Annotated in this window: 119 protein-coding genes, 2 pseudogenes, 2 riboswitches and 2 other annotated features (1 of these 125 only partly in view); of the genes and pseudogenes, 21 read left to right on the forward strand and 100 right to left on the reverse strand. The window is 35.8% G+C overall.

Annotation, left to right across the window (positions count from 1 at the left end):
- Positions 1-201: 201 nt before the first annotated feature.
- From dinG to AAIE21_RS07145, 11 genes are all read right to left on the reverse strand, one after another.
- Positions 202-2,994: an ATP-dependent DNA helicase DinG gene (gene dinG / locus AAIE21_RS07095; RefSeq protein WP_343266119.1), complete on the reverse strand. Its 2,793-nt coding sequence runs from the start codon at positions 2,992-2,994 to the stop codon at positions 202-204.
- A gap of 154 nt (positions 2,995-3,148) precedes the next feature.
- Entirely contained in the window at positions 3,149-3,532 is a 384-nt protein-coding gene (panD, locus tag AAIE21_RS07100; RefSeq protein ID WP_343266120.1) for an aspartate 1-decarboxylase, read from the reverse strand.
- Positions 3,533-3,545: 13 nt separating this feature from the next.
- Entirely contained in the window at positions 3,546-4,394 is an 849-nt protein-coding gene (panC, locus tag AAIE21_RS07105; RefSeq protein WP_343266121.1) for a pantoate--beta-alanine ligase, read from the reverse strand.
- Positions 4,394-5,230, reverse strand: coding sequence for a 3-methyl-2-oxobutanoate hydroxymethyltransferase (gene panB, locus AAIE21_RS07110; RefSeq protein WP_343266122.1), 837 nt, complete (start codon positions 5,228-5,230; stop codon positions 4,394-4,396). Before panB ends, panC begins: the two co-directional genes overlap by 1 nt.
- Before the next feature lie 388 nt (positions 5,231-5,618).
- The gene (locus AAIE21_RS07115) at positions 5,619-6,599 is read right to left on the reverse strand and encodes a biotin--[acetyl-CoA-carboxylase] ligase (protein WP_343266123.1); all 981 of its coding nucleotides are present in this window, start codon (positions 6,597-6,599) and stop codon (positions 5,619-5,621) included.
- The gene (locus AAIE21_RS07120; RefSeq protein WP_343266124.1) at positions 6,584-7,777 is read right to left on the reverse strand and encodes a CCA tRNA nucleotidyltransferase; all 1,194 of its coding nucleotides are present in this window, start codon (positions 7,775-7,777) and stop codon (positions 6,584-6,586) included. Before AAIE21_RS07120 ends, AAIE21_RS07115 begins: the two co-directional genes overlap by 16 nt.
- On the reverse strand, positions 7,764-8,909 hold the full coding sequence (gene bshA, locus AAIE21_RS07125) for an N-acetyl-alpha-D-glucosaminyl L-malate synthase BshA (RefSeq protein ID WP_343266125.1): 1,146 nt from the start codon (positions 8,907-8,909) through the stop codon (positions 7,764-7,766). The genes AAIE21_RS07120 and bshA overlap by 14 nt, the downstream gene beginning before the upstream one ends.
- Positions 8,906-9,610, reverse strand: a complete 705-nt coding sequence (bshB1, locus tag AAIE21_RS07130; RefSeq protein WP_343266126.1) for a bacillithiol biosynthesis deacetylase BshB1 — start codon at positions 9,608-9,610, stop codon at positions 8,906-8,908. The genes bshA and bshB1 overlap by 4 nt, the downstream gene beginning before the upstream one ends.
- Before the next feature lie 11 nt (positions 9,611-9,621).
- Complete coding sequence (gene mgsA, locus AAIE21_RS07135; RefSeq protein ID WP_343266127.1) at positions 9,622-10,017, reverse strand: methylglyoxal synthase; 396 nt, start codon at positions 10,015-10,017, stop codon at positions 9,622-9,624.
- Between the two features lie 15 nt (positions 10,018-10,032).
- Positions 10,033-10,833, reverse strand: a complete 801-nt coding sequence (dapB, locus tag AAIE21_RS07140) for a 4-hydroxy-tetrahydrodipicolinate reductase (RefSeq protein WP_343266128.1) — start codon at positions 10,831-10,833, stop codon at positions 10,033-10,035.
- Positions 10,833-11,174, reverse strand: coding sequence for a nucleotide pyrophosphohydrolase (locus tag AAIE21_RS07145; RefSeq protein ID WP_243526486.1), 342 nt, complete (start codon positions 11,172-11,174; stop codon positions 10,833-10,835). The genes dapB and AAIE21_RS07145 overlap by 1 nt, the downstream gene beginning before the upstream one ends.
- A gap of 355 nt (positions 11,175-11,529) precedes the next feature.
- Between AAIE21_RS07145 and AAIE21_RS07150 the strand changes: the two genes are divergently transcribed.
- Positions 11,530-12,411, forward strand: a complete 882-nt coding sequence (locus AAIE21_RS07150) for a YitT family protein (protein ID WP_343266129.1) — start codon at positions 11,530-11,532, stop codon at positions 12,409-12,411.
- Positions 12,412-12,471: 60 nt separating this feature from the next.
- Here AAIE21_RS07150 and AAIE21_RS07155 read toward each other — a convergent pair whose 3' ends face one another.
- The 31 genes and pseudogenes from AAIE21_RS07155 to AAIE21_RS07305 form a co-directional block, all read right to left on the reverse strand.
- Positions 12,472-13,110, reverse strand: coding sequence for a uracil-DNA glycosylase (locus AAIE21_RS07155; protein WP_481858661.1), 639 nt, complete (start codon positions 13,108-13,110; stop codon positions 12,472-12,474).
- A gap of 447 nt (positions 13,111-13,557) precedes the next feature.
- Positions 13,558-14,241 (reverse strand): zinc metallopeptidase, encoded by a 684-nt coding sequence (locus tag AAIE21_RS07160; protein ID WP_343266131.1) that lies wholly within the window; start codon positions 14,239-14,241, stop codon positions 13,558-13,560.
- A 104-nt stretch (positions 14,242-14,345) separates the two neighbouring features.
- Positions 14,346-15,134, reverse strand: coding sequence for a sporulation protein YpjB (ypjB, locus tag AAIE21_RS07165; protein WP_343266132.1), 789 nt, complete (start codon positions 15,132-15,134; stop codon positions 14,346-14,348).
- Between the two features lie 144 nt (positions 15,135-15,278).
- Positions 15,279-15,965, reverse strand: a complete 687-nt coding sequence (gene lit, locus AAIE21_RS07170; protein ID WP_343266133.1) for a lipoprotein intramolecular transacylase Lit — start codon at positions 15,963-15,965, stop codon at positions 15,279-15,281.
- Between the two features lie 27 nt (positions 15,966-15,992).
- Complete coding sequence (gene lhaT / locus AAIE21_RS07175) at positions 15,993-16,583, reverse strand: lipoprotein heptaprenylglyceryl N-acetyltransferase LhaT (RefSeq protein WP_343266134.1); 591 nt, start codon at positions 16,581-16,583, stop codon at positions 15,993-15,995.
- A gap of 258 nt (positions 16,584-16,841) precedes the next feature.
- Positions 16,842-17,609 (reverse strand): menaquinol-cytochrome c reductase cytochrome b/c subunit, encoded by a 768-nt coding sequence (gene qcrC / locus AAIE21_RS07180; protein ID WP_343266135.1) that lies wholly within the window; start codon positions 17,607-17,609, stop codon positions 16,842-16,844.
- Between the two features lie 53 nt (positions 17,610-17,662).
- Entirely contained in the window at positions 17,663-18,337 is a 675-nt protein-coding gene (qcrB, locus tag AAIE21_RS07185; RefSeq protein WP_000932700.1) for a menaquinol-cytochrome c reductase cytochrome b subunit, read from the reverse strand.
- Complete coding sequence (locus tag AAIE21_RS07190; RefSeq protein WP_343266136.1) at positions 18,338-18,850, reverse strand: QcrA and Rieske domain-containing protein; 513 nt, start codon at positions 18,848-18,850, stop codon at positions 18,338-18,340. It abuts the gene before it with no gap.
- Between the two features lie 137 nt (positions 18,851-18,987).
- On the reverse strand, positions 18,988-19,449 hold the full coding sequence (locus AAIE21_RS07195) for a YpiF family protein (RefSeq protein ID WP_343266470.1): 462 nt from the start codon (positions 19,447-19,449) through the stop codon (positions 18,988-18,990).
- Positions 19,450-19,613: 164 nt separating this feature from the next.
- On the reverse strand, positions 19,614-20,150 hold the full coding sequence (locus AAIE21_RS07200) for a ReoY family proteolytic degradation factor (RefSeq protein ID WP_343266137.1): 537 nt from the start codon (positions 20,148-20,150) through the stop codon (positions 19,614-19,616).
- A 76-nt stretch (positions 20,151-20,226) separates the two neighbouring features.
- Positions 20,227-21,489 carry a tetratricopeptide repeat protein gene (locus AAIE21_RS07205; protein ID WP_343266138.1) on the reverse strand — a complete coding sequence of 421 codons (1,263 nt, stop codon included), beginning with the start codon at positions 21,487-21,489 and terminating at the stop codon, positions 20,227-20,229.
- A gap of 122 nt (positions 21,490-21,611) precedes the next feature.
- Positions 21,612-21,807: pseudogene (locus tag AAIE21_RS07210) on the reverse strand (3-phosphoshikimate 1-carboxyvinyltransferase); the annotation flags it as partial.
- A gap of 241 nt (positions 21,808-22,048) precedes the next feature.
- The gene (gene hisC / locus AAIE21_RS07215) at positions 22,049-23,161 is read right to left on the reverse strand and encodes a histidinol-phosphate transaminase (RefSeq protein ID WP_343266139.1); all 1,113 of its coding nucleotides are present in this window, start codon (positions 23,159-23,161) and stop codon (positions 22,049-22,051) included.
- A 14-nt stretch (positions 23,162-23,175) separates the two neighbouring features.
- Complete coding sequence (aroH, locus tag AAIE21_RS07220) at positions 23,176-23,538, reverse strand: chorismate mutase (protein WP_343266140.1); 363 nt, start codon at positions 23,536-23,538, stop codon at positions 23,176-23,178.
- Positions 23,535-24,626 (reverse strand): 3-dehydroquinate synthase, encoded by a 1,092-nt coding sequence (gene aroB / locus AAIE21_RS07225; protein WP_343266141.1) that lies wholly within the window; start codon positions 24,624-24,626, stop codon positions 23,535-23,537. The genes aroH and aroB overlap by 4 nt, the downstream gene beginning before the upstream one ends.
- Positions 24,626-25,798, reverse strand: coding sequence for a chorismate synthase (gene aroC, locus AAIE21_RS07230; RefSeq protein WP_343266142.1), 1,173 nt, complete (start codon positions 25,796-25,798; stop codon positions 24,626-24,628). Before aroC ends, aroB begins: the two co-directional genes overlap by 1 nt.
- A gap of 487 nt (positions 25,799-26,285) precedes the next feature.
- Positions 26,286-26,732: a nucleoside-diphosphate kinase gene (gene ndk, locus AAIE21_RS07235; RefSeq protein WP_343266143.1), complete on the reverse strand. Its 447-nt coding sequence runs from the start codon at positions 26,730-26,732 to the stop codon at positions 26,286-26,288.
- A 125-nt stretch (positions 26,733-26,857) separates the two neighbouring features.
- Positions 26,858-27,820 (reverse strand): heptaprenyl diphosphate synthase component II, encoded by a 963-nt coding sequence (gene hepT / locus AAIE21_RS07240; protein WP_343266144.1) that lies wholly within the window; start codon positions 27,818-27,820, stop codon positions 26,858-26,860.
- A gap of 31 nt (positions 27,821-27,851) precedes the next feature.
- Positions 27,852-28,565 (reverse strand): demethylmenaquinone methyltransferase, encoded by a 714-nt coding sequence (locus AAIE21_RS07245; protein ID WP_343266145.1) that lies wholly within the window; start codon positions 28,563-28,565, stop codon positions 27,852-27,854.
- A 30-nt stretch (positions 28,566-28,595) separates the two neighbouring features.
- The gene (locus AAIE21_RS07250; RefSeq protein ID WP_343266146.1) at positions 28,596-29,351 is read right to left on the reverse strand and encodes a heptaprenyl diphosphate synthase component 1; all 756 of its coding nucleotides are present in this window, start codon (positions 29,349-29,351) and stop codon (positions 28,596-28,598) included.
- Positions 29,352-30,040: 689 nt separating this feature from the next.
- A complete protein-coding gene (gene folE, locus AAIE21_RS07255) occupies positions 30,041-30,610 on the reverse strand; it encodes a GTP cyclohydrolase I FolE (protein WP_343266147.1) in 570 nt (189 codons plus the stop codon).
- A 121-nt stretch (positions 30,611-30,731) separates the two neighbouring features.
- Positions 30,732-31,004 carry an HU family DNA-binding protein gene (locus tag AAIE21_RS07260; RefSeq protein WP_001043860.1) on the reverse strand — a complete coding sequence of 91 codons (273 nt, stop codon included), beginning with the start codon at positions 31,002-31,004 and terminating at the stop codon, positions 30,732-30,734.
- 386 nt (positions 31,005-31,390) lie between these two features.
- Entirely contained in the window at positions 31,391-32,869 is a 1,479-nt protein-coding gene (gene spoIVA / locus AAIE21_RS07265; protein WP_026591202.1) for a stage IV sporulation protein A, read from the reverse strand.
- Positions 32,870-33,107: 238 nt separating this feature from the next.
- On the reverse strand, positions 33,108-33,818 hold the full coding sequence (locus tag AAIE21_RS07270; RefSeq protein ID WP_343266471.1) for a hypothetical protein: 711 nt from the start codon (positions 33,816-33,818) through the stop codon (positions 33,108-33,110).
- A gap of 109 nt (positions 33,819-33,927) precedes the next feature.
- Positions 33,928-34,131: a DUF2768 domain-containing protein gene (locus tag AAIE21_RS07275; protein ID WP_343266148.1), complete on the reverse strand. Its 204-nt coding sequence runs from the start codon at positions 34,129-34,131 to the stop codon at positions 33,928-33,930.
- Between the two features lie 296 nt (positions 34,132-34,427).
- The gene (locus AAIE21_RS07280; protein WP_343266149.1) at positions 34,428-34,679 is read right to left on the reverse strand and encodes a stage VI sporulation protein F; all 252 of its coding nucleotides are present in this window, start codon (positions 34,677-34,679) and stop codon (positions 34,428-34,430) included.
- A gap of 117 nt (positions 34,680-34,796) precedes the next feature.
- A complete protein-coding gene (locus tag AAIE21_RS07285; protein WP_343266150.1) occupies positions 34,797-35,819 on the reverse strand; it encodes an NAD(P)H-dependent glycerol-3-phosphate dehydrogenase in 1,023 nt (340 codons plus the stop codon).
- A gap of 18 nt (positions 35,820-35,837) precedes the next feature.
- A complete protein-coding gene (der, locus tag AAIE21_RS07290; RefSeq protein WP_343266151.1) occupies positions 35,838-37,148 on the reverse strand; it encodes a ribosome biogenesis GTPase Der in 1,311 nt (436 codons plus the stop codon).
- 124 nt (positions 37,149-37,272) lie between these two features.
- The gene (locus AAIE21_RS07295) at positions 37,273-37,458 is read right to left on the reverse strand and encodes a capping complex subunit for YIEGIA (RefSeq protein ID WP_343266152.1); all 186 of its coding nucleotides are present in this window, start codon (positions 37,456-37,458) and stop codon (positions 37,273-37,275) included.
- Entirely contained in the window at positions 37,455-38,348 is an 894-nt protein-coding gene (locus AAIE21_RS07300) for a YIEGIA family protein (RefSeq protein WP_343266153.1), read from the reverse strand. The genes AAIE21_RS07295 and AAIE21_RS07300 overlap by 4 nt, the downstream gene beginning before the upstream one ends.
- Positions 38,341-38,951: pseudogene (locus AAIE21_RS07305) on the reverse strand (YphA family membrane protein). Before AAIE21_RS07305 ends, AAIE21_RS07300 begins: the two are co-directional and overlap by 8 nt.
- Positions 38,952-39,070: 119 nt before the next feature.
- Here AAIE21_RS07305 and AAIE21_RS07310 point away from each other — a divergent pair.
- Positions 39,071-39,205: a YpzI family protein gene (locus AAIE21_RS07310; protein ID WP_003206535.1), complete on the forward strand. Its 135-nt coding sequence runs from the start codon at positions 39,071-39,073 to the stop codon at positions 39,203-39,205.
- A gap of 550 nt (positions 39,206-39,755) precedes the next feature.
- Here AAIE21_RS07310 and fni read toward each other — a convergent pair.
- The 4 genes from fni to AAIE21_RS07330 form a co-directional block, all read right to left on the reverse strand.
- Positions 39,756-40,805, reverse strand: coding sequence for a type 2 isopentenyl-diphosphate Delta-isomerase (gene fni, locus AAIE21_RS07315; protein WP_343266154.1), 1,050 nt, complete (start codon positions 40,803-40,805; stop codon positions 39,756-39,758).
- 12 nt (positions 40,806-40,817) lie between these two features.
- Positions 40,818-41,966 (reverse strand): 30S ribosomal protein S1, encoded by a 1,149-nt coding sequence (gene rpsA / locus AAIE21_RS07320; RefSeq protein ID WP_343266155.1) that lies wholly within the window; start codon positions 41,964-41,966, stop codon positions 40,818-40,820.
- 330 nt (positions 41,967-42,296) lie between these two features.
- Positions 42,297-42,974: a (d)CMP kinase gene (gene cmk / locus AAIE21_RS07325; RefSeq protein WP_343266156.1), complete on the reverse strand. Its 678-nt coding sequence runs from the start codon at positions 42,972-42,974 to the stop codon at positions 42,297-42,299.
- 132 nt (positions 42,975-43,106) lie between these two features.
- Positions 43,107-43,280, reverse strand: a complete 174-nt coding sequence (locus AAIE21_RS07330) for a DUF5359 family protein (RefSeq protein ID WP_343266157.1) — start codon at positions 43,278-43,280, stop codon at positions 43,107-43,109.
- A 198-nt stretch (positions 43,281-43,478) separates the two neighbouring features.
- Here AAIE21_RS07330 and AAIE21_RS07335 point away from each other — a divergent pair, with 198 nt between their 5' ends.
- Positions 43,479-44,453 carry an asparaginase gene (locus tag AAIE21_RS07335; RefSeq protein ID WP_343266158.1) on the forward strand — a complete coding sequence of 325 codons (975 nt, stop codon included), beginning with the start codon at positions 43,479-43,481 and terminating at the stop codon, positions 44,451-44,453.
- A 26-nt stretch (positions 44,454-44,479) separates the two neighbouring features.
- Here the strand turns inward: AAIE21_RS07335 and AAIE21_RS07340 are convergent, their stop codons facing one another.
- The 11 genes from AAIE21_RS07340 to AAIE21_RS07390 all read right to left on the reverse strand — a co-directional run bounded on the left by AAIE21_RS07340 (position 44,480) and on the right by AAIE21_RS07390 (position 54,528).
- Positions 44,480-45,463, reverse strand: coding sequence for a YpdA family putative bacillithiol disulfide reductase (locus tag AAIE21_RS07340; protein ID WP_343266159.1), 984 nt, complete (start codon positions 45,461-45,463; stop codon positions 44,480-44,482).
- A gap of 112 nt (positions 45,464-45,575) precedes the next feature.
- The gene (locus tag AAIE21_RS07345; RefSeq protein ID WP_343266160.1) at positions 45,576-46,106 is read right to left on the reverse strand and encodes a peptidoglycan recognition protein family protein; all 531 of its coding nucleotides are present in this window, start codon (positions 46,104-46,106) and stop codon (positions 45,576-45,578) included.
- 264 nt (positions 46,107-46,370) lie between these two features.
- Positions 46,371-46,607: a DUF3961 domain-containing protein gene (locus AAIE21_RS07350; protein ID WP_343266472.1), complete on the reverse strand. Its 237-nt coding sequence runs from the start codon at positions 46,605-46,607 to the stop codon at positions 46,371-46,373.
- A 194-nt stretch (positions 46,608-46,801) separates the two neighbouring features.
- Positions 46,802-48,085 carry an NAD-specific glutamate dehydrogenase gene (gene gudB, locus AAIE21_RS07355; RefSeq protein ID WP_343266161.1) on the reverse strand — a complete coding sequence of 428 codons (1,284 nt, stop codon included), beginning with the start codon at positions 48,083-48,085 and terminating at the stop codon, positions 46,802-46,804.
- Between the two features lie 259 nt (positions 48,086-48,344).
- Positions 48,345-48,947, reverse strand: a complete 603-nt coding sequence (locus AAIE21_RS07360) for a genetic competence negative regulator (protein ID WP_343266162.1) — start codon at positions 48,945-48,947, stop codon at positions 48,345-48,347.
- 77 nt (positions 48,948-49,024) lie between these two features.
- Positions 49,025-49,924: a MerR family transcriptional regulator gene (locus AAIE21_RS07365; RefSeq protein WP_343266163.1), complete on the reverse strand. Its 900-nt coding sequence runs from the start codon at positions 49,922-49,924 to the stop codon at positions 49,025-49,027.
- Between the two features lie 29 nt (positions 49,925-49,953).
- On the reverse strand, positions 49,954-50,730 hold the full coding sequence (locus AAIE21_RS07370) for a metallophosphoesterase (RefSeq protein ID WP_343266164.1): 777 nt from the start codon (positions 50,728-50,730) through the stop codon (positions 49,954-49,956).
- A 138-nt stretch (positions 50,731-50,868) separates the two neighbouring features.
- Positions 50,869-51,363 (reverse strand): LysM peptidoglycan-binding domain-containing protein, encoded by a 495-nt coding sequence (locus tag AAIE21_RS07375; protein WP_343266165.1) that lies wholly within the window; start codon positions 51,361-51,363, stop codon positions 50,869-50,871.
- Positions 51,364-51,385: 22 nt separating this feature from the next.
- On the reverse strand, positions 51,386-51,949 hold the full coding sequence (locus AAIE21_RS07380; RefSeq protein ID WP_343266473.1) for a CPBP family intramembrane glutamic endopeptidase: 564 nt from the start codon (positions 51,947-51,949) through the stop codon (positions 51,386-51,388).
- Positions 51,930-53,477: a RecQ family ATP-dependent DNA helicase gene (locus tag AAIE21_RS07385; protein WP_343266166.1), complete on the reverse strand. Its 1,548-nt coding sequence runs from the start codon at positions 53,475-53,477 to the stop codon at positions 51,930-51,932. The genes AAIE21_RS07380 and AAIE21_RS07385 overlap by 20 nt, the downstream gene beginning before the upstream one ends.
- Complete coding sequence (locus AAIE21_RS07390) at positions 53,467-54,528, reverse strand: YpbB family protein (RefSeq protein ID WP_343266167.1); 1,062 nt, start codon at positions 54,526-54,528, stop codon at positions 53,467-53,469. The genes AAIE21_RS07385 and AAIE21_RS07390 overlap by 11 nt, the downstream gene beginning before the upstream one ends.
- Before the next feature lie 229 nt (positions 54,529-54,757).
- Between AAIE21_RS07390 and AAIE21_RS07395 the strand changes: the two genes are divergently transcribed.
- Complete coding sequence (locus AAIE21_RS07395) at positions 54,758-55,006, forward strand: ferredoxin (RefSeq protein WP_343266168.1); 249 nt, start codon at positions 54,758-54,760, stop codon at positions 55,004-55,006.
- A gap of 115 nt (positions 55,007-55,121) precedes the next feature.
- Here the strand turns inward: AAIE21_RS07395 and AAIE21_RS07400 are convergent, their stop codons facing one another.
- A complete protein-coding gene (locus AAIE21_RS07400; protein WP_343266169.1) occupies positions 55,122-55,700 on the reverse strand; it encodes an ECF transporter S component in 579 nt (192 codons plus the stop codon).
- A 159-nt stretch (positions 55,701-55,859) separates the two neighbouring features.
- A riboswitch (FMN riboswitch) is annotated at positions 55,860-55,997 on the reverse strand.
- A gap of 255 nt (positions 55,998-56,252) precedes the next feature.
- On the opposite strand from AAIE21_RS07400, the gene AAIE21_RS07405 reads away from it, so the two are divergent.
- Positions 56,253-56,939 carry a hypothetical protein gene (locus AAIE21_RS07405; protein WP_343266170.1) on the forward strand — a complete coding sequence of 229 codons (687 nt, stop codon included), beginning with the start codon at positions 56,253-56,255 and terminating at the stop codon, positions 56,937-56,939.
- Positions 56,940-56,966: 27 nt separating this feature from the next.
- Here AAIE21_RS07405 and AAIE21_RS07410 read toward each other — a convergent pair whose 3' ends face one another.
- From AAIE21_RS07410 to AAIE21_RS07475, 14 genes are all read right to left on the reverse strand, one after another.
- Entirely contained in the window at positions 56,967-57,581 is a 615-nt protein-coding gene (locus AAIE21_RS07410; RefSeq protein ID WP_343266171.1) for a peptidoglycan DD-metalloendopeptidase family protein, read from the reverse strand.
- A gap of 85 nt (positions 57,582-57,666) precedes the next feature.
- Complete coding sequence (locus AAIE21_RS07415) at positions 57,667-58,248, reverse strand: cob(I)yrinic acid a,c-diamide adenosyltransferase (protein WP_343266172.1); 582 nt, start codon at positions 58,246-58,248, stop codon at positions 57,667-57,669.
- Between the two features lie 355 nt (positions 58,249-58,603).
- Entirely contained in the window at positions 58,604-60,379 is a 1,776-nt protein-coding gene (locus AAIE21_RS07420) for an ATP-binding protein (protein ID WP_343266173.1), read from the reverse strand.
- Positions 60,379-61,095, reverse strand: coding sequence for a DNA-binding response regulator ResD (resD, locus tag AAIE21_RS07425; protein ID WP_174099685.1), 717 nt, complete (start codon positions 61,093-61,095; stop codon positions 60,379-60,381). Before resD ends, AAIE21_RS07420 begins: the two co-directional genes overlap by 1 nt.
- A 353-nt stretch (positions 61,096-61,448) precedes the next feature.
- Entirely contained in the window at positions 61,449-62,606 is a 1,158-nt protein-coding gene (gene ccsB, locus AAIE21_RS07430) for a c-type cytochrome biogenesis protein CcsB (protein ID WP_343266174.1), read from the reverse strand.
- 14 nt (positions 62,607-62,620) lie between these two features.
- Positions 62,621-64,246, reverse strand: coding sequence for a cytochrome c biogenesis ResB family protein (locus AAIE21_RS07435; RefSeq protein WP_343266474.1), 1,626 nt, complete (start codon positions 64,244-64,246; stop codon positions 62,621-62,623).
- Between the two features lie 149 nt (positions 64,247-64,395).
- Positions 64,396-64,917 carry a thiol-disulfide oxidoreductase ResA gene (resA, locus tag AAIE21_RS07440; RefSeq protein ID WP_343266175.1) on the reverse strand — a complete coding sequence of 174 codons (522 nt, stop codon included), beginning with the start codon at positions 64,915-64,917 and terminating at the stop codon, positions 64,396-64,398.
- A gap of 186 nt (positions 64,918-65,103) precedes the next feature.
- Positions 65,104-65,832 (reverse strand): 23S rRNA pseudouridine(2605) synthase RluB, encoded by a 729-nt coding sequence (gene rluB, locus AAIE21_RS07445; RefSeq protein ID WP_343266176.1) that lies wholly within the window; start codon positions 65,830-65,832, stop codon positions 65,104-65,106.
- Positions 65,833-66,120: 288 nt separating this feature from the next.
- Positions 66,121-66,651 carry a spore maturation protein SpmB gene (gene spmB / locus AAIE21_RS07450; protein ID WP_033796016.1) on the reverse strand — a complete coding sequence of 177 codons (531 nt, stop codon included), beginning with the start codon at positions 66,649-66,651 and terminating at the stop codon, positions 66,121-66,123.
- Positions 66,648-67,244 (reverse strand): spore maturation protein SpmA, encoded by a 597-nt coding sequence (gene spmA, locus AAIE21_RS07455; protein WP_343266177.1) that lies wholly within the window; start codon positions 67,242-67,244, stop codon positions 66,648-66,650. Before spmA ends, spmB begins: the two co-directional genes overlap by 4 nt.
- Positions 67,237-68,358, reverse strand: coding sequence for a D-alanyl-D-alanine carboxypeptidase family protein (locus AAIE21_RS07460; RefSeq protein ID WP_343266178.1), 1,122 nt, complete (start codon positions 68,356-68,358; stop codon positions 67,237-67,239). Before AAIE21_RS07460 ends, spmA begins: the two co-directional genes overlap by 8 nt.
- Before the next feature lie 112 nt (positions 68,359-68,470).
- The gene (locus tag AAIE21_RS07465; RefSeq protein WP_343266179.1) at positions 68,471-69,385 is read right to left on the reverse strand and encodes a superoxide dismutase; all 915 of its coding nucleotides are present in this window, start codon (positions 69,383-69,385) and stop codon (positions 68,471-68,473) included.
- A 377-nt stretch (positions 69,386-69,762) separates the two neighbouring features.
- On the reverse strand, positions 69,763-70,254 hold the full coding sequence (locus AAIE21_RS07470; protein ID WP_343266180.1) for a YpuI family protein: 492 nt from the start codon (positions 70,252-70,254) through the stop codon (positions 69,763-69,765).
- Between the two features lie 23 nt (positions 70,255-70,277).
- On the reverse strand, positions 70,278-70,667 hold the full coding sequence (locus AAIE21_RS07475) for a hypothetical protein (protein ID WP_343266181.1): 390 nt from the start codon (positions 70,665-70,667) through the stop codon (positions 70,278-70,280).
- 218 nt (positions 70,668-70,885) lie between these two features.
- Here AAIE21_RS07475 and mprF point away from each other — a divergent pair, with 218 nt between their 5' ends.
- The gene (gene mprF / locus AAIE21_RS07480) at positions 70,886-73,462 is read left to right on the forward strand and encodes a bifunctional lysylphosphatidylglycerol flippase/synthetase MprF (RefSeq protein ID WP_343266182.1); all 2,577 of its coding nucleotides are present in this window, start codon (positions 70,886-70,888) and stop codon (positions 73,460-73,462) included.
- A gap of 5 nt (positions 73,463-73,467) precedes the next feature.
- Here the strand turns inward: mprF and AAIE21_RS07485 are convergent, their stop codons facing one another.
- On the reverse strand, positions 73,468-74,259 hold the full coding sequence (locus AAIE21_RS07485) for a hypothetical protein (protein ID WP_343266475.1): 792 nt from the start codon (positions 74,257-74,259) through the stop codon (positions 73,468-73,470).
- 278 nt (positions 74,260-74,537) lie between these two features.
- Here AAIE21_RS07485 and deoD point away from each other — a divergent pair, with 278 nt between their 5' ends.
- The 4 genes from deoD (at position 74,538) to AAIE21_RS07505 (ending at position 78,216) form a co-directional block, all read left to right on the forward strand.
- Positions 74,538-75,245, forward strand: coding sequence for a purine-nucleoside phosphorylase (deoD, locus tag AAIE21_RS07490; RefSeq protein ID WP_174099587.1), 708 nt, complete (start codon positions 74,538-74,540; stop codon positions 75,243-75,245).
- Positions 75,246-75,436: 191 nt separating this feature from the next.
- Positions 75,437-77,251, forward strand: a complete 1,815-nt coding sequence (locus tag AAIE21_RS07495; RefSeq protein ID WP_343266183.1) for a sensor histidine kinase — start codon at positions 75,437-75,439, stop codon at positions 77,249-77,251.
- A 107-nt stretch (positions 77,252-77,358) separates the two neighbouring features.
- On the forward strand, positions 77,359-77,889 hold the full coding sequence (locus AAIE21_RS07500; RefSeq protein ID WP_343266184.1) for a tyrosine-type recombinase/integrase: 531 nt from the start codon (positions 77,359-77,361) through the stop codon (positions 77,887-77,889).
- Between the two features lie 132 nt (positions 77,890-78,021).
- Positions 78,022-78,216, forward strand: a complete 195-nt coding sequence (locus tag AAIE21_RS07505) for a DUF3924 family protein (RefSeq protein ID WP_336451737.1) — start codon at positions 78,022-78,024, stop codon at positions 78,214-78,216.
- Between the two features lie 365 nt (positions 78,217-78,581).
- On the opposite strand, the gene AAIE21_RS07510 is transcribed toward AAIE21_RS07505, so the two are convergent.
- Complete coding sequence (locus AAIE21_RS07510; protein ID WP_343266185.1) at positions 78,582-79,427, reverse strand: DUF72 domain-containing protein; 846 nt, start codon at positions 79,425-79,427, stop codon at positions 78,582-78,584.
- Positions 79,428-79,584: 157 nt separating this feature from the next.
- Between AAIE21_RS07510 and AAIE21_RS07515 the strand changes: the two genes are divergently transcribed.
- Entirely contained in the window at positions 79,585-80,838 is a 1,254-nt protein-coding gene (locus tag AAIE21_RS07515) for an ATP-binding protein (protein ID WP_343266186.1), read from the forward strand.
- A 59-nt stretch (positions 80,839-80,897) separates the two neighbouring features.
- On the opposite strand, the gene AAIE21_RS07520 is transcribed toward AAIE21_RS07515, so the two are convergent.
- Positions 80,898-81,104 (reverse strand): hypothetical protein, encoded by a 207-nt coding sequence (locus AAIE21_RS07520; RefSeq protein WP_343266187.1) that lies wholly within the window; start codon positions 81,102-81,104, stop codon positions 80,898-80,900.
- Between the two features lie 373 nt (positions 81,105-81,477).
- Between AAIE21_RS07520 and AAIE21_RS07525 the strand changes: the two genes are divergently transcribed.
- Positions 81,478-81,912: a hypothetical protein gene (locus tag AAIE21_RS07525; protein WP_343266188.1), complete on the forward strand. Its 435-nt coding sequence runs from the start codon at positions 81,478-81,480 to the stop codon at positions 81,910-81,912.
- Between the two features lie 100 nt (positions 81,913-82,012).
- Here AAIE21_RS07525 and AAIE21_RS07530 read toward each other — a convergent pair whose 3' ends face one another.
- A complete protein-coding gene (locus tag AAIE21_RS07530; RefSeq protein WP_343266189.1) occupies positions 82,013-84,052 on the reverse strand; it encodes a transglycosylase domain-containing protein in 2,040 nt (679 codons plus the stop codon).
- Between the two features lie 313 nt (positions 84,053-84,365).
- Between AAIE21_RS07530 and AAIE21_RS07535 the strand changes: the two genes are divergently transcribed.
- From AAIE21_RS07535 to AAIE21_RS07545, 3 genes are all read left to right on the forward strand, one after another.
- Positions 84,366-84,986 (forward strand): DUF47 domain-containing protein, encoded by a 621-nt coding sequence (locus AAIE21_RS07535; protein ID WP_000231447.1) that lies wholly within the window; start codon positions 84,366-84,368, stop codon positions 84,984-84,986.
- A gap of 11 nt (positions 84,987-84,997) precedes the next feature.
- On the forward strand, positions 84,998-85,996 hold the full coding sequence (locus AAIE21_RS07540; protein WP_343266190.1) for an inorganic phosphate transporter: 999 nt from the start codon (positions 84,998-85,000) through the stop codon (positions 85,994-85,996).
- A gap of 117 nt (positions 85,997-86,113) precedes the next feature.
- Positions 86,114-86,914: a sulfite exporter TauE/SafE family protein gene (locus AAIE21_RS07545; RefSeq protein ID WP_343266191.1), complete on the forward strand. Its 801-nt coding sequence runs from the start codon at positions 86,114-86,116 to the stop codon at positions 86,912-86,914.
- A 290-nt stretch (positions 86,915-87,204) separates the two neighbouring features.
- Here the strand turns inward: AAIE21_RS07545 and AAIE21_RS07550 are convergent, their stop codons facing one another.
- A complete protein-coding gene (locus AAIE21_RS07550) occupies positions 87,205-87,429 on the reverse strand; it encodes a hypothetical protein (protein ID WP_000882912.1) in 225 nt (74 codons plus the stop codon).
- A gap of 195 nt (positions 87,430-87,624) precedes the next feature.
- On the opposite strand from AAIE21_RS07550, the gene AAIE21_RS07555 reads away from it, so the two are divergent.
- Positions 87,625-88,137, forward strand: a complete 513-nt coding sequence (locus AAIE21_RS07555; RefSeq protein WP_343266192.1) for a Crp/Fnr family transcriptional regulator — start codon at positions 87,625-87,627, stop codon at positions 88,135-88,137.
- 20 nt (positions 88,138-88,157) lie between these two features.
- On the opposite strand, the gene hmpA is transcribed toward AAIE21_RS07555, so the two are convergent.
- The 3 genes from hmpA to AAIE21_RS07570 form a co-directional block, all read right to left on the reverse strand.
- Positions 88,158-89,366: an NO-inducible flavohemoprotein gene (hmpA, locus tag AAIE21_RS07560; protein WP_343266193.1), complete on the reverse strand. Its 1,209-nt coding sequence runs from the start codon at positions 89,364-89,366 to the stop codon at positions 88,158-88,160.
- A 219-nt stretch (positions 89,367-89,585) separates the two neighbouring features.
- Positions 89,586-90,101: a hypothetical protein gene (locus tag AAIE21_RS07565; RefSeq protein WP_343266194.1), complete on the reverse strand. Its 516-nt coding sequence runs from the start codon at positions 90,099-90,101 to the stop codon at positions 89,586-89,588.
- A gap of 287 nt (positions 90,102-90,388) precedes the next feature.
- On the reverse strand, positions 90,389-91,486 hold the full coding sequence (locus tag AAIE21_RS07570) for a site-2 protease family protein (protein WP_343266195.1): 1,098 nt from the start codon (positions 91,484-91,486) through the stop codon (positions 90,389-90,391).
- A gap of 116 nt (positions 91,487-91,602) precedes the next feature.
- Here AAIE21_RS07570 and AAIE21_RS07575 point away from each other — a divergent pair, with 116 nt between their 5' ends.
- A complete protein-coding gene (locus AAIE21_RS07575) occupies positions 91,603-91,800 on the forward strand; it encodes a hypothetical protein (protein WP_343266196.1) in 198 nt (65 codons plus the stop codon).
- A gap of 53 nt (positions 91,801-91,853) precedes the next feature.
- On the opposite strand, the gene AAIE21_RS07580 is transcribed toward AAIE21_RS07575, so the two are convergent.
- Positions 91,854-92,705 carry a YhfM domain-containing protein gene (locus tag AAIE21_RS07580; protein ID WP_343266197.1) on the reverse strand — a complete coding sequence of 284 codons (852 nt, stop codon included), beginning with the start codon at positions 92,703-92,705 and terminating at the stop codon, positions 91,854-91,856.
- 111 nt (positions 92,706-92,816) lie between these two features.
- On the opposite strand from AAIE21_RS07580, the gene AAIE21_RS07585 reads away from it, so the two are divergent.
- Entirely contained in the window at positions 92,817-93,608 is a 792-nt protein-coding gene (locus tag AAIE21_RS07585) for a class I SAM-dependent methyltransferase (protein WP_343266198.1), read from the forward strand.
- Between the two features lie 16 nt (positions 93,609-93,624).
- Here the strand turns inward: AAIE21_RS07585 and AAIE21_RS07590 are convergent, their stop codons facing one another.
- The gene (locus tag AAIE21_RS07590) at positions 93,625-93,834 is read right to left on the reverse strand and encodes a hypothetical protein (protein ID WP_343266476.1); all 210 of its coding nucleotides are present in this window, start codon (positions 93,832-93,834) and stop codon (positions 93,625-93,627) included.
- A gap of 331 nt (positions 93,835-94,165) precedes the next feature.
- Here AAIE21_RS07590 and AAIE21_RS07595 point away from each other — a divergent pair, with 331 nt between their 5' ends.
- Complete coding sequence (locus AAIE21_RS07595) at positions 94,166-95,710, forward strand: bifunctional metallophosphatase/5'-nucleotidase (RefSeq protein WP_343266199.1); 1,545 nt, start codon at positions 94,166-94,168, stop codon at positions 95,708-95,710.
- A 43-nt stretch (positions 95,711-95,753) separates the two neighbouring features.
- Positions 95,754-96,012: a binding site (T-box leader), on the forward strand.
- A gap of 58 nt (positions 96,013-96,070) precedes the next feature.
- On the forward strand, positions 96,071-97,426 hold the full coding sequence (brnQ3, locus tag AAIE21_RS07600; protein WP_343266200.1) for a branched-chain amino acid transport system II carrier protein BrnQ3: 1,356 nt from the start codon (positions 96,071-96,073) through the stop codon (positions 97,424-97,426).
- 32 nt (positions 97,427-97,458) lie between these two features.
- On the opposite strand, the gene AAIE21_RS07605 is transcribed toward brnQ3, so the two are convergent.
- The 9 genes from AAIE21_RS07605 to gltP all read right to left on the reverse strand — a co-directional run bounded on the left by AAIE21_RS07605 (position 97,459) and on the right by gltP (position 105,469).
- Positions 97,459-97,722: a DUF3992 domain-containing protein gene (locus AAIE21_RS07605; RefSeq protein WP_343266201.1), complete on the reverse strand. Its 264-nt coding sequence runs from the start codon at positions 97,720-97,722 to the stop codon at positions 97,459-97,461.
- 116 nt (positions 97,723-97,838) lie between these two features.
- Positions 97,839-98,471 carry a response regulator gene (locus AAIE21_RS07610; RefSeq protein WP_343266202.1) on the reverse strand — a complete coding sequence of 211 codons (633 nt, stop codon included), beginning with the start codon at positions 98,469-98,471 and terminating at the stop codon, positions 97,839-97,841.
- Position 98,472: 1 nt separating this feature from the next.
- Complete coding sequence (locus AAIE21_RS07615; protein ID WP_343266203.1) at positions 98,473-99,525, reverse strand: sensor histidine kinase; 1,053 nt, start codon at positions 99,523-99,525, stop codon at positions 98,473-98,475.
- Positions 99,525-100,265 (reverse strand): cell wall-active antibiotics response protein LiaF, encoded by a 741-nt coding sequence (gene liaF / locus AAIE21_RS07620; protein ID WP_343266204.1) that lies wholly within the window; start codon positions 100,263-100,265, stop codon positions 99,525-99,527. The genes AAIE21_RS07615 and liaF overlap by 1 nt, the downstream gene beginning before the upstream one ends.
- A gap of 107 nt (positions 100,266-100,372) precedes the next feature.
- A complete protein-coding gene (locus AAIE21_RS07625) occupies positions 100,373-101,035 on the reverse strand; it encodes a PspA/IM30 family protein (RefSeq protein ID WP_343266205.1) in 663 nt (220 codons plus the stop codon).
- Between the two features lie 231 nt (positions 101,036-101,266).
- Entirely contained in the window at positions 101,267-101,623 is a 357-nt protein-coding gene (locus AAIE21_RS07630) for a lmo0954 family membrane protein (RefSeq protein WP_343266206.1), read from the reverse strand.
- A 319-nt stretch (positions 101,624-101,942) separates the two neighbouring features.
- The gene (locus tag AAIE21_RS07635) at positions 101,943-103,259 is read right to left on the reverse strand and encodes a Na+/H+ antiporter NhaC family protein (RefSeq protein ID WP_343266207.1); all 1,317 of its coding nucleotides are present in this window, start codon (positions 103,257-103,259) and stop codon (positions 101,943-101,945) included.
- A gap of 94 nt (positions 103,260-103,353) precedes the next feature.
- Positions 103,354-103,458, reverse strand: a riboswitch (SAM riboswitch).
- 150 nt (positions 103,459-103,608) lie between these two features.
- The gene (locus AAIE21_RS07640; RefSeq protein ID WP_343266208.1) at positions 103,609-104,127 is read right to left on the reverse strand and encodes a ribonuclease FAU-1 family protein; all 519 of its coding nucleotides are present in this window, start codon (positions 104,125-104,127) and stop codon (positions 103,609-103,611) included.
- Positions 104,128-104,194: 67 nt separating this feature from the next.
- The gene (gene gltP, locus AAIE21_RS07645) at positions 104,195-105,469 is read right to left on the reverse strand and encodes a glutamate/aspartate:proton symporter GltP (RefSeq protein WP_343266209.1); all 1,275 of its coding nucleotides are present in this window, start codon (positions 105,467-105,469) and stop codon (positions 104,195-104,197) included.
- Between the two features lie 421 nt (positions 105,470-105,890).
- Here gltP and AAIE21_RS07650 point away from each other — a divergent pair, with 421 nt between their 5' ends.
- Entirely contained in the window at positions 105,891-107,165 is a 1,275-nt protein-coding gene (locus AAIE21_RS07650) for a murein hydrolase activator EnvC family protein (RefSeq protein WP_343266210.1), read from the forward strand.
- Between the two features lie 188 nt (positions 107,166-107,353).
- Here AAIE21_RS07650 and AAIE21_RS07655 read toward each other — a convergent pair whose 3' ends face one another.
- From AAIE21_RS07655 to AAIE21_RS07695, 9 genes are all read right to left on the reverse strand, one after another.
- Complete coding sequence (locus AAIE21_RS07655; protein ID WP_343266211.1) at positions 107,354-108,712, reverse strand: sodium-dependent transporter; 1,359 nt, start codon at positions 108,710-108,712, stop codon at positions 107,354-107,356.
- Between the two features lie 111 nt (positions 108,713-108,823).
- Positions 108,824-109,070, reverse strand: a binding site (T-box leader).
- A 54-nt stretch (positions 109,071-109,124) separates the two neighbouring features.
- Positions 109,125-109,748 carry an NAD(P)-binding protein gene (locus AAIE21_RS07660; protein WP_343266212.1) on the reverse strand — a complete coding sequence of 208 codons (624 nt, stop codon included), beginning with the start codon at positions 109,746-109,748 and terminating at the stop codon, positions 109,125-109,127.
- Complete coding sequence (locus tag AAIE21_RS07665; RefSeq protein WP_343266213.1) at positions 109,723-110,475, reverse strand: sirohydrochlorin chelatase; 753 nt, start codon at positions 110,473-110,475, stop codon at positions 109,723-109,725. Before AAIE21_RS07665 ends, AAIE21_RS07660 begins: the two co-directional genes overlap by 26 nt.
- Before the next feature lies 1 nt (position 110,476).
- Positions 110,477-111,253 (reverse strand): uroporphyrinogen-III C-methyltransferase, encoded by a 777-nt coding sequence (cobA, locus tag AAIE21_RS07670; RefSeq protein WP_343266214.1) that lies wholly within the window; start codon positions 111,251-111,253, stop codon positions 110,477-110,479.
- Between the two features lie 96 nt (positions 111,254-111,349).
- Positions 111,350-111,550 carry a DUF3906 family protein gene (locus tag AAIE21_RS07675; protein ID WP_343266215.1) on the reverse strand — a complete coding sequence of 67 codons (201 nt, stop codon included), beginning with the start codon at positions 111,548-111,550 and terminating at the stop codon, positions 111,350-111,352.
- Positions 111,551-111,561: 11 nt separating this feature from the next.
- The gene (locus AAIE21_RS07680) at positions 111,562-113,184 is read right to left on the reverse strand and encodes a nitrite/sulfite reductase (RefSeq protein ID WP_343266216.1); all 1,623 of its coding nucleotides are present in this window, start codon (positions 113,182-113,184) and stop codon (positions 111,562-111,564) included.
- Positions 113,185-113,195: 11 nt separating this feature from the next.
- On the reverse strand, positions 113,196-113,789 hold the full coding sequence (gene cysC, locus AAIE21_RS07685; protein ID WP_336452664.1) for an adenylyl-sulfate kinase: 594 nt from the start codon (positions 113,787-113,789) through the stop codon (positions 113,196-113,198).
- Positions 113,790-113,801: 12 nt separating this feature from the next.
- Entirely contained in the window at positions 113,802-114,938 is a 1,137-nt protein-coding gene (gene sat / locus AAIE21_RS07690) for a sulfate adenylyltransferase (RefSeq protein ID WP_343266217.1), read from the reverse strand.
- 45 nt (positions 114,939-114,983) lie between these two features.
- Positions 114,984-115,343, reverse strand: the 3' portion of a protein-coding gene (locus AAIE21_RS07695) for a phosphoadenylyl-sulfate reductase (protein WP_343266218.1). The gene runs 345 nt beyond the window's last position; only the last 360 of its 705 coding nucleotides appear in the window; its start codon lies beyond the right edge, outside the window; it ends in the stop codon at positions 114,984-114,986.

Genomic DNA, 115,343 nt, shown 5'->3' on the forward strand with positions numbered 1-115,343 from the left:
TTTGTATACAAGAAGTAAGAAAAAATAAATTTCCTCCTACCCACATTCCATGCCTGAAGTACATCGTACTTCAGGCATATTCTTCTTTTACTTTCCCCGGTACTTACAAAAAGAAATTCCCCCTATCTCCAAGCACTCTAAACAGCAATAAAAGGTAAGATATCCCTATTATAAAATGAATACAGCTTCACTTTAGCGATTCTATTCTTCTAATTGATCCAATAGTTCTTCTAACGCCCCTTCGTAAAGTGGAACATCAGGAATAGATTGGATAAATCTACTTCCATAGAAAGAGTTGGTCAAACGACGATCTAATACAAACACGGTTCCAGTATCCGTCATTGTGCGAATTAATCGCCCAAAGCCTTGCTTAAAACGAAGAATCGCTTGTGGAAGTGCCAGCTTCGTAAATACATCTTCCCCTTTACTTCTTATCCATTCACTTTTAGCTTCCATCATCGGCTGATGAGGCGGCGTAAAGGGTAACCGAACAATAACAAGACAGCTTAATGCATCTCCGGGAATATTAATACCTTCCCAAAAACTACTTGTTCCTAGCAAAATTGCTTTGTCAAACTCTTGAAATTTCCGAACTAAACGACTTCGACTACGATTATGAACACTTTGTGTCAGTAATACAAAACCTTCTAATTCATCCGCTTGTTTTAAATTTGTATATGTTTCCTTTAACATTTCATAAGATGTAAATAAAACGAGCATTCTCCCATTTGTTGCTTTAGCAATCTTTGCAATATGATGTGATATTTCCCTTATATAGACATCCTCACTCACTTGCTTAATGAGAGGAACATCTGTCGGAACCATTAATTTTACTTGTTCCTCATAATGAAATGGTGATGGAACTGTTAATGTGTCTGGTGCAAAGTCATGTAATCCAAGTTGTTCCTGCATATAATCAAATGTATGATTGACAGTTAACGTCGCCGAAGTAAAAATAACGCTTCGCTTTTTTGCTAAGAACTCATCTGCAAATCTTTCTCCTATATGGACAGGTTGTGCATATAACACAGTGGAATGAATTGTACCTTTCGTTTCCGTTTCCATCCATGTCACACATGCTGTTTTTTCTAATATAAGCAAATGCAATGAGTCAACCATTTTGCGCAATAATTCAATGAGATGCATAAACTCACCTGTAACAACTTGCATGTCCCATTCCATCTTACTTTGTAATACATTTGCTTGTTTCTCTAACACAGTAAGTATTTTTCTCAAATCATATACAAAGCGATTCGTTAGCTCAGCTATACTTCTCCATAGTTTTCCACCCTCTTGATCCGCCTTATATCGATAGCTAAGCGGCATATTATTTGCCCCTTGTTCTTGCTTTGTTTGCTGAAATATAAATGTACGTAACATTTGAAATAATTCATCGGCATCAAATTTAATTTCCTTCAGCCTATGACTCACCATCCGAAAAGTTGCACGTGACGAATGATGAGACTTTTTCATCATCTCATACACCTTGGATAGCACATCATCCGTTTCTAACGTACCAAAGCGCGATAAGATCAATTGAAAATACATACATGAAAATTGCTCCCCAAGTGTCCTAGTCGCTGTTTCTTCGATGTGATGAGCCTCATCAAAAATAATATGTTCACAAGACGCCAAGAGTGGATCTTCACTAATAAAATCTTGAAATAGTAGCACATGGTTTGTAATAACAATATCTGCAAATAACGCTTTATTTTTTGCTCTTTGATAAAAGCAGCGGCTAAACCAATTACTGTGCATAGCACCTGGGCTATATGTATCGCTACAAATACGATCCCACAATAACTTCCCACCTTCTGGAATATTTAGCTCGTCACGATCACCAGTCTCTGTTTGCAATAACCATACTAAAATTTTTGCTTTCGTAAGCGCAGCATCATAGTTCTTCTCTTCTTCTTGTAACGTATATTCAAATTTATGTAAACAAAGGTAATGTTTTCTTCCTTTTAAGAGAGCCACTTCGAATGGAAATGGTAATATACTTTGCAATAAAGGAATTTCATTTTCAATCATTTGTTGTTGCAGCTGTACGGTTTGTGTACTAATCACAACGGTCTCTTCTTTTCTCTTTGCAAAATAAATACTTGGAAGCAAATAAGCTAGTGTCTTCCCTGTACCTGTTCCTGCTTCAATTAATGAAAAACGAGAATCTCTTAATGCTGTATATATTTCCTTCATCATTCGCTGTTGACTTTCTCTTTTTTCAAAAGTTGGCATCTTTAGCTCAAGTTGCTTCATTGACTTGTGTAAAAAAGCATCAAATTTAGATGGGCAATCATCACCAATTGCTAATGAATAATTTCGTTTTCGAAGCGCAATATTTCGATATACTTCATATTCCTTTGCATCTTCTGTCCCAAGCATCACTTTATTTAAAATATTTTCTGAAATGATATTCGCTACATCACTTTGGAATACATCGCTTAGCTCGTATAAAGATTGTAATGTGACAAGCGGTAGTTTTTCTAATTGATTTAGAAATTGTAAAAATAATTCTGCTGTCACAAGAGCGTCGCTATCCGCACGATGCGGCTGATCATGTTCCAATTCATGTTTTTTTGCTAAATCACGTAATTTATAGCTATCAGCTGTCGGTAATAAGATTTGTGCTAATTCAACCGTATCAATTTTGGGGCAGTTTACTTCCCCATATCCAGCTTGTTTTAATTCTTCTTTCAAAAAATTCCAATCAAAGTGAACGTTATGTGCAACAAAATAAGCACCATGTAATAATTCGGCTACCATCGGCGCTATATCGCAAAATAGCGGGGCTTGTTTCACGAGATCTTCATCAATCCCTGTTAATTCTGTAATAAATGGGGGAATCTCTCTCTTCGGGTTAACAAAAGACGAAAAAATTTCCAATATCTCTCCATCTTCCACTACAACAGCTGCAATTTGTGTAATTCTGTCCTTCCCATCTTTCCAGGAGTTCCCTGTCGTCTCTAAATCGACAACGACATAACGCTTACTCATATGTAACACCTCAATTTCTTACCCTTTCAAACAACAAAAATTCATATATTGTTACTATACCACGTTTTGTATCATCTTAATGAAAAGATGCACAAAATGGGCTGATTTCATTTTATAAGTAGAAAGGCTATTCCATAAGGAATAGCCTTTCTACTTATAAAACTGTACCCGCTTTTTCAGCACCCAACATTTCAATAATTTGATTGTTATCATCTAACACCGCAATTTTTGGTACTTGTTTATATACTTCTTCTCCCGCTACGAGACCGTAACAAATGATAATAACTTTGTCTCCAGGTTGTACAAGCCTTGCAGCTGCACCATTTAAACAAACAACACCACTGCCACGTTCTCCTTTGATTACATACGTCTCTAAGCGAGCTCCATTATTATTATTTACAATTTGTACTTTTTCATTTTCTACAATCTCCACTGCGTCCATTAAATCTTCATCAATTGTAATACTACCTACATAATTTAAATTTGCTTCTGTTACAGTCGCGCGGTGTAACTTTGCTCTCATCATTGTGCGAAACATAGATGACTCCCCCTTATTCAACCGTTAATGTAATATTGTCAATTAAACGTGCATGATCAAACTTCACTGCAATTGCAAGAATAATACGTCCCTCAATTGTTTCAATTTCTGTCAAAGTTGGATACGCATATAAATCTGCATAATCAACAACGCCCTGTGTATTTTCCTCAATATATTCTTTCACAAGACTTGTAATCATTTGTGGATTACGCTCTCCAGCTTCAATTCGTTCCTTCGCTATACATAAGCTACGATATAAATGAGGAGCCTCTGCGCGTTCTCTTTCTGATAAATACACATTTCGAGAGCTTCGTGCTAATCCATCCTCTTCTCTTACAATGTCAACAGGCACTATTGTAACCGGAATATTAAAGTCATTTATAAACCCTTCAATAACTGCAACTTGCTGTGCATCTTTCATACCAAAGTAGGCACGAGTTGGCATTGTAATATTGAATAACTTCATCAAAACAGTCGCAACACCAGCAAAATGAACTGGTCGTTGCTTGCCGCATAATACGTCTGTACGCTTGACAACCTCAACTTTTGTTGTCTGTTCTGCCGGATACATTTCTTCTACACTCGGATAAAATAAGTAGTCAACACCAGCCTCTTTTGCCACTCTTTCATCTCTATCAATATCCCTTGGGTAACGATCTAAATCTTCATTTGGTCCAAACTGTAATGGGTTTACAAACACACTTAAAATAACAACTTCATTTTCTTTTTTCGCTTGTCGCAATAAAGTTGCATGTCCTTCATGTAAATACCCCATTGTTGGAACAAAGCCAATTTCTTTCCCACTTGCGCGAATTTCACTCGCAATTTGTTGTATGTCTTGTACTGTTGTTATAATTTTCATCACTGTTTTCCCCCGTATAATGCTACATACTCTTCCTCTTTCATTGTGAATGAATGTTGCTCTTCCGGAAATCGCCCTGTTTTTACTTCAGCAACATATTGTGCAATCCCACGTACAATTTCTTCTTGAACCGAGGTATATTGCTTCACAAATTTTGGAACCCGGCTCACTCCATACGAGATTAAATCATGATAAACAAGTACTTGACCATCCACATCTTTTCCTGCACCAATTCCAATTGTAGGAACTGTTAGCTCATCTGATACCATCTTTGCTAACTGCATTGGTACACACTCTAACACAATTGCTATCGCTCCAGCTTCTTCACACTTCTGCGCATCTTCCAATAATTTCCTTGCACTTTCAGCATCTTTCCCTTGCACTTTATATCCACCTAATACCCCAACAGATTGAGGTGTCAAACCAAGATGTGCCACAACAGGAATTCCTGCATTCGTTAAATAGTGAATAATTGATACCACTTCACCTGCGCCTTCCACTTTCACTGCATGCGCTCCGCTCTCTTGTACAATACGGCGCGCATTATGCATCGTCTCTGACAGTGATACATGATAAGACATAAACGGCATATCTGTTACAACAAAAGTCTCCTTCGCACCGCGGCGAACTGCTTTCGTATGATGTATCATATCATCTACTGTTACAGGAACTGTGGAATCATATCCAAGGACAACCATTCCAAGAGAATCCCCAACTAAAATCATATCGACTCCAGCTTCTTCCGCTAACTTAGCAGATGGATAATCATACGCTGTAAGCATCGTAATTGGCTCACCTTTCTCTTTCATTTTCAAAAAATCTGTTTTCGTTTTCAAAAACTACTCCTCCTTTATTCAGGAGAGAGGAGATGGCCGAAATCATATAAAAAAACCATCTGACCAAAAAAGGGCAGATGGGTTGTGTTAGTCGGCAAAATTCATCCCTCTGTCCCAGTCCGTTGTTGGATCAAGGCAGAATCCAATTTATTTTTCTTCATTTCTTGAAATAATGGTGCAGTTCACTCAGATACTGCCCATATTCGAACTAATTATAGCAAACTAAGAAATACAATTGCTACATTTTTTTGAAAAAATAATTTTCTATTTCATTACAGTATGTGAAATTTTAAAATAATAACGAATATAACAGGAAACTCAACAATCCCTATCCCCCAATATCATCCAATGTACAAATAAAAAGAAGCTCCCCAGTAGGAACTTCTCTTTACTTAATTTCTATATCAGCAGAATGGATATTATGAACCTGACCTTTATGGTCTTCTAGCATAAGTACACCATCTGCTGTAATTCCTTTTGCTACACCTGTAATTGTATCTTTCATCGTTCGAGCTGTAATTTCTTTCCCAATACTTATCGCATAACTTTCCCATAGAAGCTTAATAACTGAAAAACCATTCTTTACATATTCTTGATATAGCTTTTCCATTTGTAAAAAGATCTGTTGCATAAGCTCTGCTCGAACAATCGGTTTTCCTGATTCAATTGCTAAAGATGTAGCAATCTGTTTAATCTCATACGCAAAATGTTCTTGTCCTTGGTTGGCGTTAATTCCAATTCCCATAATGACAGCGTTAATTTTATCAGGATCAGCCTGCATCTCTGTTAAAATACCGACAGCCTTTTTCCCCTCAATTAAAATATCATTTGGCCATTTAATTCCAACATTTACACCTGTACATTTCTCAATTGCTTGCGCTACACTAACCGCTGCTAATAACGTAAGCTGAGGCGCGTGATGAACAGGGATAGCTGGACGTAAAATAATACTCATCCAAATTCCTGTTCCTTTTGGTGAATGCCACTTTCTGCTTAAACGACCGCGTCCTGCTGTTTGTTCTTCTGCAACAACAATTGTTCCTTCAGCCGCCCCTTCATACGCAAGTTTTGCTGCAATATGCTGCGTAGATTCAACAGATTCCTCAAAATATACGGTTCTTCCTATAAATTCTGTTTGTAAGCCTAATTGGATTTCATTCGCCGTTACTTTATCTGGCTTGCTCGCAATTCGGTATCCTAAGCGGCGTACAGCCTCAAGTTCGTATCCTTCGCTCCGGAGATCTTCCATGTGTTTCCAAACAGCAGTCCTCGAACAACCAAGCTTGTCGCTAAGTGTTTGACCAGATACAAATTCGCCATCTGCTTCAGAAAAAACTTGTAATAATTGCTTTCTTATAGTAGATTGCATCCCTGTAGCCACTCCCTTATTTTCTCTTTCTCATTTTCTAATTGTCCTTGTAAAATTTCTTCTTCAATCCTTTGCAATACTTCTGCCACCCACGGTCCTGGCGTTTTTTCTGTCCAACTCAATAAATCATTACCACTTACATTCATTTCTTGACGATTCTGAATAGGTAATGAGTGAAATAACGTCTGCACTTTATCTACCGAAGACATATTATAATTTTCTATAATTGTTTGATATACTCTTTCTGCCATTAGAGCAACTTGAATACCTGTTTTATATAAAAAAACTGTATCCCATGACTTTGTTTTTCTAGCACGAATAGCTAGTATAACAGCGACAATATCTTTTATTTTTTTATTTGAAAACTTCCATTGGCGCAAGAAAACGGATGGATGTTCTTCTCCGATACAATATAGGAAAAATGCCCACGCCTCGATATCATTTTTAAAATAATCCCAGTTATATTGCGCAGCTTTTAAAATTCTCTCTTCTGACATTTGCAAATATGGTAAGTGCGTAAATAGTTTCGTCTCTACTAGTTTTTGAAGGCCCTTTACACAATATGTACCTGTCAACAGCTTTTCAAACTCAACTGTAATTCTTTCAATCGCTATATGTTCAAGTAAATGCCCATACTTTTCAATCGCATACTTCGTTTTTTCCTCTAAAGAAAATCCTAATGTACTAACAAAGCGAATACTACGCATCATACGTAATGCATCTTCTTGAAAACGATCCGCAGCATTCCCAACTGTAGCAATTTCTTGTTTACGAATTGCCTCTTGCCCCAAAAACAAATCAATAATTGCTCCTTCTTCATTCATCGCAATCGCATTCATAGTAAAATCTCGGCGTTTTAAATCTTCCTCTAATGAACGAACAAACTGAACACTACTTGGTCTGCGAAAATCCTCATAATCACTCTCTGTTCGAAATGTTGTCACTTCATACGGAACGCCTTCTTGGACAACAATAACCGTACCGTGTTCAAGACCTACAGGGACATGTCGTGGAAATAAATGCATCACCTCTTCTGGAAGAGCTGATGTTGCAATATCAATATCACCAATCGGTCTATTAATAATGAAATCACGCACACTTCCTCCAACAAAATATGCCTCATGCCCATGTTGTTTTAATGTCTCAATAATTGCTCCAGCTTGTTTAAATCGTTTCATTTTTGTCATCCCTTAGTATGTCATAATAAATCGCCTCATATTGTGAAACAATTCTTTCTGAACGGAATTGCTCATATACAGCTTCCATTGCTCGCTCTGCCAGGTTTCGATGAATCTCTTCATTCTTAAGCAATTGTATCGCTTGTTTTGCTATCCCTACCGTATCACCGACTTCGCATATATATCCTGTTTCACCATGTTTAATAACCTCTGGAATGCCTCCAACCCTTGTTCCAATACATGGCACACCACAAGCCATTGCTTCTAGTAAAACTAGACCAAAGCTTTCTTTTTCTGATAAAAGTAACATTAAATCACTCATGGCAAGAAGCTCTGCAACATTATCCTGTTTTCCTAAAAACAAAACACGTTCTTCAATATGTAAGCTTTTCACCAGTTGTAAAATTGTACAGAACTCTGGGCCATCACCAACAAGGAGTAATTTCGCATTCACTTCCTTTACAACTTTAGCGAATGCCTGAACAACATCCTGTACACGCTTGACCTTTCGGAAATTCGAAATATGAATTAGTATTTTTTCATCTTCACGTATGCCATATTCTTTCTTTAGTTGTGACATATCTCTCTTAAAATAAACACGCTCATCGATAAAATTATATACTGTCTGAATTTCTTTGTTTGGCTTTACAAGTTCATTCGTTTCTTGAATTAACGAATGAGATACAGCCGTAACAACATCAGATTGTTCAATACCAAATCGTATTAAATTATTTAGAGAAGGGTCTGATCCAAGTACAGTAATGTCCGTTCCATGCAATGTTGTAACAATCTTAATATTGTCCCCAATCATTTGTTTCGCTAAATATGCACAAATTGCATGAGGTATTGCATAATGCACATGTAAAATATCAAGGTTTTCTCTCTGTGCAACCTCTGCCATTTTACTTGCTAATGCTAAATCATAAGGTGGATATTGAAAAACAGAATATTGATTTACTGTTACTTCATGAAAATAAATGTTTGGATATACTTTATTTAATCGGAATGGAACACCTGATGTAATGAAGTGAATTTCATGACCTCGTTCAGCTAATTGCTTTCCAAGTTCTGTTCCTACAACTCCAGAACCACCCACAGAAGGATAACATGTAATACCTATTTTCAATTTCATTTACATCCCCCTAGTAAATCAGCATGTAATAAAACTGGCTTCTTACTCATAAATCCCTCAGCATACGTAACTCCAACTTCTTTTCCAAACATTTTCTCACGAGCGATTACCGTTTCGACATACCCTTCCGTTAAAGGTGTCTTCACGCCATCGCTTCCAGTTGTAAACTGACTTTCATACGCTTCTAACGCTGCTACCTTTTCAGAAAGCTGTTCACTAATATCTATACAGAAATTTGGTTTATGAAAACCATTAATCATATAATAATAAAAAGATTGCGCGCGGTGCGGCGGAATTTCTGACATATATTTACGAACACCCGCTGAAAATATAGCTTCTTCCACAAGTTTTGCACAATTCGCATGATCTGGATGACGATCTTCATAATATGGTGCAAAAATTAGCGTTGGCTTATATGTACGAATAATCTTTACGATTTCACGTATATATTCTTCTTTCATATACAAACCACGGTCCGGCATCGCTAAATTAATTCGCTTTTCAACTCCCATAATACGAGCAGCTTCCTGTGCTTCTTCTTTTCTTAACTCCACCGTTCCGTTTGAAGATAAGTCAGCTTCTGTTAAATCACAAATACCAACCTTATATCCTTGTTTCGTATATTTCGCAATAGTGCCTGCCATGCCGATTTCAACATCATCGGCATGAGCACCAAACGCTAATATATGTAATCCACTCATAGTTGTTCCCCTCATTTTCTTAACTTTCGGTAATCTAAATCTCCCCGATCTAATGCATGCATTAACATTTCAGCACTTGCCATGTTCGTTGCAAGCGGAATCGCATACACATCACATAAACGAAGCAATGCATTTACATCTGGTTCATGCGGTTGTGCTGTTAGCGGATCCCGGAAGAAAATTACCATATCTAAATCATTTTTGGCAATCATTGCACCAATCTCTTGGTCACCACCAAGAGGACCAGATTGATATCTTGTAACAGCTAAACCTGTCGCTTCCATAATACGAAGACCTGTTGTTCCCGTTGCAAAAAGTTCATGTTGTTCAAAAATTGGTTTATATGCGTATGCAAACGAAACCATATCATCTTTCTTCTTGTCATGTGCGATTAAGGCGATCTTCATCCGTTGTCTCTCCCTTTAGTCGATAATATTTTCTAAACCGTATACAAGATGATCCAGATTCATTACTGTTTCAATAGATAATTTTACTCCAGACATAAATGACGCACGGTTAAATGAATCGTGGCGAACTGTTAACATTTGTCCATCTCCACCAAATAGTACTTCTTGATGTGCGATAAGCCCTGGTAAACGTACGCTATGAATATGAATACCCTCTACATTGGCACCACGTGCTCCTTCTAATTGTTCCGTTTCATTTGGGTGACCTTGTTGTTTCGGTTCACGGTTTTGGCGAATTAAATCTACAGTTTTTACAGCCGTACCAGATGGTGCATCTAATTTTTGATCATGATGCAATTCAATCACCTCAACATCTTGGAAGTATTTTGCCGCCATTTGAGAGAACTTCATCATAAGCACCGCACCAATTGCAAAGTTTGGAGCAATAATGGTACCTACCTGTTTGTCTTTCGCAGTGTCTGTTAAATGCTGAAGTTCTTCTTCTGTAAATCCTGTCGTACCAATAACAGAACGAAGACCATGTTCAACTGCAAGTGTAACGTGTTTTTTTCCGACTTCTGGTGTCGTTAAATCTAGCAATACATCCGCCTCTACTTCATTTAAACAAGTATGTAAATCCGCATAGATCGGTGCATCTAATGCAGGCATTCCAGGAAGGTTGGAAATTTTTTCACCACCATGCTTATAATCAACTGCTGCTACTAATTGAAAATGTGGTGTTCTTTCCATAAGAAGAACTGCCTCATGCCCCATACGTCCTCTTGGTCCTGCAATAATTACTTTAATATTTTTCATTATTCTTTCTCTCCCTCATCAATACGTGTCCAGCGATCTTTATCACGTGTATTAAATTTATTCATCACAATGTTATGTGCTGTTTCTAAATCAATATGTAAACTATTTGCCATGCAAATCATAACAAATAATACATCTCCAAGTTCTTCTTCAATTGTTCGCTCTTTTTCAGTCGTTTTCTTCGGCTTCTCACCATAATAGTGATTCACTTCTCTTGCAAGTTCGCCCATTTCTTCCGTTAAACGAGCCATCATTGCAAGTGGACTAAAATAACCTTCTTTAAATTGACTAATATATGCATCTACTTCTTTCTGCATATCTTTCATCGTTTTTTGTTCCATATTATTCACCTCTAATCCTTCCTCTTTCATGTTAGCCAATTCATCGCGATTTGACAAATATTATTCCACTTTCATCCCTATTTGCCACGTTTTTTGGGATAGACTATAATAAAGTGAAACTTTTTTTACGATGTTTTTTGGCAAAAGATTAGTCCTGACCAATCGGGCTCTTATGGCTAGTTGGCCTTTTCTTCCTGCATTCGCTTCCTACCAATCATTTGTGCAGGGGAAAGTGAGAATTTCTTTCTATCACCCATTATAACTACACAAGTCACTTACTATCCTTATTGTATGTCTTCAGCATAAGCCATTTCAGCGGAGCAAAGTAACAATTACATATTAGGGGGCTCACTACATGAAAACCAACTTAAAGATCCAAAACATTATATTTATTTTGATTGGTTCTGCTATCTTCTCTTTTGGTATCGTTAATATTAATATTGAAAATCACTTAGCAGAAGGTGGATTTACAGGCATTACACTCTTATTATATTTTCTATTTTCACTCGACCCTTCTTATACAAACTTAATCTTAAATATCCCTCTCTTTTTCGTCGGTTGGAAGTTACTTGGTCGAACAACTTTCCTGTACACATTAATTGGAACGTTTAGCGTCTCCCTATTTCTATGGATTTTCCAGCGTTACGAATCACTAAATCTACATTTGAACTTACAAAACGATATGACATTAGCAGCGTTGTTTGCCGGAGCATTTATTGGGATTGGGCTCGGAATTATATTCAAATACGGTGGAACAACTGGTGGTGTCGATATTATCGCACGATTAGCACATAAGTATATTGGCTGGAGTATGGGAAAAACAATGTTTATGTTTGATGCTATTGTCATTGTCGTTTCCATTCTTACATACTTATCGTATCGCGAAGGTATGTATACGTTAGTTGCGGTTTTTATTGGCGCCAAAGTAATTGACTTTATGCAAGAGGGCGCATATGCAGCAAAAGGCGCAACCATTATTTCAGACAAGAATGACGAAATTGCAGCCAAAATTTTGTCCGAAATGGAGCGCGGGGCTACCTTTTTAAAAGCAGTTGGTTCCTATACAAAAATTGAACGAAATGTACTTTATTGTGTTGTAGCAAAAAATGAAATCGTAAAACTAAAAAACATTATTACTTCTGTAGATCCCCATGCATTTGTTGCAGTAAGTGATGTCCACGATGTCGTTGGCGAAGGATTTACGTTAGATGAGAATAAAAAACCATTACATGATTAAACCTGTAACCTTTCTAAACATATAAATAAGAAAGCTATCGAATCCGATAGCTTTCTTATTTTAGATGTACTTCCTCAACTTTTCTAGATCCTCATAAATTAAATCTAACAAGCTCCTATTATAAAAAATAGAAGCCGGATGAAATGTTGGAAAAATATTATACCTTTTCTCAGTCCATATAAAATCTGTACTTTGATTATTTTTCAATTTCCGTACCGGTTGCTTTAATAATTGTCCGTGAACATCCGTAATCTTTTTATCATTTCCTGCCAAACGTTTTAATGCGATATTTCCAAGAGTTACAATAACCGGTACCTGTATCTGTTCCAGTTCATAATCTAAAAGAGGAGCATGCACAAGGATTTCTCCTTGATTTGGTGTTCGGTTATATTTCTTCTGAACAACTTGTCCGTTCCTCTCTCTTTTCTCTCTCCATTTATAAGGACGGCTCCGAACAGCACTCGTAATATAGACTTCTTCTCTTGTAAGACCGATCCGTTCCAAAAATCCCATTAACTGCTTCCCTGCTCTCCCGCTAAAAGGAATGCCATTATGAATTTCAGTTTCTCCAGGTGCTTCTCCAACAAGCATTAGTTTCGGTTTTTTGGGACCTTTCCCATATAAAAACCCCTCTAATGCATAATTAACACTACGCTCTTTCACATGTTCCACTAATGAATCTGGATATTTCAATTTCATCACCTTCACTCGTCATTAGTCTACTTATGCTTATTATAACTTCCTTCCTGCCATTCATTACAATCACTTTTTCTTTATCCATTTACACTTATAAATACCGCCCTCAACCAATCGTTTCAAAAGAAAAATTGCGATTTTTTAGTAATAAATGCATAATATTACACGGTTTATAAATACAAAACATATAAAGGATGAATAAAATTAGGGAAACAAAAGAACCAAATGAAATTAACCCTGGTGAAAAAAGGGAAAAGATTTCCGTATTCTTATTCCGTAAAGATGAATTTAATCTCTACAAAAAATTCACATTAGAATTCGGTCCAACAGTTGGTTGATATGAGTTACAAGATACTGCCAAAGGTCAGACAGTTAAGTTTGGATTACTAAGATAACCCAGAAACTCAAACATAATAGAACCCGTACTCTTTTAGAGTACGGGTTCTTTCTTTAGTCATCGCTACGTTGCATACCTGTATAAACTAATACTAAACGAAGCAATTCAAATACCGCAACAGCTGCTGCTGCCACATATGTTAACGCTGCTGCGTTTAATACTTTACGAGCTTGCCCATATTCATCTGTTGATACAATTCCAAGCGCTTCAATTTGCTGCATCGCGCGTTTTGAAGCATCAAACTCAACCGGTAATGTAACAAGTTGGAAAACGACACCTGCAGCCATTAAAATAATTCCTAATAGTAATAGCTTTGTCATCGTTGCAAATATACCAATCATTATGAACACCCATGACATATTAGATCCAAAACTCGCAACAGGCACTAATGAATGACGAATACGCATAAACTTATAATCTTTCGCATCTTGAATTGCATGCCCTACTTCATGGGCTGCTACAGCTGTTCCAGCAACTGAATGACCATAATAATTATCAGTTGACAAGCGCACCGTTTTAGCAGTTGGATCATAGTGATCTGATAAATGCCCTGGCGTTTCTTCTACAGCTATGTTATACAAGCCATTTTCATCTAAAATTTTGCGAGCTACTTCCGCTCCTGTCATACCCGATGTTGAATACACTTGTGAATACTTACTATAAGCACTGCGTACTTTTGACTGTGCATACAACGGTATGATCATAATGATTGCGAAATAAACTAAATAAAAAGCCATCATGAACCTCCATTGAAGTCTTAATTGTAGTACTATCCATTCTATTTTTTTCTTTATATATTGTCAATAAAGAAACCTTACAATCCTTGTCTATATTAGTAAACTTATCGGTTTTTAGAATGTATTCCGCTAGTACGTTTTGCTTTCTCTCCCTTATATTTTCTCCAACCGACGTATGTTAATGTGAACAAAATAAGCCCACCTGTAATTGTCATAAACCATATGAGAGAAGAGTCCACTTCATCTTTTTTTGCTGTTTGAAATATTTTTTGTAAATCTCCTTTTATAATCCCCAATTGCGTTTGTCCACTTTTATTTTTCAACATAACATTACGAAATTCGTCCAAATACGATAAATGCGCATTTACACGCTGTGATTGATTTTCTGGCAACGCAATCATTAAACTCGGATAAATCACATTAAATTCATGTAAAAATGTATTTAGCGATTGTTGGAAGCGTTCATCATCTTCTATCTGAAGTGCCTTTTCAACTTTAGCAAAAGCCCCCATAACACGACCTTCTCGCTCTACCCAAAGCGGTTGATGCTTAGACACCTCTGCATCTACCGCCAGGTGTAATGCCATTACATCGTCTATTTTTATTTGCCTATCTACATTTTCTTCCCCAAGTGACTGTTGTGCTCTGTCATACGCTAAAGAAATTACTCGGAAATGCATAGGTATAAGTTTATGTTCCTTTTCATTCTCTCGCAATACAAATTGTTCCGAAAAATGTTGTAATACTTGCGTTGCTTTGTCATATTTTTCTTGTTTTACAAGCTGCAAGGAATCATCTAATAGCCCTGTTAACTCATCCAGTTTTTCAGCATATATACGTACTGGAAACAATATAATCAGAAATGCTATCATTCCAATTAAGACTCTCTTCATTCCGGTCCCCCCTATAACTACTAGTACAAAATATGTTAAAGTGGACAAGAATAGAACAGAACGAAACTGAAAAATATTTTATCCCAATCGATGAGGGCTCATAATTAATAGGGATGAAGATTCCCCACTAATTAAAGTTTCTCTTTATGAACTAAGATTGTTCATGGAAGCTCTTCTCTTTTTGCGTAAATAGCGATACATAAAATAACAAATCGCACTACCAAGTAAAATGAATAACAAAATTACACATGCTGCATGCATGAAAAATTGTTCTGGTAACATGAGAATAACAGGATCTTTTTCACTATCAAATTGCCAATAATCATTGCTAAAAAGAAGTTTATGAAATAGAACAAAACTCTTTTCAAAATTAATTATAATAGGTAAAGTAAGCACAATCGGGAATATAATGGTCAAAATTGCACCATGCAACAAAAACTTCACCTTTCGTTTACGTAATAAATACCACCCGCCCAACAAAGCAATCCCGAGCGCCATACACATTCCGTATTGAATGTTCACTAAAATATTTTTCACATCAACAAAATGAATTCTTCCGTTTGTTGACATATCCAATGTTGGAAACTGTAATGATCCCTGATAAAAAGGAGAAAGGTATGTAATTAGAACATCATAGTTCTTCTTAATTTCTGATTCTGTCATATTCGCTAAATCTGGTATATTTAAAAAATGTATATCTGCATAGTATAGCCATTTTCCATATACAACAATTGTAGTTGCAATAGCAAAAATAAAAAATGCTATACAGTATGAGACAATAACAGTGATCAAGCGATCTAATACTCTTACACCAATCTTATTTTCATTCATTTACTTTCCCCAATTCTTCATTTAATTTTATAACGAAAATTGCTTTCGATTCTTACTCAAACAATAATAATACGTAATAGCTAGTACAGCGACACTTAGCCAAAATGTAAAATAACCGATTTGTTCTACAAATAAATGCATGATACCATATCTTGGCATTTGCCAAAATAAATAATCAACAACATCATTGTGTAACGTCCATATGGCCACTACAATATAATGCCACTTTTTTATACGGTAAAAAGGGGCATACAATAAACCTTGCACGGCCATTGCAAAATGAGAAAGCACCAACATATAACTCATAAACCCAAGATCCCCCTTAACCATAAACATAATCCCATTTACAATAACAGCCCATATACCATATTTCATTAAGGAAACAATTGCTAAAGCTTCTATTAGCCCAAAATTTTTATTGCACAAAAAGGCCAGTAGTACAAAAACAAAAAAGAAACTTGCAATGGGACTATCAGGAACAAATGGCCAAAATATTACTGAAGTTTCCACAAGTTGATCTCCATACCAAATAAAACCATATATTGTTCCTAAAATGTTCATGATGAGTAAAAATAATAAAACTGAACGCTGTCTTAATAAAGCATACAAATAAGCCAATCTATATGTACAACACCTTTCAAATATAGTAGTTCTTTATTACATCAAAATACCCATTCTATATAAATACAAATTAAAAAACTAATATAAACCCTCTCTTTTTGGCTAGGAGAGAGCATCCGCTCATGGATAGGAGCGGTCACCTTTCGTTCTTCCTAGTAGCCACTTATATGTAAAAAACAAAATGTACTTATATATTATAACAAACTTCTTCCTCCAAATAGAAAAGCTGACTACAAAATTGCAGTCAGCTCTCTCTTATTTTTTATTGTATTTCGCAATGAACTCTGAAAGTTTTTTCAGTTCTTCATCGGTACCTTTAAATATCCCTTTAGGCATTGCTCCTTTTCCATCTTTCGCAATCTTCGCAATTTCCTCTGGTTTTAGAGTTAAGTTTTGCAGTGCTGGTGCTGCTGCACCACCTTGGAAATTATCACCGTGACATGTTAAACACGTATTTTTTTGCACAAGCTTATAACCTTCATCATTTTTATCAACTTGAACCGTTTTAACAATAGCACCTTGTTTTTTCGCAGCTTCCCAGTCGTGATGTACCACAGATTCCCATGTTAAAAAGATGATAGAAGCAATTGCTAGAAGCATAAATCCAGTTGCAACTGGACGTTTCAATGGACGTCTTTCAGGACCTCGATCGAGAAATGGAGCCAATAACAATGCTCCAAATGCAATCCCTGGCATAATAAACGCGCCAATTACAGTAAACGGACCAGATGCATATGAGTATTTTAACAATTGATATAAAAATAAGAAGTACCAGTCTGGAAGTGGTATATATCCTGCATCTGTAGGATCTGCCATTCTCTCAAGTGGTGACGGATGCGCCACCGTTAAACATAAATAACCGATTAAAAAAACCGCACCAACCATCCATTCTTTCAATAAGAAGTTCGGCCAAAAAGCTTCTGTTTTCCCTGGATATTCAGAATAATCTTTCGGGATATTCGGTTTACGTGCAACAGGTACTCGTGAATCTCCCACAAACTTCATCCCTTTGCCGCGATGCATAATCTCCCTCCTTCAATTCAGTTTTTCTCCTATTCTTTCAAATTAGCAATCTCTTATAGCGGACCAGAAATACCTTGTTTGCGAATCATGATGAAGTGGAAGGCCATTAAGCCTAGAAGTGCTGCTGGTAAGAAGAAGACGTGAATAGCAAAGAAGCGAGTTAATGTTTGAGCCCCGACAATTTCGGAATGACCAGCAAGTAATGTTTTAATATAAGGGCCGATAAGCGGTGTTTGCTCCGCGATTTGAATCCCTACTTTTGTTGCAAATAATGCTTTCATATCCCATGGTAATAAATATCCGGTAAAACCAAGACCTAGCATAACAAAGAAAATAAGAACACCGACAATCCAATTTAATTCACGAGGTTTCTTATATGCACCTTGGAAGAAAACCCTAAGTGTATGTAAAAACATCATTACAATTACGAGACTAGCACCCCAATGATGCATGCCACGAACAATTTGCCCATACGCAACTTCATTTTGTAAATAATAAACCGATTCCCAAGCGTTTTTAATATCCGGTACATAATACATTGTTAAAAACATACCTGACAAAATTTGAATCACAGTGACGAAGAATGTTAGCCCTCCAAAGCAATAGACAAATGCTGAAAAGTGATGCGCTGGGTTTACATGCTCTGGCACTTCATGGTCTGCAATATCGCGCCATATTGGTGTAATATCCAGCCTTTCGTCCACCCAATCATAAATTTTATTTAGCATCTATTTCGCACCCCCTTGTGGCTTTGCTTTACCTAGATAAAGCGTTCCATCCTTTACTTTTGCTTCATACAAATCAAGCGGTGCTAGCGGTGGAGTTCCCTTCACATTATTACCATCTTTCGTATAACGCCCCGCGTGACAAGGACAAAAGAATTGATTTGGATGACTCTTGTCCGAATTCCAGTTTACCGTACAGCCTAAATGTTTACATACCGGAGATAACGCTACAATGTCGCCGCTTTCATTTTTATATACCCACGCTGATTTTGGTTCTTCTGACTTATACCAACCATCAACTTGTTTCACTTTAAAGTCGAAGCGTTTTGGTTCTGCTGAAACCTCTTTTACTTGTGCAACAGCAACCATATCTCCCCCTGCTTCTTTCTTTAAAACTGGATCAAGCGCAAAACGCGTCATCGGCATTAAAATTCCAGCTGCCATAAAACCTCCTACACCTGTAAGTGTGTAGTTCAAAAATTGTCTTCTTGACACACGATGTTCTTTCTCGCTCACGAAAATTTCCCCCCTCTATCAGAAATTGTCCCCTCGTGACAAAACAGTATAAAAATAAAAACTAGGACACTATCATGATATAATACCCACATGCGCAGGTCAATATCATACTACTCATAATCATAAGAACTATCTGCCTATTTTTTATTTTCCCACTTTTCTGTCAATAAAGCCATTATATTTTTTACATGCGCATGAATTACTTCTCTTTTCGCTTGATCGCTAAATTCTTCTAGTGATAGAGCGGGTAACCAAAACAAATGACCTGACAACGCAGTTTCAGCCTCTTTCCATGCAAAGTCACTTGTAACATAAGCAATATGTTTCAATCCTTGCTCTTGTAAGTGACTTGTCCAATCTTGCAAACGCCCTTGCTCCTGCTTTTGCTGTTCAACTAAATAAGTAAACGGAGGTAGTAAAAACACCCTTCCTTTATATTCTCTTTCTAACTCCACACTTAAAGTTTCAATAAATTCCCCTTGTGTTACAATACTCTTCATTTCTTTTGTTACTGCAATAGAAAGAAGGGGTATAATACCAGTATCCACATACTCTCTAGCTTGTTCAAATTGCTCCGCATCTTTTGCAACCCATTTCATCATAATTCCCCCCTTTACCTAGTATTTCATTCTAAATGACAGAACTTTCACTTTATATCTATTAAACCATACTAAAACAGGTAAAAAAAGAAAAACTACCTAATATAGGTAGTTTTTCTTCGAATCGTCGGAAATTTGTCAAAATTAAACAAAATGACTATTCCTTACATGCTTTTCAATTCCTTTGTTAACTTACAAAAAGCTTCCTTATCCTGATTGTCCAGCGCTTCATCAATTTGTTTTAAAAGTCGATCCCTTCGAAATGAAAATACACTCTCTTCTAAAAATCGTTCTGCAAGTAAACGATCTTTTTCATTTACTTCAATATGCTTTGGTAAGTATGGATTTTCTTCTAATACTGCTACATAATTTGCATTTTGAAACGATGATTTAAAATTAAGTTGAATATAAATATCCTCATCTCGATTTAAACGAATGTCATGAAACGATTTTTCTGCATCCGTCGTCATAACATTTTGTTTAAAGAAGTGAAACGGTGTATCTTTCACACAATTTGCTGACATCACTAAGCCACGAGGGCAATATTTTGCATGTTCTACGAAGTGGACTTTGTGCATTAATTGATCATGACTCATTAAATAATTTAAAATCCATACACATTCACGCTGTTTCAGTTGATAATTGTTTAAAAACCATTTTACGAAATCCTTCTTCTCGTTTACAGAAACAGGGGTATTCATAGCGCTTAGTCCCTCCTCTGTCTTTCTTTTTTCTTATTTTTTAAATTCAAGAAGCAGCATTCACTTTCCTTCCAACTTATGAAAAATCCTCTAAATTATATAGCAATTCTTCGATGTGAATTTGTGTCGGGTCCAATTGTAATAAGCGTGTAAATACTTCTTTCGCTTCTTTTCGTAGCCCTTCTTCTACTAAGAAATAACCGTACTCTTCCAAGAAATCTGGATGATTCTTAAAAGAAGTATATGCACTCTCATAGTGTTTTAATGCATCAGAATACATTTCTAATTGTTTTTTAGCAAATGCCAAATCCCAAAGTAATTGTGTATCTTGCTCTCCACTGTCCATTGCATTTTCTACAACAGCGATTAACTCTTCATATTTTTCTTGTTCCTTTAAGATATATGCATATTTTAATATTGCACCTAAATGTCCTGGATCAAGCTGTAATGCTTTTTGAAGCAATTCTTCAGCTTCTGCTAATTTCCCTATCTTCGCTGCAATATTTGCAAGTTCTACATAAAGTGGCACGGATAACTCATCAACTTTAACGCCTTCATGAAGTGTTTCATAGCTTTCTTGAAGCATTCCTTCTTTTTCATAGCATTTAGCTAAATACATATATAATGATGCATATTCTGGGTCTAATTCTTTTAATTCTTGCCAAGCCCCAATCGATCTTTGATACTCTTCACCTTGATAAAGTGTAAATGCATAGCCAAATAAAGAATGAATATCTTTCTGTTCTTCTAATCCTTCTTCATAATACGTAATTGCTTCTTCCCAGTTTCCAATTGCGCTTAGCGTTTCAGCTAGGCGAAGAGCAATCACAACACCTCCCATTACTTTGTGATCAGAGAGTAATGACTGATAATAAGCAATCGCTTTTTTCTCTTCACCTTTACTACTATAAAGTTCTGCCAGTCCAAAAGTAATAACAGGCTCTTCTGGCATCATTTCTTTTGCTTTTAATAGTTTTTGTTCTGCAACATCATCGAAGCCCTGCATTTGAAATAAATCCGCAACAAGTAGTAAAGATTGAACATACAGTTCATCATCTTCAGGAATATCATGGAGCACTTCGATTGCCTCATCTTCTTTATCTAAATCAATATATAATTCTGCTAAAAAGATTGTAAACTCGCTTTCTTCGGGATATAACAAACGTAAATCTTCTGTAATCGCTAACGCTTCATCAATAAACCCAAGTGTATGGTAGTAACGAGCAATATCATATTTCTCTTCGTCCGTCCCTTGTTTTACCAATTCTTTTAATTGTTCTAACCCTTTTTCTGCTTCGCCGTTTTCAATGTAAGAAACAGCTTGTTCAAACTTTTGCATAAATGTCTCCTTTAACTCTTATAATATTCTCTTCTGTTCATTAATCATAAACAACAGTCGTCATGTAAGCAACTAAAAGGATGCAGAAAAGAATCTTTCCAAACTGAAAAGATTCTTTTGCTTCACAGAGATTCTAACTGCTCAAAAAAATTCGGATAGGATACAGCGACTGCATCACCATTTTTAATTTGCACTTCTCTTTCTGTTATACGACGCAATTGCAATCATCATGCCAATGCGATGATGGTCTCCATGACTATTAACAATACTCCCTTGTAACTCCTGGTTTCCATTAATGATCATACCATCCGGCGCTGCTATGAAAACAATAGAAGATTCTCACTCATTTTCTCTCTTTGTTTTCACTTGGCATGAGGCTGAAAAAGACACTGACCGCTTCTATGCACTGCCGAATCCTCTCTCCCTTCTAAAAAAGAAATATTTTATCTCAGCTTTTCAATTTGTATGTATATCTTTATTGTACCGCTTTCTTTCTTCATCGTGCAAATATGTATAACCTAAAAGAAAACGACTCCTATAATAGGAGCCGCGACTTTTCTTAAGAATATGTTTCTTCTTTCTTTTCCTGCTCTTTCACAAGTTCCGTAAGCAATTCAATAATCTCATCATTCTCTTCTTTTAAACCAACCGTAATACGAATACCATCAGGCAAGCCAAACGCTGCACCTGAACGGACAATATACCCTTTTTGCATTAATCTTTCAAATGCTTCATTACCAGGAATCCCAAGATTTAAGAAGATGAAATTTGTTTGTGATGGATAGTAAAAAACATCGTACTCCTCACAGAACGTATAATATTGATTTAATCCTTCAGCATTTTTCTTCACACATTCTTGTAAAAATTCTTGATCTTCCATCGCTGCCAAACCAACAGCTTGCGCAACAGCCGACGTATTAAATGGTAATCTCGCTACTTCTAATTGCTGTATAAGTTTTTCATTCCCTACGGCATAACCAATACGAAAAGCAGCTAAACCATATGCTTTTGAAAATGTACGTAACACCATGAGATTTTCATACTTTTCAAGAAGCGGCAATGTTTGTGGATAATCTTCCGCTCCTGCATATTCATAGTATGCCTCATCCATAATAACAAGTACCGTTTTTGGAACTGCCTCTAAAAATGAAAGTAATTTTTTCTTTTCTACATATGTCCCTGTTGGATTATTCGGATTACAAATCCATACAATTTGCGTTTTCTCATCAATTTCCTCAAGCATCGCATCCAAGTCATGAATGCCATCCTTAAGCGGCACTTCACGAACCTCAGCTCCCTCAATCACAGCATGGTGGTGGTATTGTGAAAATGTTGGATTTGCCATTACAACATTTGTACCTTTATGTAATAAAGCACGGCTAATCATTTGAATGACCTCATCTAATCCACTACCAAACAAAAGTTGTTCTGCTTTCACATGAAGGTGCGCAGCTACTTTTTCACGAAGTTCAAACGCTGCTCCATCTGGATATAAAGCATATTGCGTACTTAAGGAAGCTAAAGCGTCCGTTACCCGTTTTGAACAACCAAACGGATTTTCATTAGATGCTAATTTCACAATTTTAGATAATCCATATTCTCTTTTTACTTCTTCAATGTTTCTGCCAGGTACATATGCTTTCAAAGTTAATAATTGCTCTTTTACTCTCATTTTTATTCCCCCTGTCATTTTACTAGATCAGGCCGAAGTATAGTTGCCTTCTCTAAATACACATGCTTTACTTCATGTTGTAGTTTTTTTGTCATGACCGTTATCATTACACGAATACATTTCTGCAGGGCATTCGACACTTCTATTTCTTTTACGCACATCACCGGTACATATGTAAATCCTTCTAAACGTCTTAATGCCGCTGCAGGAAAACAAGCATTAAGGTCCACCGTCGTAGAAATTAAAACAGACACGATATCAGTAGGGCAAACTTCATTTTCATTTACGATTTCGTTTACTAAATGCTCTGTTGCAATTAATATCGCTTCAGATTTATTATGTTTGACTGTAATTGCACCGCGAATTGCGCGGATCAAATAGATTCCTCCTCTCTTTGAAATGCTTCTAATGCAGTGTGAACGGTCTCATCTGAAATAGATACGACATTCACTACCCCATATTCCTGCATAAGCACCATACGAATTATTCCTGCATTCGCTTTTTTATCTTGCTTCATCACTTGTACCAGACGTTCTGTATTTAGATTCTTTGGCATATGCGGATAACCATACTGAGAAAACCAACGCTTCATTTTTTTATATCCAAGGTCTACTTTATAAATTTGTTCACTTAAGAATATAGCAAATAACATACCAATTGCTACTCCATCACCATGTGTAATTTTTCCATATCCCATCTCTTTTTCAAGAGCATGTCCTAATGTATGTCCAAAATTCAAGTGAGCACGTACACCTTTTTCAGTTTCGTCTTGCGCTACAATATTTGCTTTCACAGGAATTGCTCGCTGTAATATATAAATTAATTTTTCATCCCGTATATCTTCTAATGTTTTCACTTCTCGTTTTAACCAATGATATAATTCAACATCACCAATAAAAGCATGTTTAATCACTTCAGCAAACCCGGAACGCCATTCTTTTTCTGGCAATGAATTTAAAAATGGCGTATGATATAGAACTGCTTCTGGCTGATGAAATGCTCCAATCATATTCTTTCCTAAGGGGTGATTAATGGCAACTTTCCCGCCAACTGCACTATCATGTGCCAGTAACGTTGTTGGAACTTGAATGAAGCGAATACCGCGCATAAATGTCGCAGCAACAAAACCTGCTAAATCACCGACCATTCCTCCACCAAGTGCAATAACTAAAGAATGTCGATCCACCCCATTTTCAAGCGCCGACGTATGAGCCGCATAAAAATTTTCAAATGATTTTTCTTTCTCTCCACTTGGAACAACAAATGAGAAAACATGTTTTTCGACTTGCAATGCATTCATAACTTCTTCTAAATGGAATGATGCGACCGATTCATCAGAAATGATCATTACATTAGAAACAGCTGGTTTCATATTTCGAACAAGCGTTGTCAAATGTGACAACGCATCTTTTCCTACATATACTTCATACTCTTTAGACTGCGTCTGAATATGTATTTTCTCCATTAAAATCCCCTCGCATATTCATTATGTTTCTTCATATTTTCACGAATACAATCCATACGATCCGCTCCAAATTGTTCTACTAGAGATACTGCTAACTCCCATGCAACAACCGCTTCTGCCACAACGCTAGCTGCTGGCACAGCACAACTATCAGAACGTTCAATGCTCGCTGAAAAAGATTCTTTCGTATCAATATCAACGCTTTGAAGAGGTTTATACAGGGTTGGAATGGGTTTCATGACACCTCGAACGACAACCGGCATACCTGTTGTCATACCGCCTTCTAATCCACCCGCATGATTTGTTCTTCTTGTATATCCATCTTCTTTATCCCAAAGAATTTCATCATGCACTTGACTCCCTGGCTTATGCGCTGCTTCAAATCCAATACCAATTTCCACACCTTTAAAAGCATTAATGCTCATTACTGCAGCTGCTAATTTCGCGTCAAGTTTTCGATCATAATGGACATAACTTCCTACCCCAATTGGCATTCCTTCTACAATCACTTCTACAATGCCACCAATAGAATCCCCACTTGTTTTTGCATCATCAATTGCCTGCATCATTTTTTTTCCTGCTTCTTCGTCTAAGCAACGAACAGGAGATGCTTCTGTAATTTCTTGTAGTCGCTCTATTGAGTCATATGTAAGCTTTTCTGCCTGTACACCACCAATTTCAATTACATGCCCTGCTACCTTTACACCTAACTCTGCTAAAAGTTTTTTCGCAACAGCGCCTGCTGCAACTCGAACTGTTGTTTCACGTGCTGAAGAACGTTCAAGTACATTTCTCATATCACGGTGTCCATATTTAATTGCACCATTTAAATCAGCATGACCAGGTCTTGGTCTTGTAATTTTCCTTTTCATTTCTTTTGCTTCTTGTTCAGTTAAAGGATCTACGCCCATAATCTTTTTCCAATGAGTAAAATCTCGATTTTCGACAACGAGTGCAATTGGAGAACCAAGCGTACGACCATGCCTGACACCACTGACAATTTGCGCTTGATCTTTTTCAATTTGCATGCGTCTGCCGCGGCCGTATCCTTTTTGTCTTCTCGCTAACTCTTCATTTATATCATCCGCTACTAGAGATAAACCTGCCGGAATCCCTTCTAAAATTGTTGTAAGTTGTGGACCATGAGATTCACCAGCTGTAATATATCGCATCGGTTATTCCTCTTTTCGTATAATTATTTTATCTCGCATTAATGGGAGTGAAGAGGCTCTGACCACTTCTATGCATGGATCGATTCTCTCTCCCTCCTAAAAAGAAAGGTTTTATATCGTTTTTCAATTTGTCTGTATGTAAATCCATGGTGATTTGCCGGCATATAAGTCACGGCTATGAAATAAAAAGGAGATCCCCACTCGTTTTATCCCTTTGTTTTCACTTGACATGGGGTGAAAAAAGGCTCTGACCGCTTCTATGCACGGGCGGATTCTCTCTCCCTCTAAAAATAAGGGCTTTATATCATTCTTGCTCAACTGTTATTCTTCATTCACAGAAGTTTCACTTTATGTATCAATATATCATACCAAGCTTTGCTTCGTAACTATCTGAAACTAAAAAAGTGCAAGAAGAGTATTCACACTCTCCTTGCACTTTTCACTATTACCACAGTAATTAAAGCGTTTACAAATTATTTTAAAATAATTAGTAAATCCATTGATTCATTAATTTTGAGTAGTCTACTAATTCTTCTTCTTTAAAGAAAATACCAATCTCACGTTCTGCACTTTCTAGAGAATCAGAACCATGGATAATATTTTTCGCAACTGTTACACCAAAATCGCCACGAATTGTACCTGGTGCCGCTTCATGAGGTCTTGTTTTACCCATCATATTACGAGCAGTATCTACTACACCTTCACCTTGCCATACCATTGCAAAAACAGGACCAGATGTAATGAAATCTACTAATTCACCAAAGAAAGGTTTTTCTGTGTGCTCAGCGTAATGTTTTCCTGCAATTTCTGGAGTCACTTGCATTAATTTCGCACCAACTAATTGAAAGCCCTTTTTCTCAAAACGAGCTACAATTTCCCCAATGAAGGCACGTTGTACGCCGTCTGGTTTTACCATTAGAAATGTTTTTTCCATAAAAAATCTCTCCACTTCTGAATTATGTATGTAATTGTATATCCCCACACACATATTAACACCCTTATCACAATTGTGCAATAGTTTTGAAATAGAGAGATTATTTTATTTGTAAAAGAAATGCATTAAAATTTTCGTTTCCCAATATACTTTGCAACATTTTGCAACGCATATTTTGCCTGTCCACGCGGCAAAGGTTTTATTACCTCTAATGCTTTATGTAAATAACGTTCACTAAATGCAAATGCCTGATCAATTGCTGGGCTTGTCTTAATATCGTGAATAATTTCTTTCATCTCACTTGCAGTTGTATTTTCATGAACAGATACAATTTTTGCACGAAGCTTTGGATCTTCCATTGCATACAAAGCTGGAAGTGTGACATTTCCTTGCAATAAATCTCCGCCAGCAGGTTTTCCTAATTTTTCTTCTGTTGAAACGAAATCTAAAATATCATCAATAATTTGATAAGACATCCCAACAAAATAACCATACCAAAACAAACGATTTACCGTATCACGGCTCGCACCAGAAGCAATGGCTCCCAGCTGACAACTAGCCGCAATCAACAATGCCGTTTTCCTCTTAATTCGTCGTAAATATGTTCTTAAATTTTGATTATAATCATACTTATCCTTAATTTGTTCGATTTCACCTTTACATACTTCCAAAATTGTATACGACAATGCCTGGTGAGCTTCCGGAACTTCTAAATTCGTAATGCACTCAAGAGACTTTGCAAATAAATAATCTCCCGTATACATCGCAATACGATCTCCCCATTTTGCATTTACAGTTGCACTACTTCTTCGTAAGAGCGCTGCATCAATTACATCATCATGAACAAGAGAAGCCATATGGATGAGCTCTAGCGCAACTGCAACATGTTTAATTGCATCTAACTTGTAGTCTCCAAATTTCCCTGCAAGCAATACAAATACAGGGCGAATTCGTTTACCTCCAGCTTCAATAAGCTGCAGAGCAGCATCTTCTATTAGTTGTTGCTCTGAGGTAACAACCTTTTTTAATTCTTTTTCTATTACATCAATATCCGATCGTAAAAAAGAGTACATAAGTTGTAACTTCATATTGTTCACCTTAACCTAAAACGTCTTTTTTCTATTTTGATTCGGGTTTAAACCCTAAATGCATAGCTGCTACTCCAAAAGTAAATGGTTTTACTTGTACACGCTCAAGCCCGGCCGACTCAAACATACTCGCTAATTCTTTCATCCCTGGGAATGCGCTAGCAGACTCCTGAAGCCATGAGTATTCCTTATAACTTTTCGCAAACATTTTGCCAAACAGCGGCATAATGTATTTGAAATACAAAATATACATCTGGCGAAAACCGATCATCGTTGGTTGAGATGTTTCTAAACAAATAACTTTTCCGCCTGGTTTTACTACTCGCGCCATTTCTTTTAATACGTGCATATAATCTGGAACGTTACGCAATCCAAAACCGATTGTTACATAATCAAATGTATTATCTTCAAACGGCAGCTCCATCGCATTTCCATGCATAAGTTCTACATGCTTTAATCCTAAAGCTTTTACTTTTTCTTTTCCGACAGATAGCATATTTTCACTAAAGTCTAATCCATATACTTTTCCAGTCGTTCCAACAGCATCAGCAAGTGCAATTGTCCAATCAGCAGTTCCACAACACACATCTAACGCCTTACTTCCAGGCTGTACATCCATAATTCGCATTGTTTCTTTCCGCCATGCTTTATGTCTTTGAAAACTTATAACCGAATTCATTACATCGTATTTATCAGAGATTTTCTCAAATACATCATGTACTCTTTCTTCTTTTGATTGCTGCATGCTCTTACCCTTCTTCCAATATAAAATTGCTTATGTTTTCAATTTACCTTTTAAAGTAGAAACTACATCCCCAATTTCTTTATGCTTTTGTAGAAATGCACGTTCTTGTTTGTCCACTTCTTCTAACCACTCTTTACAGACGTTTTCCACGTTTCTGTCATCACCATTTGATAGAGTCGCTTGAAGCGCTTGAAAAACAGGTGCATTTTGTCTTTCAGCATGCAATTGATACTCTTTTTGCAGACGATCTCTCCCTAATACATACGCTATAAACGGCTTCCAATATGATACATGAAAATGATCACATGTTTTCTGCAAAAGTGCGGATTCAATTGTCATCATACTTTCAATAACTTCATCAACTCTTTGATACGCCTTCTGATATAACATAATTTTATGTTCATTAATTTCTTTAATTCCTTCAGCCAGCGCACGAATCAGTACAATATCACAATTCATTGAAAGTAAATAATAATACAAACCACTATAATAATCACCTGCAAGGACTGTGAGTTGACGACGCTTATGAAATCCGCTCGTTTCTTTATCTGCTTTGTTTGACACTTTTTCATGTGTATCAAGAGCAATCTGCACAAGCATAATCGTTACCACATAGTGATCAATTTGTTCTTTATGTAAATTTGCACTTTTTAAAGTAGCATATAAAAGCACTACTTTTTCTTCATCAATAAATGGTTCTTCAATATAGTTTATAAAATAAGGATGGCGCAGTTTTGCTAGCAACTGCTCCTTTATATCCGCATACCCTCCGTAGATGTCACACACAAAAAATCACCCTTGTTTTCTAATTCATAAAACCTATTATAACACATACATTCTATTTTCTATAACCAAAACTTGGGGAATCAAAACAAACTACAATTTAGATTTCCATTCACATAATACACATAAAAACCAAAAATTCACTCACCTATAAGTTTATGAGCAGCCAGAAAAATATATGTAACCTTTTAACACTCTATTCGAAAGAATTCTCCTTCCTCAAGCGTGTGCAGGGCAATAACTCAATACTAGGTGGGAGATGAATTTCTTTGATAACTTGATATATAAGGTTGCAGGAAGAAAACAAAGTGCGAAAATCAAGCCGTTCGGTTCCTACCTAAAATATCAACCATAAAAAAGAACATCCAAGCGTTGGAGATCTATCTAGTAAAACTCAGGGAGACGAAAGGTTGCTTTCGTCGTGGAACTTGAGAAGCCCCCACTTCAAAATTCGTTAGAGTTTAAGTTGGGGGGAGTTCACAGACCATATCTCCCCTTCATAAACATATATTAAAATGAAGTTTCCCTTTCTACCTACTCTTTATAAGAATTTAGATTTTACAGACAATAATCTCCCGTCCAATTTCTTTTATTTGTCGGTACAGGTATTACTTCATACAAATAAAAGAATCAAAAGGAAACTCTTATTAAAATGATATAAATAAAAAAGAAAAGCAGTTTCCCGCTTTCCTTTACTTTGCCTTAATAAAAGACAAAATTTCGCTACGTGCCGCTGCATCATTTTCTAGTACACCGCGCACTGCTGTAGTTACCGTTTTTGCACCAGGCTTTTTCACGCCGCGCATCGTCATACACATATGCTCTGCTTCAACAACTACCATCACACCATGTGGCTCTAGTACTTCCATAATAGAATTAGCTACTGTTGAAGTAATACGTTCTTGAAGTTGTGGACGACGTGCAATTGTATCTACAGTACGAGCTAATTTACTTAAACCCGTTACTTTTCCACCACGTGGAATATATGCAACATGAGCAACCCCATAAAAAGGAACAAGATGATGCTCACACATCGAATAAAACGGGATATCTTTCACTAATACAAGTTCTTCGTGATCTTCTCCAAACACTTTATGCAAATGTTCCTTCGGATCTTCGTGCATACCTGAAAATACTTCTGCATACATCTTTGCAACACGTTTTGGTGTATCTAGTACTCCCTCACGATTAGGATCGTCCCCAATCGCTTCTAAAATGAGGCGCACCGCCTGTTCAATTTGTTCTAAGTTAACTTTTGCCATCCGCAAGCCCTCCCGAAAAACCTAAAAGTGATACGAACACATTCTAGCATATTTATGATTTTAAAAGCAAAAAGAAGAGCTCCCAAAAAGGAAACTCTTCTTCCCTGTTAATATGTAAGGATTATTTAACCGCATCTTTTAACGCTTTACCAGGTTTGAATGCAGGTACTTTACTTGCAGCGATTTCAATTTCCTCACCAGTTTGTGGGTTACGTCCTTTACGAGCCGCACGCTCACGAACTTCGAAGTTACCGAATCCGATCAATTGTACTTTATCACCTTGTTTTAAAGCTTCTAAGATAGAATCAAAAACAGCGTCAACTGCTTTTGTTGCGTCCTTTTTAGAAAGGGAACTCGCTTCTGCAACAGCATTGATTAAATCTGTCTTGTTCATGCCATTCACCTCCTCCCAAAGATAAGACTGTATAATGATCATAAAATGAGTCTTACTTTCATTTGTAGGCAATTTTTACAAATTCTATACTACAAAGATGTAGATAAATCATTATCAACGCCTATATTATACGATTCTCCTGTATAATTCAATATTTTTAAAGAAATTGTTACTGCGAAAATGTGAAAAAACGATGAAACTTGACAATATACTACAAAGTATTAGATAATGACTATTTATTTTCTACCTACTCCCCGATAAAATGAAACGCTCATCACGAGCCGGGCGTTTATACCTTATTATCTTCCCTTCTTTTCTTTGAATCTCACTATCCACAAATAGTGGGATAAAAAAACAAAAGCCCCCTGCCAGCAGGGAGCTTTTGTTTATAAAATAATGGCAATTAATCCGCCAGATCCTTCGTTAATAATTCTTTCGAGCGTTTCTTTTAATTTATAACGTGCATTTTCAGGCATTAAAGACAATTTTGCTTGAATCCCTTCTCGAACAATTGAACTCAACGAGCGTCCAAAGATATCAGAATTCCATATAGAAAGCGGATCATCCTCAAAATCTTGCATTAAGTAGCGGACAAGCTCTTCACTTTGCTTTTCAGTACCAATAATCGGCTCAAAAGTAGATTCAACATCGACTTTAATCATATGAATAGATGGTGCAACGGCCTTTAATTTCACACCAAATCGCGATCCATGGCGAATAATTTCCGGCTCATCTAGACTCATATCAGCTAAGGCAGGTGCTGCCACACCATACCCTGTTTGTTTGACCATCCTTAAAGCATCTGAAACCTGATCATACTCCGTTTTCGCATGAGATAAATCAAGCATCAACTTTAACAAATGATCTTTCCCTCTAATTTCTACACCTACAACTTCTTTTAATATTTGATCGTACAATTCATCAGGTGCATATAAGTCAATCTCAGCAACCCCTTGCCCCATATCAATCCCCGCTAAACTTGCCCGATCAATAAACTCATATTGACTAAACTGCCAAACAACGCGGTCTACATCACGGAGCCGTTTTATATCTTTAACCGTCTCTTGAACAGCTTCTTGATAACTTTGACGTAACCAATGTCCTTCATTTAATACCATGACCCAGCTTGGTAGATTCACATTCACTTCTAAAACAGGGAATTCAAATAAAGCTTCGCGAAGTACATTGTAAACATCTGTTTCTCTTAAACTCTCCACACTCATTGCTAATACAGGAATATCATGCTCCTCTGATAAACTCTGACGTAACTGTTCTGTATCTGGATGATACGGCTGTACAGTATTAATAATCATGATAAATGGTTTACCTACTTCTTTTAACTCATTGATAACACGTTCTTCTGCTTCTATATAATCCCGTCTTGGAATTTCTCCAATCGTTCCATCAGTTGTAATGACAACCCCAATAGTAGAATGTTCTTGAATTACTTTACGCGTTCCAATTTCAGCAGCCTCATGAAACGGGATAGGCTCTTCATACCAAGGTGTATTAATCATTCGTGGGCCATTCTCATCTTCATACCCTTTCGCTCCAGGAACCGTATAACCTACACAATCTACTAATCGAATATTCACTTCAAGACCGTCATCAACATGGATGGAAACCGCTTGGTTTGGAACAAATTTCGGTTCTGTTGTCATAATCGTACGTCCAGCGGCACTTTGAGGTAATTCATCTTGTGCTCTCTGGCGATCTGAATCATTTTCGATATTCGGAATAACAACAAGCTCCATAAATTTTTTAATAAACGTTGATTTCCCTGTTCGAACAGCTCCTACAACCCCTAAATAAATATCGCCGCCTGTGCGCTCAGCAATATCTTTAAAAATATCAACCTTTTCCAAGTGATTCCCTCCCTCAAAATTTTTGGGAATAATACAAGTTTGTATTCACATACAATAACCTTCATTGATGTTTCCTATCATATAAAATATTCTAGAAGTGCAGACAATATATCATATGATTTTGTCCTAAATTCATATGACTATTTAAAAAGAAACTTTTTGTTTTCATCATAAGTTGTATTACATGAAAAAACCTTTCTTCTAGAACTTATTCGCTAAAAGAAAGGTTCATGACTTATCATTTAAAAAAAATTGGTTCTCCGTTTCTTACTGTATACGGTAAGGAGTATGCGGGCACAAATGGTGTATCTTTTACAAGCATATTCCGAATATCTTCCCCCTCTTTCATTTTTTCTCCATTTTTTTGTAACATTTCATATAAATCCATTCGATAATCAACAAAAACCTCTCCTTTTTCATTGATTACAAGCGGCAACCCTTTTCCAGAATATGGACTCGTTACTTGCGGTACATTTTTATATCCCATTTTTTTGAAATCCAGTTCATAAACACCATCTGCAATAACCTTTTTAAAAGGGGGATATTGATGGTCATCTCGATACATTTGCAACTTCAACTTGACATCTCGTATTTGTTCCGCCATTCTGACATCAAGTAATTTTACTGTTGGATTGGTTTCTACATCTACTAATACATATTGATACACTCCACCACTTTCATACGCATTTCCTGGCGCTTCTTGTATATAACGTGGTGCAATTTTTTGAAAATCAATGGGGTATTTTTGATAAATCGGCGTATTCATATCACGCGTTTTAATTGGTAATAAACCACTATTTTGTTCCTTATATGTATTGACTGCCTTTTGAACAGCTTGCAGTTGATCTTCATAAGGGACAGCATTTTGTTTCATATTTTCTCTAGGATACATACATCCTGATAAAAGGCTTATACAACAAAATATTAAAATAATATAGGTTTTTTTCACAGACAATCCATCCTTTATTTTCTCACTCACATCCATTAAAGCTCGTTTACACATCTCCACCTATCTCCTCACAATCTACCCGAAACCAAAGAGTGGCGATTATTCATTCTTATTGTTCAACTGGTCCACTAAACACTACAAGAAAAATAACAATTCCAGATACAATCATAAGTGTATAGGCAATAACCGCTGTAATCCCTTTCAAAATTTTATTCTTCATTTTATATCTACTTAATAAAATAAACATCACCGCAATAAACATAAATCCCATAGCCCCTAAAGAAAACCACATTTTTATAAGTCCTTCAGACATAGACACACCCCTTAATTATCAATCTGTTTTTATACTATTTTAACAAATTAAAAATTTTAAACAAATAGAAAAATAATATAAGACCATTCTTTTTAAGGCGAGAGAGAGCATCCAGCCGTGCATAGAAGCTGTCAGATCCTTTTTCTGCCCGTAGCCAATAGTAAATTGAAACAAAAATAAAACCGAAGCGAATGTATCATCTTCGCTTCGGCTGACCAAATATGCCCACAAACAGCTCCAATCCCACTTCTTCATAGCTATCGTATGCAACCTTTGAATCCTTTGTTTCCCATACTTTATTTTTTAAACATTTTACTTAACGAGCTAAAATCTGCCGGCATATTATTATTAATAATCGCTTTTACAATTTGATCTTCTTGCTCTTTTGGCACCTCTCTTCCTGCCATTACTGCAACCTGATGAATTAATTGACGCAGTACTTTCTCATCGCGTAAATTTGCATTTTGTACAGATGATGCTAATTTAAAAATATCGTCTTTATTTACTTTCGCTTCCTTCTCAATATTATTGAAAATGTTATTATCCATTCTCTTCACCCTCTCTTCAAGTTACAATCCATCGTATGCAAAAAGAAATAAATGGTGAAAAGACCTAGAAAAACAAAAAGCTGTATACGTGTTTTTTTGCACGCATACAGCTTTTACTTATAATAAATCAGGTATCGCTTCAACTTCATGTTTACGAACACGCCCCATCAATGAGCCCACTGCATCTTTCACATTATTCCCATTGAATAATACATCATATAAAGCTGAAGTAATTGGCATTTCGACTTCCATTTTCTCAGCCATTTCGTATGCTGCTTTTGTTGTCCGTACACCTTCAACTACCATTCCCATACTATCTAGTACTTCTTCTAAAGAATGTCCTTTTCCAAGCATATTTCCCGCACGCCAATTTCGGCTATGAACACTTGTACAAGTTACAATTAAGTCACCCATTCCTGTTAAGCCAGCAAATGTTAACGGATTACCGCCCATCTTTCTTCCTAAACGGGCAATCTCTGTTAAACCGCGCGTCATAAGAGCTGCTTTTGCATTATCACCTAACCCAAGTCCATCTGTTATACCAGCAGCTAGCGCAATAATATTTTTTAATGCACCGCCAAGCTCCACACCGATGATATCAGGATTCGTATATACACGGAAGTAACTATTCATAAATAAATCTTGCACTTCTTCAGCTGCCTCCATACGTTTAGCCGCAGCTGTAACAGTTGTCGCTTGTCGTAGCCCTACCTCTTCCGCATGACTCGGTCCTGATAAAACAACAACATCACGTATAAGATGTGCCGGAATTTCTTCTTCAATCATTTCTGAAATACGCTTTGAAGTACCAGGTTCGATTCCTTTACTTGCATGAATCCAAGTAATTGGTCCTGAAACAATTTTTTTCATATTCTGCAGTACTTCTCGGTATGCTTTCGTTGGTACCACTAAAAGTACTGTATCTACATCTACTAACGCTTCTTCTAAAGAAGAGTAGGCTACGATTGTGCTCGGCAATGTAATCCCCGGAAGATATCGCCTGTTCTCATGCTTCATATTCATTTCATCCATGAGTTCAGGACGATTTCCCCAAATGCGTACATCATGACCATTGTCAGCTAATACCATCGCTAACGCTGTCCCCCAGCTACCTGCTCCTACTACTGTGATTTTTTTCATAAAATCACATCCTCTCCATTAGTCTCTTGCTCTAGAAATAATTCGAATTGGCGTTCCTACGAAGCCAAATGACTCACGCAAACGATTTTTCAAGAAACGTTCGTATGAAAAATGCATCAATTCTGGGTCGTTTACAAATACAACAAATGTAGGTGGTTTCACCGCAACTTGTGTTGCATAGAAGATTTTCAGACGACTACCGTTATGTGTTGGTGTTGGGTTCATTGCCACCGCATCCATAATTACATCATTTAATACATTCGTTTGTACACGGATGCTATGACTTTCATTTACTTCATTAATAACCGGTAATAATGTCTGTGTACGTTTCTTCGTTTTCGCAGATAAGAATACAATCGGTGCATAATCCAAAAATTGAAAATGCGCACGAATATTTTCTTCAAATGCTTTCATTGTCTTTTCATCTTTTTTAACTGCATCCCATTTATTCACAACGATAATAACAGCTCGTCCTGAGTCATGTGCATAGCCAGCAATCTTTTTATCTTGCTCAATAATTCCTTCTTCACCGTCTAAAACAACTAAGACAACGTCAGAGCGTTCAATCGCTCTTAGTGCACGAAGTACACTATACTTTTCGGTACTCTCATATACTTTTCCTTTTTTACGCATACCAGCTGTATCAATAATAACGTAATCTTGACCATCTTTACTATATGGTGTATCGACAGCATCACGTGTTGTTCCTGCGACATTACTTACGATTACACGATCTTGACCAAGCAATGCATTTACAAGTGATGATTTCCCTACGTTCGGACGCCCAATTAATGAGAAACGAATCGTCTCGTCATCGTATGCCTCTTCTTCAATCTTCGGAAAATGTTTTGCAGCCTCGTCTAATAAATCTCCTAAACCTAATCCATGTGTACCTGAAATTGGGAATGGCTCACCAAATCCTAATGCATAGAAATCATAAATATCATTACGCATCTCTGGATTATCTACTTTATTTACTGCCAGTACAACTGGCTTTTTAGAACGGTATAAAATTTTTGCAACTTCTTCATCTGCTGCCGTTACACCATCGCGGCCATTTGTCATAAAAATGATAACATCCGCTTCATCAATCGCAACTTCTGCTTGTTGACGAATTTGTGTCAAAAACGGTTCGTCTCCAATATCAATTCCACCTGTATCAATAATGTTAAATTCATGGTTTAACCATTCACCGGCGCTATAAATACGATCTCGCGTTACACCTGGGATATCTTCTACAATCGAAACTCTCTCTCCAACAATTCTATTAAAAATAGTAGATTTTCCTACGTTCGGGCGCCCTACTATTGCCACTACTGGTTTCGGCATATCATTTCATCCTTTCAACTTGCTTCTGTTTATTATGTAAAAAACCCTTCTTTGTGCAAGAAGGGATTTGCATTCCAGAATATTTCTCATCATATCAAAACACCTCATATTATATCACACGTTACTAATGTTTCACAATAATATATACATTCTCTTGTAAGCGGTGGGCAATGCCATCTAGAATCGCTTCTAAATTATTTGCTACAAATTCCATTTCTTCTTTCGTTTCACAAATAAATAAAGGTGCTCCCCCAGCAAACTTTTCCGGCGTCGTTGTAATTACAGCAAGAATATAACTTTCTAACATCATCGCAGATCTTCCCTTCCTTTCGGAGCCTCTGATGACATATGAACTGCACTTTCTAATGTTGGTACATTTCCTATTACAGCAATCGCTTTTTTTATATCTTGGTCTTGCGGGAGTACAAACACTCCTACTCTTCCATCTTCTAAATCACGCTTAGCTAATGGAACTAACGCCGGAGTTCCAGAATCTCTAAATATGCCTAAGGCAACAGAAACATCATGCAATATTGCTTGTCGTTGTCCAAGATTAGAAATTGTTACCCTTGCGTCAATAGATTTAGGCTTTAAAATAAATCCCATTCCATATTTCATAATTTCTTCTTGCCTTGCTGGTAATCCAATATTCATAATATAAATGTTATCAATATATAGTCCTGCTCCTTCAAACCGGATAGGAACATGCTCAATGTCTACAAGATCACGTAACCTTTTACCAGACATCAATATTTTTGCAATAAAAAAACCCGTTATGCCAGCCACTACACCAGCAATCCACGAATGAAACCCTATATATGTAAATGTTGTCACAAATGATGTCAGCATCGCTAAATAATTGCGACTTTCAAACACAAGGGCTATCCCCTCAATATATGTGTTTCCACGTGGTACAAGCTCATACCCATCTAATTGTTGCAGTGTATTCCTTTCCATATTACGAACATCTCGAAATTGAGACGCTGCTAATGTTAGGAAAGTAATTGCTGAAAAGTCCTTTTTCAAAATAGACGGAATAGCAATTGCTCCTAAAGCTGCTGCGATTAGCCCCATAGCAATGTGAATGATTTTTCCATGTAAACGTGTCGGATACTGCCTCGTATCTGTACGAAGCATCAAAATTCGCGTTACTGTTCCAGCAATGACGCCACATAAAATGGCTGGTGTATATTCAGTCATGTATTATCCTTGCCTTTCTTTTACATGTTTTTTTCTAAATTGCCCTCTATACGCCGATACTTTTACGATGTAAGACATCATCATAACAAGTAATGTAGAAACAGCTATGATATCAAAAAATGTCAAACTACCAAATTCGTACGGAAAATGAAGCCTGCGAAAAATAAATGTTACCAATATTTCTCCTTGTAACGCTCCGGCATATAAAGAACATAGACGCAATAAACGATCTCGATGTAATAAAATTGATGCATACACAAGAGTACCGCTTAACATCCAAGTTCGCTCAATAACAATCCAAATCGGATCATACACCTCTAATAAATGAAAACTTGTATATAGCATAGCAATGATAAGTGCCGACAATAAGGCGTATATTTTTTTCCATATAGAATATAAAGCAATCCCCAAAAATGAAATAATGCCGAGTATAAGAGCATTTATTGATACAGCGAAAGAAGCAATGGAGACAGTTATCTGTGAACAAATAATAAACATTAATATAACAGCGCTCATTTTCCATCGCATTTCATCTTTTTTCAAAAAAAATGTTGTAACAATCCAGCCCATCCATGATAAAAAATAAAAATAGCTTCCATCCATATTTTCCCCTCCTATCATTTCCATTATGGGAACTTTTTATGAAAACTAATCCTTTTCTTCTTTTTGCATAGTTTTTTCTTATAACAGCAACACTTTCTATTGAGGGGGTGTAGATAACAATGGGAAAAGACCGTCAAGAAAAAAAATTGAAACAATCACGCCGTGTTGAATCAGATCGTGATCAATCATTGCAATATCCTGGTGCAACAGGGCTTGATACACCGGAGCAAGCACGTAAGCAAAATCAGCATTAAAAGTAAAATAGTTCTTACTTTACAAAAATCCAGTGTAAGATTACATTCTCAATGAACGCAAAAAAAGATGGTTTTGGTATAATACTAAAGCCATCTTTTTATTACTTAACATTTAATTTTTTTAAATCATCTATTTTAACATCTAATTCTATTGATTTGAAATCCTTTCTTTCATTACATAATTTTATATACGACATTAAATCTTGATATACAGCATTATTAACAATTAGATTCTATATCTATGCTAAATTAACACTTCCGAACCTTATACCATTTTAGTACAATACATGATATCATTATTTACTATATATTATATTATATAGTAAATATGTATTCCCCTCTCTAATTGTCTTCGAAATAATATTTTATCTTGCATTAACAGGCAGTAAATCCCTACTGATTACAGTTTCATTTTATCCCAAATCATTTTCTATACAATACACATAGGCTAATGCTAGTGTAAAATAATTTTTGTAAATGCACCCTCCGCATATATAAAAGAAAAAACCAACCAAATGGTTGATTTTTTCTTTACGTCTCCTATTAAATCCTATCTCATACTGTAATTTTTAGTATCAATCCCGCGCTGTGATAGCCAATGGTACGTATCACCTTTCACAATAAGCGGCACTTGCTGAAGCTCAGAAAGCGTACTGGCTCCAAGAGCTGTCATAATGAATTGTAAATCCGTATGTAAAAGTTCTATCTCATCTATTAATTTCTGGGTACCATCATTCATCAATATACGTAAAAAATATCCGGCAAAAGCAGTCGCCTGCGCTCCTAGAGCAATCGCTTTTGCTACATCAAGTGCCGTTTGTATACCACCAGATGCAATGAGAGAGGGGGTATTGTTTGTAGAGGATGCTTCTATTATAGAGGCTGCCGTCTGAATGCCCCAATCGTTAAAATAGGAAAGCATTCGCTGTCTTCGTTCATTTTCAACTGCAGCAAAGTTTGTACCACCATAACCACCAATATCTACAGCTGAAACGCCAACATTAGCTAACTGTTGTACAGATTCTTTACTCATACCAAATCCTACTTCTTTTACGATAACAGGAACTTCCGCGCCAAGAACAATCTTTTCAATCCGCTCTAATACGCCTGTAAAATCCCGGTCACCTTCTGGCATCGTTAGTTCTTGAATGACATTCAAATGAATTTGCAAAGCATTTGCTTCAATCATATCAATCGCTCGTTTTGCCTGTTCAACACTCACTTCACTACCCAAATTTGCAAAAACGATTCCATTTGGGTTTACCTTTCGAACAATTCGATAAGAGGATGCTTCTGTTTCATCCTTTAATGCAGCCATTTGGGAACCGACCGCCATCGCAAGGTTATGATGCCTTGCCACATGTGCTAACTGTTCATTAATATGTAATGTGTGATCTCCACCACCGCCGGTCATCGCATTGATAAAAATCGGCGAACTTAATGAAAGTTCGCCGATTTCCGTTTCAAATGTAATACTTTCATAACTTGAATTTGGCAAGCTTTGATGGACAAAAGCAATGTCATGAAAGCCATGTATACGAGACTGTCCGGTGGAAAGAGCATATTCAATATGTTCTAATTTTCGTTTTGCCCTTACCACTTGTACCCCTCTTTATTTCTTTAATTTTTTCAGTTGTTCACCAATAATATCACTAAATTGGAAAGTTGCAGACTCAGAAGTCGGCTCATATTGGCTGTAATCTTCTATTTCATTATTTTCTTCAACAGCTTCTTTTATACTTAAAGAAATACGTTTTTCTGCTGCATGTACTTCAAGTACTTTCACTTTCACTTCTTGTCCCATTTCTAATACTTCATTTGGATTTTTCACGTGGCGATTTGCAATTTGTGATACGTGCACAAGTCCTTCTACACCTGGTAAAATTTCAACGAAAGCACCGAATGTAACAATACGCTTTACTATACCTTCTCGAACATCACCTGCTTTAACTTCAGCAGCAACATTTTCCCAAGGCCCAGGCTCTGCAGCTTTAATCGATAAAGAAATACGCTGCGTATCAGCATCAACCGATAACACTTTGACTTTTACACTTTGTCCTTGTGTTAACACATCAGAAGGCTGTTCAACGCGATCATGAGAAATTTGTGAAATGTGTACTAAACCATCTACACCACCCACATTCACAAAAGCACCGAAGTCAGTTAATCGTTGAACTGTACCTTCCACAACATCTCCTTCTTTTAAAGAAGAGATGGCTTCTTTTTTCTTCGATTCTAATTCTTGTTCTACAACTGCTTTATGTGAAAGAATAACACGATTTTTTTCACGATCTAATTCAACAATTTTCACCGCTAGTGTTTTTCCTCTATAGTCAGTAAAATCTTCTACATAGTGCATTTCTACAAGTGAAGCTGGAATAAATCCGCGGACACCAAGATCCACAACTAAACCACCATTCACAATATCTTTTACAGTAACATCAAACACTTTACCTGAAGTGAATTTTTCTTGCAGCTCTATCCATGCTTTTTCTGCATCAACAGCACGTTTCGATAATACAAGATCATCATCTTCTAATTTAATAACTTTTAATTCAAGAGTTTGGTCTAATTCTACAACATCGCTCGCTTTTTCAATATGAACGTTAGCTAATTCACTAATCGGAATAACGCCATCTGTTTTGTATCCAACATTTACAAGAACTTGTTTTTCTTCAACCTTTGTTACAGAACCCGTAACAACGTCACCCACTTGTAATGCTTTTGAATCCACAACTTCTTCATTCATTTTCTCTACCATGGAAATACCTCCCTACAGAATTGACAAAGCTTTTTTTATGTATATACGAAATGAAAACAAATGTTTTCATTTGCATGTTATAAGAATGTTTTAGCACATACTCACTTCTAACCTATTGTTTTTCCTACACTTCATAGAAGATATAGAAACCTATATAAATAGTATACAGCAAAATCTCCTTGAATAAAGTATGTTTTAAAATATAATAGCGAATATATTCTGACAGTTCCTCTTCTTTTACTAACTTCTTACAAATTGACTTATTTGTCAAGGAAAGTGTCCTACTGTTTCCCTCAATGCTAATAAAAAAGAAAGGGGGTTCCCCTTTCTTTACTTTGCAAATGCTTCTGAAACAATATCCATAATTTTTCGAACGACCTCTTCGATTGATAAAGAAGTTGTGTCTAACTCCAATGCATCATCCGCTTTTTTCAGCGGAGAAACTTCACGCTCTGAATCCAGCTTATCACGCTCAGCAATCTCTTTTTTCAATTGCTCTAAACTAGAAGAAAAACCTTTCTTCGTGTTTTCAAGATGTCTACGCTCAGCTCTCTCTTGAACAGAAGCAAGCATGAAAATTTTCACTTCCGCATTAGGTAACACATGCGTACCAATATCACGACCGTCCATTACCACTCCGCCCTTTTCTGCTAGAGCTTGTTGGCGACGTACCATCTCTTCACGAACAAGACGGTGCTTGGCAACAATTGATACGCGATTTGTTACATTCGGTGTACGAATCGCTTCAGATACATCCTGGCCATTTAAGAAAACTAATTGTGTATTTTCACCTTGTTGAAACTCAATATTTACATTTTTTAAAACTGCCATTAAGCTTTCTTCATTTTCAATATCTACGCTTTGCTCCAGAGCAGCGTATGTAAGAGTACGATACATTGCACCTGTGTCAATATAAACATAGGAAAGTTCTTTCGCAACAATCTTTGCAACTGTGCTTTTCCCAGCAGCTGCGGGACCATCTATCGCAATTGAAATTCGTTTTTCCATTGTAACACCTCATTTTTTCACTTATAAAACAAAATGAAAAGCAGGTACAAATCCCCTGCTTCTCTGTGCTTGTTTCCTGTCGATTAAATCCTCAATTATTGTAGCATAATCCTTACTAGAAGGAAATGAAAACTACTTATTCACTTGCAAAATATCCGTTTTATTTTCACTTGTAACTCCTTCATAATATACGATTTTTGATAAATATTTCACTGTGGATTCTTGCATAAAAAGCAATTGAATAATGCAAAGACAAATAAATTGAACCAATAATACACGAATTAAAACACCCTCAATCTTTTTCAAAAAATATCCTCTTTTCATTTTTCCTCACTCATTCCAACAACTTATGATAGAAAACTATTACTTCAATTCTTTCCAAGTATAAAGTAGCTAACTTTATTTTCATTTCTAATACAAACTTTTATACATTTTCATTGTCGAATCTAGTAAAAACATGTTATGTTCTAAATGTATTTTTTCGAATGGAAAGGGGTATAATCATTGAAAAAAATCCTAGTTTTACACACAGGTGGAACAATCTCAATGGAAGAAGATAAAGAAACTGGGGTTGTACAACCAGGGGAACAAAATCCTCTTTTAAAATTCATTCCTGATTTAGAGGATGATATTGATTTAATCGTTGAAGATGTCTTTCATCTTCCATCACCTCATATGACTCCTAGTGAGATGTTACAATTACAAGTCATTATTGACGAAAGAGTAAAAAACGAAGGCATCCACGGTGTTGTCATTACACATGGTACAGATACATTAGAAGAGACTGCATACTTTTTAGATTTAACTGTACAAGCGAACATTCCAATTGTTGTAACAGGGGCAATGCGCTCTAGCAACGAATTAGGTGCTGACGGTTTATATAACTTTTTATCTGCTGTAAAGGTTGCAAATAGCAACGAAGCACTTGGAAAAGGTGTTCTTGTCGTATTAAATGATGAAATTCATTGCGCAACAAATGTAACAAAAACGCATACAAGTAATGTCGCAACCTTCCAAAGTCCTCAATACGGACCAATTGGTATGGTGACAAAACGCGGTGTTGTCTTCCATCACGCTCTTGTACATCATGAAACATATGTGGTCGGACAAATTTCTAAAAACGTTGTTGTGTTAAAAGCTTACGCTGGCATGGATGATACAATGCTAGCAGCAATTGAAACCTTACCAGTAGACGGAATTGTAATCGAAGCACTTGGTCAAGGGAATTTACCACCAAGAACACTCCCTAGTTTACAACGCTTAATAAATAAAGGTATTCCAATTGTTCTCGTTTCCCGCTGCTTTAACGGAATTGTCCAAGACGTATATTCCTATGAGGGTGGAGGAAAGCAATTAAAAGATATGGGAATTGTCTTCACATACGGTTTGAACGCCCAAAAAGCCCGTATTAAACTACTTGTCGCTTTAGAATGTGCTCACTCGCAAGACAAAATCCAACAAATGTTTATGCAGGATTAAAAAATAAGCTGTCGAAATTCGACAGCTTATTTTTGTTCTCTTGATACAACTGTTTGTGTAATTACTCCACCATGAAATCTTCCATTCTCAATAAAAATTTCATTCGCATTATTACCAGCTGCAATAACACCCGCAATAAAGATATTCTCAACATTCGTTTCCATTGTTTCTTCTGTAAATAGTGGGCGCCCTGTTTCTTTATCAATTTCTACTCCCATTTTTGTTAGAAAACTATGATCTGGGTGGTATCCCGTCATCGCAAATACAAAGTCATTTTGAATTGTAAATGACTCTCCGTTACTTGTATACGTAAGTGTGTGTTCGGTAATCTCTTTCACATGAGCATGGAACTGCATTTGAATTGTACCATTACGTACTAATGCTTCAAATTCAGGTAAAATCCACGGCTTAATACTCTGTGAATATTCTCCCCCGCGATACAACACCGTTACACGCGCTCCAGCTTTTACAAGTTCTAACGCCGCATCTACACTTGAATTTTTCCCTCCTATTACAACTACATCACGGTCAAAATATGGATGTGCCTCTTTAAAGTAATGGGATACTTTGTCTAAATTTTCTCCAGGAACGTTCATATAGTTGGGGTTATCATAATATCCCGTTGCCACTACAATATATTTTGCAGTATATGTCTCCTTGTTCCCATCACGCTTCGTCGTATTTACTCTAAAGAAGTTCCCGTCCTTTCGCACTTGTTCTACACGTTCAAATGCATTGACACGCACACCTTTACGTTTTACCACTTCGCGATAGTACGAAAGTGCTTGATTACGCACTGGTTTACGATTTTCTGTAATAAACGCAACATCACCAATCTCAAGCTTTTCACTAGAGGAAAAAAATGTTTGATGAGTTGGATAATGATAAATCGCGTTCACAATATTTCCTTTTTCAATTACGAGTGGATTGATTCCCTCTTGCTGCAGTGAAATCGCCGCTGCTAACCCACATGGTCCGCCCCCGATTATTATAGCTGTTTCTTTTTGCATACTCGGTTCACTCCTAGTCTTATGCTTCAATCTCTATTTATTACAAAACAAGAAAAAACCTACTTTCAGCAGTAGGCACCTATCTTTATTGTATTCATTTTTCATATATTTGTCATCTAAACGATACGTACATTCGATAGACGTCCGCTAAAAACTGTCTAAATCTTATTCCTTGTTGACCAAATACATTTTCTGGATCAATCTTTCTCCTAGGATCAAGTGTTTTATGAGATACAATATCCGTTTTAGGATTTAAATTGAATGTGTGACATAAATAAGCATGATACCATGTAAACCGCGTGTAAGAATCCCAAAAATTAACATTACCTCCATAGCACATTTCAACACCAATTGCCGCTTTATTCGCATCATAACCAAACAAATCGTTATCTGTTGGTACGCCATATCTTACATGATATGCTACCTCTTCAATTGGGATAATTTCTAAAATAGTTGTATCATCTACAAAAGTATGCGCCGATGCTTTCGGTTGTACTTCGTTAAAGTAATCACGATTTCCTATCGCATTGCTACCAGGATTCCCAGTGTCATGACTTACAATAAATCTTACCTTTGAAAGGCGGATTCCTGGCCTTGAGCTTCCGTACCCAATATAATTCCGCTCTATAGGGAACATCACCATATCTATCAACTCCGCTCTAAAAAATCAACTCTCTTCCTTATATATATTCAATTTTACTGTCTATATAAATACAAATTTAAAAACCGATACAAAACCTTTCTTTTTAAGTGTGAGAGAGCATCCAGCCATGCACAAAATCGGTCAGACCCCCTTTTGCCCCATGCTAAGTTAAAGCAAAGAAAGAAAAAGAGTGCAGGTCACCTATTGTTTTTCGTAGCAACAACTTATATGTTAACAAATCAAAATAGTTATACACCGCATTTCTTACACAAATAGAAAATCAAAAATATTTGAAGTAAATACCATAAATAATAAAATACTTACAGCCGTTCCATAAAACCCATAAAACCAAACACAGTCTTCTTTTGTATCTAAGCCGAAAAATTTATTCACGGATTGTAACAAAGATGAACGTTTCACATGTTCTTTTCGTAAAACTTCTACCCGTTCCATAACATCTGTTGGCATCATAAATCTTTGGTTTGCTGTCATTTTCATTATTAATCTCTCCTTATTTTGTTTCCGTTTTGTTTATCTAAGGAGAGTATAGCACAAACGTTCGAACAGAACAAGCGTTCTTTTTATAATCGAACATTCATTCTAAAAATAATATTATAACCCTTATTATATATTTCAATAAAAAAACGTGATCCCCCTCGAAAGGAAACCACGTTCTCTCTAAACTTTTCGTTCGATTATACCCAACCTCTAAAGCGGCTAGCTTCTGCCATTTTACGTACACCAACCATATAGGCTGCTAAACGCATATTCACTTTACGAACTTGTGATGTTTCATAAATGGAATCGAATGATTTTACCATTACTTTTTCTAAGCGTTGTTCTACTTCTTCTTCTGTCCAATAGTAACCTTGGTTATTTTGTACCCATTCGAAGTAAGATACAGTAACACCACCAGCACTTGCTAATACGTCAGGAACAAGTAAAATACCGCGTTCTGTTAAAATTTTAGTTGCTTCTAATGTAGTTGGACCATTTGCTGCTTCTACAACAATTTTCGCTTTAATATCCGCAGCATTCTCTTCTGTAATTTGGTTCTCGATTGCAGCTGGAACTAAAATATCACAATCAAGTTCTAATAGCTCTTTGTTTGAAATTGTATTGTTAAACAATTTCGTTACTGTTCCGAAACTGTCACGACGATCAAGTAAGTAGTCGATATCCAATCCATTTGGATCATGCAGTGCACCATAAGCATCCGAAATCGCAATTACTTTCGCACCAGCATCGTGCATAAATTTAGCTAAGAAGCTACCAGCGTTCCCAAACCCTTGAACAACAACGCGAGCGCCTTTAATGTCGATACCGCGTTTTTTCGCAGCTTCTCGAATACAGATTGTTACACCTTTTGCAGTCGCTGTTTCACGACCATGAGATCCACCTAATACAAGCGGTTTACCTGTAATAAATCCTGGTGAATTGAATTCATCGATGCGGCTATATTCATCCATCATCCATGCCATAATTTGTGAGTTTGTAAATACATCTGGAGCAGGAATATCTTTTGTTGGACCAACAATCTGGCTAATTGCTCGTACATATCCACGACTTAATCTTTCTAATTCACGGAAAGACATTTCTCGCGGATCACAAATGATACCACCTTTACCTCCGCCATATGGTAAATCAACAATACCACATTTTAAACTCATCCAAATAGAAAGTGCTTTCACTTCATTTTCTGTTACGTTTGGATGGAAGCGAATTCCACCTTTCGTTGGACCAACAGCATCATTGTGCTGCGCGCGATATCCTGTAAATATTTTAACAGTCCCGTCATCCATACGAACTGGAATTTTCACTGTCATCATACGAATTGGTTCTTTAAGTAATTCATATACCTCGTTTGGATAACCCAATTTTTCTAGGGCTTCACTAATAACAATTTGTGTTGAATTTAATAATTCAAAGTGTTGTTCCCTTTGTTGTGTTTGTGTTTGAGCTCCCTTTTCGGCTACCATAGTAAGTAAACCCCCTGTAATTTCACTTGTTTAGTAAACCTTCATTGCCTAGTATACACCGTTAAATTTGGAATGCAATAGAAAACGCTAACAAATATATACAAACTATTTTTCGTTGCAAGCGTTTTCACTATCATTATAGTCCTTTTATCACTTTTAGAAAAGTAAAATACTTAAATATTTAAATGTTTTTTATACTATAATGTATTTTAATCTCTCTAATGCCGCAAAACACTAACAAAACCTCAAGCTATTTACATTAGCTGAGGTTTTGTTTTAAGATAAAATACTTGTATATTTGCTGAATTGCTTGAGCATCCATTAATTCTTTTCCATATTCCATAATACGATAAATTGTTACTGTAGAAGAATTACCGTATTCCGCTAAAATCGCAATAATATCTGCCTTTAATAACGCTGGTTCTTCTTCCATCCAAAGATAAAAACGTTCATCCCATGTGTAAAGTTTCCCTCCGGTTACACCGAGATTATACAAACGACTTGCCAAAGTAATCACATCTTCAAGCGTTGCAAATTCATACAATATATGTTCACTCTCATCTAGAGTTACTTGCATTTCAATAAACTCATCACGAAACTCATCTTCTGTATCCGTTTCATGATTTTCTTTTGTAACAATCACAACCATTCCTTGTGCCTGTAAAGAAAAAACTTCAACTGCAATTGGACCATCTGCTTCAAACCCAAGTTCTTTATTTGCTTCTTGCATCATATCACGAAATAACTGTTGCACTTTTGGAGCATTTTTCCATAAATCCTCCTTCGTCAACCCTCGCTCAGATAAATCGTCAAATGTTAGGAAAATTTTAATTTTATTATAATTCAATCGTTCCAACCTCATCTTGTAACCTCCCTACGTAACCGTTGTATCTAATTTTTATTATATGAAATAGAAAATAGATGGTTCTTTTCGAACAACTATTCCGACACTTTTAACCATTCATCCCATTCTTTTTTTGTATCTCCGATGAATATATTTTGAAGTTCAATCTTGTCTTCATCTGAAACAAACTGGCTTGCAAGCCCAACAAACCCAGTGCAGATCTTTGGATTCTGACTTTGCAACTTCTTAATCAAATTCAGTGTACTTTTCAAATATCGTTCTTTTGAACATGATATAAACACATATTTAGGTGTGAATTGCTTGATAGCTGTATGAATCTCATCTTCCTCTAGGCCTGTCCCAAAATATGTTGCTTGATAGCCTTTCAAACGTAAATATATCGTAAAAAGAAAAAGATGTAATGCACTCAATTCTCCTGGTGCACATATCGCCAAAGCTTTTGGCAAAACCAAATTAGTATGCGTATTATGATAAATCATTCCAATGCGTGAACATAAAAATGACTCTACATACCGCTCTTGTACAGCTGTTATCTCATCATTTTTCCGCATAGTCGCTAATTTATCAGCAATCAGGATAAATATATGAGTGATTACTTTTTCCATTGTATAAATAACAAATGCCTCGTTTAATAATTCACGAGCATGTATTTCATCAAATTTTAACAAATAACGAAGGATATCGTCCACTAAAAATACTTCTTTACTATACGTCATCTCAACTGAATTGTGATTTTGCAATCGATTGCTCTCTAATAACTGGACTGCTTGACCAATTGTAAAGCCTTCATTTACTTTATTCATTAACCATTTTAAAATTCTCACATGCTCTTCTGTATATAGGCGATGCCCAGCATCATTGCGCTTTGGAGCAATAATATGATATCGTCTCTCCCAAGCCCGCAGTGTACTCGGCTGAATTCCAAGCATATTTGAAACTGCTTTTATATTATATTTCCCTTTTAAAGTTGGCATGTTTTTCCCACCTTTAAACCGAATATCTCTTACATTTCTCCTTGCAAAGTAATTAAGTGCGTTTGAGATGGCGCTCGAAAACGTAGTGGTATCAATGTCGTTCCATACCCGTTACTCACAAATAATGTTGTACACGGATACTCATATACACCGCCTTTTAGATAACGCTTAGAATGAAATAAGCGAATTTGCCCCCCATGAGTATGGCCACTTAATACGAGGGAAATTTGTTCGTGTCCTGACATTTTGCTTACAATATCAGGGTTGTGACTAATCAGGATACGAAAACCTTCTTCTTGACAATCCGCTAGCGCTAAATCTAAACGATCTCGTTCTAATCCAACATCATCCACACCTAATAAACAAAGCTTGTCGCCACACTCTGATTCAAACAGCACCCTTGTATTATCGAGAATTTTCACACCATGTTCTAGTAATAACGCATCTAATTCATGATAGTCAATTTCATAATCGTTATTTCCCCATACAAAATATATAGGACCAATTTTACTTAACGTTTGAATATTAGCAGTAATTTGTGGTAACGATACACCCTTTTCCGCTAAATCACCACCAATAATAACAAAATCAACGTTTCCTTTTACCTTTTCAATTAAAGAAGGTGAAATAACTCTCCTATGGATATCTGAAATAAAAAATATCCGAACCTTTCCAAGGCTTTCTGGGAAATTTACAAATGATAAAGTATGTTCTAGCAATGTATTACGCATTGCTTCTCTATACATCATAAACAGACAAATAAAGCCAATACATACAAATACGCTACCTATTACAATCCATAACATATACTTTTCTCACCTTCCCTCCGAGCAAAATATAATCCTATCAAACTATATCGTCAAAAAGGTGAATAAGACCTCATCTAATATCAAAGGTTTCATTCACCTTTTTCAGTTCCCTCATACAACAATTATTTTACTGCCCTATTCCTTCTCCACTTTTTCTTTAACAGGAATTTTTATTTCTTTTCCTACTTCTAACTGATCGTCTTGTAAATTGTTATAGTTTTTAATAATTGTAGCCCCATCTTCATTCGGAAAATACTGTTTCCCAATGCTTTCGAATGTCTCTCCCTCTTTTACAATGTGCGTTTCAAATTTTTCTAGCTGCTTCTTTTCTCCTTCACCATGTTTATTTGAATCGAAAAAAATCACTTCAAACGCATTTTTTTCAGAGGTATCATTCTTGTTTGCACTTTTCACTTCGATATACTTATCCGTATACCATAAAATACTAAGCGGTAACAAAATAAATAAAAATGTTAACACCCGAACAAAAAAGTGGTTAATCTTAAATTTAGATTTTTTCTTCTCTTTATTTCTATGAATCTCACTTCGCGGCGGTAAACCTTCTTCTGTTTGCTCTTCTTCTAGCTCTTCTTCCAGCTCTTCTTCAAAATCGGGAATTTGTTTTCTCATGCTGTTCACCACCACCTTCCACTTATTTTCTTAATTGAAGTCCCATTATAAAATCAACAAGAAAGTGTGCAAATATTGTTATAAACAAATTTCCTGTCCATTGAAACACATATCCAAACAGAAAACTAATCGTACATACAAAGCAAAATAGAAATGGTTTCCTCACATATCGAATATGTAAAACAGCAAAAATAAGGCTTGCAACTACAAGTCCAAAATGCGTCTGTAATACACCTCGAAATAAAAACTCTTCCGCGAACCCAATAACAAACGTAATAACGAATAATTGGATTACAGAAATCCCTTGGAACATTCGGTCATTAATTCCACCATCATCAAACCACGATTCTGGCAACACTTGCATTGCAATATAATCAAATAAAACAACACTGCCCGCAACCAAGCTGCCTATTACAAGAATGGAAATGGGTTCCCATTTCCACAAATCATAAAATTCATTCCTATTTGGAAATAATATATAGGCTAATATGCAGCCAACACCTATAATTATTAATTGTGTTATATAGAGATTCAACCGTATTTCTTTCGGACCAATGTCTTCAATACTACGCCTTTGAATATTGATCATTCCTCCGTTCTTTCATACCAAAGAGCAATTGTAACTCCGCTTCCCAATTATAGTCGAAAATCGATTGTCTTGCTCGTCTTTTTTTGTAATCTACTTTTGAAATACCACAGTAGTCACAGCAATTTTTTACGTGAACTTCCTTCTTATATCCAAATTGCTGTAGCATCTGTTCCCGTCTACACCCTTTATACTGTAGCCACGATTTCATATTTTCTAGTTGACTATATTTATTCCGAAGACGCCCATCTACTTCTAACATTAATTTTTCCCTCGTTTCATCTGACAAGGATTCCATAATGAGCTTCTTCTGTTGTATGATTTTCATCTTTTCTAAGTGATAACGTACAAAACGCCAATGTTGCTCACTAAACCTTGCAGCATTATAACAAATTTCTTCCACATCTTCTATTGGCAATACTTTTGTGTGAAACATCTTTTCTTGTAGTAAGGAAAATAAAAATTGAATTTGTTGTTTATTTGGTAATTCATCCTCAATGATAGAAAGCGGTAGGTCATGATCCAACGGACTACAAAGTAGAATCGCAATACTCGCTTCTCCATCTCTTCCTGCCCTACCAATCTCTTGTAAATAAGAAGCAATATTTGCTGGATAATGAAAATGAATAATATACCTTGTATTCGGCTTGTTTACACCCATACCAAATGCACTTGTACATATAACAAGCTGCAGTTGATCGTTCATGAATTGCTGCTGAATTAACATCCGCTCTTCATGTTCCATTCCACCATGATAAAATGCAACATCAGCTATACCTTTACTCCTTAAATATTCTGCCAGGCGCTCCGTCCAAGCCCTGCTCGAACAATAAATGATTCCTGGTCCTTGCAAATAAGTAACATGCGTGAGAAGTGCTTCTTTTTTTTCTTCTATCGTTTGTACAAATTGTACTTCCATGGCAATATTCGGGCGATCAATCGAATACAAATGCTCTGCTACATTCGTAAGTTTTAAACTATTTATAATATCTTGTAATACTTCTTTTGTTGCAGTAGCTGTTAATGCCAATACAGGGGGGTGCCCAATAGCCGCTATAACTTGATCTAATTTTTTATAGTCCGTTCGAAAATCGTAGCCCCATTGCGAAATACAATGTGCTTCATCTACAACAAATAGCGAAATATGAATCCTTTTTAGTTCTCTTACTATTACTTCAGATTGCAACATTTCTGGCGAAACAAAGACAAATTTATAAGAAGCTAATCTTTTTATCGCTTTCTTTTTTTCAATTAATGTACGAAAACTATTAAACGCGATCACACGGTCCTTCACTACATATTTAAGCTGCGTTACCTGATCTTCCATTAAGGATAGTAATGGGGAAACAATTAGTACTGTTCCATCTTGCATAAGGCCTGGAAGCTGATAACATATTGATTTCCCTCTTCCGGTCGGAAGCATTGCTACAACATCTTTTCCTTGTAATAAATCCGCAATAACCTCTTTCTGCCCTTCACGAAATTCGTTATAACCAAACCACCTATACAAATAATCCTCAAGCCTCATTTACAACCCCCATCTGCGCTAACACAAGACGAATTTCAAAATAAGAAACCGCTTCTCCTACTGCTTGCTTTAACACACGTAACTTACGTGTTTCTAATGTTTCAATAATGCGCTGCACATGCTTGATTTTATTTTTTTCCATAAACATTTCAATAGAAAAATCTCTTTCTCGTAATGCAATTTCAACAAAATGATCTTCTATTGTTGCAACCTTTAAATTTCTAATTGTTGCAATCTCATCTAAAGAACGCCCTTGTTTCCAAAGCTGATATGTTTTCTGTGTTGATAAACTAAACAAATCTGCTCTTTCATTCGGATAAGAAATAATCTTTGTTAATAACGGAAAGTCGTTTCCATTATCTCGAACAGATTGAATAAAGAAATGAACGGTGCCCCAAAATAAAAGATATACGCGAAATACATCTTGGTTTGTAATTTCTGCAAGTTGCTTTAATGTATATCCAATCCGTTCGTACCCAGTTAGTCGATATGTAAAAATCGTTGCTTCTATAGGCAAAGTATCTTTTAACAGCATATGCATCTCTTTCCATAAACTTTTCGCAAGTTCACTTCTTGCATATGGTATCCCGATGAGAAACTGCTTAACCCACATCATTACCTCTGTATCTTGTTGGATTGGAATAAACTTTGCATTTTGCTGTTGTAAATTTGATACAGTTTGAATAATTAATGAAAGTCGTTTCCAAAAGATTTCACCAAGGTCACCATAGTGCAACCCATGTAAATGCTGCGGAAAAGAAAGTGTTTTTTCCCAAATTTCCAGTTGTTCCTTTCCCGTACCAGTTAAAATGTACGTATTTTCATGCACACCATGAATCCATTCTTTATGTAATACATGTTCAATTTCCTGATCATAATCAGAACGTTGTAATGATTTGTATATTCCAAACAGAAAAGAAATGTGAAATATATTTCCATCTTGTAATGTTTGTGAAGAACGTTTCCCTTTTAAAAGGTGATAAATGGAAGAAATAGTTCGTTCACCATTTAATTGTTTTATACAATATAGTAAAGTATATTGTAACTGCATCGCCGCTTCCACCTCTCAATTACATCTATATTTTCTATTGTATCAAACTGTACAGCATTTGGGCATTTTGAAAATCTTGTGTAATAAATCAAAAATAAGTTGACACTCTAATTGATAAGCATTATCATTATAATTTTATGTTGAAAAGTTTGAAAAACCGTTTTACAATAAAGTTATAATTTTTATAGCGAATATTTTCACATACATATTATCAGGAGGGAAAAAGAATATGACAAAATATACAATTGTTGATAAAGACACTTGCATCGCATGTGGAGCATGTGGAGCTGCTGCACCAGACATTTATGACTACGATGATGAAGGTATTGCATTTGTAACATTAGATGATAACCAAGGTATCGTTGAAATTCCAGATGTATTAATCGAAGACATGATGGATGCATTTGAAGGTTGTCCAACTGACTCAATTAAAGTTGCTGACGAATCATTCGATGGCGACGCTTTAAAATTCGAATAGTCTTGTTATTAACTTCAAAAAATCCCCCTCATTTTTATGAGGGGGATTTTTTGTTATTGATTTCACTTACAAAAAAAGCCATCAGCAGTATACTTACCTCTGATGGACAAAATTTCTATGCATTTTTCATTTTTGCAAATACCCATACTTTTAAACGTGAAAACAGTGCTACAAACACAACTGTTACAACAATCCCTTTAATTAAATTAAATGGGAGAATTGCCGCTACAATCAATTGTCGCATTCCACCACTAGACATAGCAGGCTGATCTAAAAACCAAGTGTAGGCTGGTAAAATAATGAAATAATTTAACACACTCATAATTACCGCCATAGTAACCGTTCCTAACATTAACCCTGTTGTTAAACTTTTTACTGTGCGATACTTCCGGAATAGGAAAGCTGCTGGTCCAATAAATAGACATCCAGCAATAAAGTTCGCTATTTCTCCAACCGGAACCCCTGTTAAACTCCCTTGAATTCCGTAGTGAAGAATATTTTTTATCGCTTCTACAACTACACCTGCAATCGGGCTAAAAATAATCGCTGCAATTAAAGCTGGCACATCACTAAAGTCAATTTTTAAAAACGGTGGAAGTCCTGGAAATGGGAAATCCAACATCATAAGCAAGTACGCAATACTACTAAGCATCGCTACACTCACCATTTGTACTACACTGTTTTTTTGTTTCATCCTTCTCTCTCCTTTTCCATCGATCATCTCATGGAAAGTGGAAAGGTTCTGCTATGCCTATTCCTATCATGAAAAAACCCTTTGTGTTTTACACAAAGGGAGAATTTTTAGGCACATCAAACAGACGTTCAAATACTTATCTTTTTTGAACGCTTGAACCTCCATCTTCTCCCATCCAGACTTTACTGTCGGCTTTGGAATCTCACCAAATCCTGCCTTAACGGCTCGCGGGCTTAGAACGAAAAACAACTGTTCATCACCGCCGGTCGGGATTTTCACCCTGCCCCGAAGATAGACCGATATTCTATTTTCTCCACCATTATACAACATCATCATACAGTTGTGAATAAAAATGTTTATAACTTATAAATAGTAAGTAATGCTTTCATTATGAATACAACCTAAAAACAGCCATTGGATTATGTGACAACACAATCCATATTTTTTACAATTCGATTTTTTCCTTCGCAATTCCCTAGTCATCCATACAGAAAAGTGATAAGATGTTGAATTGTTAAGATAAGAGCATTTTCTTAATACGGAGGAAATGTCATGAGGAAAGAAAAAAGACACTCTATTCAAGAAACAATGAAAAAAAATTTAAGAAAAGAATACTTTTATTTAAAAAAAGAATTACTTTTCTACTGCCCAATTGATTTAGGCACATTTTCAAAAGAAACATACTATGCTACTTTTGATGAAGAAGGAGTTAGTGTTTATCAGTATGATAAAACAACAGAAAGTAAGCTAAAGCTATGTGAGCGTCATCCTTGGAACGGTTGGGATAAAGTGAAAATTGATCACTATTTAACAACATCACAATTTGTTTTCCAAGGAAAACGGAATTGGATTCTCTCTCTCTTTCATAAAGGAAAAGAAGCCCAAAAAATAATTGAAGAACATACTTCTTTACAAACAGAAGTTGTTTCTCGATCCTTTTTGAAAAAACTTCCTGGTTTTCGTTCTAATACAATTTTAAACAAATACATTGGCAGCATCTGTTATACAGCACTTATTGCGTTTTTATTAAAATGGATTATTCCATTCCAACACATACAAGTTGCCTTGTATTCTTTTTCTATCGGTTGTATGCTCCTTGGTCTACTGTGTTTGACAATTGGATTAATCGAACCAACCATAGTATTATTTCGAACAACGGAAAAAACGAGGGCAAAGGTCTTTTATTATTATAGCTATTTAGCCATTTCTGGATTTATATGTGTCTTTATTTTTTGGTAAAAAAGAGCTAGTTCTCCTAGCTCTTTTTTAATTTATATATAATTTTTGATTTGGATAAATTTGATCTTGTCGCAATGCGTTTTTCACTTTTATCTCATAAACAGTCATACCAAACTTACGAGCAATACTAACAAGCGTGTCTCCCTTTTGCACAATATACATCGATGATGAGACCACTTGGTTTCTTTCTTCATTTAAAACAAGCAACGGGTTCATTGCATTTCTTTTTCCAAACGTCCAAATGCCTTTATGAACTTCTAGGTGTAGATGTGCTCCTCGTGATTCACCTGTGTTCCCTACTTCGCCAATTACCTCACCTCTTGCAACGCGCTCCCCTTGAAGTACATACCTCTTATTGAGATGAGCGTAAACAGCTTCATATTCTCCATGTTTAATAAACACTACATGTCCATAACTATTTGAAAAATAGGATTTCGTTACCGTTCCACCTCGAATCGCTACGACCGGCGTTCCGATTGAGGCAGCTATATCAATACCATAGTGTTTTCCATTTCTTGTTCCAAAATAGTCACTAATTCTCCCATCTACAGGCCATGTCCATCGTCCGTCCTCAGCATAAGCATATACTTGTGAACTAAAAAACAATCCAAAGACAAGTAACCCGATCTTTAAGACTTTCATATACATCCTCCGTTTTTTAATAACCGTCACACTTTCTCTATTGTGGTATATTACGGAAAAAAGTATACAAAAAAAAGGAAGTGAATTACTCCACTTCCTTCTCTTCCTTATTACGAAAAACAATTGCACTTCGTTTATATTCAACGTCGTTCACATTAAAACGAGCGTTTATCACTCTAGCAATTGCAAATAAATAATCAGATAATCGATTGACATATCGCAATACCACTTCATTTATTTCATCTTGCTTTCCTAACGATACAATATGGCGCTCAGCCCTTCTCGTTACCGTACGTGCAACATGAATCATCGCAGACGCTGAGCTCCCGCCAGGCAAAATAAAACGCTCTAGCGGCGGAGCTTCTTCTATGTAGCGATCAATTCGTTCTTCTAAATATATAACCATCTCTTCCGTTACTGTATACGGCATTGTTTGCTGCACAATTGCTAAATCCCCGCCGCAATCAAACAACTCATGCTGAATCTTTTCAAGCTCATCATATATGTCCTGAAAGCGTTCTTCTCGAATCATGGTCATCGCATATCCAATATGAGAGTTTGCTTCATCAATTGTTCCATATGCTTCTACACGAATATAATCTTTATCAACTCGCCCACCGATAATACTTGTTTGTCCTTTATCTCCTGTTTTCGTATATAGTTTCAAATATTCTACACCTCTTTTTTAAATTTTTATTCATTACACGATTTATTACAAAGGCATAACTGAAAATCTTCCTTTTTTAAGAAGAGAACACCTAGCCATGTGAAAACAGAAGAAAAAAATGAGTATCGACCCTCTTTTAATCTCATAGCCGCGACTTATTTATCAGCAAATCAACATGGATTTATTCTTTAGTCTAACCTTTTGTTTTTCAATCAACCTTCATAGAGAGACTACCATCTACAAATTGCACGGTAAAACAAAAAGCTCTAATATTCTTTATTCCATTGAGAAAATATTAACACTCAAAAAGAATAAAAAATACTAGAACTTCAGTATTCACTCACAGCAATATCACTTATATTGATTGACCTGGTAAATATACAGAGAATGTTGTCCCTTCTCCAACAACGCTTGATATAGAGATTTTCCCATCATGACCTTGCACAATGTTTTTAGCAATTGCAAGCCCTAAACCAGTTCCACCTGTTTTCCCGCGTGTTCTTGCTTTATCAGCTTTATAGAAACGATCAAACAAGAACGGAATATCTTCTTCAGGGATACCTGCACCTGAATCTTGTACTTCAAAAACAAGTCCATTATTTTTCGTATCAATAATAAGCTTAACATGACCACCTGCGTTTGTATGCCTAATTGCATTATCTATTAAGTTCGTTAATACTTGTTCCATACGATCTGGATCAAACGGATGCTCCGCAATTGGATGACGGAAATCAACAGTTAGCTGTACTTCTTTATCCTGTGCAATCCCTTGGAACTTACGACCAATTTTCTCAACAAACGGATGAATATCCACTTCAGATATATGCAGTTCTACATGGCCACTTTCCATACGTGCTAAATCTAAAAGTTCATTTACAAGACGACCTAAACGAACTGATTCATCATAAATAATTTGTACAAACTCATTTATCTCTTCTTTTGTTTGAACAACATCATCTAATATTGCCTCACTATATCCTTGAAGCATAACCATCGGGGTACGCAATTCATGAGATACATTCGCAATAAAATCTTGACGCATTTTCTCAAGACGGCGTTCTTCTGTCATATCTCGAAGAACTGCGACAGCACCACGAATTTTCGTTTGATTATATAACGGAGTCATAAGGACAACGTAATTACCCTTTTGCAAATTAATTTCAATAACTTGCTGTTGCTCACTCTCTACGACAAGATGGAACAATTCAACAAGTTCAGGCGGCAAATTCCTACTTAATTCTAACTCTTTTTCTTCTTGCCAAACTTGTAAAAAGTGTTCCGCGGGCGGATTGATGACAACAACTTCCCCCTCTTGATTCAGCGTTACAACCCCATCTGCCATACTGCTTAAAATACTAGAAAGTTGTTCTTTTTCTTGTTGTAGTGCATTAATATTAAACTTCAATTGTTTTCCCATTTGATTTAACGCCGTTGCTAGCTCTCCTATTTCATCTTGCGAAACCATAGGTGCTTTCGTATCAAATTTCCCGCGCGCTACTTCAAAGGCAACTTCACGCATTTTACGAAGAGGGGCTGTAATTCGTGTCGATAAGAAAAATGCAAAGAACGTTGTTAAAATAATTGCAATTCCTGCTGATAGAAAAATGAAATCAGTCGCTTTTTCCATTCCTTGTTTTGGAACTTGCAATGATTGATACACAAATACCGCACTATGATTTGATGATTGTAGTGGTTTTCCGACAATCATAATATCATTTTCAGAATTCTTATTGGTTTTGTCATCAGACACTTTTTTTATTTTTTCTTTATTTTCTTTTTTATCGATAAAAACAGCTGCTAAATCTTTATCCTTTTTCAGATCTTCTATTGTAAGATCTACCAATCCTTCTTGTTTCGGTGAAGAAGAAACTTCATGATCCCCCTTCACAATAATAATTCGTGAGAGCGGATCAGCAAACTTATATGCGATATTCTCAATCGTTTTTTCATCTGCACCTTCTTCAATTAATTCCGAAACACTTGTCGCTACTTTTGTAAGCCTGTTTTCACTCATTTCAATATAGTAATTATCAAAAAACTGTGAAAGCAAAATGGCAACAAAGCCAAGAACAAATGAAACAAGAAGCAATATTGTCATCCATAGCTTTCCTACTACACTTCTCCAAAGCATCAGTCGTTCACAACCTCGAACTTATAACCAACACCCCATACAGTTACAATCATCTTCGCTGCTTCAGATGATTTTTTACTTAATTTTTCACGCAAACGCTTTACGTGTGTATCTACTGTACGCAAATCTCCAAAGAATTCATATTGCCATACCTCTTTTAGCAATTGTTCACGATCAAATACTTTATCAGGAGCCTTTGCTAAAAATAGTAATAATTCATATTCCTTTGGCGTTAAATTAACTTCATCGCCATCAGCTGTAACACGATGCGCATCATTATCAATTGTTAAATGCGGGAATACAATAACATCTTTTGTTGTTGTATCTTGGGTAAAGAATGTTGTTGTTACAGAACGGCGCAAGACTGCCTTTACACGAAGAACTACTTCACGTGGACTAAATGGCTTTACGATATAATCATCCGAGCCAACTTCAAAGCCTTGCACCCTGTTTACCTCTTCGCCTTTAGCTGTCAACATAATAATTGGTGTTGCTTTTTTCTCACGAATCCCTTTACATACTTCAATTCCATCTTTTCCAGGCATCATGATGTCTAACAAGATTAAATCATAGTCATTTTGCAATGCTTTCTCTAAAGCTGTATCACCATTATCAGCCTCATCAATCGTATATTGTTCTCTTTCTAAATACATTTTTAATAAACGGCGAATACGATCTTCATCATCTACAATTAAAATTCTTGGTTCATTCTCCATTGCTTCCCGCTGCCCGTAAAAACATGACAACGGTTCACACCTACCTTTCTACAATATACTACTGTTTTTACCCTTATTTCATAATTGACAATTCTAAAGTATTAGATTTGTACCTTAAACATTATGCTTCACAAGAATAATAAAGTTTGTTCATTTCTTTTCCAAAAATATGTATTTTTTTTGAACAGGACATTTAGGCCTCGACATCATTTTACAAAATCAACCTTTATTTTGCCATGTTTTTCTCAAAAAAGAAAAGAAATTGACAAAAATAAAATAGGAAAGTGACAATCACTTTCCTATTTTATCATGCTTAACCGAATCGCGTACTCCCTCTAAAAAGAGGTAAAAACTTACGCATATGAGTGTAAACCAGCAATAATTAAGTTCACGACTATAAAATTAAACATGATAATCGCAAATCCGATTACTGCAAGCCATGCCGACTTCTCACCATGCCATCCTTTAGATAAACGTAAATGTAAAACTGCTGCATAAAAGAGCCATGTAATGAGTGCCCATACCTCTTTTGGATCCCACCCCCAAAAACGCGTCCATGCAATTTGCGCCCAAATCATCGCAAAAATCAACGCTCCTAACGTAAAGACCGGGAATCCAATCGCAATAGAACGATATCCAATTTCATCAAGTAGATCACTATTAACGTTTTTCACTGCTGGCTGAATGGCCGCAGATACTCTTTTTCGTAAAATCAACCTTAATACAATATAAAGCCCCGTTCCAATAAGCAATGACCAAATTACTGTGTTTAATTTCTTTGCATTTATGATAGCAGGCATTTCTGCTATCGGTTCAAGTTTTCCAGTTGTTAGTAACTTCCCTTCATGAGGGCCGACTAGTGCGGGAAGATTGTATTTCATCTCTACTTTTTGTTCATTTTTATCTACCCATTGAAACTTCGCTTCATATTTCGTTGCTGAATAAACTGTTGTTGCAGCGATAAATCCGACAGCACAAACGAGTGTAAACACCACTGCTTCTAACCAAAATGTCCGTTTCGACCTTTTTGATTGATCTACATTTTTCAGCAAATACATAACTCCTGTAATAAAACTAATTGCTAAAATAGCTTGTCCAGCTGCTGCTGTTGTTACATGAATATGTAGCCAATTACTTTTCAGCGATGGAATAAGCGGTGAAATTTCTCTCGGAAACATACTTGCGTATGCAATTAATAATAGTGCGACTGGTAAAGCAAATAATCCGACTATACTGACACGATACATAAAGTACATAACAATAAAAGCACCAACAAGCATCATGCCAAAGAATGTACCAAACTCAAAAAAATTACTTACTGGTGCATGCCCCGAAGCCATCCACCTTGTTACAAAGTATACAGTTTGAGCCGCAAATCCTAAAATTGTTATGGTTATACCTATATTCGCCCACTTCCGCCCTTTTTCTTTAATCGCTCCTCCGAAGAACAGTGTTGCAATTAAATATAAAATAAAAGCGGTAAATAGGAAATTACTGCTTATTTGCACCATATATTCTCCCCACCTTAACTAATTTTTTGATCATTTACTTTGTCGTATGGTTGTGGAATTGTGGTTCCTTCCAGTACTTTCTCAATATCTTTCCGCAAGCCAAACCAGTTTTTATTTGTGTGGCCAGCAATCCACCATTCATCTTTAACACGTTGTATCCAGATGCGACGATGATTCCAATACATACCTTGAATCACCCCAACCATGAAGATAAATCCTCCGATTCCAAGAATCCACAGCGTCAAATCTTTTCTTACAATTAGCCCCGTAGCGTTTCGCATTTCTACTCCTGCAAAGGTCATTTTATATTGATTATTCCCTTCCGGTTCTATATTTTGTTGTATACCTACAAAGCTCACTTCTCCTTCTGGCTTCTCTGGTGTAAACATTTTAAAAACGAAAGCTGGATTGTTCGGAATCTTCGTTTTTGTATTCGGTTGACTATTTTCATCAAAATAAAAATCAGGGAAATAACTTAGTAATTTTATAGAATACCCATCTCCTAAATCGTATGTTTCTTTTGGATTTTCTAGATTCACTTTAATAGGTTTCCATTTTTGCTGATTATCTTTTTTCTGTAGAGAAAAAGACATACTACTAAATTCGTTTTCTTTAAAATCTAATTGATATAGGGCGAACTGATCAAATTTGAGCGGTTCATTTACTCTAATCTCACCTTTCTTTACCTTCTCTAACTTTGGTTTTTGTCCGGCAACATTTTCTCCTATCGCTTTGTATAATACAGCATTCGTTTGATAGTTTTTGGCAATCATTTTATCGCCTACACGCTCAATTGCATCATTAAATACTTGATCATCTTTACTTTTGTCATAAACTTCTTTTATAAACTTTTCATTTTTTAAATAATATTTCCCATCGGTCCCTGGTATCTCTTTCGTTTCACCATCACGTAGCCATAGCGATTCATCCACATACATGCTTGGCAGAAACCGTAGCATTGCTCCAAATAGAAAAATAATAAGACCAATATGATTCACATATGGACCCCAGCGAGAGAATCTTCCTTTTTCCGCTAAAATATTTTCGCCTTCGACTCTTACATTATAATTTTTCTTCTTTAAATTTGCTTGAATCTGTTCTAAATCCCCCTCTTTCGGAGATCCTGTCCCATACAACCGTTGTCTCTTTAAAAAACTCGGGTGTCTTTTTACCCCCTGCTTTTTTAAAGCTTTATAAAGCGGAATTACACGATCTAAACTACATATAACAAGTGATACACCAATCGATGCAATTAAAATCATATACCACCATGAACTATATAAATTATTAAATCCTAGTTGGTAATATAGTTGTCCAAGAAAACCATATTCCTGTTCATAATATTCACTCGGGGTGACACCTGGAGGTATGTACATTTCTTGCGGAAATATGGTTCCAACTGCTGATGCTAATAGAGTGATGACAATGAGCCATATCCCTACCTTCACAGAAGAAAAAAAACTCCAAACCTTATCTACAATCGTTTTCGTATGAGTAAGAGAGCGCCGGGCACTTCCTTCATATCTCATATCTAATAATCTCGTACCCTCTTTATTTTCAAAAGGTTTCCCGCAAGCTTCACAAAAAATTGTGCCAATTGGATTTACATGTCCACATTCACACTTTATCTGTTCCAATATTCTCACCGCCTCTTGTTTCTATCTATCATTGTATCTTCTAAGCGCGAGTTACCGCAATACTCAGAATTTTCAAGAGAGGTACTAAGACAAAGCAAAGCACCTTCATCTAGTAAATACGTCTACTATTACGTTATGTAAAGGCCTTCTTATTAAGGAGTAATTTTCTTTAAATATTCCTCTATTTGTTCCTTCGTTTGTGTACCCGTAATTTTTTCAATTACATTTCCTTCTTTATCGATTAAAAATGATGTTGGGAGTGGACCAACACTATACGTACCAATTATTTCTTGCCCTTTATCAATTGCTACAGGGAACTTTAATCCGTATTGATTCACAAAATTTTTCACTGCAATATTCGTTTCATCTGCATCTAACGCAATGATTTCAACGCCTTTTTCTTTATATTTAGGATATAATTCATTCATATAAGGCATCTCTTTTTCACACGGTTTGCACCACGTTCCCCAAAAGTTTAAAAACACACCTTTTCCTTTCAGGTCATTTAACTCGATTTTCTTTCCTTCTAAATCTGTAACAACAAAGTTAGGTGCTTTTTTCCCAATTTGCATTTTTTCCTTATCAACAAAAAAACCTTGATAAAGTGTAAACCCTACTGCCACGCTTAAAATAAGCAAAATTAGAATGCGAAATAGTAAGCGATTCTTCTTCATACTCGCTCCCCTCTCTTTGATGAATTTGTATGTAAACAATTTCTGTAACTACTAACTTGTCCCTTACTTCGAGCATTCATTTCTTTTTGTATATATGTCTTCATAACTACTTGCACAAAGGGTAGTTTAACTAACCATCCGTGCGGAGATAAAACTCCTCCACGGACGGAAGTTTCACTTTACCACTTATCTCGGTTTTGTAGAAGCAAGTGCACGTAGTTGTTTTACTTCATGAGGTGATAACTCTCTCGCATCACCGGGGCGTAAGCTTCCTGCTTCTAGGAAAGCATAACGTTCACGTTTTAATTTCATTACTTTACAGCCAAGCGCTTCGAACATGCGGCGAACTTGACGGTTACGTCCTTCATGGATCGTTAATTGAACAATTGCCATCTCTTTACGTTTATCCCAAGAAATAATTTTCACCCGTGCTGGCGCTGTTTTTCCATCTTCTAATACAACACCTTTTTCCAACATGCGAATTTTCTCTCCTGTTAATGGTCCTTTTACTTTTGCAACATACGTTTTCTCAACTTTATATTTTGGATGCATTAATATATTTGCAAAGTCACCATCGTTAGTCATAAGTAATACGCCAGACGTATCATAGTCTAAACGTCCAATTGGGAATAGACGCTGTCTGATTTCAGGGAAAAAGTCTGTAACAACTTTTCTTCCTTTGTCATCTGATACACTCGAAATGACGCCAGTTGGTTTATATAGCAAGAAATAAGCAGGTTCTTCTTTTTCAAGAGGAATATTATTTACTTCTACTTTATCTTGAGGGGTTACCTTCGTTCCTAACTCAGTCACTACTTTACCGTTAACTTTCACTTTACCTTGCTGAATAAGTTCTTCAGCTTTTCTTCTTGACGCAATTCCAGCTTGCGCAATCACTTTTTGTAATCGTTCCATTTCCTTAATTCACCTCAAATTTATCTTACCTTCATTAGAAAGACTTGGCAACCGCCTAAGGTTTACAGCAATTTCCCTCGTCTATCATAAACAACATAGCTATAGTGCAAACTTTTAAAGGTCAAACGCTACTTTTATCCTTTATTATTGTTTACATTCATACAGTTGTTCACAACAAAAGTTCATTATTTTGTCAAAAACACTCCACAAAAAAACCACTATTAAGCTTACGCTTAATAGCGGTCGTATACGTATTATAAGCTAATTGACGCAAAAAATGAATACCGATTACTGAAACAATAAAGAAACAAACACAATAGAACAAATAATCCCAATTAAATCAGCAAATAACCCTACCTTTAAGGCATCTCCCATTTTACGAATCCCAACAGCTCCGAAGTACACTGTTAAAATATAAAACGTTGTATCTGTACTGCCTTGCATCGTGGAAGCAAGCCTACCAATAAATGAATCAGGTCCGTATGTAGCAATTAAATCTGTAGTAATACTTAATCCTGCCGAACCAGAAATGGGGCGTATGAGCGCAAGTGGTACAATTTCTGCTGGCACGTGAATCATATCTAACATTGGCTTCATTACAGAAATCATGGCATCTAGTGCCCCTGATGCCCTAAAAATAGAAATAGATACAAGCATCCCCACCATAAATGGTAAAATAGAAATAGCAATTTGGATTCCTTCTTTTCCGCCCTCCACAAATGATTCGTACGTTGGAACTTTTTTTATCGTGCCATATAATAGAATAAAACCGATCACACATGGGATCACCCATAATGAAATTGTATTAACGATACTCACTTTTTCCGCCCCTTTCTACTCCGTCTTCGGTAAAAATAGCGGTCAATCCAAATCGCTCCAATCATCGATAATATTTGTGCAATAAACGTAACACCAACAATTTCAGTCGGATTCGCCGATTCATACGTCATCCGAATTGAAATTACAGTAGTCGGTATCAATGTAATTGCAGATGTATTCAAAGCCAAAAATGTCACCATAGAACGACTTGCCGAATCTTTGCCCCCATTCAATGCCTTAAGCTGCTCCATAGCCTTTATACCAAGTGGCGTCGCTGCATTTCCTAATCCAAAAAAGTTCGCCATCATATTCGATAAAATAAACCCCATCGAAGGATGGTCTTTTGGTACTTCTGGAAACAACCTTTTTACCACTGGCATAAAAAATGAGACTAATTTCTTTAATAAGCCTGCTTCTTCAGCAATTTTCATTAAACCGAGCCAAAAGACTAAAACACTAATCAGCCCAATACAAATTGTTACTGCATCTTTTGCCCCTTCAAAGACTGCTTTATTCACTTCCTCCATCGTTCCGTTCACCATTGCATATACAATCCCAATAATCGCCATCGCTACCCATACGAGGTTAACCATCTGTTCTAACACCTAACATATGAGAAAAAATTTCTCTCACATCATTCCAATATACTCCAGTTGTAGCAACTAACTTTCGTTTGCTATAAAATAAATTACGCTCGCCTACTTTCTCGTTACCTACATAAATAATTGTTCTTCCTACTTTTCCTCCATTCTTTAACTTTGCATTTTTATCAAGTTCAACTTTTAACAAAACTCCTTTTCTTTCATCTACTGTTAAAGGTACAGAAAAATCATTTTTGGTATAAACATGATTTGTATACTTCTTTTCTTTCAGTCCAGATAATGCTCCTTGCCCTAGAACTTTCGTTAACTCATATTGTTTAAATCCTTGATCAAATAAATACATATGGTCGTCCCAATCATTAGATGCATTAAGCGTCACTACAATTAAATCTAAACCATCTTTCGAAGCGGTTGTAACAAGTGTACGCCCAGCTTTTTTTGTAAACCCCGTCTTTCCTCCTGTCGCAAATTCATAATAAGAGGTTACAAGTTTATGTTTGTTTTTCCATGGATAATCCCACGCTTTCGATTGATATGTTTTTGTTCCAAAAATTTTCCGAAACGTTGCATTCCCCATTGCATACCGTGTTAAAAGTGCCATATCGTATGCAGACGAATAGTGCGTACCGTCCCCATCTAATCCATGTGGATTTGAAAAATGTGTATCTTTCATTCCGATTTGTTTCGCCTTTTCATTCATCAAATAAACAAATCCTTCTATGCTTCCTCCAACATTTTCAGCAATTGCTTGTGCTGCATCATTACCTGAACGAAGCATTAAACCATACACTAAATCCTCCAGCGGTACTTTTCCTCCAGGTTTTAAATAAATTGCCGAACCCTCTACTCGAACAGCCTTATCGCTAATAGGTACAGCTTCTTTCATTCTTCCTGATTCAGCAGCAAGTAAGGCAGTCATAATTTTCGTGATACTAGCAATCTTCTGTGGTTCATGTTCTAATTTCCCATATAAAACTCGTCCTGAATGTTCTTCCATCAATATGGCATTACGGGCACTTACATCATTCATTTGTGCATATGTATGAATCGGTATAATACTTGCACACATTAAAACAAGTGCAATTACACTCCAAGTTCGTCTCATATTCCCCCACCACGTCCTTTTGGTACTTTTTGTACAAGTTTATGCTTGGCCCTTTAAAATATGAACGAAATATTCTTTTCTATACCCACAAAAAAGACGCACAAATATGCGTCTAATACGGTGTCCATTCCAACTGTTTCGCACTTTCAAATCGCTTTTCAACATCCGGCCAATTTACAACATTCCACCAATTTTTAATGTACTCATCTTTTCGATTTTGGTACTGCAAATAATATGCATGTTCCCATACATCAAGCACAAGTAACGGTATCGTATCCCACTGTGTGAATAATTGATGAAGGGTACTTTGTAAAATTTCTAATCTTCCTGAACGAGGTACCCACACAAGAATCGCCCATCCAGATCCTTCTACTTTCGACGCCGCTTCTGTAAAATGCTTTTGAAAGCGTAAAAAGCTTCCAAAATCTTTCTCGATTTGTCGAGATAATGTACCTCTTGGACTTCCACCCCCATCTTTTTTCATGTTATTCCAAAATATCGTGTGTAAATAATGACCTGAACCGTGAAAAGCTGCTTCCCTTTCCCAATGCTTTATCAAATCAAATTTGTTTGTTTTCCTTGCTTCTTCCATCATTTTTTCTGCTTTATTCAGTCCTTCTACATAACTACGATGATGCTTATCATGATGCAATATCATAATGTCTCGAGAAATATATGGTTCTAGCGCATTGTATGGATAGGGTAACGGAGGAAGCGTGTGGCCCCCAATTGGAACAGATCGCTCCGTATATGCTCTTTCATACAACTCATATTGTTCATTTTCTTGCATGAATACCTCTTGTAAATGACTCTGAATATGTTCCACATCATCACTTATCTCATACAATAATTCAGCGTCTGTTTCATCCTTATTTTCTTTCATACGGTCTAATAGCATTTGAATTTTATAGGCAAGCATATGGACGTCATACACTTCAGTTGCACGACTATCTAATACATGAAGAACACTTTCACACCAACTTTCTACTTCATGAAAGTAATCTGTAAATACACTTTGCTGATTCATACGACACCTCCTCGATGCTATCCTCTTTAACTATATTCAACGCATGTATCGTATATACCGTACAAAAAAGCAAAAGAAGCTAGTCTTTTGCTAGCTTCTTCGCATATTCTCTAATACTTATATAAGGTGAAACTTTAATTAGCCATTAGCAATTGAGCTTTTACGTTCAGCCTAACTCCAACCTGAAAAGAATGCTGTTCTTTCAGAATATCAATTTGTATGCATTCAAATCACGGCTGTGAACATAAAAAGAACCCTCTACTCTTTCTCTCCTTCTATTCTCACGCCGCATGAGGCCGAAAAAGGATCTGACCGCTTCTATCCACGGCCGGATCCTCTCTCACACCTAAAAAAAATGGTTTTCTCTCAATCTTATATTAATACTTGTGCAGCATCTTTGTTTGATAGTCCGTTTCATAATATTCCAATTCCTCACGCATTGTTTGAAACTTACCTTCTAATTCTTGCATTACTTTTTCAATTGAGCGAGGTGGTACTTGTTGAAAAGCAATGGAATTTTTTCCTGTATATGCCGAGCGACTATTTTCATACCATTGATCACTCTTTGGTGAAAAGAATTCAGCAATTACTTGATGATAGATTTTATATAATGTTTTCTCAGCAGCCGCTTTTCGAAATGGTTGACTACTCAATAAAACAAGGCACGCATCCAACCCTTCTTCACAAAATACAAGTAATCGTCTTAATGCCGATAATAAACCTTCATAATAATGCTTATTACCTTCTGATGACTCTTCTAATAAAGAAGGTAATGTATGATAATTTACAAAATCAGTCATTAAAGTAATAACCTCTTCTAAAAATCCCGAAATTTGATGCGTTTGATTTTCAACCATTGAATTAGACATATCCTTTTCTCTCCTTTGCCATTTTACGCTATTTCTACTTTTTTATTTTTATGTAACTCAGCCATTATGTTTTGTACTTTTACCACTGTTTTATCATCAAAATATTTTTGAAAATCTTCTATTACATTAATATACACACGCTTTTGCCCACGAAGTTCTTTATTTTTAACAAAACAAGCTAGAGCAACGATATCACGTAAATATATGTCTTGTTCTTCTATTTTAAAAACTGGATTTCCTTCAAACGGAGTAATTTCTTGCAAAATTTCTTCAAAATAACGGACATATAACACAGAAAATGTCTTTTCTTGTTCATTCAAAATATAAGTTACTTCAGATCGATTAAAGAAATCTTCTGACGTATTAGGTTGTGCTTTTTCTAGCTCATAGCCTGCGTAACCTATTATAACCATCCTCTTTACCTCTCTTCCTTATTTTGTTTTATTTTAACTTATTTTTCTGAATAAACAAAATTTTAATTCTTCATTAATTCTTATCAAAATATATATGATATTTCCATATTTATATAAAAAATAGCTTTTATATCCTGCAATTTACCTTTTTATTTTTCATGAAGTTTGTCATAATAAGAATATTGTCTCAGTTTTCTTATGCAAGGAGAGTTGTATTTATGTCGTTTTCGTGGAAACGTTTCTTACAAATCGGAAAAATTATTTTCCCATTTGTTGTCTTGACAATTGTATTCTTTCAAGCTCGAAAAGAATTGTCTGGTATTTCATTTCGAGAAGCAATTGAAACAATTAAAAACATTCCAACTGGAGGAGTCTTTTTAGCTATTACGCTCGGTGCATTTGCTGTTTCAACAATGTTCTTTTATGACTTTGTTATGCTCCGTTATTTAAAAGCAGATGTACCTATTCAAAAGATTTTCCGTGTTTCATGGACTGCCAACACTTTAAATGGATTTCTCGGCTTTGGTGGCCTTGTTGGAGCGGGCGTACGAACAATGTTATATCGGCCTCACGTAAAAGAGAATGGTAAACTTATCAAAAGTATCGCTTGGATGACGACCGCCTTTATTAACGGATTAGCCCTCCTCTCATTCCTCGGTCTTATCGGAATACTAGATACACGTTTTATTCTGCATGAAAAACCTTGGCTATGGCCTGTACTCGTCTTCTTTGCTCTTTTTGTACCGATATATATCGGGTTTTCTAAACTTAAAAATCGAAAACAAAAAAACGTAGACGGACAAGAGGAAGAGAAAAACCCAACCGTTTTATACTCCCTTGTTTCTTTAGTGGAATGGCTATCTGCCGGTATCGTCATGTATGTTATTTTAATATTATTTGGAATTGAGATTGATTTCCGGAAGTTTTTAGGAGTTTATGTCATTGCGGCTTTAGCTGGCGTTGTTAGTCTTGTACCAGGTGGTCTTGGTTCATTTGATCTTGTCTTTTTGACTGGTTTAGGACAATACGGTATCGATACAGGCGTATTACTACCCGCTATGTTACTATACCGCCTTGTATACTATATTTTACCGTTTTGCCTCGGTTTAATTTTTGCAGCTTTTGAAATGACAGGAGCTGCACTGAAAAAGATTGAAGATAAGCCATTTATCGCACCTGCTTTAGAAACAACAGGTGTCATTTGGACATTGCAACGTGATTTTTTAGGGAAATTAGGATCATGGGCATCCGCTGCATTAACCGTTTTTGCTGGCTTAATGGTTATCTTATCAACCATTTTACCAACAAGCATAAACCGTGCTCACGCGTTACATATTTTAGCTCCAAAACATCTCATTCAATTTTCTTTTAGTTTATCTTTAACCTTTGGTATCCTTCTTCTGATTCTATCACGAGGGATTTATTACGGAACGAAACGCTCCTACTATATGACGATTGTTTCTTTAATTGGAGCAGCAATCTTTAACACATTAAAAGGAATTGATATTGAAGAGACTTTTATTTTATTAATTGTACTGGCAGTATTATATATGCTCCGTAAAAGATTTGTGCGTGAGAAAATGGAAGTATCACTCTCTGATGTAGTCAAAGTATTTATATTTTTACTACTAACATTATATTTGTACAAAAACCTAGGTATTTTATTTGCTGGAGCAAAAGAAGCTTTTAAACCAGATTTTGTTGTTCGTAATATTACACAAGTAAAACGTAGCGCCCTTGCAGCAGCTTTCTTTGTCCCAACCTTTTTACTTATCGGTTCCCTTATTGCAAATCGCTACCGTAGTGTATTTCCTGGGCAACCAGCAAACGATAAACGTTTGCAAAACTTCTTAGATGAATATGGCGGAAATGTACTAAGTCATTTAGGTTTTTTAGGAGATAAACAATTTTTCTTCAGTAGTGATGGAAAAGCACTTCTTTTATTTTCAACAACAGGAAAACGTCTTGTTATACTCGGTGATCCAATTGGTGATCCGTCTTCTTTCCGCATGGTACTACAAGAATTTCTAGCTGAAGCAGATCGCTTCGGATACATTTGTGTTTTCTATCAAATTGAAAGCAAATGGATGAGCTTATATCATGATTTTGGCTATAACTTCTTTAAACTTGGTGAAGAGGCTGTTGTTGATTTAAATACGTTTACTATATCAGGTAAAAAACGTGCTGGATTACGTGCAACTTTTAACCGCTTTGAGCGTGAAGGTTATACATTTTCCATTCATCAACCACCATTTTCAGACGAGTTATATGAGGAATTAACAAAAGTTTCAAATGCTTGGCTTGGAGGAAAAAAAGAAAAAAGTTTTTCTCTTGGATACTTTGATCGTGACTATATAAATCGTGCCCCTATTGCGACTTTATCTGATGCTGAAGGAAAAATCATCGCATTTACAACCTTTATGCCCGTTTACCAAGCTGGTGAACTTTCTGTTGATTTAATGCGCTATTACCCTGATGCATCTGGTGGAATTATGGATGCGATTTTCATCCATTTATTCCAATGGGCAAAAGAAAACGATTATCATTCTTTCAATATCGGTATGGCTCCGCTCTCTAATGTTGGTTTATCTACACAATCCTTTTGGTCCGAGCGCGTCGCAGCAGCAATTTTCAATAACGTTCGTTATACGTATAGTTTTAGCGGTTTACGGCATTTTAAAGAAAAATATAAACCTGCGTGGAGCGGCAAATATTTAGCATTCCGAAAAAATCATTCCTTACCAATTACAATGCTTGCAGTAACAAAATTAATAGGAAAACGAAAAAGCAGCTAGCATCATTAGCTGCTTTTTCGTTTCTGAACTTGGAGAATAAACTCTTTTTCATACTTTTTTCCGTTTATATAAAATGTACCCCATATTTTATATATTCCTTCTTCTGGGAAGGTAATACGATACTGTAGTTGCTCTTCTTCATTTACAGGGACTGCGTATAAAAAATGTTCTCTTTTTTCATCGACTATATAAAGTGCCCCCTGTTCTCCAGTGCCCGAGCTAAACTTCACACTTTCCCCCTTTTTCATTTGCAATTGAAATGTCAGTGTAGCTGCTTCATTTGGATGTAACGTTCCAAATAAAAGCGACATTTGGTAATCGCCAATTTTTTTTGTAAGCACTGTGTCTTCTATTAAATTCTTTTGTTTCTTTTGTTTCTTCTCTTTTTCCTCTTCCCCAAAATTTTTCTTAGAAAAGGACTGTTCTGTTTTACCATGATCCTCATATAAGAAAACCGTATAAGCTTTACCTTTCATTCCTCTTGCAGCTAGCTTATAAGAACCATTTCCAGCGAATGCAGGGTTGATTTGCTGAATTCCCTTTAACTGCTCGTCCACAATAATTGCTCTAATACGATCGTTCACTCCGCGAATCTCATTGTTATTTTTATTAAACAGTTGAAATGTAATATCTGTTTTTTCATTTCCTATTCTATTTTTCATCTCCCATTTCACTTCTCGAATATCCCCTGCTGTTTCTGTTGTTCCTTTAAACTTTTGCATGTAGAATCCACCAGCTACAATAAGTAGTAAAGCAACTAGTCCAATGACAAGATTTTTCAAATCATCACCTGCCATACTTTTTATAAGTCGTGACACAATTCGTACAACTATGCCTGTAAGTAGATTATTGTTACAAAATTCATTCTATTTTTTTTATAAAAATCCTCTATGAAATAAAGTAAAGTGCTCACTGAAAGAAAAAATAATCCTGAATCGGAAATCAAATAACAAGTTACTGAAAACAGTGTATCTTGTATATACTACAAACAAGAAAAAGATTTTAATTGGCAGGATTCCTAGTGTATAATGCAGATGATGTTAATTTATATCTATACATAATAAGGAGGATTTTTATGAGCGTTCATATTGAAGCAAAACAAGGTGAAATTGCTGAATCTATTTTACTACCTGGCGATCCACTACGTGCAAAATATATTGCAGAAACATTTTTAGAGGATGTAACTTGCTATAACAACGTACGTGGCATGTTAGGGTTCACTGGAACTTATAAAGGAAAACGTGTCTCTGTTCAAGGTACAGGCATGGGTGTTCCGTCTATCTCTATTTATGTTAACGAATTAATCCAAAGCTATGGAGTGAAAAATCTAATTCGCGTAGGTACATGTGGAGCGATTCAAAAAGATGTAAAAGTACGTGACGTAATTATCGCAATGACGGCTTGTACAGACTCTAACATGAACCGTTTAACATTCCCTGGATTTGACTTTGCGCCATCAGCAAACTTCGATCTTTTAAAGAAAGCATATGATGCTGGAACAGAAAAGGGATTACACGTTCGTGTTGGTAATGTTTTAACAGCAGATGTGTTCTATCGTGAGAGCATGGACATGGTGAAAAAACTTGGTGAGTACGGTGTATTAGCTGTAGAAATGGAAACAACTGCACTTTATACATTAGCAGCGAAATACGGTGTAAATGCATTATCTGTATTAACAGTAAGTGATCACATTTTCACTGGAGAAGAAACAACATCTGAAGAGCGTCAAACTACGTTCAACGAAATGATTGAAATCGCTTTAGATGCTGCGATTCAACAGTAATACACAAAAGAACTTGTCATACGTCTGGCGAGTTCTTTTTTAGTACCTTATTCTAAATTAAATATTTACTCTATATGACTTTTTATAAAAAACTGCTCCAGATAGAGACAGATTTTCAGTCCCTACTGTCTTTTATCGTTTGTTATAATAAAGAAAATATTTATGCGAGCACTCTGTTGTGAGGTGAAGAAGTGAAAAAAAGAAGTATTGTCTTTAAACTATTTTTATTAACATCAACATTATTTACCGTTACCTTCCTCCTTTTTTTCCTAGGGCAATCATTGTTTTTAGAAAAATTTTACATTAATAAAAAAGTGCAAACCGTCCAAACTGCTTTTGAAAAGTTTTTATCCAGTTACGAAAAAAGTGATAGAACATTTGAGGAAATAAGAAAACTTAAACAAGAATTTCACGAAAAAACAAACGCTGATGTTGTTTTATTAGATCCATATGGAATTATAAAAGATGAAAATAATTACTATATTGAAATTGTAGATGAATCAAATAAAACATATTCAATTCCACTCAACAACATTTTAACAAACGATGAATACACGAAATTTATGAACCTACAGTTAAAGGTGAATGATATTCTCCGCATAGAAGGTATTTTAAAGAAAAACGTGATTATTCCTGTTACACTAACAAATCGCTATAATTCATGGCAAAATGATAATATCATTTCTGACTTTAAATTATTTGATATCGATTGGGGCGCTTTAAAAAGAAACAGGTATACAAAAGATGCAAAACTTGGCATTCATAAATTTCAAGGTACTGTATCTAAAATACACCTACCATCAAAAAATGACATTCGCCTTGCGAATAATTTGGAAACTTTACAAGGCGTTCAGCATTGGGAGCTGTCTGTCATACTTGGTAAAACAAATTCAAACAAATTGACTACTTATACAATAGGTGGAGACGATGAAGTCAAAAGTCAAATTTTTGTGCAACCAGTTATTGAAAAAGGAGAGATTAAAGAATTTGCTTTCGCAATGACCTCCTTACAGCCTGTTAATGAAGCAATGCTCGTTTTAAAAGATTATTACGTTTATGCCTTAATTATCGTATTTCTCGTTATTATTTTATTATCCTTTTATTATTCAAAAATCATTGTTAAACCACTTATTAAAATGAATCGTGTTACAAAAAAAATGGCTAATTTTGATTTCACTGAAAAGTTACCAATTTCAGCAGATGATGAAATTGGTGGTTTGTCTAGTAGTATTAATACATTATCAGTAAACTTAAAAGACCGAATAGATCGATTAAACATTGCAAATACAAAACTACAACAAGATATAGAACGCGAACGACAATTAGAAAAAACTAGAAAGGAATTTATTTCTGGCGTATCTCATGAATTAAAAACACCACTAAGTGTTATTAGAAGCTTTGCAGAGGGAATTAAAGATGGCGTGAGCAAAGATAATACTTACTATACCGATGTTATTTTAGAAGAAACAGAAAACATGAATCGACTCATTGTTGAGATGCTAGAATTAGCAAAACTAGAATCGGGCACGTATAAACTAGAAATGAATACTTTTTCACTTGGTGAACTCGTTCAACAAGTGTATACGAAGCTATTATTTAGTATGGAAGAAAAACAATTACAAATAAAAATCGATGCAAACCCTTCTATATATGTTGAGGCGAATCGCAACCGCATTGAACAAGTTGTTGTAAATTTACTCAGCAATGCAATCCGTTATACACCTGACGGCAAAGAGATTCGTATTCGCGTCATCGAAAATGAAGAAAAGGTAAAAGTAGAAATTGAGAACACTGGTAATCCAATTCCAGATGAAAGTTTACAAAAAATCTGGGATCGTTTCTATCGTCTAGACGCTTCCCGTAGCCGTAATACTGGCGGAACTGGACTCGGTCTATCCATTGTCAAAAACATATTAGAACTTCATCATGCCGAATATGGTGTATACAATACCAATGATAGTGTCGTTTTTTATTTTGATTTACAAAAAGTAAAAGAAGTCAAATAATTTGTCTTAATTTCACCAGGAGTTCACATGAAATTCACACTCCCCCTTTATAGTAGTAACCAAGTTAATCCTTTCCTTTACACACAAATAAGAGGAGAGTGCGTGAAATGAAACAAGCAGGACAACCTATTCAAAACGAAAAACAATTAGAAACAATCAAAAATATACTTTTACAATCTTCGAAACGTGATGGCTTACTATTCGTATTAGCTGTAAATTCTGGTCTAAAAGTAAGTGAGATTTTACAATTAAAAGTCGGTGACGTTATTGACGAAAATGAAAATGTTCGCCATTCCATTTTATTTTACAATGAAAAAGTAAAGAAACATAAATGGTTTGCTGTAAACGAAGACTTACAGCATGCAATCGAAGATTATATGAGAGAACGTAAAACGTGGAAACGAAATGAACCTTTATTGAAATCGCAAAAAGGAACAAAATCCATTACAAGACAGCATGCATGGTATATTTTAAACAAAGCTGCAAAAGAAGTTGGTTTAGAAGGGATTAGCTCACATACACTTCGCAAAACTTGGGGATATTGTGCATACAAATCTGGTGTTGACATTGCATTTTTACAACACTTCTTTGACCATAGCACCCCATCAAAAACTTTAAAATATATCGGTATTGCATAAAAAAACAACCATGGTTCTTATACATAAAAAAGGTTACCAACGTTAAACTTGGTAACCTTTTTTATCTTTCATTTTCTCTTTTCTTGTTTCTCCTATTTTGTAGTGGTACTCTAGTAATAAGGGGGAGAAATGATGAACACGTTCACAATTGAATTACCAAAAGAAACTGCAGAAAAACTTGGATTGTTAAAACAAGCCTATCAAAAGAAAACAGGTACTACAATTTCAGAAAGCACACTCGTTCAATCTCTTATCTCAAGAGAGTTTATTCAAGAAATAACTCCATTCGATTTACAACAATATGTAATTGAGAAAGAACAGCGCTAGTAGCTGTTCTTTTTCAATTTCTTCCCTTGCTTCGTACATAATTCATTATGTATTACCTTCACTTTCTCACTTCTTACCTAGACTCTTATTTTTATTTACATATGCACAATAAAATATTTTTTATTTTATTTCTGAAAAACTATTGACAATGATAATGATAACCATTATCATTTATTATGAAGCCAACAATTGATGAATCAACCAAACGCTCAGTAACATTGTTACCCCTCTTTTTCATATAGAAAAACACTGTACATTCCCCCTGTTTGTACAGTGTTTTTCTTTTTACCCTGCTACTGTCCGTAAAAGTTCAATTGATGATGGCTAATAATCAGTGGAGGATCTATTAAAGTTTCACTTTATATTTATTCAAATAAATTAAGCTGTTCCGGCTTTGGTTCTCCATATGTAATATTCATCATTTCCATGAGTTGCTTTGCATTATCCGCAGCATCTCCACCTGAATTATTGTTAAATAAAACATATATGTTCTTTGTCTTCTTCTGTAATTCCCCTAAGCGTTCCACCCATTCTTCAAGCTCTTTTTTATTGTAGCGATATAGACAGCGAACCGCTCGCCAATTTTCTCCTTTATCAAGCCATCCATGAATATTGCGACCATGAAAACGTATCATTGTCATTTCAGGATGTGTTGCTTCTAATACAAGTGGAACAGAACCAATTCCAGCCTGTGGTTCATCACAAATCGTATGAATCCATTTTTCTTGTTCTAAAAATTGTAATGTTTTATCATGCATATTAGGATGAAACCACGTTTGATTTCGAAACTCTATGGCACACGGCAATCCTTTCATTTTTTCTTTTGTATAACGAAGTAAATCTACATTTTTCTTCTGACAATCAAACCAAGGTGGATATTGGAATAATATCGTCTTTAATTTATGTGCTTCTTGAAGCGGAACAATCGATTGTTTAAACGTTTCAAACATCTCATCAGTATTTGAAAATGGAATCTCTCCTTGCATATGTCCCGTCATCCCTTGATACGCTTTAACAACAAACGAAAAATTTTTTGGCGTTTCTCCAGCCCATTTCATATAATTTCGAACTGGTTGCATAGCATAAAACGAACTATCGACTTCAACAATAGGAAAATACTCACTATATGTTCTCAATTTATTTCTATTCTCATAGGAATTTGTATATAAAGAATCGTGATCTCCCCATCCTGTTAATCCAATAGAAATCACCCTCACCCCTCCTTATCCCATTTCTATTAATCAGCACACACCTAATTAAAGAAAACAAACACTTCAGCCTACTGAACAAAGTTTCAATTTTCTTCAAGAGCATCTTTATAAAATATGATATACTAGATGGAAGAATTTTTAAATTGAGGAGTTATTTATGATTCAAGAGGATACTACTTTATCTCATGAAAAGCAAATAAAAGAATTAGAAAAAAAAGTACAGTTTTATGAACAGTTGGTAAATCAATTACCACACCATTTTACATACGAAAACTCACAACTAGGTTTACAGTTACATAAAAAAGGGACTTCTCATTCCATTAATCACATACCAAAAAAAGATATAGAATCAAACTTTGTACTAACTTGTGATTCCTTATTTCTATTTGAGCAACTTGAAAAGCACTTTGTCCATATTTTTGATGCATTTTCACATCATGTCACTTTCATTGACAATAACGGTATCATTACATTATGCAACCAATCTGCCGCAGATGATCTTGACGTAGTACGAAATGATATGATAGGTAAACCAATCCAAAAATTATTAAACTTACCAGAAGAAAAAATTAAAGCTTTAGAAACATTACGAAGCGGACAAGAAATCTACAATGAAGAAATATTAGACGTAAACTATGGTATTTTTAACAATCGCATTATTCGTGATTATAATGGAGAGATTTTCCGTGTGATTAGCGTCTTTCACTATTTAAATACTGAGCGTGATGCTGAAAAACTTGCATTAGCTGGTCGAATTGCAGCTGGAATTGCACATGAAGTTCGTAATCCACTTACAACAGTACGCGGTTATTTACAATTTTTACAAGAAAGTATTTCACCTTCTAATAAAGAACTTTTTCAAAATCTGCTCATTCCTGAATTAGATCGTGCAAATAGTATCATCACTAAATTTTTATCTATTTCCAAAGCACACAAATTTAAAAGAGAGCCATTTCCCATCAATACTTTTTTACGTGAATATATTCAACAGCTACTAGCTAGTGAAGTATTTTTGCATAACATTTCTATTGAATATAATTTATCCTCCGATTTAGAAGACATATTAGTAAATATTGATCGACATGAGCTCGTTCAAGTTTTCCTAAACTTATTTCAAAATGCTGTGGATGCAAAAAGTGATAAACCTTTATCCATTCAAATCACTAGTCATCGCTTAGATAATTTTGCTCGCATTACTTTTAGAGACAATGGAACCGGTATTCCTCCAGCAATCCAAGAATATATATTTGATCCATTCTTTTCTACAAAAGACGCAGGAACCGGACTGGGATTATCCGTAACAAGAAAAATCATTCAAAATCACAATGGAACTTTAAAGGTTTCTAGTAATGAAAATGGTACAACATTTATCATCTCCATTCCATTAACACAAAAAAGGGCGGGCTTATAGTATTTTCCTAAAAATAAAGTGAAACTTCCATCAGTGGGGACGAAGCCCCACTGATATAATTAAGTAAATACATTCAAAATATACGATTCCTTAACTTCCAGCACAGGGCCTAAATTTTTCACTAATCTATTCCCCTCACTAACATGTATTACAATTCCTTTTCCTCTTTCACGGGAAATACCATACAACTTCATTAAGTTCGATGTCTCTTCAACTGTTTCATTTCTTTCAACATATCGATATAACCACTCTAACTGTAAACGCACACTTAAACAATGTCTCCTTCTCTATTCCAAACTCAGTATACACAGTAAGAAATAACTAGCGACTATCCATTATATATATTCATTTTGATTTTCCGACATATACGTCACGGCTATAAAAATAAAAAGAGATTCCCACTCGTTTTCTCCTTTTGGTTTCACACGGCATGGGGCTAAAAAAGGAACTGACCGCTTCTATGCATGGACGGATACTCTCTCCCACCTAAAAGGAAAGGTTTTATCTCGGTTTTTCAATCTGTCTATATGTGAAATACTTAATCTCCTTCTTTACGTTTCTTTACTTCAAATTTACTCTAGCTTAATGCTTATTTTGTATGATAGATAATGAAGACAATGATATGAAAGAGGGATGAAAATGAAAGTCTTATTGCCAATACGCTTTTGGATCGCCCTTATGTCATGCATAATTTTATGTTCAGGACTATTTTTAACTTTAGAATACACTACCACATCAAAAGCAGCAGAAAACAGTACTATAGCACCATATAAACTGCTATATGCAACACCAAATACAGTACCCCAATCATCTTCCTCATCTAAAGAAAAAAGAGTTATCAAAGGAATGATGATTACAGAAGCTTCTTCGCATCATGATCTGGATCGGATTGCAAAAAAAATTAAGGAACAATATAAGAACCAGAAAATCGATGAAATCATATTATCGATTCACAATAAAAATACTGGAAGGTACGAAGAAGACCTACCCTATGAGCCACTCAGTAAAGGAACAATCTCGATTATTTACAATTCACAATCTCATTCCAATACAATCGTTCGTCTCAATGGATAGTACTACACCTGTTGAAAAAAGTTTCACTTCATAAAAAATCGAGGCCACTGAAAAACTTACGTTTTTCAGTGGCCTCATAATTATTCGCTACTTTTTATTTTTACAAAAATGGAATCCACTCTTTTACTTTATCAATCCATTCTTTCTGTTGTTCTCTTCTCAGTTTTTCTTCTTCTTGACGCTTTTTCTCTTCTTCTTTTCTTCTTTTTTCTTCTTCAATTGTCTTTAATTGTTTTGAATAGTCAGCCTCTGAGATAAGTGACAACTGAAATGCTTTTTGAGCGGAATTCCCAGCAGCCTGTTTCATAATATCTCGAAACATTGTCGTTGTAATTTGACTACCACCTGGAACATAATGTTCACTATCGGTTTTATCATATCCTACCCAAATTGCGCCAACAAGATCCGGAGTATAGCCCACAAACCATGAGTCTTTCGCTCCACTGCTTGGACCATCTATAAGCTGAGTGGTTCCTGTTTTACCAGCAGTATCAATATTTTTCACCTTTGCTTTTTCGCCCGTTCCTTTTTCAACAACGCCTTTTAATAAATACGTCATTTTTTGAGCAACCTTCTCACTCGTTACACGGGTTTCTTTTTTATACCATTTCCCTACAATTTCTCCCTCAGCATTCTGTATTTCACGGATTGCATGTCCTTCAATTTGTACGCCATCATTCGCCAATGTTGCATAAGCCTGAGCCATTACAAATGGAGAAGTTCCATTATGCATTCCTCCTAGAGCAATAGGAAGAGTGCGGTCTTCCTCCTGCAAGGGAATACCGAAACGCTCTAATGACTTCAAACCTTTTTCTAATCCAATTTGTTCTAACAGCCAAACAGCTGAGACGTTATAAGACCTTGCAACTGCTTCATACATGGTAACATCCCCATGAAAAGTATGGTCACTATTTTGAGGCGTATAATCCTTTATATTAAGTGGCTCATCTTTTAAAACATCATATACTTCATAACCTTGCTCTAATGCTGGTACATATACTGCAAGAGGTTTTAATGTTGAACCTGGTTGTCTTTTTAACTGCGTCGCATGATTAAATTGTAGGAATTGATACGTCCCCCTCCCGCCGACTAGTGCGGGTACACCACCGGTTTTCGGGTCCATCAAAACAATTCCTGTTTGCATAAGCTGATCAGCATTACTACCTTGGAAATACTTATCATTATTTACAACATCTTCTACCGCTTGTTGCTTTTTTGGATCAAGTTCTGTATAAATACGATATCCACCAGCTAAAATTTCATTTTGTGTCAATTCATATTTCTCCATTGCCTCTCGGACAATATAATCTACATACTGTGAATATTTTCCTTTGTATTTATCATCAACACCTCGGCGTAATGCAAGGCCTGTTTCTTTCTCTTTCTTGTATTGATTTTCTGTAATATATCCCTGCTCTTTCATTAATGCTAAAACAACATTACGCCTTTCAATTGACTTATTAAAATTTTTATATGGTGAATAGGTTGATGGTGCCTTAATTAATCCTGCTATTGTCGCCGCTTCTGCTATTGTTAAATCCTTTACTTCTTTATCGAAATATGATTTAGCCGCTTTTTTTACACCCCAAGCTCCTTCACCAAAATAAATTTGATTCATATACATTTCAATAATTTCATTTTTTGTATACGTACGCTCTATTTTTTTTGTAAGAAAATACTCTTTAAATTTGCGCGAGAATGTCCGTTCTTGCGTTAAAAACACATTTTTAGCAAGCTGTTGTGTAATGGTGCTCCCCCCAGCCACCACTTCTCCAGCCGTAATGTTCTTTACTATTGCACTCATAATCCCACTATAGTATATACCATGGTGATTAAAGAATTTCTTATCCTCTACTGCTACAATTGATTGAATCATAATATCAGGAATATCTTTTCTTTTAATTCCTTCCGTCTTGGAAGAAGATAGCTTCGCTGCCACTTCCTTATTTGCATCATAAATAAGTGTCGGCTGCGGAACAGCCTGTTTTAATGCAGATATGTCTTGAATGGAGATCATTATATTTACTGCAATAAATAGAGTAACGAAAAAAACGCCAAGAATATATAATGTATTGCGCAATTTCTTCCTCTTGTTGAACCACTCAAGCATTTTCTTGAAATGAGTGTTGTTCAATTTCATTTATTCACTTCCTTCATTTATTTACACTTTCGTTTTAAAAAGGAAGAAACTCCCTCCTTTTAAATTTATTATAATAACGTAATAGTTCGTCAAGTGTAAAGTATTTCTTTTACATTCATACTTTTTACAAGAAAAGGACATTCTACAAGTAAGATATTCATTAGTTGTTATTAATATTATTAATGCATCAATATGTATTATGTTAAGTTTTTGTAAACTTTTCGATAAAATGTTTTAAAAAACGACAGTTTTTTGTTAGAATTGACTAGCCAATATATTTTACATATATTACTTTATCGTGGGGGTAACAATAATGGTCTTTAAATCTAAAAAAGATAAATTTTCTGAAATGTTAATGAATGTTTCTGAAAATTTAAAAGAAGGCGCGCAATTTTTCGTGGAGTATAAAATTAAAAATGCTAGCGATTTAAAAGAGTTTTCTATGCGCATGAAAGAATATGAGTCAAAAGGTGACTCATTTATTCACGAAATCATTATGGAGCTAAACAAGGCGTTTATTACTCCTATTGAACGTGAAGACATCCTGCAACTTGCAATGAGCATGGATGATGTATTAGACGGATTAGATCACAGTGCTGGTCTATTCGAAATGTATTCTATTACAGAAGCTGATGAATACATGATTAAATTCGTAGAAGCAATTAATCAATGTGCGATTGAAATTGCAAACTCTGTTGAACTAATGTCTAACAAAAAATTAGTCGACATTCGTACAAATGCAATTAAAATTAAGGATTACGAGTCACAATGTGATGATATTCGTCGTCATGCGATTAAGCACTTATTCTCTCGTGAAAAAGATCCGATTAAAATTATTCAATTTAAAGAGATTTACGAAGAGCTTGAAGAAGTAGCTGATAGCTGTCAAAGCGTTGCAAACGTATTAGAAACAATTATTATGAAGAACGCGTAAGGAGTTTGATCATGGATACACTCTTGATATTGACTGTTTTAGTAGTCATTTGCGCTTTAGCTTTTGACTTTATCAATGGATTTCACGATACAGCAAACGCTATTGCAACAGCTGTTTCGACGAAAGCTCTAAAGCCTAGACATGCAATTATTATGGCAGCTATTATGAACTTTTTAGGTGCAATGACATTTACAGGTGTAGCAAAAACGATTACAAAAGATATCGTTGACCCATTTTCCTTACCAAATGGTTCTCTTGTAATTTTAGCTGCTTTGCTTGCGGCAATAGCTTGGAATTTGCTCACTTGGTACTATGGTATTCCAAGTAGTTCTTCGCATGCAATCATTGGCTCAATCGCAGGTGCAGCAATTGCTGCTGCTGGTTTTAGCTCGTTAAATTTTAAAGGGTTCTTAAAAATTCTTGAAGCTTTAATCATTTCACCAATCGTCGCTTTTGTTATTGGTTATATCGTATACAGTATTTTTAAAGTAGTCTTTAAAAACTTTAACTTAACGAAAACGAACAAAAACTTCCGTATATTCCAGATTTTTACTGCAGCATTACAAGCTTATACACATGGTACGAATGATGCACAAAAAGCAATGGGAATCATTACGATGGCTCTTATGGCAAATAACTATCATACTTCTAGCGATATCCCGTTCTGGGTACAATTATCTTGTGCGATCGCAATGGGGCTTGGTACTTCTGTCGGTGGATGGAAAATTATTAAAACTGTCGGTGGACAAATTATGAAAATTCGTCCTGTAAATGGTGTAGCTGCCGATTTATCATCATCACTTGTTATTTTCGGTGCAACATTCATTCACTTACCGGTTAGTACAACGCACGTTATCTCTTCTTCTATTTTAGGGGTTGGTGCTTCTCACCGTGTGAAAGGTGTAAAATGGGGAACTGCAAAGCGCATGTTAATTACATGGGTGATTACCCTTCCAATCTCAGCTTCATTAGCTGCTTTATTTTATTACCTATTACATTTAATTTTCTAATCAAAAGTCGTCTTCCTTATTTTTCTAGGAAGACGACTTTTTTGTGAACAATCCTATTTCTCTTCAAAAAGTGTGTATAATGAATGTTGTATTAGTTATACAGAGGAGTTGACAATTTTGGAATACATCATGTTACTTTTTATTGGATTAATCGCAGGAACAGTCGGAAGCCTAGTAGGACTTGGCGGGGGAATTATCATTGTACCTTTACTGATTGGACTGCATAGTTTATCACCACAACTCGCAGTTGGAACATCAATTGTGACCGTAGTTTTCACCGGTCTCTCCTCTACTCTTACTTATATGAAACATAAGCGAGTAGATTATAAAAGTGGACTTATTTTATTTATAGGGAGCGGTCCTGGAGGTATTATTGGATCGTGGGCAAACAAATTTTTGAATCAGGATTCTTTCTCTTTATACTTTGGAATTTTCCTTATTTTTGTCTCAATTCTTCTCTTGTTGCGTGATAAATTGAAACCTCTTTCCCTCTCAAATGCAACTGTTATTAAGCGATCTTTCACAGATGCTGAAGGTAATACTGTTCATTATCAATTTCCACCGTTTCTTTCAATTATTATCGCATTTGTAGTTGGTTTCATATCTGGATTATTTGGAATTGGCGGCGGGGCATTACTCGTTCCAGCAATGATGCTTCTTTTTGCATTCCCTGCACAAATTGCTGTTGCAACTTCCATGTTTATTGTCTTTTTATCAGCAATTGTAAGTTCTTTAACTCATATTTCTCTTGGCAATGTTAGCTGGATTTATGCATTGATTCTTATTCCAGGCGCTTGGATCGGTGGAAAAATTGGAGCTTTCATTAACACAAAATTAAGCGGTAATGCAATTATTAATTTATTGCGTATTACATTGATTATTCTTGGAACTAGATTAATTATTACTTCATTTCTATAACGCGTTCTTTTTAAAATGCGTTTTTTATACGCAAGAATATAAAAATGTTCCCAACACGACACATAATACTGCACACACACACAACAACATTAAATTTGAAATATGTAATTTATTCAAGTTGATCACTCCTATAGCTGTGACTGTTACCCCTATAATAGCGAAAAAAGAGACACTTTGCCGTTACAAAGTGCTAACAATGCAAAAGCAATTATTACAAATCTCATCCATTTATTACATGAATTTGTATAATCTATCGATTCAACAAAAAAAGATGTCATATTGACATCTTTCTAATGAAGGAGTGACCACCCCATAAAATCTTCATGTACTTGACGTGCTCGCTTATCATTTCTATCATACAATTCAGCGTAGCTATCCGTTTCTTCGTCATAAGCCATCGTATAAATAATTTGACCATCTATTTCAACTGATAGAACGACTCCACCCTTCATCTCTTCCACATGTATGACCGCATTAGCTGGAATCCTCATATCAGTCATCTTCGCATCTAACAATATACTAAACCCCCTACAGCGTATTCATTGCTAGCACTATTACACACTAAATAGTATACTACTGTAATAGCATACATTTCGTCAACAAAATTGCTATTGGGTAAACTTTTCTTCTTTAATATGTATACTTTTAAGACAAACACACATATATCAGATAATATGAACAAATAGGAACGCTTAAATGAGGTGCTAACATTGATTCTACATAAAGGGGATATATTATTTCGTCAAGGTGAAGAAGGGCCTTTGTACTTTATTAAAACGGGGCTATTAAAAGTCGTTCGATTACAAGAAGACGGAACACCATTTTTATTTAACATTATCGTTCCCGGTGAGACAATCCCTCACCATTCTTTAATTTCACCGAAAGAGTATCATGGTACAGCAATTGCTTTAATTAAAACAGAGATCGAACCTATTATGGGAAATGCGTGGTATGAAAAATTACAAGAGAATCCGGAATTATATGCTGATATCGCCCTGCAGCTACAAACGAAATTACGAATGATGCAGCAGCGAATCGATCAATTAACAACTGTTTCTCCAAAAGAACGTCTCCATCGTTTGCAAGAGTGGTTCTCACTGTATTTAGATGGCATTCCCATCTACGAGATCTTAACACAAACAGAAATTGGACAACTTATCGGCGTACGCCGTGAAACAGTAAATCGTTTGTTACGAGAACAAATAAAAAACGAGGCGAACTAACACCTCGTTTTTTATTTGCCTTATGCTAAGCTTGCTGCCGGTCCGAAAAATTCATAATGAATGTGTTCAGGCGAAACTCCCCATTCTACTAAAGCCTTATTAATATGCTTCATAAATGGTACCGGACCGCAGAAATAAAAGTCCGCTTCATTTGTAGGAATAATCGATTGTAACCAATCTAAATCAACAAAACCTTCTTTATCAAAGTTTTTCACTTGTAAATCTTGTTCTGTTGGTGAAGAGTAACAAGTGTATGCTTCTACTTGTTCATAATCTTTCTCTATCTGCTGCACGTGCTCTTTCATCGCATGCACGTTGCTATTTAATGCTGCATGAATAAAGTATACCTTACGATTTGGAGCCTGCTCAATTAATGTATTTAACATACTCATCATCGGAGTCACACCAACACCGCCACTGATTAATACAACCGGTAGATTGGAATCCATATTTAATACAAAATCTCCTGCTGGTGCACTTAGCGGCAAAATATCTCCCTCTTGAACATGATCGTGTAAATAATTAGATACCTTTCCATCTGGTGTCTCTACAGCTGTTTCTCGTTTTACACTAATACGATAGTAGTCTTTTCCAGGAGCATCCGATAAACTATACTGACGATTATGTGTATACGTTTCACCGTTTATATTTATTTGAACCGTTACATACTGACCTGGTAAGAATGAAGATAACTCCTCTCCCTCTTCTGGTTTTAAATAGAACGATGTAATCACATCGCTTTCTTTCTCTTTTTTCACAACGACAAAGTTACGGAAATCTTTCCAACCGCCTTCTTTTTTTGCCGCTTCTTCATACATTTCTGCTTCGATGCTAATAAACGCATCCGCAATTACACCATACGCTTCTCCCCAAGCATCTAACACTTCTTGTGGTGCTTCTGCAACCTCTTTAATTGCTTGTAGTAAACATTTTCCGACAATTGGATAGTGTTCTGCTTTAATTCCTAAGCTTCTATGTTTATGACCAATTTGTTTTACAACAGGAATAATAGTTTCTAAATTATCAATATACGTTGCTGCTGCATACACTGCACTTGCTAACGCCTGTTGCTGTCTTCCTATTTTCTGGTTCGTATGGTTAAAAATATTTAATAACTCTGGATGTTCTGAGAACATAATTTGATAAAATCGCGTCGTAATTTCAACACCTTTTTCTTGTAACAATGGTACTGTTGATTTTACAATTTCAATTGTTTTTTCACTTAACATTATATCCCACTCCTCTATTTCCTTGTATATTGTTATTGTAAACGAAGCCAAAATGGAAGGTTGTGATTTTAATCACTATAAACATGGTGTTTTTGTGAAAAATGTATGAACGATTTAAATGTAACTCTCATTACGTACACTAATTTAATGTTCACCTTATATACTTTCCTATTTTTCCCAAAAGAAAATAAGCTAACCAATATCTTAGCTAGCTTATTACTAAGTTTGTAAAATTTGTTCAATCACTTTTACATCTTTTCCATTTCCAAACTCTGTATACCCCCATATATTTGTTTCACCCGTATATTGGTTTACTAAAATATCCAAGTCGTGATAAACACGATGAGCATAAACTACATATTCAATCTTCTGAACTTCTATGCCCTTTTTCAATATCTCATAGCTTCTCCTTACATCCCGCTTTATCTTCTCATCTTTTATTTCTGTATGTATATCTTTTAAAGACGGTTCTTGCTTTTGAAACCACTGCATTAGATGATTCCAATCCCCTTCCGTATACCTCTCAGCTTTTCCATAATTTAAGAGATTATTATAATCTTCATGTGTCGTGCGAATGAATTGTAATACTTTTTTCTTTTCTTTCACATCTTCTACTTGCGGCAGTGCAGATACTCCAACAGGTTTACTCGCATAATGCAACAATACTCTCATTAAACTATAGCTTGTAATGCCCATTACAATAACAATTCCAAGTATCGCCCACACTCTCTTCATATACCAAACTCCTTTTCTACCATGAATGCTACATTTATTTCTATATAAACCCTTGCTATGAAAAATAAAAGATGATTTACATCCGTTGTCTCTTTTTGTTTTAACTCGGCATAGGGCCGAAAAATGATCTAGCAGCTTCTACGCATGGACGGATGCTCTCTTCCACCTAAAAATAAGGTTTTACTTCCATTTTTCAATTTGTACTTATATATTGTTATATTTGTAACATTCTCTTGTTGAAAAAGAATTCCTGTATAAATACTTCTCATCATTTCGACACTGTTTTTCTACATATTTCGCTGCGGCAAATGCTCTTGTAAAACTGCATACCCTTCATAAGCAGTGTAACCAAGTATTGCAAGTAAACCAATATAACAAGCAAATACTGTCCACCTTGTTTTAGCATCTACTTTATAATAGTCTTCTTGTTGTTTCTTTTCTTTTTCCCATTCGTTCATTTTTCTTTCTGAGACTTCTAAAGCTTCTCTTATACGAATGAAATATTCTTCTTTTTCATCTTCATATGGTACATAGTCAAACGGTTCAAATTTGGGTAGTATATATCCAAACACTTCAATTTTTTGACGCTCTCCTATTTCTAACTGCTTCTCTTTTTCTTTTTGCTTTAATAGATTCATTTCATGATGAATCATATAGATTGTTCGGTGAACAGCTTCTGTTTCTTGGAATTCTTCTTGAAATTTGACAAGGTAGGCTTTCATCATATCTACTTTATATCCCAATTCTTCAATTGGTTTATTGCGCTTTATTACCCTATACAGCTCCATACAACCAATTATAAAGATGAATCCCCCCATAATACTCTTAAAGAAAATAGAATATCCAAGTAATACAGCTAGACCTAACATCCAAATTTTTGTACTTACAACAGAAATAATTCGTCCCCCGTCTAGCGGAGAAACTGGAATCAAGTTAAAAAAGTTCAGCATACTTCCAAGTAAAATAACAAGAGCCCAAAACGGTTCCTTTGTTATCATATAGAGTGGAATTGCTGGTAAAAATGATAACAAACCAAAAAGAGGCCCCATATAAGCAAAGTAAGCTTCATCCTTTGCGCTTTTTGGCATCTCTTTCATTCCAATAAGAGCGCCCATAAATGGAATAAAGATCGCTGGAGACGTAGGTATCCCTTTTCGTTTCGCTGCCCACAAATGTCCCATTTCATGAACAAACAGCAGATAAATCAGTGCTACCCCAAATTTCCATCCATATATAACGGCATATGCTCCAAGTGATAATAGCATACTAAATACTGTTGAAAATTTTGCGAATTTAAAAATCGCAAATACCCATTTCAACTTAGAAAGCAGAAATATTCCTACAGCAGCTACAATTCCCCATAATCCTTTTGTATTATTTTTCATACCTCTCTCCTTCCTCTTTTTTTCACTATTATGCCATATTTTTTTCTTTTATTGGAAATCATGTTTATTCCATCCAATTTTAGCCAAAACTAATAACGAAAGGAGGTAGAAAAGAAATGACATTACAATCTTTCATGATTAGTACCCTTTCCTTTTTAGCTTCGTCACTAATCTTTTATACTGTTGGCTATGTCTTACTATTAGATTTTTTACCAAAGCATCTATTTATTATTCTTATTATTCTTTCTGCTCTTATGATTTCCTACCTTATTACACGAAAATCACTAAATGAGCCATCTACAAAAACAAAATAATAGAGTGGACCTCTTCGGTCCACTCTATTATCATTTCCTAGGAAAGAGTTTCGCTATCTTTGCAAATTCATTTTTTCACCATAATCTTTTACAATTTGAATAATATTTTGAAATGCGCCTACTTTTTCTTTTTTATGATTTAATACTTGCAAATCATAATTATCGTAGTAAGTTTCTAATGCTTTTATTTGAGAAACTGAAGCATTCTCTATTGGTACAACAATACTCACTTCATATTGTTTATACCCCTCTTTTACCTTCTCACCTTTCATTATTTCACTTGTTTTCTTTCCAATCACTTGTTGTACTTTAGCAGGAAAAGTCAACTGAAAATAGTACTCTGTTTCTTTTTCCAGTATTTTATATAAAGGATCCGAAATTGTATAAAATACTGTATAATTTATGTTTTTTTCATTTGTTTTGATGTGAAAAGCGGTAATTTGCAAATCCTTTTTTGTCACTTCTGTTAATACATTCACTTTTGTATCATCACTTGTTGATTCAGGAGCAAGTGGGAGTATTGATAAAAGTTGTTCTGTATCAGATTTTGTAAGCATATACGTACCTTTTTCATCTTGTAACCAACCTTTCCGATCTTCTCCTCTTAACCATGCACGATATGTTTTCTTCTTTCCGTTGTTCTCAATTTGAATTTCGTACTCTGGCTCTCCAAAACTCCCTGTTATTTGTTGTTTTTCAGCCTTATTCATAATATCCACTACTTTCTTTGCTTCCTCTTGCTTTAAAACCTTTTCGACCTTTCCTTTCTGCATAATTGTTACTTGTATACTTTCCTGCATAGAATTCACCGTCTCTTCTACTTGTTTTTTCTCCTTTTTTTGTTCAACTTGGCTACACGATACTAATAAAAAAATAAATAGCATTAACAAACATTTTCTGCTCACTCCGAATCCTCCTATGTAGAATAATAAGAAAAGCTTATTATCGTTGAAAATAAAATAAAAACGTTATGTATGATGAAATGAGATATACTAAACACGAAGGGAGGTTTTCATATGTCTATGAATTTTCATGATGCGAATAATAAGTACACCTACGCCACACGAGATGCAGATTTTTCTTGGTGTGAAACGATTCAAAATATAATTGGTATGCGCGATAAAAACATAATCGATATTGGCTGCGGTGGTGGTATTTATACGAAAGAACTAGCTCTTATGGGAGCTAGCAATGTCGTTGGTTTCGATTTTTCCGAAAAAATGTTGCAAGCAGCAGCAGAAAATTGCACTTCCTTCCAAAACATCTCATTCATTCACGGTGATGCCCACCATATGCCGTTTACTAATGAAACTTTTGATATTGTGATTTCTCGTGCTGTTATCCATCATTTACAAGACATCCCGAAATTTTTGCAAGAGGCCTCACGTATCTTAAAGAAAGATGGAATGCTTATTCTTCAAGATCGCACCATTGAAGATTGTACAATTCCCGGAAGCCCAGAACATATTCGTGGATATTTCTTCTCCATCTATCCGAAGCTCATTCAAATAGAGGAAAAACGAAGACCGAAAGCAACGCACGTGCAGCAATTAATAGCACAAAACGGCATGCACCCACTTCCCCTTCAAACAATGTGGGAAATACGAAAAATCCATGATTCCATTGGAGCACTACTACAAGATTTATCACCACGAACAGGCCGATCTATTCTATACGAATTAACGGATAATGAACTTTCTCAGCTTCTACATCATATTCATACTGAGCTACACAACATAGCTCCAATTATCGAACAAGATCGCTGGACCATTTGGAGTGCCACAAAATCTGAAGAAAGCCTCACATGATTTTGTGAGGCTTTCTTCATAACCTAATTTTGCAACACTCTTGATATCCTCCACTTCTGGCCTGTGCACTTCCACACTTTGAACATACTAAATACCTAGATTGACTTGCCAACAAACTACCTTTTTGAAAGAGTAACACTTCTGCTTGTTTAAACGAACGCGAATAATATAACCATATGAAACCACAAATTACTATAATTCCAAACAATACACCCATCGCAAGCATTTCCGTCACCTCTTTTTTGTTTGTTCTTTCCAGCAAGTGGATTGTAGTATTATTCTCTATCGATAAAAAAGATTCCTGCTTTTCTCGCTTCAATTGTCATATTTCTCAAAAATTTTTACATTCCCTCTATACTTTTACGTACTTTTTACAAAAGATTCTCTCTCACTCCTCATACAATAAAGTGAAACTTTAATCAACCTTCACCAATCGAGCTTTTACGGACAGTTCATCACCTACCTAACCGCTGAATTTTGAGATGTAAATATTACTGTCCGCAAATAGCGGGATAAAAATCCACAACCTAAAATAAGTTTAATAGAGGAGTGTTAATATGAACTATTTTCTATTACTTCCTTTTCTTATTCAACTGATTTTTTCCTCTCTATTCTCTCCTTCTCTACCTACTGACGTATCCGTGCAAATTCTTGGACTCAATGATTTTCACGGCCAATTAAATACCACTTCAATATTGCACGGTAAAGCTGTAGGACGCGCTGATTATATAGCCGCTTATATTCAATCCTACCGCGATAAAAACCCTAACACCTTACTTGTTCATACAGGAGATATGATTGGCGGGAGTCCTCCGATTTCAGCACTGTTTCATGATGAACCAACGATGGAATTTTTAAATTATCTTCAATTTGATGTTGGTACAGTAGGAAACCATGAATTTGATAAAGGTCCTATTGCTCTCCAACAACTAATTAGTGGTGAACTCACTACACAAAAAAATTCGTTTTCATTTTCAGGTAGTTCATTTCCTTATGTATGCGCCAATGTTTTAGATAGTAGCACGAAAAAGCCACTCTTCTCTCCCTATACAATTAAATGGATTGATGGTATTCCAATCGCCTTCATTGGCGTCGTTACAAAAGATACTCCATTTTTAACGATGCATACGAATATGTCCTCTGTCCTCTTTTTGGATGAAGCTTCTTCCATTAACTCCCATGTACGTCAACTACAAAAGAAAGGTATTCATGCATTTGTTATTCTTGCCCACCTTGGTGGTAATACAACAGGTGGTAACACAAACGGAGCTTTAGCTGATTTGGCAAATCAGTTAGATACTGACGTGGATATTATATTCGGTGGGCATAGCCACTCTTATATAAATGGAAATGTAAACGGAAAACTACTTGTTCAAGCATACTCATATGGAAAAGCCTTTTCAAACGTAACTGTTACATTAAATCGTCAAACAAAAAATATTACAAAGAAAGAGGCAACAATTGTCCCAGTCTATCAAAATGCGCTTTCTCCTGATTTACATATAAAAAAACGGATAGATTCTTACACCTCAAAGATTCACTCTAAAGTAGATGAACAACTAGGAGTAACCGAATATGAGTTAACACGGGATCAAAATGAACACGGTGAATCAAAATTGGGAACCTTTCTTGCGATAGCTCAGCGTCAAACTATGCAAGCAGACATTGCTTTTGTAAACCCTGGAAGCATCCGGCATAATTTACAAAAAGGAAAAATTACATGGGAAGATACTTTCCTCATACAACCATTTGGCAATCCATTAATTAAAATGGAGCTATCTGGAAAAGAAATTCGAACGGTTTTGCAAGAACAATGGCAGGACGACACTCGCATACTACAAGTGTCAGGCATTCGCTATAGTTGGAAAAATAATGTTATCCAAGCAATTTCATTAGAGAACGGGACACCTTTGCAAGACGATCAAACATACTCTGTTGTAGTTAATTCTTTTTTAGCAAATGGGGGAGATAAATTTACAACTTTCAAAGGAGGAAGAAATCGCACTGAAGGCCCGTCAGACCAAGAAGCTTTTGCAAATTATATTCGCTCTATTTCTCATATAGATACATTCCCTCAAAATTTTATTCAAAAAATCTATTGACTTTATGAATAAAACATGTGAAAATACTGTCAGAATACTTGAACAAAATTCATTGACGAGAACGAGTACGTTATAAAGCTGTTCCCCAGAGAGTTGGCATTTTGCTGAAAGCCAATGTTCAGTGCGTAACCGAAAATCATCTCCGAGAAGTAGAACCGAACGATGTAGTAAGTTCTTACCGGTCGTCCCCCGTTACAAGGAACACGTATCATGTTGTACGTTGTAAAGCCGTATACATATAGATGTAATTCTACGTGTATGAACTAGGGTGGTATCGCGGGTAAATATAACTCGTCCCTTTTTAAGGGGCGAGTTTTTTGTGTTCCTACAGATGAATTTTTATAAAAAGGAGGAAAAACAATGAACACTGTATCAAAAAAACATGTTTTTTTCACGGGTCTTATGCTATTTTCTTTATTTTTTGGAGCAGGTAATTTAATTTTCCCTCCAATGCTTGGACAAAATGCTGGTGAACACTTTTGGCCAGCAATGTTTGGATTTTTACTAACAGGGGTTGGCCTGCCACTATTAACGGTTATTGCAATCTCTCTTTCAGGTAACGGTATGCAGCAGCTTGCAAGTCATGTCCACCCAATGTTCGGAATTTTCTTTACAGTCATCGTATATATTGCAATTGGCCCTTCTATGGGAATTCCACGTGTCGCTAATGTCGCTTATGAAATGGGCGTTAGTTCCTTTCTACCAGAAGCAATTCGTACCAGTGGATTCACATTATTTGTTTATACAATCATTTTCTTTGCCATTGTATATTGGCTCAGTTTAAACCCTTCTAAACTAGTAGACCGAATTGGAAATGTGTTAACACCTATTTTATTACTTTCTATTTTCTTATTATTTGTAAAAAGTGTATTTACACCACTTGGACAATCTGGTCCAGCAATGCAAGAGTATCAAACTTCGCCTACTTTCAAAGGATTTATGGAAGGGTATTTAACAATGGATACAATTTCAGCTCTTGCATTTGGGATTATCGTCGTGAATGCAATCCGATCAAAAGGTGTAGAAGATCGCAAGGCAATCGCAATCGCAACGACAAAAGCAGGGCTTATTGCAGCTACAGGGCTCGTACTTGTATACGGAGCACTTGGGTGGCTAGGTGTAACTAGCGTTTCACTCGGATATGCCAAAAATGGTGGACAATTACTTACAGTTATCGTTCAACAATTATTCGGTCCATACGGCCTTTCCTTATTAGCGCTCATCGTTACACTTGCTTGTTTAACAACATGCGTTGGACTTGTATCTGCATGTAGCCAATATTTCTCAACTTTATTTACAAAATTTTCATACAAAAGTCTAGCAGGTATAATTTGTGTATTAGGACTTCTAGTAGCAAACCTAGGCTTAACAAAAATCATTGCAATCTCTGTTCCAATTTTACTAGTTGTATATCCAATCGCTATAGTGCTTGTACTACTATCACTACTTCATAAGTACTTCGGTGGCTATCGTTCTGTTTATGTTGGCTCTTTAATTGGAGCTGCAGTCGTAAGTATATTTGATGGATTAAAACAAGGGAATGTGCCTGTGACATTCATTACTTCTTACTTTGAATCCATCCCATTATATAACGAAGGAATCGGTTGGGTCTTACCCGCACTAGCTGGTGCAATCATCGGCCTTGTAGTCGCGAAGTTAAAAGGTACAAAACCAGTACCACTAATGGAAACTCCTTCTGAACCTAAAGCATCCTAGTAAAAAAAACTCCCATATATAAGGGAGTTTTTTTATATTTGATAAGAAGTATGATTAAAACTACTTACTTTATATGCTTTTGTATAATACTCAAGGTTCGTATCAACTGTTTCTACTTTTACAACATCATAATATTCTGTTTGTTTTACTAAAAACAAATAATATTCTTCTGTCGCTTCAATTATTGCTATACAATCTGTTTCAATATCATATTGCTCATTTAGTGCTTGCAATGCATTCACGTAATTCCCTAACTTTTCTTTTTTACTCTGTTCAAATATTGTTTGAACTAACATACGCTCTCCCCCTTTGTATGTAGTATTTCTAATTAAATGATAACGCTTTCAAATATATGCGTCAATAAAGAAAACTCCCACTAATGAAACAAGTCATCTCCAGTGGAAGCTCCATCTTATTTTGTTAATTGATGTCTAAATGCATAAATAACCGCCTGCGTACGATCACTTACATTTAATTTATTTAATATATTACTTACATGTGTCTTCACAGTTTTTAATGCAATAAATAGCTCATCCGCAATTTCTTGATTACTTTTTCCCTCTGCAATTAATAATAAAATTTCAGACTCTCGTTCTGTTAAATCTTCATGAAGAGGTTGTTCTTTCTTTTGACGCATACGCGACATCATTTTCCCAGTAACCTTTGGCTCAAGTACTGTTTCCCCATCATAAGTCGCCCTCACTGCATCAGCAATGTCACTTGCTCTTGAGGTTTTTAATAAATAACTTGTTGCCCCAGCTTCAATAACAGGATACAGCTTTTCATCGTCTAAAAAGCTTGTCACGACTACAATTTTTGCTTCTGGCCATTCTTGGATAATAGCACGTGTCGCTTCAACACCATCCATTTCATCCATGACGAGATCCATTAAAATAATATCCGGCTTTAATGCTAATGCTAACTCTGAACCTTTTCTTCCGTTTTCAGCTTCTCCAACCACTTCGATATCCGGCTGAGTTGATAAATACGCCGATACACCCATCCGCACCATTTCATGATCATCAACAAGCAATACTTTAATCATGCTACTCCTCCTCTCTCTCTATCATAATTGGTACTTTCACTTCAATTTGTGTACCTTTATTCGGAAAACTTAATACCTTTAATGTTCCACCAATTTCATGGACACGCTCTTGCATAGACCTTAGACCATATGATCCAGCTTTATTGACACCTACTTCAAACCCAACACCATCATCAATGATTTTTAAAATTGCATATTGATCAATTTGACGAAGACGAACCTCCGTTTTCTTTGCTTTGGCATGTCGCAATGTATTAGACAATGCTTCTTGTACAATACGGAATAAATGATCTTCCACGCCTTTTTTTAATTGGATTGGCTCAATCAACCATTCAATTTTCATATGTTGTTTTCTAGAAAGTTCTGTTAACAGTTCTTCTATACCTTCTGTTAATTTTTTACCCTCTAGTTGCACAGGACGTAAATGAAGAAGCAATGCTCGCATTTCTGATTGTGCATTGACAACCATACTTTCTACAAGCTGCAATTGTTTTTTGGTTGTTTCTGGAATTTGAGCTACTTGTTCATTAATAGCTGACATCATCATAGACATTGCAAAAAGCTGCTGACTCACTGAATCATGCAGTTCCCTTGCTAATCGATGCCTTTCTTGAGAAATCGCTTCTTGTCTCATTTCTTCATTCCAATGAGCTCGTTCATTCGTTACTTTTTGAAATAATCCGGCCTGTTCCTCTAATCTTCGAGCCAACGCAATGACTTTTCGCTCTACTTCATGAAATTCATCTTCCGCAGTAAACGAAACATCCTTTGGGAAATTACCTCTCTCTACCTCAAACAAGAAAGTATTTAAGCCTTGAATACGCTGCTGCATATAATACCCAATCGCATACCCTACAATTCCGCCTATAAGAAGACTTGTACTTATGATTAACAAGCCAATTGGAACAGAAGCAATGGATTCTTTCCATAATAAATCATATACATCTTGGCCGCTTTTCCATACATATACAACTGTACAAATAAGTGCAATGCTAACAGAAGAGAACATAGAATAACGAATGTACATCCATGAAATATTTCCTTGCTTTTTCATTATACTTTCCTCACTTCCGTATCGCCTACGACAAGCGAAGAAATAATTTTAATACGTCGAGGAGCTTCTTTGTACTGTTCTGTCTTAAACGTAACATTTCGATTAAAACCTGTTTCTTCATGCCCCGGAAGCAAAACTCTTCCCATGATGACAGAATGGTTTAAAGATAGTTCAATATCATATGGAACATACAAACGAATGTTACCAATGACACCCCGAATAACAATAACTGTTTCTCCTTCTGGAATCATTGCCGTCGTCAAATCAATTTCAACATCACCGACTCCGTACTGGACATTAATATCTTCTAACTCATAAATATGGTCCATCATTCTTATGTTACCAACCATTATATTCTTTAGGTATGGTTCTGTACGATAGATTTGTTTTTCTTCATCTATATATCCTTTTTCCTTAATTTCTACTTGTATAGTTTTTGGCTTCTGCTGTCCTTGAATAAGCTGATAACCAATGAAAGCTAAGCAAGCAAATACAACGAGCACGAAGGCTGCCGATGAAAACAGGAAGAATAAAAAAACAATCCCCCCGACAAATAAAAACACATTCCCTCTCACATAACGATTCTTTTTTCGATAGTGCCTTCCAAACATAATCATAATAAACGCAAAAATAAGGGCACCCGGTTCAAAATGTCCGAGAACCATATCAAGAAAAAGTCCAAATCCAAATATGATGAGGAGCATCCCCACTAGTTGTGATTTTGAAAATTGTTTCTTCATTTCAGCTCCCCCCTTCTTATTACATATAAATAGAAGAAAAAGGTATTGCTTTCCAACACCTTTTCTTCTATCACTATATCATAAGCTCGTTTTATAATATACTACAATTATTTTATTACTTCTTTGTCTAAAGATACTTCATTTTTTTCTTTCATTTCGCGTTCAAGCTTTGCAATTTTCATATCAAATGTATCACGCTCATGATCTTCATTCATGCGAAGCTCTAAATCACGAATGTGATCTTCAATTTCTTCAAATCGTAAGAACGGATTATTCTCATCCATTTTATGAAGAGCCGTATTCATACGACGGTTCGCATGGGCCATATTTTCGCGTGCCATTAATTCCATACGCTTTGCATTCATTTCTTTTAACTTATTTTTCATTTCAGAAAGACGGCGTTCTAACTCATCAATTTGCTCTACTACACCTGCATACATCTCTTCTAAGCGTGATACTTGCCCTTCATAGTATGATACTTCTTCTAATGCACGTTCATGCAATTGGATTTCTCCTGCTTCTTGTGCAATTACAGCTTGCTTTGATCGCTTATTTACGAAATAACGAGCCTGCTCAAGTTCACGAGCAAAGTTAGATTTTAATGTTTTATGACGCTCGATTAACTTTTCAATTTTTGTTATTTCACGCTCACTATCACGTAAATATTGATTTAACATAGCAATTGGATTTTTTCTTTCTTTCTCATCTAAAACATTATGAAAATCTGCTAAAATCGCATCGCGTACACGTCCGAATAAAGATTGTTTCATTCTAATCTTCCTCTCTTCTACTCTAAAGTTTTTTCATTTAAATTCATTGTTTATTTTTCTACATATAAGTCGCTGTCACAAAGAACAAAAGGTGACTTACACTGGTTTTCTCTCACTGTTTTCACTTGGCATGGGACAAAAAGAGGATCTGACCGCTTCTATGCATGGCCGGATGCTCTCTCCCACCTAAAAAGAAAGAGTTTATTTTGTTTTTTGATTTGGATTTATATATTAGTTTTTCATTAACTTGTTCCACTCATCTTCAAAGTTGCTATATGGTTTAGCTCCTTCTGAAGCAGAATCAACTACTACATCTTTTTCTTTTTTCCACTCACGGTATCCGTAGTATAGAACGACTAATGCTGCGATACCGATTAATGCTGGGGAATGAGAAAGGGCGATTGACAAGCCGATTAAACCAGCAATACCCCAAGCTAACTTTCCAAAAAATGATTGTGCTCGCACAAATGATTTATAGCTCCAGTACACAATCCCTGCTCCAATTGCGAACCCTACAATACCAGCAAGACTACCAAGAGCAATTAAAGCCAAAATACCGGCTGCGATAAACGCTAGAAATTGTTTCATCTTGTGCTTGCCTCCCTTCGATTTGATACTCTTATCTTAACTATTTTTTCGTTTTCCCATAACGAGCTTAAGAACCGTTTTCAAATCAGACTTAAGACCTATTTCAGGTCAGCCCTACATGGTGATGGAATATAAAACAAGCTGGGAGCTAAAAAGAATAGACTTAATAAAAGTATCAATTCCTTTAATTAGAATATATATTTAAAATTTTTATTAAGCCTTATGAAATTCTTGTTGCATCCTATAAGCCCTTTTCACATTGTAAATCAAAGAGCGATTCATAAAGAAAGAGGATGCCTTATACAAGACATCCTCTTCTTTACGCTGTTTTATGATATTGCTCTTTTTCTGCTACCTTCGAAAACCGAGGGAAACCAATTAAAATAGAAACTATGCCACAAACTCCAACCAAAATCGGATAAAACGCATATGGTAGCAATTCAACCGGTGACAATGCCGCAAATCCTGCCGCCGTTAACATTTGCGCACCATATGGAACTAATCCTTGTACACAACATGAAAAAAGATCTAATACACTCGCTGATTTTCTTGGATCAATTTCATATTGATCGGCAATATTTTTTGCAAGTGGACCCGTGAATATAATAGAAATTGTGTTATTCGCTGTACAAATATTTGTCAGACTAACTAAACTAGCGATTCCAAATTCTGCACCTTTTTTCGAACGAATATTACGTGTTAATGTATTCATTAAATATTGAATACCACCATTATATTGAATGATTTCAACCATTCCACCGATTAAAATTGCTAGTAATACAAGCTCCATCATTCCATTTATCCCTGTTGTAACACTTTTAAAGAAGCTAGCTAATGTGTAGCTTCCATCAATAAGACCAATAAAACCTGATAGAACCGTTCCGCCTGCTAACACAACAAGCACATTCCATCCAAGTAAAGCTGTAACAAGCACAACCGCATACGGCAATATTTTCACCCAGTCAAATGTGTGAGCTTTGATTTCTGTATGATTTCCTAATGTAAGGAAAACCAATACTATAATTGTAATAATTGCAGCTGGTAAAACAATTAAAAAGTTTGTTTTAAACTTATCTTTCATTTCCGTACCTTGTGAACGAACTGCTGCAATTGTCGTGTCAGAAATAAACGATAGATTATCACCAAACATCGCCCCGCCAACAACTGTTGCCATCGTTAACGCAATAGAAATATCTGTTTGCTGGCTAATCCCTACTGCAATTGGTGCTATCGCTGCAATAGTCCCCATCGAAGTTCCCATTGCTAATGAAATAAAGGCACCTATAACAAAAATTCCTGCAACGATAAACCCTTGTGGTAAAATAGATAGCGCTAAATTAACTGTAGAGTCAACCCCGCCCATTCCTTTTGCTGTTTCAGAAAACGCACCAGCAAGTACAAAAATCAAAACCATAATCATAATATCCGGATTACCAGCCCCTTTGGCAAACCGTTCTACTTTTGATGTAAAGCTTTCTTTTCTGTTCATCACTAATGCAGTCCCTACAGCAATTAAAATAGCTACAAGTATCGGCAATTTATAAAAATCCCCTGTAATGATTCCAGAGCCAATAAATAGCGCTAAGAATATTCCAAGAGGTAATAATGCTAAGCCATTTCCCTTCATTTGTTTCAAAATAACATCTCTCCCTAGTTCTAAACCTTTTCTATCTTATAACAAAAGACCTCTTCCCAAAAGAAGAGGTCTTATACATCTATAAGAAACACTCTCCTCATCTATCAAGCACATGCTTGCTGGATTTGGCACAGCACTCTGTTGCGAGTCCGCTGCCGAGGCATCGTAGGGCCAGTCCCTCCGCCTCTCTTTATAAGAAGGTTTCATATTTTATTTTTAATAATAATTTCTTCCCTAACTTTACTCGCTTACAAATCAAAAGTCAATTATTATTTATGTAAAAATCATTGGTATTTTTTGATATTTATACAAAAATACGAATAAATCAAGCTTTCTGTAAAAAAAAATATTATTTTAATTTTTCAATTTCTGTTTCTAAAACTGTAATCCAAGAAAAATTCTCTTTTCCAATTGCTTCAATAATCCAACTAGCTGTATTCCAAGCTACTTTATATTCTTCTTTCGAAATATCTCCATCCATATACGCTGTTTCTAATTCATCTTCATCCAACAAATATACATCACCATTTGGTAATAGCACTACATCCAAATATAGATCATCAAAATACGGCATACCTCGTTCATCTATTTTATATTTTTCCGCCACATCAATATAATACTGTACTAATTCCATTCTTTCATTTAACATAGCTGTAATTGCAAAGTTTTTATCATTTATAAAATATTGCACCCACGTATATCCATCGTTTACAATACAAAGCTCTCTATCGTTGTACTCTTTAAAACTAGGCTCTTTCACTTTCAGCATATGCAATATTCCTAACATACCTTCTCCTATGTTCTTCACCGTATACGTCTTCTCTATTAATCGCTCCCAAGAAGAACCGTTTCCGTACTTCCGTTTCATTACTCTCCGCTCCTTTTTCTATATAGAAAAGCTCTCACATAATATGTGAGAGCTTTTCGAATAATAATTAAGCTACTTGCTGTTTTTGAGAAATCTCTTTTACATAAGCTTGTCCTTTTGCATCGTCATATTGACCTTCCCATTTAGACATAACAACAGCTGCTAAAGAGTTACCTACTACGTTAACTGCTGTACGAGCCATATCTAAAATACGGTCAATACCTGCGATAAATGCTAATCCCTCTGCCGGAATACCTACTGTACCTAATGTTGCTAATAATACAACAAATGATACACCCGGTACACCCGCAATCCCTTTAGATGTAACCATTAATACAAGCAATAATGTAATTTGCTGCGTAAGAGATAAATCAATGCCATACATTTGCGCTAAGAAAATCGCTGCAATGGCTTGATATAAAGTTGATCCATCTAAGTTAAATGAATAACCTGTCGGAATAACGAAAGATGTAATTGCTTTCGGACAACCGAACTTCTCCATTTTCTCCATGATTTTCGGTAAAACCGTTTCTGAGCTTGCAGTAGAATACGCTAAAATAAGCTCGTCTTTTAAGATCTTAAAGAATTGGAAAATGTTAATACCAAATATTTTCGCTGTAAGTCCTAATACTACTACCACGAAGAAAATCATGGATCCATAAACAACAATCACTAGTTTACCTAATGGAATTAATGAAGCAAGACCAAATTTAGAAACCGTTACACCAATTAAAGCAAATACACCAAACGGTGCGAATTTCATAACTTGGTTTGTTACATAAAACATTGAATCCGCTACACCTTGGAAAAATTGAAGAACCGGTCTTCCTCTTTCACCGATTGCTGCAATCCCTAAACCAAATAGTACAGAGAAGAAAATAATAGCAAGCATATCACCTTTTGCTAATGATTCTACAATATTTGTCGGAACAATGTTTACAAATGTATCAGCAAAAGAGTGACTCTGCACTTGCTCTGTCGTTTGCGTATATTTAGAAATATCTGTCTTTGTTAACTCATCCATATTTACGCCTTTTCCTGGTTGGAAAATATTCGCTACCAGTAGACCAACAACAATTGCAACTGTTGTAATAATTTCAAAATAAAGAATTGTCTTTCCGCCTAATCGTCCTAGCTTTTTCACATCACCAACGCCAGCAACGCCAACAACAATGCTCGCTACGACAATCGGTACAACAATCATTTTAATTAATCGGATGAAAATATCACCAATTGGTTGTAAGTATCCTGCAACTGCTGTATTGCCATAAAAAATCGCCCCTACTGCAATACCAAGCGCAAGTCCTATTAAAATTTGCCATGCAAGTCCTATCCTTTTCATACTTGCTGCAACCCCCTTCTTAGATGCTCTAACTCTACATTTCTTTTTTCTATAAAACTAAGAAATTAAGAGTATTACATATTATTCGACAATTCACTACATTTTTTGTCCCTGTTAAAAATGATAAATCAAAAAATGAAATCTGACAACAAAATAAGTTTGCGTGAACGCAAATAATTTTCTTGACAAAAATAAAACCCATGTCAGAAAACCTAACATGAGAACGATTCCTTAAAGTGTTTATCAATGTTCTCTCTCCTTTATTCTCATTACATCAAACGACATAATATACAAAAATTACCTCATTTCCGACAATTCATAGTACATTTATAAAACTTTCTTTACATTATGATTACAACAATAGACAGTATTCTTCCAATTATGATATATACATCATAGGGAAAGGAGCTAGACCACTATTATGAAAAAGAAATTTGTAGCTTTCAGCGTCTTAGCAGCAGGCACTATTTTTGTTTCCCCGTTGCTACCATCAGTACATGCGGAAACAAGTCAAGATAAATTATCTAATATTCAATCCGAATTAGAGGATAACCAACAAGAATTGCAGAACAAGTCAGTAGAAAAAGAACAGATGGAAAAAGAAATAAAAGACTTACAAAAAAAGATTGATGAATTAACAGCTTCTATCAATAAAAATGAAGCTGATTTAAATGATATAAAAACAGAAATTAGCAAAACACAACAAACAATTGCCGAGAAGAAAAAACGTATCGAGCAATTGCAAACAAATATTGACACTCGTCAGGACGTCATTAAACAACGACTTCAATCCATGCAAGAAAAACCTCGAACAAATATCGTAACTGAAGTATTAATGAACTCAAACAATTTTGCAGATCTTGTTGATAATATGTATTCTGTTAGCTTGATTTTAAACAACGATACAGAAATTGTAAAAAAACAAACAACCGATCAAGAAACTGTAAAAACAGAAAAAGAAGCTGTTGAAAAAAAAGAACAACAACTGAATGAATCAAAACAAAAGTTGGAGCAAAAACAGCAAGAACTTCAAAAAAACCAGCAAGAACAACAAGCACTTATTAGCGATTTACACGCCAAAGTATCCACAGTAGATTCTGAGATTGAAGGTTTAGAAGAATCAAAAGGCATTTTAGAAAATCAACGCCAAGCTGTTCAAAAAGCAATTGAGGAAGAAAAACGAGCTGAAGAAGCACGAAAGGCAGAGGAAGCTCGTAAAGCTGAGGAAGCACAGAAACAGGCTTCACAAGCCGCTTCTGCTAAGGAAGGTGTACAAGCTGCTCCAACACCACAAGATACAAATAAAAGTGGCTTTATCAAACCAGCAACCGGAAGATTCAGTTCAGGATTTAACGATCCTTCACGAGGTCACCACGCTGGTTTAGATATCGCAGCTTCTGGTACAGTACCAATTGCAGCCGCTGCTGATGGTGTTGTAATTCGATCTGATATGTCATCTAGTTATGGAAATGTTGTCTATTTATCACATCGTATGAACGGCAAAACATATACAACAGTATACGCTCATATGAGCAGCCGCTCTGTATCTGTCGGACAAACTGTAAAACAAGGACAACAATTAGGCTTCATGGGAAACACTGGACAATCTACCGGTCAACATTTACATTTTGAAATTCATATTGGTGAATGGAATGTAGGTAAAACAAACGCAGTAGATCCAGCACCTTATATTTAACGGCAAAAAACTCGGCGCATGCCGAGTTTTTTATATAAATAACCTAAATGTAGTTATACTGTCCCGTCCGTCATTTTTTAACAATATATGGCATCATATATATTGTTAAAAACACCATTTACCTAACGATTATAATGAATACAACTACAAAACTAAAATCAAATTAAAAAGCGGGGAAAGACCCCCGCTCATTTTGTAAACATTTTAAACACACCAATTGCATTTAAAAATACAATCACTACCGTTACCGGAATAATATAGCGTAGTAAGAAAAACCACACGTTAAATAATGTCTTCCCTTTCGTCTCTGTCACTTCTAACTCTTTCATTAATAAGTCTTTACTCATTTTATTTGGTACAAACAATGAAATTGCTAGTACCCCTAGCGGCAGCAATATATTACTTACTGCAAAATCCACTAAGTCAAAAAATGTTTTTCCAAAGACTTTCACATCACTCATAACTCCAAATGATAACGCTGATGGAATTCCAACCGCAAAAATGAGTAATCCAATAATAAATGATGCTGAAGGACGTTTTTTCTCATTATCTTTTGCTACAGATGCAACAACAATTTCAAGCATTGAGATTGCAGAAGTTAACGTTGCAAAGAAGAATAAAATTAAAAACATAATAAAGAAAAATTGTCCGAATGGTATTTTCGCAAATACAGCCGGAAGAATAATAAACAATAATCCTGGTCCTTCTGTCGGTTTAACCCCTAATGCGAATATCGCAGGAAAAATTGCTAATCCTGCAAGTACTGTAATAAAAACTGTTAAGCTTACAATTGATGTTGCTGATTTCGCTAAATGCTCTTCTTTCTTTAAGTATGAGCTATACGTTACCATTACCGAAGCTCCTACTGTTAATGAAAAGAAGGATTGTCCCATCGCATACAAAATCGTATCAGCTGTTAACTTTGAAAAATCCGGTTTTAAGAAAAATTCCACACCAGCCCACGCCCCATCAAGTGTAAGAGCACGAATAATAATAGCAATAAATAAAATAAATAATAGGGGCATCATATACTTACTTGCTTTTTCGATTCCTTTTTCTACACCTTTACTTACAACAAAAATGGTACAGAGCATAAAGATTAGCTGAGCACCTACTGCACTAGCAGGATTGGAAATTGTTTGTTCAAACAATTTTCCGTATTCCATCGCTCCGCTCCAAAAGTTTCCTGTCACACTATAATATAAATATAATAAAATCCATCCACCTACGACACTGTAAAAGGATAATACACTAAAACAAGTGACAACACCCATACGACCAATCCATGGATATAATTTACTATTTGGTACTAATAGTTTATATGCAGTAACCGCTTCTTTTTGCGTACTACGACCAATAACAAACTCCGCTAAAAGAAGAGGCATACCAATAAATAACGTTAATAATAGGAAGACTAGAAAAAATGCTCCTCCCCCGCCATTACCTGCAACGTATGGAAACTTCCATATTGCTCCAAGTCCTACTGCGGCTCCGGCTGCTGCGAGTACAAAACCAATTTTCGACGTCCATTGCTGTGTTTCTTTCATCGTAATTTCTCCTTTTCTGAATATTTATATTTTTCTTAATTATACACTTTCATTTCATACTCGCCCACCTCCTTTAGAAAATAAAAAAGTCCCCTACACGCTACTATGCATGTAGAGGACGATATATGTAATAGAATACCGTGGTACCACCTCAATTGGATCAACAATCCCACTTGTTCAGGTACAGGAAAACTTCCGATACCCTATCCTTTTAACGGCGGAACCCGGGTTGCCTACTAATCTGTTCAGCATACCTCTCGCAAGCCCATTCTGTATATTTTATCGTACCGGGCTCACACCTTACCCCAGCTCTCTGAACGCATCAAATATACGTACTCTTCTTGCTCATCGATTTCATCTATTGAAGTTACTTGTGATTATAGAGTAGATTGCTATATTTGTAAAGAAGAATTTAATTTATTCTTTTATACACCCTTTCTTCTAGCTCTTGTAAAAACTTTTCCCTTTTTTGTTGATCTTGAATATACTCAGACTTCAATACTTCTTGTAATAAACTATTCTGCTTTCTTTTTTCTAGAGACAATTTCTTCACTTTCATTCTCACTTCATATAAAAAATCAAGGTAATCTTCATATACCTCATCGTATTTCGCCGCAATATCATCCCGAATTTTTTTCGCAAGTTTTGGACTGGCACCTCCAGTAGAAACGGCAACATTAAGCTTCCCTCGATGAACAGCCGCCGGAAAATGAACATTTCCGCTTTCGGGGTTAGTAATTACATTAACAAGCTGGTTTAATGATGTATCTTTCGCAATAGATTCATTTAATTTTGAATCACTTGTAGCTGCCACTACTAAAAAAGCACCTTCTAGATCACTTTTTTCATAATCTTTTTGAAACCAAAGAATTTGCTTCGATTCTACAAGCTTTACTAAACTCGCATCTAATTCACGACTCACTACAACTATATTTGCTCCTTCTTTTAGTAAAGGAGCAATTTTAAATGATGCCACTTTGCCACCGCCAATGACAACAACATGTTTCTTTTCAATTCGTACTGTAAGTGGATACATGCTCATCTCCCCTTAAAATTTCTTCCGTCTTCTGAATCAACATCTCTTGAAATACATGATTTCTTCCTAAATAAGGACTTACATATATATTCAAATAACTATAATTGCGAACTTCTCGTTCAATATGTTTCATTAACAATCCTGTAAATAATAAATAAGGAAGAACGACGATGTTCTCATTAACTCGTTGTACAACTTCTTTTAACTTTTCCTCAAATTGTGGCTCTGCTGCAGCTAAATAACATACTTCTACTTTTTTAATTTTCTCTTCTTTCTCAAACAAAGAAGCAATACGGTTCATATCTTGCAACGTCTCAGGATCACTACTCCCCCTTGCAACAAGCAATAAGGTCACTTCACTTTCTAACGCTTTAATGCCGCTTCCCTCATATGTAGCTGCTACAAGGGGTTCTGAAACACCAAACGGATTTCCGTAAGTAATTGCAATGTGGGGATATTTATTTTGCATTTTTTGAAGTTCATTTGGAATATCTTCTTTCACATGTCCTGCTGCTAATAAAAAGACAGGAACAACTACAATTTCTGTTGCTCCTCTTCTTACGCAATTAGCAAAACCTTCTGAAATAAAAGGCCTTGCTAACTCTAAAAAACACAGTTCTTGAATAGGCGCTGATACATGGTTCATACAAGAAGAAACAAAACCTATCGCTTCTTCCTGCGCCTCTCGCAGTCTACTTCCATGGCATATATATAACACAGCTTTCATTTTATAACACTCCGCTTACTGGATACGTAATGTCCGCCTGCTGTTCAAACCAATGGATTTTTTCACGAAAACGAACAACTTCTCCAATCACAATCATACTCGGATTTTGAATCTGTTCTTTTTCAGCAATCGTTACAATTGTCCCTAACGTTCCTGTAATGGTTCGCTGAGATGATGTCGTTCCCCATTCTACAATAGCAACTGGTGTGCCTTCCTCTTTCCCATGTTTCAAAAGTTGTTCACATATATAAGGAAGATTACTTACTCCCATATAAACTGCAAGCGTGTCGACACCTTTTGCTAAGTTTTCCCACTTCACTTCTTCTTCAGCACCTTCTTTTCGGTGCCCTGTCACAACAGCAAAACTTGCGCTCGCATCCCGGTGCGTTACAGGAATACCCGCATATGCAGAAGCAGCTATCCCTGCTGTAATACCAGGTACAATTTCAAACGGAATACCATGCTTCGCTAACGCTTCTGCTTCTTCACCACCTCTTCCGAATACAAATGGATCTCCGCCTTTTAATCGCGTTACAATTTTTCCTTTTTTCGCATATTTAACAAGAAAGGCGTGAATGGTTTCTTGTTTCATCGTGTGATAATTTGGTAGTTTCCCGCAATATATTAAGTCAGCCTCTGGTTTGGCATAAGAAAGTAACTCTTTATTTACAAGGCGATCATATAAAATAACATCCGCTCGTTCGATACACTTTACTCCTTTTACAGAAATTAACTCTGGATCTCCCGGCCCTGCACCAACAATATATACTTTTCCCATCATCTCTCCTCATTTCTACTATAAAGTGAAACTTCCATTCCTATTACGAATGGAAGTTTCTATTCAAATCGATGTCATTTTGTATTACAATATCTCCTACTCATGAATAACAAATGCTGCACCTTTGCGAATCTTCTTTTTTTCATGCAGAGCGATTTCCTTCACTTCTGGCAGCGGTAAAAAATACTTCTCTAATTCTACCTCAACAAGTCTAAATGCCTGTTCCTCACTTTGTGCAACAACTACTACAGGAACAACACCATTTGCCAACACTGCTTCAAAACGATACAAATCCATATTGCTCCCTCCTAAGATGCAATCACTTCTTCTAAAATTGTATTTAACGTGGATTGTAAATTTTCTACTCCAACGCGTTCTGCAAACTCATAAAAAGTTTCAGCTGGCAGTTTATGCTCTTTAAAGTATGTTAAAAACGATACAAGAACATCCGGAAGGTCTTCCCCATCAATCTTTCCTTTTAATTTTTGGTTATAAACACCACCATCTAATAACGTACCACCTACGTAAATTTCAAACGCTTCAACAATTCCTTTTTCTTTCGTCTTCAATTTCACGCCTTGTAATCCGATATCCGCAATCTGCCTTTGACCACATGAATTCGGGCATCCCGTCATATGAATACGAACTGGTACATCAAGTACAAGTTGTGTATCTAAATAGTCGGCAATATTTCGTAAGCGCGCTTTTGTTTCTACCAATGCAAGATTACAATACTCAATTCCCGTACAAGAAACTGCATACCCAATGAATGATTTTGGTTTTGCTGAAATCGATTCAAACAATGGTTCTTGTAAAAGTGCCTCAACGTTTTCTTTAGGAATATTTGGAATAATAAAATTTTGCGAATTACATGTGCGAATCTCGCCATTTCCGTACTGCTTCGCAATTCTAGCAATTTCAAACAACTCCTCAGAATGCAAGCGACCAACAGGTACGTTAAAACCAACGTATGATAAATCACCTTGTTTTTGCTTATGAACACCGTAGAAATAACCTGCATTCCATCCTTTTAAAGCATCGTTCCCTTTATTGTGTAAAGGCTCTGTATATTCTAATAATTTTTCCTTGAATTTTTCCGCACCCCAATCAGCAACTAAAAATTTCAAACGTGCTAAATGTCGCTTTTCACGATATCCGAAATCACGGAAAACTGTAGCAATTGCAATTGCTACCGACTTCACTTGTTCAGGCAGTATGAATAAATCTAACTCCTGCGCTAAATACGGACGGGCAGATAATCCCCCACCTACTCGCAAATGAAATCCTTCTACTGTTTTTCCATCAATCTCTTTTGTAGCTGGAATAAAGGCAGCACAGTTAATTTCCGCATTTGCTGCATTATATACGTTTGTGCTAATTGACATTTTAAATTTTCGAGGCAAATTCGAAAATTCTTCATTATGTTGGAAGAACTCGTATACCTCTTTTACAATTGGTGCTGTATCAAATAATTCATCACCATCGATACCAGCAAGGGGATTCCCAATAATATTTCTTGTAATATCACCACAAGCTCCTGCTGATGATAACCCTACTCTTTCTAAGCGGTTAAAAATATCTGGTATTTGACCAATTTCAAGCCAATGGAATTGAATCGCCTGTCTTGTAGTAATATCAAGAACATCACGACCATAATCTTCTGCAATAGAAGCCAATACTTCAACTTGTTCATTCGTTAAAATACCAGAAGGAATATTCACACGCATCATGAAATACCCTGCCTCTTTTGGGCGTTGCAAATATAGCCCTGCCCATTTAAAAGAATCCCACTCTTCTTTCGGAATAGAATCAAATCCATTTTCAGCATAATACGGAATCGCTTTAAAAATTGCTAAGCCATCTTTTTCTAATTTCTTTTTCTCTGTAGCATTTAACTTTTCATTGTTTGCCCACACTTTTTCATAACTCATTTTTATTCCCCCTATATAAAGCTACGCTCTTGTAAGTAACCGATAATTTGTTCTGCACATTGTTCGATTGAATAAAGATGTGTTTCTACTACTACTTCTGCCTCTACAGGTTCTTCATACGGCGAGTCAATACCAGTAAATTGCTTAATATCGCCTTGTCTCGCTTTTTTATAAAGTCCTTTCGGATCACGTTTCTCACATTCTTCTATTGGACACTTTACAAACACTTCAATAAACTCATCTTTTTTGAGAATATCTCTTACTTGCTGGCGATCCACTCGAAATGGAGAAATAAATGCTGTTAGTACAATTGTCCCTTGATCTACAAATAACTTCGCCACTTCACCAATCCGGCGAATATTTTCTGTCCGATCTCTTTCGGAAAATCCTAAATCTTTATTCAAACCATGACGAATATTATCGCCATCTAGTACATAATTCCCAATATTTTTTTCGAACAATTTCCTAGCAACCGCATTTGCTACTGTTGATTTTCCAGAAGCTGATAACCCTGTGAACCAAAGTACAAAGCTGTGGTGACCACTTTTCTTTCGTCTTTCTTCTTTTGAAACAGATGCTGTATGCCAAGTTATATTTACGCCCATCTTACTCTCTCCTTATTTTGTTACGACTTCTTTTTGTAAACCACGAATTAATATTTCTACAACTTCTTTACGGCTAAATGTACTTGGTGGTATCTCTCCATTTCGCAACATTTCTCTTACTTTTGTTCCCGATAAAATAACATGCTCTTCTTTACTATGCGGACATGTTTTCGTAGAAGCCATCGCTTCACATTTTGTACAGTAAAAGCTATGCTCAAAAAAGAGCGGTGTAATCCCTAACTCTTCTACTGTAAAGTTCACAAAAATCTCTTGCGCTTCGTACGTACCGTAATAATTTCCTACCCCAGCATGATCACGCCCCACGATGAAATGTGTACAGCCAAAGTTTTTTCTAACCAGTGCGTGAAATATCGCTTCACGTGGCCCTGCATAACGCATTGCTGCCGGAAAAACACCTAAAAAGACACGATCTCTCGGATAATAATTTTTCAAAAGCACTTCATAACTTTCCATACGCACATCAGCCGGAATATCGTCTGATTTCGTTTCACCGACAAGTGGATTTAAAAATAAACCGTCTACAATTTCCAGTGCAGACTTTTGAATATATTCATGCGCACGATGAACAGGATTTCTCGTTTGAAACCCCACTACCGTTTTCCAGCCGCGCTTTGCAAACTCTGCACGCGTTTCGCTTGGATCTAAATGATAAGAAGCAAACTTATCATTTTCAAAGCGCTTTACAAGCGTGATTGCTCCTCCAACATAAATATTCGGTCTATCATATAATTTTTTCACACCTGGATGGGCAATATCAGTCGTTTTATAAACAAGCAATGCTTCTTTCTCTTTATCCGGTGTAAAAATATTTTCTATTTGAATAACACCATACGTGATTCCTTCTTTAACAAGACGAACCTCTTCACCAATTTTTAATTGCTTCGCCTTTTCTTCCGTTATTGGTAACGTAATAGGGATACTCCATACACTACCGCTTACTAAGCGCATTGTTTCAATTACAGATTGATAATCCTCTTTCCCTAAAAATCCTGTAAGCGGACTATAACCACCTATCGCAAGAAGCTCTAAATCACTTAAAGCAATTTTGTCTAATTCAATTTCTTTTGCGATACTTTTTGTGTCATATGTTTCATCAACACGATTTACTAATATGTTTGTTTTACTCATTTTTCTGTCCGCCTCTTTCACATATATTTAAAATCAATCATGACCTTATTGATAATGAAGACCACATTCCGTTTTCATCTTTCCAGCCCATCGTCCGTCCCTTGAATCTCCACCTTCTCCCACAGGCAACGTGCATTTTTCACACCCTATACTTGGGTAACCAATGTCGTGTAATGGATTGTAAGGTAAATCATGCTTATATACGTAACGCCATACTTCCTTCCACGTCCAATGAATAAGTGGACAAATTTTAATAGACTGAAAGCGATGATCTTGATTGATAAACCTTGTATGTTTACGTGTTTCAGATTGTTCCCTTCTTAGCCCTGATATCCACGCTTTTCCATTCGATAAAGAGTCTTCAAGCGGTAAAATTTTTCTTAGTTTACAGCAAAGATTGGGATT

The sequence above is a fragment of the Paenibacillus sp. 102 genome (assembly GCF_039549175.1).
Classification (GTDB): domain Bacteria; phylum Bacillota; class Bacilli; order Bacillales; family Bacillaceae_G; genus Bacillus_A.

What these genes read in the sequence shown, in the direction of transcription:
- dinG (WP_343266119.1), bottom strand. Translation starts at nt 2,994, where the DNA reads ATGAGTAAGCGTTATGTCGTTGTCGATTTAGAGACGACAGGGAACTCC.
- panD (WP_343266120.1), bottom strand. Translation starts at nt 3,532, where the DNA reads ATGTTTCGCACAATGATGAGAGCAAAGTTACACCGCGCGACTGTAACA.
- panC (WP_343266121.1), bottom strand. Translation starts at nt 4,394, where the DNA reads ATGAAAATTATAACAACAGTACAAGACATACAACAAATTGCGAGTGAA.
- AAIE21_RS07115 (WP_343266123.1), bottom strand. Translation starts at nt 6,599, where the DNA reads ATGCAATCTACTATAAGAAAGCAATTATTACAAGTTTTTTCTGAAGCA.
- AAIE21_RS07120 (WP_343266124.1), bottom strand. Translation starts at nt 7,777, where the DNA reads ATGAAACGATTTAAACAAGCTGGAGCAATTATTGAGACATTAAAACAA.
- bshA (WP_343266125.1), bottom strand. Translation starts at nt 8,909, where the DNA reads ATGAAATTGAAAATAGGTATTACATGTTATCCTTCTGTGGGTGGTTCT.
- bshB1 (WP_343266126.1), bottom strand. Translation starts at nt 9,610, where the DNA reads ATGAGTGGATTACATATATTAGCGTTTGGTGCTCATGCCGATGATGTT.
- mgsA (WP_343266127.1), bottom strand. Translation starts at nt 10,017, where the DNA reads ATGAAGATCGCCTTAATCGCACATGACAAGAAGAAAGATGATATGGTT.
- dapB (WP_343266128.1), bottom strand. Translation starts at nt 10,833, where the DNA reads ATGAAAAATATTAAAGTAATTATTGCAGGACCAAGAGGACGTATGGGG.
- AAIE21_RS07145 (WP_243526486.1), bottom strand. Translation starts at nt 11,174, where the DNA reads ATGGAACAAAAAACGATGAAAGATATGCAGAAAGAAGTAGATGCATAT.
- AAIE21_RS07150 (WP_343266129.1), top strand. Translation starts at nt 11,530, where the DNA reads ATGAAAACCAACTTAAAGATCCAAAACATTATATTTATTTTGATTGGT.
- AAIE21_RS07155 (WP_481858661.1), bottom strand. Translation starts at nt 13,110, where the DNA reads ATGAAATTGAAATATCCAGATTCATTAGTGGAACATGTGAAAGAGCGT.
- AAIE21_RS07160 (WP_343266131.1), bottom strand. Translation starts at nt 14,241, where the DNA reads ATGGCTTTTTATTTAGTTTATTTCGCAATCATTATGATCATACCGTTG.
- ypjB (WP_343266132.1), bottom strand. Translation starts at nt 15,134, where the DNA reads ATGAAGAGAGTCTTAATTGGAATGATAGCATTTCTGATTATATTGTTT.
- lit (WP_343266133.1), bottom strand. Translation starts at nt 15,965, where the DNA reads ATGAATGAAAATAAGATTGGTGTAAGAGTATTAGATCGCTTGATCACT.
- qcrC (WP_343266135.1), bottom strand. Translation starts at nt 17,609, where the DNA reads ATGCATCGCGGCAAAGGGATGAAGTTTGTGGGAGATTCACGAGTACCT.
- qcrB (WP_000932700.1), bottom strand. Translation starts at nt 18,337, where the DNA reads ATGCTAAATAAAATTTATGATTGGGTGGACGAAAGGCTGGATATTACA.
- AAIE21_RS07195 (WP_343266470.1), bottom strand. Translation starts at nt 19,449, where the DNA reads ATGAAATGGGTTGCAAAAGATGCGGAGCAATTTGAACAAGCTAGAGAG.
- AAIE21_RS07200 (WP_343266137.1), bottom strand. Translation starts at nt 20,150, where the DNA reads ATGAATACCCCTGTTTCTGTAAACGAGAAGAAGGATTTCGTAAAATGG.
- AAIE21_RS07205 (WP_343266138.1), bottom strand. Translation starts at nt 21,489, where the DNA reads ATGCAAAAGTTTGAACAAGCTGTTTCTTACATTGAAAACGGCGAAGCA.
- hisC (WP_343266139.1), bottom strand. Translation starts at nt 23,161, where the DNA reads ATGAGAGTAAAAGAGCAATTATTAACTTTGAAAGCATATGTACCTGGC.
- aroB (WP_343266141.1), bottom strand. Translation starts at nt 24,626, where the DNA reads ATGGAGAAAATACATATTCAGACGCAGTCTAAAGAGTATGAAGTATAT.
- aroC (WP_343266142.1), bottom strand. Translation starts at nt 25,798, where the DNA reads ATGCGATATATTACAGCTGGTGAATCTCATGGTCCACAACTTACAACA.
- ndk (WP_343266143.1), bottom strand. Translation starts at nt 26,732, where the DNA reads ATGGAAAAAACATTTCTAATGGTAAAACCAGACGGCGTACAACGTGCC.
- hepT (WP_343266144.1), bottom strand. Translation starts at nt 27,820, where the DNA reads ATGAAGTTACAACTTATGTACTCTTTTTTACGATCGGATATTGATGTA.
- AAIE21_RS07245 (WP_343266145.1), bottom strand. Translation starts at nt 28,565, where the DNA reads ATGCAGCAATCAAAAGAAGAAAGAGTACATGATGTATTTGAGAAAATC.
- folE (WP_343266147.1), bottom strand. Translation starts at nt 30,610, where the DNA reads ATGGCAAAAGTTAACTTAGAACAAATTGAACAGGCGGTGCGCCTCATT.
- AAIE21_RS07260 (WP_001043860.1), bottom strand. Translation starts at nt 31,004, where the DNA reads ATGAACAAGACAGATTTAATCAATGCTGTTGCAGAAGCGAGTTCCCTT.
- AAIE21_RS07275 (WP_343266148.1), bottom strand. Translation starts at nt 34,131, where the DNA reads ATGTCTGAAGGACTTATAAAAATGTGGTTTTCTTTAGGGGCTATGGGA.
- AAIE21_RS07280 (WP_343266149.1), bottom strand. Translation starts at nt 34,679, where the DNA reads ATGGATAATAACATTTTCAATAATATTGAGAAGGAAGCGAAAGTAAAT.
- AAIE21_RS07285 (WP_343266150.1), bottom strand. Translation starts at nt 35,819, where the DNA reads ATGAAAAAAATCACAGTAGTAGGAGCAGGTAGCTGGGGGACAGCGTTA.
- der (WP_343266151.1), bottom strand. Translation starts at nt 37,148, where the DNA reads ATGCCGAAACCAGTAGTGGCAATAGTAGGGCGCCCGAACGTAGGAAAA.
- AAIE21_RS07295 (WP_343266152.1), bottom strand. Translation starts at nt 37,458, where the DNA reads ATGATGTTAGAAAGTTATATTCTTGCTGTAATTACAACGACGCCGGAA.
- AAIE21_RS07300 (WP_343266153.1), bottom strand. Translation starts at nt 38,348, where the DNA reads ATGACTGAATATACACCAGCCATTTTATGTGGCGTCATTGCTGGAACA.
- AAIE21_RS07310 (WP_003206535.1), top strand. Translation starts at nt 39,071, where the DNA reads ATGGGAAAAGACCGTCAAGAAAAAAAATTGAAACAATCACGCCGTGTT.
- rpsA (WP_343266155.1), bottom strand. Translation starts at nt 41,966, where the DNA reads ATGGTAGAGAAAATGAATGAAGAAGTTGTGGATTCAAAAGCATTACAA.
- cmk (WP_343266156.1), bottom strand. Translation starts at nt 42,974, where the DNA reads ATGGAAAAACGAATTTCAATTGCGATAGATGGTCCCGCAGCTGCTGGG.
- AAIE21_RS07340 (WP_343266159.1), bottom strand. Translation starts at nt 45,463, where the DNA reads ATGCAAAAAGAAACAGCTATAATAATCGGGGGCGGACCATGTGGGTTA.
- AAIE21_RS07345 (WP_343266160.1), bottom strand. Translation starts at nt 46,106, where the DNA reads ATGGTGATGTTCCCTATAGAGCGGAATTATATTGGGTACGGAAGCTCA.
- gudB (WP_343266161.1), bottom strand. Translation starts at nt 48,085, where the DNA reads ATGGTAGCCGAAAAGGGAGCTCAAACACAAACACAACAAAGGGAACAA.
- AAIE21_RS07360 (WP_343266162.1), bottom strand. Translation starts at nt 48,947, where the DNA reads ATGAGGTTGGAACGATTGAATTATAATAAAATTAAAATTTTCCTAACA.
- AAIE21_RS07365 (WP_343266163.1), bottom strand. Translation starts at nt 49,924, where the DNA reads ATGCCAACTTTAAAAGGGAAATATAATATAAAAGCAGTTTCAAATATG.
- AAIE21_RS07370 (WP_343266164.1), bottom strand. Translation starts at nt 50,730, where the DNA reads ATGTTATGGATTGTAATAGGTAGCGTATTTGTATGTATTGGCTTTATT.
- AAIE21_RS07375 (WP_343266165.1), bottom strand. Translation starts at nt 51,363, where the DNA reads ATGAGAAAACAAATTCCCGATTTTGAAGAAGAGCTGGAAGAAGAGCTA.
- AAIE21_RS07385 (WP_343266166.1), bottom strand. Translation starts at nt 53,477, where the DNA reads ATGAGGCTTGAGGATTATTTGTATAGGTGGTTTGGTTATAACGAATTT.
- AAIE21_RS07390 (WP_343266167.1), bottom strand. Translation starts at nt 54,528, where the DNA reads ATGCAGTTACAATATACTTTACTATATTGTATAAAACAATTAAATGGT.
- AAIE21_RS07395 (WP_343266168.1), top strand. Translation starts at nt 54,758, where the DNA reads ATGACAAAATATACAATTGTTGATAAAGACACTTGCATCGCATGTGGA.
- AAIE21_RS07400 (WP_343266169.1), bottom strand. Translation starts at nt 55,700, where the DNA reads ATGAAACAAAAAAACAGTGTAGTACAAATGGTGAGTGTAGCGATGCTT.
- AAIE21_RS07405 (WP_343266170.1), top strand. Translation starts at nt 56,253, where the DNA reads ATGAGGAAAGAAAAAAGACACTCTATTCAAGAAACAATGAAAAAAAAT.
- AAIE21_RS07410 (WP_343266171.1), bottom strand. Translation starts at nt 57,581, where the DNA reads ATGAAAGTCTTAAAGATCGGGTTACTTGTCTTTGGATTGTTTTTTAGT.
- AAIE21_RS07420 (WP_343266173.1), bottom strand. Translation starts at nt 60,379, where the DNA reads ATGCTTTGGAGAAGTGTAGTAGGAAAGCTATGGATGACAATATTGCTT.
- resD (WP_174099685.1), bottom strand. Translation starts at nt 61,095, where the DNA reads ATGGAGAATGAACCAAGAATTTTAATTGTAGATGATGAAGATCGTATT.
- ccsB (WP_343266174.1), bottom strand. Translation starts at nt 62,606, where the DNA reads ATGGTGCAAATAAGCAGTAATTTCCTATTTACCGCTTTTATTTTATAT.
- resA (WP_343266175.1), bottom strand. Translation starts at nt 64,917, where the DNA reads ATGAAGAAGAATCGCTTACTATTTCGCATTCTAATTTTGCTTATTTTA.
- rluB (WP_343266176.1), bottom strand. Translation starts at nt 65,832, where the DNA reads ATGGAACGATTACAAAAAGTGATTGCGCAAGCTGGAATTGCGTCAAGA.
- spmA (WP_343266177.1), bottom strand. Translation starts at nt 67,244, where the DNA reads ATGGTTAACCTCGTATGGGTAGCGATGGCGATTATTGGGATTGTATAT.
- AAIE21_RS07460 (WP_343266178.1), bottom strand. Translation starts at nt 68,358, where the DNA reads ATGAGACGAACTTGGAGTGTAATTGCACTTGTTTTAATGTGTGCAAGT.
- AAIE21_RS07465 (WP_343266179.1), bottom strand. Translation starts at nt 69,385, where the DNA reads ATGAATCAGCAAAGTGTATTTACAGATTACTTTCATGAAGTAGAAAGT.
- AAIE21_RS07470 (WP_343266180.1), bottom strand. Translation starts at nt 70,254, where the DNA reads ATGTCTAATTCAATGGTTGAAAATCAAACGCATCAAATTTCGGGATTT.
- AAIE21_RS07475 (WP_343266181.1), bottom strand. Translation starts at nt 70,667, where the DNA reads ATGGTTATAATAGGTTACGCAGGCTATGAGCTAGAAAAAGCACAACCT.
- mprF (WP_343266182.1), top strand. Translation starts at nt 70,886, where the DNA reads ATGTCGTTTTCGTGGAAACGTTTCTTACAAATCGGAAAAATTATTTTC.
- AAIE21_RS07485 (WP_343266475.1), bottom strand. Translation starts at nt 74,259, where the DNA reads ATGGCAGGTGATGATTTGAAAAATCTTGTCATTGGACTAGTTGCTTTA.
- deoD (WP_174099587.1), top strand. Translation starts at nt 74,538, where the DNA reads ATGAGCGTTCATATTGAAGCAAAACAAGGTGAAATTGCTGAATCTATT.
- AAIE21_RS07500 (WP_343266184.1), top strand. Translation starts at nt 77,359, where the DNA reads ATGAAACAAGCAGGACAACCTATTCAAAACGAAAAACAATTAGAAACA.
- AAIE21_RS07505 (WP_336451737.1), top strand. Translation starts at nt 78,022, where the DNA reads ATGAACACGTTCACAATTGAATTACCAAAAGAAACTGCAGAAAAACTT.
- AAIE21_RS07515 (WP_343266186.1), top strand. Translation starts at nt 79,585, where the DNA reads ATGATTCAAGAGGATACTACTTTATCTCATGAAAAGCAAATAAAAGAA.
- AAIE21_RS07525 (WP_343266188.1), top strand. Translation starts at nt 81,478, where the DNA reads ATGAAAGTCTTATTGCCAATACGCTTTTGGATCGCCCTTATGTCATGC.
- AAIE21_RS07530 (WP_343266189.1), bottom strand. Translation starts at nt 84,052, where the DNA reads ATGAAATTGAACAACACTCATTTCAAGAAAATGCTTGAGTGGTTCAAC.
- AAIE21_RS07535 (WP_000231447.1), top strand. Translation starts at nt 84,366, where the DNA reads ATGGTCTTTAAATCTAAAAAAGATAAATTTTCTGAAATGTTAATGAAT.
- AAIE21_RS07540 (WP_343266190.1), top strand. Translation starts at nt 84,998, where the DNA reads ATGGATACACTCTTGATATTGACTGTTTTAGTAGTCATTTGCGCTTTA.
- hmpA (WP_343266193.1), bottom strand. Translation starts at nt 89,366, where the DNA reads ATGTTAAGTGAAAAAACAATTGAAATTGTAAAATCAACAGTACCATTG.
- AAIE21_RS07565 (WP_343266194.1), bottom strand. Translation starts at nt 90,101, where the DNA reads ATGAAGAGAGTGTGGGCGATACTTGGAATTGTTATTGTAATGGGCATT.
- AAIE21_RS07570 (WP_343266195.1), bottom strand. Translation starts at nt 91,486, where the DNA reads ATGAAAAATAATACAAAAGGATTATGGGGAATTGTAGCTGCTGTAGGA.
- AAIE21_RS07575 (WP_343266196.1), top strand. Translation starts at nt 91,603, where the DNA reads ATGACATTACAATCTTTCATGATTAGTACCCTTTCCTTTTTAGCTTCG.
- AAIE21_RS07585 (WP_343266198.1), top strand. Translation starts at nt 92,817, where the DNA reads ATGTCTATGAATTTTCATGATGCGAATAATAAGTACACCTACGCCACA.
- AAIE21_RS07590 (WP_343266476.1), bottom strand. Translation starts at nt 93,834, where the DNA reads ATGCTTGCGATGGGTGTATTGTTTGGAATTATAGTAATTTGTGGTTTC.
- AAIE21_RS07595 (WP_343266199.1), top strand. Translation starts at nt 94,166, where the DNA reads ATGAACTATTTTCTATTACTTCCTTTTCTTATTCAACTGATTTTTTCC.
- brnQ3 (WP_343266200.1), top strand. Translation starts at nt 96,071, where the DNA reads ATGAACACTGTATCAAAAAAACATGTTTTTTTCACGGGTCTTATGCTA.
- AAIE21_RS07605 (WP_343266201.1), bottom strand. Translation starts at nt 97,722, where the DNA reads ATGTTAGTTCAAACAATATTTGAACAGAGTAAAAAAGAAAAGTTAGGG.
- AAIE21_RS07610 (WP_343266202.1), bottom strand. Translation starts at nt 98,471, where the DNA reads ATGATTAAAGTATTGCTTGTTGATGATCATGAAATGGTGCGGATGGGT.
- AAIE21_RS07615 (WP_343266203.1), bottom strand. Translation starts at nt 99,525, where the DNA reads ATGAAAAAGCAAGGAAATATTTCATGGATGTACATTCGTTATTCTATG.
- liaF (WP_343266204.1), bottom strand. Translation starts at nt 100,265, where the DNA reads ATGAAGAAACAATTTTCAAAATCACAACTAGTGGGGATGCTCCTCATC.
- AAIE21_RS07625 (WP_343266205.1), bottom strand. Translation starts at nt 101,035, where the DNA reads ATGAAACAATCTTTATTCGGACGTGTACGCGATGCGATTTTAGCAGAT.
- AAIE21_RS07630 (WP_343266206.1), bottom strand. Translation starts at nt 101,623, where the DNA reads ATGAAACAATTTCTAGCGTTTATCGCAGCCGGTATTTTGGCTTTAATT.
- AAIE21_RS07640 (WP_343266208.1), bottom strand. Translation starts at nt 104,127, where the DNA reads ATGAAACGGAAGTACGGAAACGGTTCTTCTTGGGAGCGATTAATAGAG.
- gltP (WP_343266209.1), bottom strand. Translation starts at nt 105,469, where the DNA reads ATGAAAAGGATAGGACTTGCATGGCAAATTTTAATAGGACTTGCGCTT.
- AAIE21_RS07650 (WP_343266210.1), top strand. Translation starts at nt 105,891, where the DNA reads ATGAAAAAGAAATTTGTAGCTTTCAGCGTCTTAGCAGCAGGCACTATT.
- AAIE21_RS07655 (WP_343266211.1), bottom strand. Translation starts at nt 108,712, where the DNA reads ATGAAAGAAACACAGCAATGGACGTCGAAAATTGGTTTTGTACTCGCA.
- AAIE21_RS07660 (WP_343266212.1), bottom strand. Translation starts at nt 109,748, where the DNA reads ATGTATCCACTTACAGTACGAATTGAAAAGAAACATGTTGTTGTCATT.
- AAIE21_RS07665 (WP_343266213.1), bottom strand. Translation starts at nt 110,475, where the DNA reads ATGAAAGCTGTGTTATATATATGCCATGGAAGTAGACTGCGAGAGGCG.
- cobA (WP_343266214.1), bottom strand. Translation starts at nt 111,253, where the DNA reads ATGGGAAAAGTATATATTGTTGGTGCAGGGCCGGGAGATCCAGAGTTA.
- AAIE21_RS07675 (WP_343266215.1), bottom strand. Translation starts at nt 111,550, where the DNA reads ATGGATTTGTATCGTTTTGAAGCAGTGTTGGCAAATGGTGTTGTTCCT.
- AAIE21_RS07680 (WP_343266216.1), bottom strand. Translation starts at nt 113,184, where the DNA reads ATGAGTTATGAAAAAGTGTGGGCAAACAATGAAAAGTTAAATGCTACA.
- cysC (WP_336452664.1), bottom strand. Translation starts at nt 113,789, where the DNA reads ATGGGCGTAAATATAACTTGGCATACAGCATCTGTTTCAAAAGAAGAA.
- sat (WP_343266217.1), bottom strand. Translation starts at nt 114,938, where the DNA reads ATGAGTAAAACAAACATATTAGTAAATCGTGTTGATGAAACATATGAC.